102 protein-coding genes, 5 tRNA genes and 2 pseudogenes (1 of these 109 running past the window's edge) are annotated in these 115,343 nt (G+C 48.6%); 61 read left to right on the forward strand and 48 right to left on the reverse strand.

Features of this window, described 5'->3' with window-relative positions; genetic code table 11:
- From ACXAGR_RS15360 to ACXAGR_RS15375, 4 genes and pseudogenes are all read right to left on the reverse strand, one after another.
- Positions 1 to 886, reverse strand: an 886-nt coding sequence (locus ACXAGR_RS15360) for a hypothetical protein (RefSeq protein WP_474851173.1), incomplete at its 3' end; no start/stop codon positions are given.
- Positions 870 to 1,904 carry a hypothetical protein gene (locus ACXAGR_RS15365; RefSeq protein ID WP_474851174.1) on the reverse strand — a complete coding sequence of 345 codons (1,035 nt, stop codon included), beginning with the start codon at positions 1,902 to 1,904 and terminating at the stop codon, positions 870 to 872. The genes ACXAGR_RS15365 and ACXAGR_RS15360, both read right to left, overlap by 17 nt.
- Before the next feature lie 4 nt (positions 1,905 to 1,908).
- Positions 1,909 to 2,604, reverse strand: a complete 696-nt coding sequence (locus ACXAGR_RS15370) for a hypothetical protein (RefSeq protein WP_474851175.1) — start codon at positions 2,602 to 2,604, stop codon at positions 1,909 to 1,911.
- A 227-nt stretch (positions 2,605 to 2,831) separates the two neighbouring features.
- Positions 2,832 to 3,725: pseudogene (locus ACXAGR_RS15375) on the reverse strand (IS3 family transposase); the annotation flags it as partial.
- Positions 3,726 to 3,792: 67 nt separating this feature from the next.
- Here ACXAGR_RS15375 and ACXAGR_RS15380 point away from each other — a divergent pair.
- Positions 3,793 to 4,953, forward strand: coding sequence for an IS30 family transposase (locus tag ACXAGR_RS15380; RefSeq protein WP_474851176.1), 1,161 nt, complete (start codon positions 3,793 to 3,795; stop codon positions 4,951 to 4,953).
- 11 nt (positions 4,954 to 4,964) lie between these two features.
- On the opposite strand, the pseudogene ACXAGR_RS15385 reads toward ACXAGR_RS15380, so the two are convergent.
- Positions 4,965 to 5,210, reverse strand: a pseudogene (locus ACXAGR_RS15385) (transposase); the annotation flags it as partial.
- Positions 5,211 to 5,275: 65 nt separating this feature from the next.
- On the opposite strand from ACXAGR_RS15385, the gene ACXAGR_RS15390 reads away from it, so the two are divergent.
- From ACXAGR_RS15390 to ACXAGR_RS15430, 9 genes are all read left to right on the forward strand, one after another.
- The gene (locus tag ACXAGR_RS15390; protein ID WP_474851177.1) at positions 5,276 to 5,413 is read left to right on the forward strand and encodes a hypothetical protein; all 138 of its coding nucleotides are present in this window, start codon (positions 5,276 to 5,278) and stop codon (positions 5,411 to 5,413) included.
- Between the two features lie 54 nt (positions 5,414 to 5,467).
- Positions 5,468 to 6,004, forward strand: a complete 537-nt coding sequence (locus tag ACXAGR_RS15395; RefSeq protein ID WP_474851178.1) for a DinB family protein — start codon at positions 5,468 to 5,470, stop codon at positions 6,002 to 6,004.
- Between the two features lie 156 nt (positions 6,005 to 6,160).
- Positions 6,161 to 6,400 (forward strand): helix-hairpin-helix domain-containing protein, encoded by a 240-nt coding sequence (locus ACXAGR_RS15400; RefSeq protein ID WP_474851179.1) that lies wholly within the window; start codon positions 6,161 to 6,163, stop codon positions 6,398 to 6,400.
- Positions 6,401 to 6,413: 13 nt separating this feature from the next.
- On the forward strand, positions 6,414 to 6,839 hold the full coding sequence (locus ACXAGR_RS15405; protein ID WP_474851180.1) for a GNAT family N-acetyltransferase: 426 nt from the start codon (positions 6,414 to 6,416) through the stop codon (positions 6,837 to 6,839).
- Positions 6,840 to 6,892: 53 nt separating this feature from the next.
- A complete protein-coding gene (locus ACXAGR_RS15410; RefSeq protein WP_474851181.1) occupies positions 6,893 to 7,168 on the forward strand; it encodes a hypothetical protein in 276 nt (91 codons plus the stop codon).
- Positions 7,169 to 7,227: 59 nt separating this feature from the next.
- Positions 7,228 to 7,848 (forward strand): LysE family translocator, encoded by a 621-nt coding sequence (locus ACXAGR_RS15415; RefSeq protein WP_474851182.1) that lies wholly within the window; start codon positions 7,228 to 7,230, stop codon positions 7,846 to 7,848.
- A gap of 223 nt (positions 7,849 to 8,071) precedes the next feature.
- Positions 8,072 to 8,554 (forward strand): c-type cytochrome, encoded by a 483-nt coding sequence (locus tag ACXAGR_RS15420; RefSeq protein ID WP_474851183.1) that lies wholly within the window; start codon positions 8,072 to 8,074, stop codon positions 8,552 to 8,554.
- 204 nt (positions 8,555 to 8,758) lie between these two features.
- Complete coding sequence (locus ACXAGR_RS15425; RefSeq protein ID WP_474851184.1) at positions 8,759 to 11,302, forward strand: putative bifunctional diguanylate cyclase/phosphodiesterase; 2,544 nt, start codon at positions 8,759 to 8,761, stop codon at positions 11,300 to 11,302.
- A 140-nt stretch (positions 11,303 to 11,442) separates the two neighbouring features.
- Complete coding sequence (locus ACXAGR_RS15430) at positions 11,443 to 13,332, forward strand: propionyl-CoA synthetase (protein WP_474851185.1); 1,890 nt, start codon at positions 11,443 to 11,445, stop codon at positions 13,330 to 13,332.
- Positions 13,333 to 13,430: 98 nt separating this feature from the next.
- Here ACXAGR_RS15430 and ACXAGR_RS15435 read toward each other — a convergent pair whose 3' ends face one another.
- Entirely contained in the window at positions 13,431 to 14,114 is a 684-nt protein-coding gene (locus tag ACXAGR_RS15435; protein WP_119501778.1) for a cytochrome b/b6 domain-containing protein, read from the reverse strand.
- A 214-nt stretch (positions 14,115 to 14,328) separates the two neighbouring features.
- On the opposite strand from ACXAGR_RS15435, the gene dapB reads away from it, so the two are divergent.
- The 6 genes from dapB (at position 14,329) to ACXAGR_RS15465 (ending at position 22,726) form a co-directional block, all read left to right on the forward strand.
- Complete coding sequence (gene dapB / locus ACXAGR_RS15440) at positions 14,329 to 15,129, forward strand: 4-hydroxy-tetrahydrodipicolinate reductase (protein WP_474844514.1); 801 nt, start codon at positions 14,329 to 14,331, stop codon at positions 15,127 to 15,129.
- A 280-nt stretch (positions 15,130 to 15,409) separates the two neighbouring features.
- Positions 15,410 to 16,540: a glutamine-hydrolyzing carbamoyl-phosphate synthase small subunit gene (gene carA / locus ACXAGR_RS15445; protein ID WP_474851634.1), complete on the forward strand. Its 1,131-nt coding sequence runs from the start codon at positions 15,410 to 15,412 to the stop codon at positions 16,538 to 16,540.
- Positions 16,541 to 16,553: 13 nt separating this feature from the next.
- A complete protein-coding gene (gene carB, locus ACXAGR_RS15450) occupies positions 16,554 to 19,775 on the forward strand; it encodes a carbamoyl-phosphate synthase large subunit (protein ID WP_474844513.1) in 3,222 nt (1,073 codons plus the stop codon).
- A 126-nt stretch (positions 19,776 to 19,901) separates the two neighbouring features.
- Positions 19,902 to 20,378, forward strand: coding sequence for a transcription elongation factor GreA (gene greA / locus ACXAGR_RS15455; protein ID WP_119501775.1), 477 nt, complete (start codon positions 19,902 to 19,904; stop codon positions 20,376 to 20,378).
- A 98-nt stretch (positions 20,379 to 20,476) separates the two neighbouring features.
- Entirely contained in the window at positions 20,477 to 21,481 is a 1,005-nt protein-coding gene (locus tag ACXAGR_RS15460) for an alpha/beta hydrolase (RefSeq protein WP_474844512.1), read from the forward strand.
- 303 nt (positions 21,482 to 21,784) lie between these two features.
- Positions 21,785 to 22,726, forward strand: a complete 942-nt coding sequence (locus tag ACXAGR_RS15465) for a tetratricopeptide repeat protein (protein WP_474844511.1) — start codon at positions 21,785 to 21,787, stop codon at positions 22,724 to 22,726.
- Here ACXAGR_RS15465 and ACXAGR_RS15470 read toward each other — a convergent pair.
- The 7 genes from ACXAGR_RS15470 to miaB all read right to left on the reverse strand — a co-directional run bounded on the left by ACXAGR_RS15470 (position 22,696) and on the right by miaB (position 30,092).
- Positions 22,696 to 23,127 (reverse strand): Hsp20 family protein, encoded by a 432-nt coding sequence (locus tag ACXAGR_RS15470; RefSeq protein ID WP_349587512.1) that lies wholly within the window; start codon positions 23,125 to 23,127, stop codon positions 22,696 to 22,698. The two genes, ACXAGR_RS15465 and ACXAGR_RS15470, sit on opposite strands and share 31 nt — an antisense overlap.
- 147 nt (positions 23,128 to 23,274) lie before the next feature.
- On the reverse strand, positions 23,275 to 24,537 hold the full coding sequence (locus ACXAGR_RS15475; protein WP_474851636.1) for a Xaa-Pro dipeptidase: 1,263 nt from the start codon (positions 24,535 to 24,537) through the stop codon (positions 23,275 to 23,277).
- Between the two features lie 164 nt (positions 24,538 to 24,701).
- On the reverse strand, positions 24,702 to 26,168 hold the full coding sequence (gene lnt, locus ACXAGR_RS15480; RefSeq protein ID WP_474851638.1) for an apolipoprotein N-acyltransferase: 1,467 nt from the start codon (positions 26,166 to 26,168) through the stop codon (positions 24,702 to 24,704).
- 36 nt (positions 26,169 to 26,204) lie between these two features.
- Entirely contained in the window at positions 26,205 to 27,062 is an 858-nt protein-coding gene (locus tag ACXAGR_RS15485; RefSeq protein WP_119501769.1) for an HlyC/CorC family transporter, read from the reverse strand.
- A 32-nt stretch (positions 27,063 to 27,094) separates the two neighbouring features.
- Complete coding sequence (ybeY, locus tag ACXAGR_RS15490; RefSeq protein WP_474844538.1) at positions 27,095 to 27,508, reverse strand: rRNA maturation RNase YbeY; 414 nt, start codon at positions 27,506 to 27,508, stop codon at positions 27,095 to 27,097.
- 56 nt (positions 27,509 to 27,564) lie between these two features.
- Entirely contained in the window at positions 27,565 to 28,626 is a 1,062-nt protein-coding gene (locus ACXAGR_RS15495) for a PhoH family protein (protein WP_474851186.1), read from the reverse strand.
- Positions 28,627 to 28,655: 29 nt separating this feature from the next.
- Complete coding sequence (gene miaB, locus ACXAGR_RS15500) at positions 28,656 to 30,092, reverse strand: tRNA (N6-isopentenyl adenosine(37)-C2)-methylthiotransferase MiaB (protein ID WP_303575582.1); 1,437 nt, start codon at positions 30,090 to 30,092, stop codon at positions 28,656 to 28,658.
- Positions 30,093 to 30,342: 250 nt separating this feature from the next.
- Here miaB and ACXAGR_RS15505 point away from each other — a divergent pair, with 250 nt between their 5' ends.
- Complete coding sequence (locus ACXAGR_RS15505) at positions 30,343 to 31,521, forward strand: FAD-dependent monooxygenase (protein ID WP_474851187.1); 1,179 nt, start codon at positions 30,343 to 30,345, stop codon at positions 31,519 to 31,521.
- Positions 31,509 to 31,688, forward strand: coding sequence for a hypothetical protein (locus ACXAGR_RS15510; protein WP_474844509.1), 180 nt, complete (start codon positions 31,509 to 31,511; stop codon positions 31,686 to 31,688). The genes ACXAGR_RS15505 and ACXAGR_RS15510 overlap by 13 nt, the downstream gene beginning before the upstream one ends.
- Positions 31,689 to 31,704: 16 nt before the next feature.
- On the opposite strand, the gene ACXAGR_RS15515 is transcribed toward ACXAGR_RS15510, so the two are convergent.
- Positions 31,705 to 32,280, reverse strand: coding sequence for a TetR/AcrR family transcriptional regulator (locus ACXAGR_RS15515; RefSeq protein WP_474844507.1), 576 nt, complete (start codon positions 32,278 to 32,280; stop codon positions 31,705 to 31,707).
- A gap of 129 nt (positions 32,281 to 32,409) precedes the next feature.
- Here ACXAGR_RS15515 and ACXAGR_RS15520 point away from each other — a divergent pair, with 129 nt between their 5' ends.
- Complete coding sequence (locus ACXAGR_RS15520; RefSeq protein ID WP_474844506.1) at positions 32,410 to 32,964, forward strand: carboxymuconolactone decarboxylase family protein; 555 nt, start codon at positions 32,410 to 32,412, stop codon at positions 32,962 to 32,964.
- Between the two features lie 40 nt (positions 32,965 to 33,004).
- Here the strand turns inward: ACXAGR_RS15520 and ACXAGR_RS15525 are convergent, their stop codons facing one another.
- From ACXAGR_RS15525 to ACXAGR_RS15545, 5 genes are all read right to left on the reverse strand, one after another.
- Positions 33,005 to 34,408, reverse strand: coding sequence for an alanine/glycine:cation symporter family protein (locus tag ACXAGR_RS15525; RefSeq protein ID WP_474851188.1), 1,404 nt, complete (start codon positions 34,406 to 34,408; stop codon positions 33,005 to 33,007).
- 178 nt (positions 34,409 to 34,586) lie between these two features.
- Positions 34,587 to 34,662 (reverse strand) — tRNA-Gln (locus ACXAGR_RS15530).
- 43 nt (positions 34,663 to 34,705) lie between these two features.
- Positions 34,706 to 34,781 (reverse strand) — tRNA-Gln (locus ACXAGR_RS15535).
- Between the two features lie 4 nt (positions 34,782 to 34,785).
- Positions 34,786 to 34,870: transfer RNA gene (locus tag ACXAGR_RS15540), tRNA-Leu, on the reverse strand.
- Positions 34,871 to 34,905: 35 nt separating this feature from the next.
- Positions 34,906 to 34,982 (reverse strand) — tRNA-Met (locus tag ACXAGR_RS15545).
- A gap of 313 nt (positions 34,983 to 35,295) precedes the next feature.
- On the opposite strand from ACXAGR_RS15545, the gene ACXAGR_RS15550 reads away from it, so the two are divergent.
- Complete coding sequence (locus tag ACXAGR_RS15550; protein WP_474851189.1) at positions 35,296 to 36,603, forward strand: short-chain fatty acid transporter; 1,308 nt, start codon at positions 35,296 to 35,298, stop codon at positions 36,601 to 36,603.
- Positions 36,604 to 36,723: 120 nt separating this feature from the next.
- On the opposite strand, the gene ychF is transcribed toward ACXAGR_RS15550, so the two are convergent.
- The 4 genes from ychF to ACXAGR_RS15570 all read right to left on the reverse strand — a co-directional run bounded on the left by ychF (position 36,724) and on the right by ACXAGR_RS15570 (position 39,645).
- Positions 36,724 to 37,815 (reverse strand): redox-regulated ATPase YchF, encoded by a 1,092-nt coding sequence (gene ychF, locus ACXAGR_RS15555; protein WP_474844503.1) that lies wholly within the window; start codon positions 37,813 to 37,815, stop codon positions 36,724 to 36,726.
- Between the two features lie 22 nt (positions 37,816 to 37,837).
- Positions 37,838 to 38,434 (reverse strand): aminoacyl-tRNA hydrolase, encoded by a 597-nt coding sequence (pth, locus tag ACXAGR_RS15560; protein WP_474851190.1) that lies wholly within the window; start codon positions 38,432 to 38,434, stop codon positions 37,838 to 37,840.
- 5 nt (positions 38,435 to 38,439) lie between these two features.
- Complete coding sequence (locus ACXAGR_RS15565) at positions 38,440 to 39,069, reverse strand: 50S ribosomal protein L25/general stress protein Ctc (RefSeq protein WP_474851191.1); 630 nt, start codon at positions 39,067 to 39,069, stop codon at positions 38,440 to 38,442.
- Between the two features lie 150 nt (positions 39,070 to 39,219).
- Positions 39,220 to 39,645: a hypothetical protein gene (locus ACXAGR_RS15570; RefSeq protein WP_474851192.1), complete on the reverse strand. Its 426-nt coding sequence runs from the start codon at positions 39,643 to 39,645 to the stop codon at positions 39,220 to 39,222.
- A 136-nt stretch (positions 39,646 to 39,781) separates the two neighbouring features.
- Here ACXAGR_RS15570 and ACXAGR_RS15575 point away from each other — a divergent pair, with 136 nt between their 5' ends.
- Positions 39,782 to 40,402, forward strand: coding sequence for a flavin reductase family protein (locus ACXAGR_RS15575; protein ID WP_474851193.1), 621 nt, complete (start codon positions 39,782 to 39,784; stop codon positions 40,400 to 40,402).
- 58 nt (positions 40,403 to 40,460) lie between these two features.
- Here the strand turns inward: ACXAGR_RS15575 and ACXAGR_RS15580 are convergent, their stop codons facing one another.
- From ACXAGR_RS15580 to lolB, 4 genes are all read right to left on the reverse strand, one after another.
- The gene (locus ACXAGR_RS15580; protein ID WP_119501754.1) at positions 40,461 to 41,408 is read right to left on the reverse strand and encodes a ribose-phosphate pyrophosphokinase; all 948 of its coding nucleotides are present in this window, start codon (positions 41,406 to 41,408) and stop codon (positions 40,461 to 40,463) included.
- A 32-nt stretch (positions 41,409 to 41,440) separates the two neighbouring features.
- Positions 41,441 to 41,516: transfer RNA gene (locus ACXAGR_RS15585), tRNA-Gln, on the reverse strand.
- Between the two features lie 5 nt (positions 41,517 to 41,521).
- Entirely contained in the window at positions 41,522 to 42,403 is an 882-nt protein-coding gene (gene ispE, locus ACXAGR_RS15590) for a 4-(cytidine 5'-diphospho)-2-C-methyl-D-erythritol kinase (protein WP_474851194.1), read from the reverse strand.
- On the reverse strand, positions 42,388 to 42,993 hold the full coding sequence (gene lolB / locus ACXAGR_RS15595) for a lipoprotein insertase outer membrane protein LolB (RefSeq protein ID WP_303574144.1): 606 nt from the start codon (positions 42,991 to 42,993) through the stop codon (positions 42,388 to 42,390). Before lolB ends, ispE begins: the two co-directional genes overlap by 16 nt.
- A 141-nt stretch (positions 42,994 to 43,134) precedes the next feature.
- Between lolB and hemA the strand changes: the two genes are divergently transcribed.
- Genes hemA through kdsA form a run of 6 tightly spaced genes read left to right on the forward strand, consistent with a single transcriptional unit; the run spans position 43,135 to position 49,211 of the window.
- Complete coding sequence (gene hemA / locus ACXAGR_RS15600) at positions 43,135 to 44,406, forward strand: glutamyl-tRNA reductase (protein WP_303574159.1); 1,272 nt, start codon at positions 43,135 to 43,137, stop codon at positions 44,404 to 44,406.
- Between the two features lie 8 nt (positions 44,407 to 44,414).
- Positions 44,415 to 45,500: a peptide chain release factor 1 gene (gene prfA, locus ACXAGR_RS15605; RefSeq protein ID WP_119501750.1), complete on the forward strand. Its 1,086-nt coding sequence runs from the start codon at positions 44,415 to 44,417 to the stop codon at positions 45,498 to 45,500.
- Positions 45,500 to 46,345: a peptide chain release factor N(5)-glutamine methyltransferase gene (gene prmC / locus ACXAGR_RS15610; RefSeq protein ID WP_474851195.1), complete on the forward strand. Its 846-nt coding sequence runs from the start codon at positions 45,500 to 45,502 to the stop codon at positions 46,343 to 46,345. Before prfA ends, prmC begins: the two co-directional genes overlap by 1 nt.
- 52 nt (positions 46,346 to 46,397) lie before the next feature.
- A complete protein-coding gene (locus tag ACXAGR_RS15615; RefSeq protein ID WP_474851196.1) occupies positions 46,398 to 47,954 on the forward strand; it encodes a DUF3369 domain-containing protein in 1,557 nt (518 codons plus the stop codon).
- Positions 47,955 to 47,967: 13 nt separating this feature from the next.
- Entirely contained in the window at positions 47,968 to 48,342 is a 375-nt protein-coding gene (locus ACXAGR_RS15620) for a SirB2 family protein (RefSeq protein WP_474851197.1), read from the forward strand.
- 14 nt (positions 48,343 to 48,356) lie between these two features.
- On the forward strand, positions 48,357 to 49,211 hold the full coding sequence (kdsA, locus tag ACXAGR_RS15625) for a 3-deoxy-8-phosphooctulonate synthase (RefSeq protein ID WP_474844495.1): 855 nt from the start codon (positions 48,357 to 48,359) through the stop codon (positions 49,209 to 49,211).
- Positions 49,212 to 49,278: 67 nt separating this feature from the next.
- Here the strand turns inward: kdsA and ACXAGR_RS15630 are convergent, their stop codons facing one another.
- Entirely contained in the window at positions 49,279 to 49,545 is a 267-nt protein-coding gene (locus ACXAGR_RS15630; protein WP_474851198.1) for a hypothetical protein, read from the reverse strand.
- A 216-nt stretch (positions 49,546 to 49,761) separates the two neighbouring features.
- Between ACXAGR_RS15630 and ACXAGR_RS15635 the strand changes: the two genes are divergently transcribed.
- From ACXAGR_RS15635 to fusA, 5 genes are all read left to right on the forward strand, one after another.
- Positions 49,762 to 50,661, forward strand: a complete 900-nt coding sequence (locus ACXAGR_RS15635; RefSeq protein ID WP_119501744.1) for a transcriptional regulator GcvA — start codon at positions 49,762 to 49,764, stop codon at positions 50,659 to 50,661.
- Positions 50,654 to 51,286, forward strand: coding sequence for an alpha/beta family hydrolase (locus ACXAGR_RS15640; RefSeq protein ID WP_349587459.1), 633 nt, complete (start codon positions 50,654 to 50,656; stop codon positions 51,284 to 51,286). The genes ACXAGR_RS15635 and ACXAGR_RS15640 overlap by 8 nt, the downstream gene beginning before the upstream one ends.
- Positions 51,280 to 51,660 carry a DUF423 domain-containing protein gene (locus tag ACXAGR_RS15645; protein ID WP_474851199.1) on the forward strand — a complete coding sequence of 127 codons (381 nt, stop codon included), beginning with the start codon at positions 51,280 to 51,282 and terminating at the stop codon, positions 51,658 to 51,660. The genes ACXAGR_RS15640 and ACXAGR_RS15645 overlap by 7 nt, the downstream gene beginning before the upstream one ends.
- Positions 51,653 to 52,729 carry a 23S rRNA (cytidine(2498)-2'-O)-methyltransferase RlmM gene (rlmM, locus tag ACXAGR_RS15650; RefSeq protein WP_474851200.1) on the forward strand — a complete coding sequence of 359 codons (1,077 nt, stop codon included), beginning with the start codon at positions 51,653 to 51,655 and terminating at the stop codon, positions 52,727 to 52,729. The genes ACXAGR_RS15645 and rlmM overlap by 8 nt, the downstream gene beginning before the upstream one ends.
- A 166-nt stretch (positions 52,730 to 52,895) precedes the next feature.
- Positions 52,896 to 54,983, forward strand: coding sequence for an elongation factor G (gene fusA / locus ACXAGR_RS15655; protein ID WP_474844490.1), 2,088 nt, complete (start codon positions 52,896 to 52,898; stop codon positions 54,981 to 54,983).
- A 542-nt stretch (positions 54,984 to 55,525) separates the two neighbouring features.
- On the opposite strand, the gene ACXAGR_RS15660 is transcribed toward fusA, so the two are convergent.
- Genes ACXAGR_RS15660 through ACXAGR_RS15670 form a run of 3 tightly spaced genes read right to left on the reverse strand, consistent with a single transcriptional unit; the run spans position 55,526 to position 59,431 of the window.
- Positions 55,526 to 57,547 (reverse strand): transglutaminase TgpA family protein, encoded by a 2,022-nt coding sequence (locus ACXAGR_RS15660; RefSeq protein WP_474844489.1) that lies wholly within the window; start codon positions 57,545 to 57,547, stop codon positions 55,526 to 55,528.
- A complete protein-coding gene (locus ACXAGR_RS15665) occupies positions 57,544 to 58,506 on the reverse strand; it encodes a DUF58 domain-containing protein (RefSeq protein ID WP_474851201.1) in 963 nt (320 codons plus the stop codon). The genes ACXAGR_RS15660 and ACXAGR_RS15665 overlap by 4 nt, the downstream gene beginning before the upstream one ends.
- A 7-nt stretch (positions 58,507 to 58,513) precedes the next feature.
- Complete coding sequence (locus ACXAGR_RS15670; RefSeq protein ID WP_303574130.1) at positions 58,514 to 59,431, reverse strand: AAA family ATPase; 918 nt, start codon at positions 59,429 to 59,431, stop codon at positions 58,514 to 58,516.
- A 197-nt stretch (positions 59,432 to 59,628) separates the two neighbouring features.
- On the opposite strand from ACXAGR_RS15670, the gene seqA reads away from it, so the two are divergent.
- From seqA to ACXAGR_RS15685, 3 genes are all read left to right on the forward strand, one after another.
- A complete protein-coding gene (gene seqA / locus ACXAGR_RS15675) occupies positions 59,629 to 60,216 on the forward strand; it encodes a replication initiation negative regulator SeqA (protein WP_119501736.1) in 588 nt (195 codons plus the stop codon).
- 43 nt (positions 60,217 to 60,259) lie between these two features.
- On the forward strand, positions 60,260 to 61,912 hold the full coding sequence (gene pgm, locus ACXAGR_RS15680; RefSeq protein ID WP_474851202.1) for a phosphoglucomutase (alpha-D-glucose-1,6-bisphosphate-dependent): 1,653 nt from the start codon (positions 60,260 to 60,262) through the stop codon (positions 61,910 to 61,912).
- A gap of 225 nt (positions 61,913 to 62,137) precedes the next feature.
- Positions 62,138 to 64,627, forward strand: a complete 2,490-nt coding sequence (locus ACXAGR_RS15685; RefSeq protein WP_303574127.1) for a glycogen/starch/alpha-glucan phosphorylase — start codon at positions 62,138 to 62,140, stop codon at positions 64,625 to 64,627.
- A gap of 77 nt (positions 64,628 to 64,704) precedes the next feature.
- On the opposite strand, the gene ACXAGR_RS15690 is transcribed toward ACXAGR_RS15685, so the two are convergent.
- Positions 64,705 to 65,622 (reverse strand): DMT family transporter, encoded by a 918-nt coding sequence (locus ACXAGR_RS15690; protein WP_474851203.1) that lies wholly within the window; start codon positions 65,620 to 65,622, stop codon positions 64,705 to 64,707.
- A gap of 143 nt (positions 65,623 to 65,765) precedes the next feature.
- Between ACXAGR_RS15690 and ACXAGR_RS15695 the strand changes: the two genes are divergently transcribed.
- The 6 genes from ACXAGR_RS15695 (at position 65,766) to ACXAGR_RS15720 (ending at position 71,018) form a co-directional block, all read left to right on the forward strand.
- Positions 65,766 to 66,629 (forward strand): LysR substrate-binding domain-containing protein, encoded by an 864-nt coding sequence (locus ACXAGR_RS15695; protein ID WP_474851204.1) that lies wholly within the window; start codon positions 65,766 to 65,768, stop codon positions 66,627 to 66,629.
- A 78-nt stretch (positions 66,630 to 66,707) separates the two neighbouring features.
- Positions 66,708 to 67,625, forward strand: coding sequence for a DMT family transporter (locus tag ACXAGR_RS15700; protein ID WP_474851205.1), 918 nt, complete (start codon positions 66,708 to 66,710; stop codon positions 67,623 to 67,625).
- A 239-nt stretch (positions 67,626 to 67,864) separates the two neighbouring features.
- On the forward strand, positions 67,865 to 69,175 hold the full coding sequence (locus ACXAGR_RS15705) for a putative bifunctional diguanylate cyclase/phosphodiesterase (RefSeq protein WP_474851206.1): 1,311 nt from the start codon (positions 67,865 to 67,867) through the stop codon (positions 69,173 to 69,175).
- A gap of 76 nt (positions 69,176 to 69,251) precedes the next feature.
- A complete protein-coding gene (gene astE / locus ACXAGR_RS15710) occupies positions 69,252 to 70,289 on the forward strand; it encodes a succinylglutamate desuccinylase (RefSeq protein ID WP_474851207.1) in 1,038 nt (345 codons plus the stop codon).
- A complete protein-coding gene (locus ACXAGR_RS15715; RefSeq protein WP_474851208.1) occupies positions 70,282 to 70,698 on the forward strand; it encodes an HIT domain-containing protein in 417 nt (138 codons plus the stop codon). The genes astE and ACXAGR_RS15715 overlap by 8 nt, the downstream gene beginning before the upstream one ends.
- Positions 70,695 to 71,018, forward strand: coding sequence for a heavy metal-binding domain-containing protein (locus ACXAGR_RS15720; RefSeq protein ID WP_119501728.1), 324 nt, complete (start codon positions 70,695 to 70,697; stop codon positions 71,016 to 71,018). The genes ACXAGR_RS15715 and ACXAGR_RS15720 overlap by 4 nt, the downstream gene beginning before the upstream one ends.
- A gap of 17 nt (positions 71,019 to 71,035) precedes the next feature.
- On the opposite strand, the gene ACXAGR_RS15725 is transcribed toward ACXAGR_RS15720, so the two are convergent.
- From ACXAGR_RS15725 to ACXAGR_RS15740, 4 genes are read right to left on the reverse strand one after another with little or no spacing between them, the layout of a single operon-like run.
- On the reverse strand, positions 71,036 to 71,179 hold the full coding sequence (locus ACXAGR_RS15725; RefSeq protein ID WP_119501727.1) for a DUF2897 family protein: 144 nt from the start codon (positions 71,177 to 71,179) through the stop codon (positions 71,036 to 71,038).
- On the reverse strand, positions 71,176 to 71,850 hold the full coding sequence (locus ACXAGR_RS15730; RefSeq protein WP_474844477.1) for a M15 family metallopeptidase: 675 nt from the start codon (positions 71,848 to 71,850) through the stop codon (positions 71,176 to 71,178). Before ACXAGR_RS15730 ends, ACXAGR_RS15725 begins: the two co-directional genes overlap by 4 nt.
- Positions 71,847 to 72,974 (reverse strand): succinyl-diaminopimelate desuccinylase, encoded by a 1,128-nt coding sequence (dapE, locus tag ACXAGR_RS15735; RefSeq protein ID WP_474851209.1) that lies wholly within the window; start codon positions 72,972 to 72,974, stop codon positions 71,847 to 71,849. The genes ACXAGR_RS15730 and dapE overlap by 4 nt, the downstream gene beginning before the upstream one ends.
- Positions 72,974 to 73,321: an ArsC family reductase gene (locus ACXAGR_RS15740; RefSeq protein ID WP_119501724.1), complete on the reverse strand. Its 348-nt coding sequence runs from the start codon at positions 73,319 to 73,321 to the stop codon at positions 72,974 to 72,976. Before ACXAGR_RS15740 ends, dapE begins: the two co-directional genes overlap by 1 nt.
- A 180-nt stretch (positions 73,322 to 73,501) precedes the next feature.
- Between ACXAGR_RS15740 and ACXAGR_RS15745 the strand changes: the two genes are divergently transcribed.
- A complete protein-coding gene (locus ACXAGR_RS15745) occupies positions 73,502 to 74,116 on the forward strand; it encodes a LysE family translocator (protein WP_119501723.1) in 615 nt (204 codons plus the stop codon).
- Positions 74,117 to 74,170: 54 nt separating this feature from the next.
- Here the strand turns inward: ACXAGR_RS15745 and ACXAGR_RS15750 are convergent, their stop codons facing one another.
- Positions 74,171 to 74,545, reverse strand: a complete 375-nt coding sequence (locus ACXAGR_RS15750; protein ID WP_474851210.1) for a hypothetical protein — start codon at positions 74,543 to 74,545, stop codon at positions 74,171 to 74,173.
- Between the two features lie 146 nt (positions 74,546 to 74,691).
- Here ACXAGR_RS15750 and ACXAGR_RS15755 point away from each other — a divergent pair, with 146 nt between their 5' ends.
- The 5 genes from ACXAGR_RS15755 to ACXAGR_RS15775 are packed head-to-tail and all read left to right on the forward strand — an operon-like array spanning position 74,692 to position 80,960.
- Positions 74,692 to 75,168 (forward strand): CreA family protein, encoded by a 477-nt coding sequence (locus ACXAGR_RS15755; RefSeq protein ID WP_474851640.1) that lies wholly within the window; start codon positions 74,692 to 74,694, stop codon positions 75,166 to 75,168.
- A 57-nt stretch (positions 75,169 to 75,225) separates the two neighbouring features.
- Positions 75,226 to 75,876, forward strand: a complete 651-nt coding sequence (locus tag ACXAGR_RS15760; RefSeq protein ID WP_474851211.1) for an ABC transporter ATP-binding protein — start codon at positions 75,226 to 75,228, stop codon at positions 75,874 to 75,876.
- 3 nt (positions 75,877 to 75,879) lie between these two features.
- Positions 75,880 to 78,435: an FtsX-like permease family protein gene (locus ACXAGR_RS15765; RefSeq protein ID WP_474851212.1), complete on the forward strand. Its 2,556-nt coding sequence runs from the start codon at positions 75,880 to 75,882 to the stop codon at positions 78,433 to 78,435.
- Positions 78,432 to 79,595 carry a lipocalin-like domain-containing protein gene (locus ACXAGR_RS15770; RefSeq protein WP_474851213.1) on the forward strand — a complete coding sequence of 388 codons (1,164 nt, stop codon included), beginning with the start codon at positions 78,432 to 78,434 and terminating at the stop codon, positions 79,593 to 79,595. The genes ACXAGR_RS15765 and ACXAGR_RS15770 overlap by 4 nt, the downstream gene beginning before the upstream one ends.
- A 33-nt stretch (positions 79,596 to 79,628) precedes the next feature.
- A complete protein-coding gene (locus tag ACXAGR_RS15775) occupies positions 79,629 to 80,960 on the forward strand; it encodes a sensor histidine kinase (protein WP_474851214.1) in 1,332 nt (443 codons plus the stop codon).
- Positions 80,961 to 80,994: 34 nt separating this feature from the next.
- Here the strand turns inward: ACXAGR_RS15775 and ggt are convergent, their stop codons facing one another.
- Positions 80,995 to 82,728, reverse strand: coding sequence for a gamma-glutamyltransferase (gene ggt, locus ACXAGR_RS15780; protein WP_474851215.1), 1,734 nt, complete (start codon positions 82,726 to 82,728; stop codon positions 80,995 to 80,997).
- A 53-nt stretch (positions 82,729 to 82,781) separates the two neighbouring features.
- On the reverse strand, positions 82,782 to 84,668 hold the full coding sequence (locus tag ACXAGR_RS15785) for a gamma-glutamyltransferase family protein (protein WP_474851216.1): 1,887 nt from the start codon (positions 84,666 to 84,668) through the stop codon (positions 82,782 to 82,784).
- Positions 84,669 to 85,065: 397 nt separating this feature from the next.
- Here ACXAGR_RS15785 and ACXAGR_RS15790 point away from each other — a divergent pair, with 397 nt between their 5' ends.
- From ACXAGR_RS15790 to ACXAGR_RS15820, 7 genes are all read left to right on the forward strand, one after another.
- A complete protein-coding gene (locus ACXAGR_RS15790) occupies positions 85,066 to 85,632 on the forward strand; it encodes an RNA polymerase sigma factor (RefSeq protein WP_474844465.1) in 567 nt (188 codons plus the stop codon).
- A complete protein-coding gene (locus tag ACXAGR_RS15795) occupies positions 85,598 to 86,716 on the forward strand; it encodes a FecR family protein (RefSeq protein WP_474851217.1) in 1,119 nt (372 codons plus the stop codon). Before ACXAGR_RS15790 ends, ACXAGR_RS15795 begins: the two co-directional genes overlap by 35 nt.
- A 66-nt stretch (positions 86,717 to 86,782) precedes the next feature.
- Positions 86,783 to 90,118, forward strand: coding sequence for a TonB-dependent receptor domain-containing protein (locus ACXAGR_RS15800; RefSeq protein ID WP_474851218.1), 3,336 nt, complete (start codon positions 86,783 to 86,785; stop codon positions 90,116 to 90,118).
- 42 nt (positions 90,119 to 90,160) lie between these two features.
- A complete protein-coding gene (locus ACXAGR_RS15805; protein WP_474851219.1) occupies positions 90,161 to 93,100 on the forward strand; it encodes an amidohydrolase family protein in 2,940 nt (979 codons plus the stop codon).
- A 272-nt stretch (positions 93,101 to 93,372) separates the two neighbouring features.
- A complete protein-coding gene (locus tag ACXAGR_RS15810; RefSeq protein ID WP_474851220.1) occupies positions 93,373 to 94,620 on the forward strand; it encodes a metal-dependent hydrolase family protein in 1,248 nt (415 codons plus the stop codon).
- Positions 94,621 to 94,804: 184 nt separating this feature from the next.
- Positions 94,805 to 97,873 carry a TonB-dependent receptor plug domain-containing protein gene (locus ACXAGR_RS15815; protein ID WP_474851221.1) on the forward strand — a complete coding sequence of 1,023 codons (3,069 nt, stop codon included), beginning with the start codon at positions 94,805 to 94,807 and terminating at the stop codon, positions 97,871 to 97,873.
- A gap of 291 nt (positions 97,874 to 98,164) precedes the next feature.
- Positions 98,165 to 98,851 (forward strand): hypothetical protein, encoded by a 687-nt coding sequence (locus ACXAGR_RS15820; RefSeq protein WP_474851222.1) that lies wholly within the window; start codon positions 98,165 to 98,167, stop codon positions 98,849 to 98,851.
- Positions 98,852 to 98,932: 81 nt separating this feature from the next.
- Here the strand turns inward: ACXAGR_RS15820 and ylqF are convergent, their stop codons facing one another.
- From ylqF to ACXAGR_RS15835, 3 genes are all read right to left on the reverse strand, one after another.
- Complete coding sequence (gene ylqF, locus ACXAGR_RS15825; protein WP_303574093.1) at positions 98,933 to 99,931, reverse strand: ribosome biogenesis GTPase YlqF; 999 nt, start codon at positions 99,929 to 99,931, stop codon at positions 98,933 to 98,935.
- A gap of 184 nt (positions 99,932 to 100,115) precedes the next feature.
- Positions 100,116 to 101,036: an alpha-E domain-containing protein gene (locus ACXAGR_RS15830; protein ID WP_474851223.1), complete on the reverse strand. Its 921-nt coding sequence runs from the start codon at positions 101,034 to 101,036 to the stop codon at positions 100,116 to 100,118.
- Position 101,037: 1 nt separating this feature from the next.
- The gene (locus tag ACXAGR_RS15835) at positions 101,038 to 102,492 is read right to left on the reverse strand and encodes a circularly permuted type 2 ATP-grasp protein (protein ID WP_119501705.1); all 1,455 of its coding nucleotides are present in this window, start codon (positions 102,490 to 102,492) and stop codon (positions 101,038 to 101,040) included.
- 177 nt (positions 102,493 to 102,669) lie between these two features.
- Here ACXAGR_RS15835 and ACXAGR_RS15840 point away from each other — a divergent pair, with 177 nt between their 5' ends.
- Positions 102,670 to 103,431, forward strand: a complete 762-nt coding sequence (locus ACXAGR_RS15840) for a proteasome-type protease (RefSeq protein ID WP_474844454.1) — start codon at positions 102,670 to 102,672, stop codon at positions 103,429 to 103,431.
- 2 nt (positions 103,432 to 103,433) lie between these two features.
- On the opposite strand, the gene ACXAGR_RS15845 is transcribed toward ACXAGR_RS15840, so the two are convergent.
- From ACXAGR_RS15845 to ACXAGR_RS15855, 3 genes are all read right to left on the reverse strand, one after another.
- Positions 103,434 to 104,507, reverse strand: coding sequence for a zinc-binding metallopeptidase family protein (locus tag ACXAGR_RS15845; protein ID WP_474851224.1), 1,074 nt, complete (start codon positions 104,505 to 104,507; stop codon positions 103,434 to 103,436).
- A 94-nt stretch (positions 104,508 to 104,601) separates the two neighbouring features.
- Positions 104,602 to 105,096 (reverse strand): PTS glucose transporter subunit IIA, encoded by a 495-nt coding sequence (locus tag ACXAGR_RS15850; protein ID WP_474844452.1) that lies wholly within the window; start codon positions 105,094 to 105,096, stop codon positions 104,602 to 104,604.
- 12 nt (positions 105,097 to 105,108) lie between these two features.
- A complete protein-coding gene (locus tag ACXAGR_RS15855) occupies positions 105,109 to 105,495 on the reverse strand; it encodes an ACT domain-containing protein (RefSeq protein WP_474844451.1) in 387 nt (128 codons plus the stop codon).
- Positions 105,496 to 105,790: 295 nt separating this feature from the next.
- Here ACXAGR_RS15855 and ACXAGR_RS15860 point away from each other — a divergent pair, with 295 nt between their 5' ends.
- The 4 genes from ACXAGR_RS15860 (at position 105,791) to ACXAGR_RS15875 (ending at position 109,567) form a co-directional block, all read left to right on the forward strand.
- Entirely contained in the window at positions 105,791 to 106,165 is a 375-nt protein-coding gene (locus ACXAGR_RS15860) for a VOC family protein (protein WP_474844450.1), read from the forward strand.
- Positions 106,166 to 106,250: 85 nt separating this feature from the next.
- Positions 106,251 to 107,333: a patatin-like phospholipase family protein gene (locus tag ACXAGR_RS15865; protein ID WP_474844449.1), complete on the forward strand. Its 1,083-nt coding sequence runs from the start codon at positions 106,251 to 106,253 to the stop codon at positions 107,331 to 107,333.
- Positions 107,334 to 107,592: 259 nt separating this feature from the next.
- Positions 107,593 to 108,753, forward strand: a complete 1,161-nt coding sequence (locus ACXAGR_RS15870; protein WP_474844448.1) for an acetyltransferase domain-containing protein — start codon at positions 107,593 to 107,595, stop codon at positions 108,751 to 108,753.
- Positions 108,754 to 109,009: 256 nt separating this feature from the next.
- Positions 109,010 to 109,567, forward strand: coding sequence for a YbhB/YbcL family Raf kinase inhibitor-like protein (locus ACXAGR_RS15875; RefSeq protein ID WP_474844447.1), 558 nt, complete (start codon positions 109,010 to 109,012; stop codon positions 109,565 to 109,567).
- A 47-nt stretch (positions 109,568 to 109,614) separates the two neighbouring features.
- Here the strand turns inward: ACXAGR_RS15875 and ACXAGR_RS15880 are convergent, their stop codons facing one another.
- Genes ACXAGR_RS15880 through ACXAGR_RS15890 form a run of 3 tightly spaced genes read right to left on the reverse strand, consistent with a single transcriptional unit; the run spans position 109,615 to position 113,558 of the window.
- A complete protein-coding gene (locus ACXAGR_RS15880) occupies positions 109,615 to 111,072 on the reverse strand; it encodes an NAD-dependent succinate-semialdehyde dehydrogenase (RefSeq protein ID WP_474851642.1) in 1,458 nt (485 codons plus the stop codon).
- Between the two features lie 33 nt (positions 111,073 to 111,105).
- Entirely contained in the window at positions 111,106 to 112,182 is a 1,077-nt protein-coding gene (locus tag ACXAGR_RS15885) for a tartrate dehydrogenase (protein WP_474851225.1), read from the reverse strand.
- Complete coding sequence (locus tag ACXAGR_RS15890; protein ID WP_474851226.1) at positions 112,182 to 113,558, reverse strand: aminotransferase class III-fold pyridoxal phosphate-dependent enzyme; 1,377 nt, start codon at positions 113,556 to 113,558, stop codon at positions 112,182 to 112,184. Before ACXAGR_RS15890 ends, ACXAGR_RS15885 begins: the two co-directional genes overlap by 1 nt.
- Positions 113,559 to 114,058: 500 nt before the next feature.
- On the opposite strand from ACXAGR_RS15890, the gene ACXAGR_RS15895 reads away from it, so the two are divergent.
- Positions 114,059 to 114,727 (forward strand): haloacid dehalogenase type II, encoded by a 669-nt coding sequence (locus ACXAGR_RS15895; RefSeq protein WP_119501693.1) that lies wholly within the window; start codon positions 114,059 to 114,061, stop codon positions 114,725 to 114,727.
- 3 nt (positions 114,728 to 114,730) lie between these two features.
- Positions 114,731 to 115,343 carry the beginning of an NAD(P)/FAD-dependent oxidoreductase gene (locus tag ACXAGR_RS15900; protein ID WP_474851227.1) on the forward strand. 662 nt of this gene lie beyond the right edge of the window, so 613 of the gene's 1,275 nt are visible here — the first part of the coding sequence; the start codon lies at positions 114,731 to 114,733; its stop codon lies off the right edge, out of view.

Below are 115,343 nucleotides of genomic sequence, written 5' to 3' on the forward strand. Positions count from 1 at the left end.
CTCTGGTGCTAAATAATTCGTTGCCTGCATCGTCAAGGAATTGCAATTCATACCACATATTATCTCGTTGTGGCTCGCTGATAATACGATAAGCGGTGTTGCCTCGCGCCAAGATTTTAATGTCTTGTGTCACTCCCTTAGATAAGCTCCCCTGAAAATTAAGGTCTTTGCTTTGAACTGTTTTTTCAACTATTCTTGTTGCTTCTGATGTAATGTTTTTAGCTTGTTCATTGCTCCGGTTACTGGATGATGGGATAGATAAATCCCCCATTTCAATTCTTTCCAGCTCAGTTGCATATCTGAGAATTACTCTTCTGGACAGATCTGCCATCGTGTCCATCCTGAGGACAGTACCTATATCTCCCTCTACAGATAACAGCATTCCAATTGGATAATCGCCGACAGTTATTATTGATCCGCTCATTCCTTTCCGAAATTTCTTACTATCGTTTAATTTAATGTTAAACGTTGTATCGACGGCCTTATTAGTAATCTCTAAATCAAATACCTCTAAACGGCCTTGCTGATGTTTGTAATTCAACCTACCACTAGATATAACATCCAATATTGCATCAACGCGTTCGCCTCCTCCATTCCAACTACTTTCTTCACAGGCTGAGGAATCTTTCAGTTTTACAAGAGCTAAATCTTGAGGGTAGGTATTGATTAATTCTCCCTGTAGTTTTTTCCTTAATCGAGTTTCAATCAATACGCCTTGAGCACGGGTGACCACGTGTGCGGGAGTGTATAGAAAACAACTATCACCAATGGGTCTCAATATGCCTTGACCTTCTTGGTGCGGGGTTCTTACATATGCATCCGAGGCGAAAGTTGGAATTGAAAACAGTATCGATAGCAGAGTCAGTGTCTTAGTTAGTTTTTTCATTAGTGGTGTCCATATCATCTAAAACTTCTTCGCCCTTGCTGGGTACGGAATGAGATTCTTCTAAATCTGAATTTTTGGGAATATACGTGAGTCTGATTAATGTTGTTATCAGGAACATCAAGGCTTGTATCACAATAAAGCTAACACTTAGTGTAATTGTGAGTGCATTGTCGTTATAAAGGCGTTCGAAGAAACTGACTGAGATCGGATTGCCTTGATTTGAAGCGAAAGGTTTAGTGATTCTTACTTCCCCACCTTTCTTATTAAATACACCTGTGAACGCATTTTCGTCCTGGCTAATTGTTAGCAATCCAGTTGCGGCGTTTTCCTCATCAGCGGGTAGCAGTACAGTATCCCCCATACTCAATGTAATGGACGATAAGCCAATAGGATCTTCAAACCAGAAACTATAATCTTTTACATCGACACTACCGTTTTGTAATAGGGCAGGCATCGTTTCGGTGGCGTAACTAAGCGTTTTACCTAAAGTTACCTTGCCTACCAGAATACTAATAAAATCTGGCTCTGCTTCAGTTAGGCGCATAGTTAGTGCGAATTTCTCTTTGAGAACGCAGCGTCCTTTAGGAGAAATAAGCTGAGCAATCCTGGTATCTTCAACTAGTGGTTCTACGCTTAACTTTATTTCATTTTCTTTATGTACCCGAAAAATTACATGGCTATTTTCGTAGAATGTTAACTCTCCATTTTTTATCCAATCATTCTCTTCAATTCCCCGACACTGGCTAGAGCCTTTAATAACAGAAAATGAAGGCAAGTTAACCGTTGGTATTGCCGAATCGTTAGGTTCATATTGAACAACTTGTGTTGTAACGTTTATTGAATATTCAGTATTGGCGTCGAGCTTAGTAAATATTGCGTGAATCAAAATGGTAATAAAAAAAACTATCGCAATAACAGCTAATAAGCCGAGTATTAATGCTGGCTTGTAAAGGTTTTTAACGTTTAGTTCTTTTAATATTTCTTCTACATCTAATTCTGTTCGGCGAGGAGAGTTCATTCGATTACTCACCAGTCGGCCAAATTATATAGTCTTTACCACTACTTTGATAATCAGGGCTGAAAGTGAAAGTTGTGGCTATATCTATAGCGTGATCGCTTAGGCTACAGGTGTAGTTGAATACTCTCGTGAACTTCTCATGAATACTTTTACAATCCTGTGTTACCAGATTGCCTTCGTTATCTTTAAAAGTGATGTTTGGATTACTGCCAGCACTGTTAACCAGGAGTGTAAATCTATTTGAAGTAGGTTTTCCCCAACTGGTCGGAAACACTTCTTGGATATAATTGCCAAACATGTCGGTATTATCGGCGAATGAGAAGGCTACTAGCCGATTGGGGAGGTACTTCTTATATTCACTTTGATATTCTGTTGGGAGCTTGACCTGAATCCAGCCTGTTTGTTTTGCTGATAACTCAAACGATGTGTCAGCACTATATTTTCCATCGATACTGGACAGTACGATATTTAAAAATGGTCTGTATTCTGGGATATAAACATATAACTGATCAGGTGATGCATATTTTAGGCTTCCAGGAACGTAGGAAGCAGCTAATACCGAACCACTAACATCTACGTTGTCCGCATATTTTTCATGGAAGTCATTTTTTGAAACTTCGATAACTTCCTGCCCCTGTGCAGTATTCAAAACTGCATAGGATACGAGTATCGATAGGTTGATAAAGAGTTTTAACTGCATAAACAAAATCCTTTTTCTGTTTTATTTTTATACAGATAAAACATAGAGGTTTCAACAGGAAAGAGGCAAGAAGTGAAGGGGCGTGTGATTTTAAAATAGGGCAAAATGAACTGACGTAGAATATGTACCGGATATTCGATACAAAATGCTACGCACCCCTGCCAAATTGCATGAACGACTACGTTATTATGTGTTCCTGGATTGTTATTTAAATCGCCACTATTAGCCTAGACACTTCCCAGCCGTTGAACATGGCGTCTTTCATACTCTACTGGTGACAGTAAATTATTTGAACCATGTTTGCGTTTACAGTTATAAAACATTTCGATGTAATCGAATATGTCAGCACGGGCATCATCTCTGGTTGAGTAGATTTTCTTTTTGATTCTCTCTCGCTTCAGCAGTTGGAAGAAGCTTTCTGCAACGGCGTTATCATGACAGTTACCACGTCGGCTCATACTTCCCTCCAGACCATTCGCTTTCAGGAATGCCTGCCAGTCATGGCTGGTATATTGGCTTCCTTGATCTGAGTGCACTGTCACTTGCTGCTTTGGATTCCTACGCCATACAGCCATCAACAAGGCATTGAGCACTATATCTTTCGTTATTCGTTGCTGCATTGACCAGCCGATAACCTTTCGGGAGAACAAGTCCACGACAACCGCCAGATATAGCCAGCCTTCGTGAGTTCGAACGTGAGTGATATCCGTTACCCGGGCTTCATCAGGCGCAGCGGGATTAAATTCACGATTCAGCCTGTTTGGAAGCACAACGTGACTTTCTCCGCCTCGATGACGAGGCCGTCGATAGCCAACCTGAGCACGTAACCCTTCCCGAACCATGAGTCGGTGAACGCGGTTAATACCGCATCGTTCACCGATGTCCCGTAAATCTGAATGGATTTTTCGGTAGCCGTACACGCCTCCAGATTCCAGCCAGAATTGCTTTATTAGTCCTGTTAGGCGTCGGTTGGCTTTATCGCGTTTCGACAGAGGCTTACTGCTCCAGGCATAGTATCCGCTCGGATGAACATCCAGCATCCGACATAGCCAACGGACAGGCCAGCAATCGCTATTATCCTTGATAAAGGCGTACCTCAATCGGACTGCTTTGCGAAGTACGCCGCTGTAGATTCAAATGAACAAAGCAACAGTTTTACTAAAATACTGATTTGTGTGGATACATTTGATGAAGCGAGCAAAACGAACATTTTCCCAAGCAGAGAAATACCTAGTCTTTGACTTATGGAAGCAAGGCATCGGTTTCAGTGATATCGGTAAAGTGATTGATGCAGCTCCAGGCACTGTTTTTACAGCATTGCGTGAGTCTGGGGGCATCAAGCCAAGATCAAGAAGCAGAAACAGCTCTCATCTCACATTAGCTGAACGAGAAGAGATAAGAGTCGCTTTGTCGGCTAAAATGTCGCTCAGAGCTATCGCCAAGCTGCTTAACCGTTCTCCCTCAACCATATCTAGGGAAGTTGCACGTAATCGGGGACGCCGTTACTACAAAGCTGTGGATGCTGATAATCGTGCAAGAAGGATGGCTAAGCGTCCGAAAGAGGGGATTTTGGAACTCAATCCAGCACTGCGATTACTTGTCATATCTAAAATTGAGCTGAAATGGTCACCAGAACAGATATCGGGATGGCTAAAAGTGGAGTTTCCGCGCAGCAAGAAAATGCATGTGTCGCATGAAACTATCTATAAATCAATTTACGTACGCGCTAAGAGCGTGATTCACCATTCTTTTTCACAGCATCTGCGACGAGGCAGGCCAATGCGGCACAGTCGGCATCATCGGCGAAGTGGTGATAGAAGCTTCACTAATATCGTAAGCGGTGTATCAATACACGAACGTTCTAAAAATATAGATAACCGTAAGTCGCTGGGACATTGGGAAGGTGATTTGGTATCAGGTTCAAAGAACACACACATCGCAACGTTAGTGGATAGAAAGTCGCGCTTTACTATTATCCTCAAATTAGCAGGAAAAGACGCTGAATCAGTACATGCGGCTTTACTATCGACCTTCAGATCAATGCCCCCGGAATATTGTAATTCTTTAACTTGGGACAGAGGTATGGAACTGGCAAAACATGCTGACTTAACGAAAGAAATCGGTATGCCTGTATACTTCTGTGATCCTCAATGTCCATGGCAAAGAGGGACAAATGAAAATACTAACAGCTTAATTCGCCAGTATTTCCCTAAGAAAACAGATTTATCACCGCATACACAAGAACGGCTAAATACTGTGGCATGCCAACTAAACGAACGCCCGAGGAAAACATTGAAATTTAAAACACCATCTCACATGATTGACAAGGGTGTTGCGATGATCATTTGAATCTACAGCGGTTTTTTTAATATGTCCCGTTCTTCTGTAGCCCGTTTTAATTCCTTTTGAAGCCGCTTTATCTCAGCCTGGGCCTCAGATAAATCATTATGCTTCTTAGACTCAGGGCCGAACTTCTTAACCCAGGCATACAAGCTGTGAGTAGTGATATCGAGTCGCTTGGCAACATCGGCGACAGAATGGCCACGATCAACGACTTGTTTGACCGCTTCGATTTTGAATTCTTCAGGGTAGCGTTTACCGCTCATATACACCTCTCTTTTCAGTTAGTTTATCTAACTGGAAGGCGTCTAGGAAATCAGTGGCGATTCACATGGCATTCGTATCTCATGAAGGTTTTGGTATGGCTTTCGGAGGCATTGTGGCAATTTTCGTTTCTGTACTGGCTTTTGTTTTCTCAGGTTTCTGTGCTGCTGTGGTAAGTTGGGAACACAAGTTGTCTTTAAAGTAATTGTCGCCTGATATTGCAATGTTTCGCGGCCAAATACGTGCAAGGTTTTTTTTCATGAGTCTGGAAAGTCATTTCTGCTTACTGGCGGAATATAATCAGTGGATGAATTTAAAGGTCTATGAATCTGCCGGGCGTCTGAGCCGGGAAGATTTAATGGCAGACCGCGGTGCTTTTTTCAGATCTGTGCTGGGCACGCTGAATCATATTGTTGTCGCGGACATTATCTGGCTGAAGCGATTCGCCACACACCCATCCTGTGAGATTTTGCTGCGCGATTTAGTAAATCTTCCGAATCCGGCAAGCCTTGATCACATTCTTTATGACGACTTTGAGGCATTGTCTGAGTGCAGGAATTGGCTGGACGATCAGATAATCAAATGGACTGGTGCGTTGACCGCTGACGATCTGAATTTCGTGCTCAGCTATCGAAACACAAAAGGCATCGTTGCTAACAAGCGGTTTGCGAGTCTGCTTCTTCATTTCTTTAATCATCAAACCCATCACCGTGGTCAGGTATCTACTTTGTTATCGCAGGCGGGAGAGGATGTAGGTGTTACCGATTTACTTGCGCTGATCAAAGAAGAAATTTAAGTGGATTATTTACCGGCATCCGCAAAAAGGTATCTGATAAACACTATGGTCTGCACAGCTAATCTGAATGAATTGCCAGATGCGTTCAGAACCGGAAACTGGTAACTTGAATCAGAGCGCGATGAATCAAAATTCACAGATGAAGGAACAAGGAAAATGCCATTCACGGAAGAAGAAAAAAGTCGTTTACTTGCAGTAAAAGGCGTAGGCCCAACAGTGCTGAAGCGCTTTGAGGAAGTCGGGCTGGATTCCTTTGAAAAACTCGCCAGCCACAATGCTTCTGAAGTCGTTGCACTGGTATCTTCCATGCTGCAATCGAGATGCTGGACAAATACTAAAGCGGTGGAGGCGGTGGATGCCGCTATCCAACAGGCAAGAAAAGAAATCAGCAACTGAACGGTCTGACTTCATGCCAGTATCAGATATCACTTTAATCACCCGGCCGCCAGACGCAAAAGCATTTGCTGTTTTGCGGGAGACTGCGGGATGGAATAACCCTGCGATGGCAGTCATCCAGAAGAGTATTGAAAATTCACTGTTCTGGGTTTGTTTGTATTCAGAGGAAACGCTAATTGGCTGCGGGCGTCTGATTGGCGACGGGGCAATGTACTTTTACCTTCAGGATGTCATTGTGCACCCTGATTTTCAGGAACTCGGGCTCGGAGCCCGGATAATGGAATTAATAAACGGATACATTGCAGAACATTGCCCGGCAGGCTCAACAGCGGGCCTGTTAGCAGCAAAGGGAAAAGAAGGGTTTTACGCCAAATACGGCTTCACTGAGCGAAACGGTGAGCCGCTGGGACATGGAATGTGCCGTTTTATTACTGACTAACATGGTGATGTGGCAAGGACTGATATTACTTTCAAAAGGATTTTGAACTGATTATGGGAAACGTAAATTCAAACACTGTCGTAGCATCTTTCTGGTTCGGTTTGTCTTTCATACTTGCCTGCTGCGCCGTCATTTCTATATTTTGGGGGGCAAGTCTGGTAGCTGCACCGCTGTTATTCTGCTTGTCTCTGCTATTGTTTTTTACAGGACGGCAACGAGTCTCTGCGTGGCGTCAGACAGATAAAGCGTTTAATTCAGCGCTACTTACAATATCGCTCGCTCTTGCCATGCTGTCTTCACTGAGTGTAATGCTCAGTGACGTCAATTGAGTCTGTTTCACAAGAATAAAATCTACCCATTCAGAATCCTGAAGAAAAAGGAGAGAACAATGCTGTCAGCCGGATTTTTATTAACGTCTCTGGTCGTGGTGCTGATGCCGGGCACGGGTGTGTTGTACACCATAGCAACGGGCCTTTGCCATGGAAAAAGGGCGAGCTTCTTTGCTGCGCTGGGTTGTACGCTGGGGATTATTCCTGCGCTGCTGGCCAGTAGTTTCGGTCTGGCCGCTATTTTCCATACCAGTGCGGTAGCTTTCTCGGTAGTGAAATATGCCGGATGTGCTTATCTGTTGTATCTGGCCTGGCAAATGTGGCGCTCGTCCGGGCCACTGGCGGTGTCCGGTGAAGCGCAGGGTGAGGCAGGTTATGTAAGCTTCATGATAAAAGGATTTTTGCTGAATATCCTGAATCCGAAATTGTCTATTTTCTTTCTGGCATTTCTTCCGCAATTTATCACCGGCAGCGACAGTACCATTGCCGCCAGTATGTTACTTCACGGCTCCGTGTTTATGCTTATGACCTTTGCTGTTTTTCTGGTTTACGGTGGGTTATCCGGTTTATTCAGTGCCCGGGTTTTAAAGTCTGAGAAAGTGAGTGTTTTCATACAGAAATTCTTTGCCACCAGTTTTGCTGCACTCGGGCTGAAACTGGCGTTTAGTGAGCAACGTTAAAGAAAGTGGCGTCGTCTCGTTACCGCGGTGAAGAAAATTCGTTCAACTTCGTATTTAATGCGCTTGTCGTACATTACCTTGCGCGAATATAGATTTAGTGCAACAAATAACATGTTTTGACCCTGGAAACTGCAACCGGATCAGGGGTAAGGTAAGCTTGTCCGCAGGGACGGATGCGTAAACTATCACACACCACATTTACCGTATCTTAATGGAGAAAAGAATGAAGCAACTGCTCAAGACCGGCCTGATGGCAGCAGTCGTGGTTACAAGCCTGACAACCGGCAGCGTTCTGGCTCAGGAAGCTGCAATGAACGAAAAACACGCGAAAGCGGCAACCAAGTACAGACATGCGCTCTACACACTGGTAGCCAGCAACATGGGGCCTTTGGGCGGCATGGCGAAAGGCGCTATCCCGTTTAATCAGGATGTTATTGAGACCAATGCAATGCGTCTGGAACAACTGGCTGACATGATGGCAGACTACGTAAAGGTTGATACCCGCAAGTTTGATGTAGACACCGAAGCAAAAGATGAGATCTGGGAAAACTGGTCTGATTTTGAAGGCAAGATCAGCGCGCTGAAGTCTGCTGCTGCTAATTTACAGACTGTTGCTGCTGCAGGTGACGAAAGCAAATTTGCTCAGGCAATCAGTAAAGTAGGCGGTACCTGCAAGTCTTGCCACGACGATTATAAAGCTGACTAATCAATAAAAAAACGGTACGGATTATCCGTAATGTTCATTTAATGGCCGCTTATAGCGGCCATTCGCGTTTTTAGACGTCGTATTCCGGCATGATATCGCAATTTACAAACCTCTGTTTGTAGAAAAATGGTTCTTTTCCTATGCTTAAGTGGGGTGATCGCCGCAGGAAAGATTTTTAGTGATTCATGAGAGGAATGCCGGTATATGGGTGAGTCGTGGTTAACGGATGAAATAAGTCATGAAGGACGTTCCCGGATTTCGGATGTCCTGAATTCGCTTATTCAGAATACCGCCGCAGAGAACGCCTGTATTATTGTTGCCACAGTGGCAGAGCAGGAGCATGCAGCATCCTTTCAGGGTAAAATTCTTTTCTGGCAAATGAATGACACCGCGTCATTACCTGCCGCTTGTGTACTTGAACAAACCGGCGCCTCTCCCTGTTTGCCCGTAAGCTTTAAAGATAAAACGACAAAAGCATTTTTTTCACTGGCGGTTCAGGTTGTTAAACACGACGACATTGCACTTTTTGTCGCCGGTTATTTTCCGCACCAGAAAGCATCAGATTACGATATGGCCTTTCTGGAACTTAGCGGTGAGCGTGTAGGGTTGATTGCCGAATCGGCATCGTTACACCGTGAGGGCAGCCTGAAGTTACTTCATGACAGACTGTCGCTGTTTGATGAAGTCTCCGAGATGTCGTCTACCGGCGGCTGGGATTACGATGTACAAACCCAGCAAATACACTGGACTAATGAAACCTACCGGCTGTTCGATTTCGCCAGAGATACCCGCGTTACCCTTTACCGTATTCTTTCCTGTTTTCCCTCTGAAGCCAGACGAAAGCTGATTAAAGCCATACAAATGCTACTGGCCTCCGGAGTGAGTTATCAGTTTGAACTGCCTGTGATCACCCGCAAAAAACACAAACGCTGGGTGAAATTGTCTGGCAAGGCCAGAAAGCAGAGCGGTGAAATTGTGAAGATTTTCGGCTCTGTTCAGGACATTACTGAGCACAAGCGCCTGTCGGAAACAGAACAGAATTACATCGAATACTTAAACACGATTCTGGACAGCATGAATGATGCGGTACTGACCGTTGATGAGCTGGGCACCATCATTACTGCCAATCAGACCGTTGAAATTCTGTTTGGTTACGAGCCTGAGCAGGTTATCGGAGAAGACATTTCCTATTTATTGCCGGGGCCGCCTGATGATGAGCAGATCGAGTTTGTCCGTCAGCACTTGCGGCCGGGGCTTGGCGCTATTTTTGGTAAAGAGTTGTCGGCGAAGCACCGTCAGGGCAAAACCTTTCCGATTGAAGTGTCGGTATCTGAAGTCGAGCAGCTGAGTCAGTCGCAGTTTGTCTGCGTGATCCGCGATATTACCGAGCGTAAACAGGCGGTGGACAGTATCTATCAAATCGCCTTTTTTGATGAAGTTACCCATTTGCCCAATATCAAATCCTTTGAAAAGGATTTACGCCGGCTGATCATCGCCGCGAAAACCACTAAACGGCAAATGTACTGTTGTATGCTGGATATCGATAATTTTGCCCAGTTTAATTTGTCATTCGGCAAAGAGACCGGTGATTACATTTTGCGAATTTTCGCCGGACGCATCAAAAAAGCCATTTCCTCCCGCTTTCAGGTATACAGCGGGCTGGGGGATAAATTTTATATTCTGTTTAAAGAACCTTTTGATGAGTCAAAAGATGCTGCCACCATGGATTTGATTGATTCAATCGAGTGGGGCGTGCACAGTGAGTTAGGCAAAGAGTTTACCCTTCATGGTCATTCACAACTGGTATCAACCTCGCTGGCATCGACCTATGTTCACGCGCAGGATGCCAGCTATGAGAAAATTACCGGTATTCTGGATTTCGGTACGAGGCAGGCCAAGAAGCAGGGACCGGGCGGTCGTGTCACCCTGGAGCGTAACGAGTTTAATGCCTACGACAGACACAATTACATCAGTCAGAGTTTTGCTCATGCTCTGGAATACAACGAATTCTATTTAGTGCTGCAACCCCAGTACGACAAGCACGGTCGTATTTTGTCTTCTGAAGCACTGCTGCGCTGGAATGAGAAACGGCTGGGCTTCATCAGTCCCGGTGAATTCATTCCCATTGCTGAGGAAAGTGATGCCGTGGTGGATATTGGGTACTGGGTAATAAACGAAGCCTGCCGCTTGCTGTCAGAAATGAAATCTCAGGGACTGGAAACGACCCTTTCTGTGAATATCAGTGGCAGACATATTGCCCGTGCTGATTTTTCTGACCGGCTGCTGGAAACGATTTCCGAGTGGCAGATTAACCCGGAACAGCTGGTGCTGGAGATCACGGAAACCACGCTGGTTACCACCATTGATCTGGTACGTAAACGTATCGAAAGGCTGTCACAACTCGGCTTTGCTTTCTCCATTGACGACTTTGGTACCGGCTATTCCAGCCTGAGTTACCTTAAAGAACTGCCCATTACTGAACTGAAAATCGACCGTTATTTTGTTGATGAAATCAATTTTGAAAGTGATGACGTGCCCATCGTAAATACCATCATTGAAATGGCCAGTGCCATGGGCGTGAGAACGGTAGCGGAAGGCATCGAGAACGAAATTCAGATCCAGTACCTCACCCGCCGGGGCTGCGATATCTTCCAGGGTTTTTACCTCTCCAAACCGGTGGAAGAAGAAACCTGGCGTAACCTGCTGCTTACCTGCGCAAAAGGAAAAATTGCCCGCCTTGTGAACTGATTTCTCTGTCAGCATGAGGCGAAAATTTGCGACCCAAGTCTTATGCGGCTTTTTGTTGTTTTTATATTAATGTAAATCAAGTTAAAAGTTTTCATTAATGGTTACATTAATTGTACCGGAACAACATTCGCGAGGCCGTTATGTCGTACACCACAGAATATCAGAGGGCAATTGAATCACCGGAAGCATTCTGGAAAGAAAAAGCGCAGGCGCTGCCCTGGTCCCGTTTTCCTGAAACCATTTTGTCGAAAGACGACAACGACATTTATCGCTGGTTTGCTGACGGCGAAATGAATACCTGCTACATGGCGCTGGATTATCATGTTGAAAACGGCAGGGGCGACCACCCTGCGCTTATCTATGATTCACCGGTTACGGGAAAAAAAGCGACGTATACCTACCGCAGGTTGCATGAGGAAGTCGCAAAATTCGCTTCCGTGCTTGCCGGTAAAGGCGTAGAGAAGGGCGACAGGGTTGTTATCTACATGCCGATGATCCCGCAGGCTGTCATTGCCATGCTGGCATCGGCACGACTCGGCGCTGTTCATTCGGTGGTTTTCGGCGGCTTCGCCCCCCACGAGCTGGCTGTGCGCATTGAAGATGCATCACCTAAGGTGCTGGTGACAGCCTCCTGCGGCATTGAGGTGACGAAAGTGCTCCCCTACAAGCCGCTGGTCGACGAGGCAATCAGTCTGTCGGCGCACAAACCGGATTCAGTTATTGTTTTTCAGCGTCCTGAGCAAATGGCAGAACTCACCGCTGACGATACAGACTGGGATACCGCAATGGCAACAGCCACACCGGCACCCTGTACCGTGGTGCAGGCAACGGATCCTCTCTATATTCTTTATACCTCAGGCACCACAGGTAAGCCGAAAGGGGTTGTGCGGGATAACGGTGGTCATGCTGTCGCGCTGAAATATTCCATGCAGGCTATTTACAATATGGCACCGGGTGAGGTGTTCTGGGCGGCATCGGATGTTGGCTGGGTAGTCGGACATTCCTATATCGTTTACGGACCGCTTTTGCATGGATGTACTACGGTTGTGTATGAAGGCAAACCGGTAAAAACGCCGGATGCAGGCGCGTTCTGGCGCATGACGGAAGAATATAAAATTAAGGCGCTGTTTGCTGCCCCGACGGCGTTCCGCGCAATTCGCAAAGAAGATCCTGATGCAAAATTAGTCGAAAAATATGACATCAGCTCACTGAAGACGATTTTCATGGCCGGGGAACGGCTCGACCCGCCCACATACCTCTGGACCGTTGATAAAACCGGCAAACCGGTGATCGATCACTGGTGGCAAACTGAAACCGGATGGGCCATTTGTGCTAACCCCGCAGGACTTGAAGACTTACCGGTTAAACCGGGTTCCTCAACCGTTCCTGTGCCGGGCTTTAATGTACAAGTGCTGGATCACACGGGTAAACCTTTACCGGCGGGAGAGCAGGGCGCAATTGCGATAAAGCTGCCAATGCCGCCGGGTTGTCTGCCGACTATCTGGGGTGATTGTGAACGGTTCAAACATGCGTATCTGGAAGCTTATCCGGATTATTACACCTCAGGTGACGGCGGTTTTAAAGATGACGACGGTTATGTCTTTATTATGGGGCGCACTGATGATGTGATTAATGTGGCCGGTCACCGTTTATCTACCGGTGAAATGGAAGAAATCGTTGCTGCGCATCAGGCAGTGGCAGAATGCAGTGTGATAGGCGTTCATGACAGTTTAAAAGGGCAGGTGCCGGTTGGGTTAGTGCTGCTGAAAGATGGTGTGGATATTGACGAGGACACCCTGGAAAAGGAGCTGGTGGCGATGATCAGAAAGGAAATCGGTCCGCTGGCCTGTTTTCATCGTGCGGTGGTGGTGCCCAGATTACCTAAAACCCGTTCGGGTAAAATTTTACGTAAGCTGTTACGTCAGATTGCCGCAAACCATGAGGTGGCAGTGCCGTCTACCATTGATGACCCGGCCAGTGTGCCGGAAATTCAGGAAATAATGCAAAAGCAGGGGCTGGTAAAATCATAGCGCAGCTTTAGCGCTTAATGCATGAGAGATAAAACGACAAAGCCGCCTGTGAAGGCGGCTTTGTAACATCTGACTGTGTAGCTGAGCGAAGTTAAAGATCAGTAGTAATACTCTTCTTCTGCTGCTTCAGGCGGCGCGATTTCTACTACATAGTACACAATGCCGGCACTGATAAGCGCAACTACAACAGCAGCCAGCAGGCGTGATGACGGGATCCCGGCTTCATTAGTGCTTTTCTTTCCGTGCACCATGGCCGGTGCCAGTTTTTGCTTTTTATACACGGCATAGAAACCAATCGCTGCAATATGAAGGGCAATGACCACCAGTAGAATATTGAATACGTTATTGTGCAAATAACTCATGGTTTTAAGCGTTGAGTCTTCTACTGCGGCGCGCCAGGGACCATCAAGGAAAATGTCGTCAGTCATGAATAATCCGCTTACTGCCTGCACGGCAACCAGTGACAGCATGATGATAACAACCCAGCCACCCAGCGGGTTGTGACCTGCATGAGCTTCTGAGTCCCGCTTAAATAGGGTGCCGGCATAACGTAATACAGCCCGGGGACCATAAATAAACTGGCTGAACTTCGCGTAATCCGAACCGGCAATCCCCCAGATGAGCCGGAAAATAATCAGCCCGAGCGTAAAGTAGCCGAGATAGAAGTGCCATTGCATGGCGTTGTCCATCAGTTCAGCGGTGACATATTGCCCGGCCAGGGAGAAAACGAGCAACCAGTGAAACAGTCGGGTAGGAATATCCCAGATCAGCTTTTTTTCCATGTTGAGTCCTTTTCTGCATAAGCACGATTATCGTAGCGGATAAAGTACGGTTTTATGTTGATGCAACACAGTGTAAATGCAGATTTTCTGCGGGTAAATTGAAATGGCATGACTGCAGATGGTTATACCATATTCTACGCAAATTACCTGTGATCATTTGAAAATTGTCTGCGCTCAGGCAAAATGCCGGAAAACAGACTGAGAATATCCTGATATGAAAGTAGCTATTTTAGGCGCCAACGGGCGTATGGGACGTGTGCTGATTGAAGCATTACGTGAAAATGACGATGCAGATTTATCTGTTGCCACGGTCCGTGATGACTCACCATGGGTAGGCATCGATGTTGGCGAACTCGCCGGGATCGGTACGCAGGGCATTGCCTGCAGTGCGATTTCATCACTGAACCCTGACGATGTTGATGTGGTGATTGATTTTACCTTACCGGCCGCATTCGACAGCAATCTGGCCTGGTGCACAGAGCACAAAAAGCCGGTTGTCATTGGTACCACAGGTTTGTCGCAGGACCAGTTAAAGGCGCTGGACGAAGCAGCAAAAACAATCCCGCTGGTTTTCGCGGCGAATTACAGCGTGGGCGTAAACGTCATGCTGTCGCTGGTGAAGCAGGCGGCTAAAGCTCTGGGCAATACAGCAGATATTGAGATCCTTGAAGCACATCACCGCTTTAAGCAGGATGCACCATCAGGCACGGCTATGGCTATCGGTGAAGCGATTGCAGATACTTTAGGTCGAAACTTGCAAGAATGTGCTGTTTACGGTCGTGAAGGGAAAGAACCGCCCCGTGAACATCAAACTATCGGTTTTGCCACCGTTAGAGCCGGTGATATTGTGGGAGAACACACCGCATTGTTTGCTGATCTGGGCGAGCGTCTGGAAATTACGCATAAAGCGTCGAGTCGTTTAACCTTCGCCAAAGGCGCAGTACATGCGGCTTTGTGGCTGTCGGGTAAGCAAAATGGACGTTATGGCATGAATGATGTCATTGGACTGGCGTAATTATTCATCAGATAAATAGGCTTTTCTGAGGTTAGACGCTGAAAAATCAGTTAATGAGGTGTTTTTCATGTTTTTCTAAATTTGAATTAGACCTTTGCTGATTACTCCTATATAATACTTGGAATTTGCCAAAATTTAGCGTTCCGGCCTGTCCGGGTCGCGTTTTATTAGCTGCAAAGTATCGTAAACGGGAAGTAAAATTATTGTTACCTCCCGTTTTTTGTGGGGTTTATTCATGCCACTGAATAAACCGTCGGTTATCCTTAATCTGGAGGTTGACTTGGCTAATTCTGCCCTTTTGGTGTTAGAGGATGGTTCAGTTTTTAAAGGTACGGCAATTGGTGCCACTGGTTCTGCCGTTGGGGAAGTTGTTTTTAATACTTCCATGACAGGCTATCAGGAAATCATCACCGACCCGTCATACGCTGAACAAATCATTACACTTACTTACCCCCATATCGGTAATACCGGTACCAATTCTGAAGACGTCGAAGCAGACAAAATCTGGTCTAAAGGTCTAATCATTCGTGACCTTCCCCTCGTAGCCAGTAATTTTCGAAACCAACAAACATTATCTGAATACCTCGAAGCCAAAGGCGTAGTAGGTATTGCGGATATCGATACCCGTCGTTTAACCCGTATCCTTCGTGACAAAGGTGCGCAGAACGGTTGTATCATCTGCGGTGACGATTTAGATGAAGCCAAAGCATTAGACGCTGCTAAGGGGTTCCCGGGCTTAAAAGGCATGGACTTGGCCAAAGTAGTTAGCACTAAGGAAGTGAAAACCTGGACCGAAGGCACGTGGGTGCTGGGTGAAGGCTATGTAACGCCAGCGGAAGCGAAATACCATGTTGTTGCATACGACTACGGCGTGAAGAACAACATCTTACGTATGTTTGCAGACCGTGGCTGTAAAGTGACGTTGGTGCCGGCGCAAACGCCTGCTGCTGACGTACTGGCTCTGAATCCGGATGGTGTGTTTTTATCAAATGGCCCCGGCGACCCTGAGCCGTGTGACTACGCCATTGAAGCGATTAAAACCATTCTTGAAAAAGACATTCCGGTATTCGGTATTTGTCTGGGTCACCAGTTACTGGCACTGGCCAGCGGTGCTAAGACGGTCAAAATGAAGTTTGGTCACCACGGTGCTAACCACCCGGTGAAAGACCTTAAGAAAGGTACAGTGATGATCACCAGCCAGAACCACGGTTTTGCTGTTGATGAATCTACGTTGCCGGATAACTTAGAAGTTACTCATATTTCATTGTTCGATAAGTCGTTGCAGGGTATTCACCGTACCGACAAACCTGCGTTCAGCTTCCAGGGCCACCCTGAAGCGAGCCCTGGTCCGCACGAAGCGGCTGATCTGTTTGATCATTTCATCGACCTTATTGAACAATCAAAACAGTAGGAACTAGCCGACAATGCCAAAACGTACTGACATAAAAAGTATTCTGATTCTGGGTGCCGGCCCTATCGTTATCGGCCAGGCCTGTGAATTTGACTATTCCGGCGCACAAGCCTGTAAGGCACTGCGCGAAGAGGGTTACCGCGTCATTCTGGTAAACTCTAACCCTGCGACTATCATGACCGACCCTGAAATGGCTGATGCAACCTACATCGAGCCGATTCACTGGGAAGTGGTACGCAAAATCATCGAAAAAGAACGTCCTGATGTGGTACTGCCTACCATGGGCGGCCAGACTGCACTGAACTGTGCGCTGGATCTTGAGCGTGAAGGCGTACTGAAAGAGTTCAACGTTGAACTGATTGGTGCAACGGCTGACGCTATCGATAAAGCGGAAGACCGTGAGCGCTTTGATAAAGCGATGAAGTCTATCGGTCTGGAATGTCCCCGTGCGGAAATTGCTCACTCTATGGAGCAGGCCCACGATGTACTCAGCCGCATCGGTTTCCCTTGTATCATCCGTCCGTCGTTCACCATGGGTGGAACCGGTGGCGGTATCGCATACAACATTGACGAGTTCAATGAAATCTGTACCCGCGGTCTTGACCTTTCTCCTACCAATGAGCTGCTTATTGATGAGTCGCTGATTGGCTGGAAAGAGTACGAGATGGAAGTGGTTCGCGATAAAAACGATAACTGTATTATCGTTTGTACTATTGAAAACTTCGATGCCATGGGTGTTCACACCGGTGACTCTATCACTGTTGCACCGGCGCAAACGCTGACCGACAAAGAATTCCAGATCATGCGTAACGCGGCCATGGCCGTATTGCGCGAAATCGGTGTTGAAACCGGCGGTTCAAACGTACAGTTCGGTGTGGATCCGAAGACTGGCCGTATGGTTATCATCGAGATGAACCCGCGCGTATCACGTTCTTCAGCACTGGCATCAAAAGCAACCGGCTTCCCGATTGCAAAAGTGGCTGCCAAGCTGGCTGTGGGTTACACCCTGGACGAACTGGCTAACGATATTACCGGTGGCCTGACGCCGGCATCTTTCGAGCCGTCTATCGACTACGTTGTGACTAAGATTCCACGCTTTAACTTCGAAAAATTTGCCGGTGCGAACGACCGTCTTACCACACAGATGAAGTCTGTAGGCGAAGTGATGGCGATTGGCCGTAATCAGCAGGAATCACTGCAGAAAGCATTACGTGGTCTGGAAGTGGGCGCGACGGGTCTGAACCCGATTCTGGACCCGCAGGACGACGAAGCCATGAGCAAGCTCAAGTATGAGCTGCAAAACCCGGGCGCTGAGCGTATCTGGTACATCGGTGATGCTTTCCGTATGGGTATGAGCGTTGAGGAAGTGTTCTCTTACACCAATGTAGACCGCTGGTATCTGGTACAGCTAGAAGAACTGATTAAACTGGAAAACCAGGTGGCAGAGCAGGGCGTAAGCGCACTGACTGAAGATTTCACCCGTGCGCTGAAGCGTAAAGGTTTCTCTGATGCCCGTCTGGCTGAGCTGACTAACGTAGCAGAAAGCGACATCCGCGACATCCGCCGTGGCTTCGGTATCTCTCCGGTGTATAAGCGTGTTGATACCTGTGCTGCTGAATTCTCAACCAGCACTGCGTATATGTACTCCACATATGACGAAGAATGTGAAGCTGCACCAACGGATAAAGATAAAATCATGGTACTGGGCGGTGGTCCTAACCGTATCGGTCAGGGTATCGAATTCGATTACTGCTGTGTGCACGCTGCGCTGTCTATGCGTGAAGACGGCTACGAAACCATCATGGTTAACTGTAACCCTGAAACGGTTTCTACCGACTACGACACATCAGACCGTCTGTACTTCGAACCGGTAACGTTAGAAGACGTGCTGGAAATCGTTGCAAAAGAACAGCCTAAAGGCGTGATTGTTCAGTACGGTGGTCAGACACCACTGAAACTGGCCCGTGCCCTTGAAGCGAACGGTGTACCAATTATCGGTACGTCTCCGGAAGCTATTGACCGTGCAGAAGACCGTGAGCGCTTCCAGCACATGGTGAACAAGCTGGGTCTTAAGCAGCCGGCTAACGCAACTGTTACCAACATTGAACAGGCTCTGGCCCGTGCAGAAGAAATCGGCTTCCCGCTGGTTGTTCGTCCTTCATACGTTCTGGGTGGGCGTGCGATGGAAATCGTGTACGACCTGAAAGATCTGAAACGTTACCTGAACGAAGCGGTTAAAGTGTCTAACGACGCCCCTGTACTGCTGGACCGTTTTCTTGACGACGCGATTGAAGTCGACATCGACGCTATCTGTGACGGCACTGAAGTGGTTATCGGCGGCATCATGGAGCATATTGAACAAGCCGGTGTTCACTCTGGTGACTCTGCCTGTTCACTACCTTCACACTCTCTGCCAAAAGATATTCAGGACACCATGCGTAAGCAGGTTCGTGATATGGCGTTAGAGCTGGGTGTTGTGGGTCTGATGAATACACAGTTTGCTATCAAAGACGGCGAAGTTTACCTGATTGAAGTGAACCCCCGAGCTGCCCGTACCGTACCTTTCGTATCTAAAGCGACAGGTGTACCGCTGGCGAAGGTTGCTGCCCGCTGTATGGCCGGTCAGTCACTGCAGTCTCAGGGTGTGACGGAAGAAATCATTCCGCCGTTCTACTCTGTAAAAGAAGTGGTACTGCCATTTGCTAAGTTCCAGGGTGTTGACCCGCTGTTAGGCCCTGAAATGCGCTCTACCGGTGAGGTTATGGGTGTGGGTGATACCTTCGAAGAAGCGTATGCTAAAGCCAACCTGGGTGCCAGTGCGCCGCTGCCAAGAGAAGGCAAAGCGTTACTGTCTGTACGTAACAATGACAAAGCCCGTGTTGTCGACCTTGCCAAAGCAATGATCGAAGCCGGCTTTAAGATTGAAGCGACCAGCGGTACTGCGAAGAGCCTGATTGATGCGGGTGTTGAATGTACTGTAGTAAATAAGGTGTCTGAAGGACGTCCTAACATCGTTGATTCAATTAAAAACGGTGAATACAGCTATATCATCAACACCACGGAAGGCCGCCAGGCAATCACGGATTCTGTATACATTCGACGTGAAGCGTTAGTGAATAAAATCACTTACACCACAACAATGAATGCAGCATTCGCTACGATTCGTGCAAAATCTGCTGATGACCGTAACAAGGTTTCATCAGTGCAGGAACTGCATGCCCGTATTAATGCCTGATGACAGTTGTGTGAAATTGCGCTATTCTGCGCAATCAATATTTTAGAAAAGTGCGCCGGTTGGCGCACTTTTTTTAACTCAGCGATCAAAAGGTCAGCAGACCAGTCAAAATAAGTGAGAAACACCATGAGTCAGTATCCGATGACCGCTCGTGGCGCAGAGTTATTGCGCAAAGAATTAAATGAATTAAAAACAGTGACCCGCCCGCGAATTATCGCTTCTATTGCCGAAGCACGTGAGCACGGCGACCTGAAAGAGAATGCCGAGTATCATGCTGCGCGCGAAGAGCAGAGTTTCTGTGAAGGTCGTATTCAGGACATCGAAGGAAAGTTATCTAACGCGCAAATCATCGATGTTACCAAAATGGATAATACCGGTAAGGTCATTTTTGGTACTACAGTTACCATTATGAATCTGGAAACTGATGCTGAAACCACTTACCGCATCGTGGGTGATGATGAAGCTGATATCAAAAATAATCTGATTTCAGTGAATTCTCCTATCGCCCGTGGTCTTATCGGTAAAGAACTGGATGATGTGGTAAATATCCAGACACCGGCAGGCACTGTCGAGTTTGAAATCACCGAAGTGGAATATATCTGATATTGATGGCGGAAAGTCTCTGGCTTTCCGCTTCCTTTAACCAACGCCCTCAGCGGATAAAGCCGCAACGGCAAATGATGTGTAGTACGGTACCGTTCGTGAAACATTCATTATTACTTTTAGTCCTGATATTACTCAGTGGCTGCTCACGGATGGTAGCAGAGCGCATCGAATCACCCGCGCAATTAATTCACTACGAACAGGCCACACTGGACCAGATGTATGCCCAATGGGGCGTGGTTGAGAAGCAGTGGTGTAGTGAGCGCTCATCCTATTGTATTCCTTATAAAGATGGCGGTGCTGTTACCCGTCAGCTTCCCAGTATGTCTTTTACCGTATCGCGGGATTTTGGTAACCAGTTCAGCTTTTTGAAGGAAGTGACGATTACTCCCCGTGATGTCGGGCAGTTTTCCGGCACCGTTGTTTTACTTCACGGTTACGGTGCGAAAAAAGAAAGCTGGATGAGTACCGGTTTCTATTTTCAGGCATTGGGATTCCGCGTCATTGAACCTGATTTAATGGGGCAGGGCGAGTCCTCTGCACCACTGGGGTTTGGTGTGCGTGATGCAGACTTACTTGCCGAGTTTATCGACCACACCGTGGATATCACTGAAGAGCCTGTTTATCTCGTTGGTCACTCCATGGGCGCTTTAGCTGCGGTGAAAACAGCCAGAAAGCTGGAGTCCGTGGCCGGACTGGTATTACTGGCCCCTATGGACCGGTTTGACCGCGCTACCATTGGTGTCGCCCATACATTTAAACCCCGTTTAAGCAAGCTGGTACCAGATTCATCTATTCGTGCCGGCGCAGAACTGGCGCTGAAACGGGCAGGGCTCTCTGTTGAGCAGACAGATATGTTTGCAGATTTACCTGCGCTGAATGTGCCTATTCTCACCTACGGTTCAGATCAGGATCTCGTTAGTAACATTCGCCGTGTCAACGGCTGGTCAAAGCTGGCAAACGTTACCCGAATCGTAAATGATGACGAAACGCATATGTCAGTCATCGGGATCAGCGATACCGAACATCAGGTGTTGATGAACTGGCTGGAGCATGCGGGTAATCACCGGCCTGCACTGTCTGCTGCACGCACCGCTCAGTAAAACTGTCGTTTATTCTCTTTCTGTGCAGGCTTTCCCTGCCTGCACTCGTCGTCTTTTCTTCATTTAAAAAGCCTTTTTACGCTTTATTTACGATATAATGCATCGATGTGGCGCAAATGGAGATGCAGAACAAATAATTACGGAAAAATAAAAGGTTTATGCCGGTGTGGAAATCACACCTTACTATGAGTTTTCTGATAAACGACGTTGTCTCAGGACTGCAGGGTTTATGAGAGAGTTTCATCCTTTTGCGCACTGGTAAGGAAGTATTGCTTTAGATGTCTGCCAGACGGAGAACCAGTCGTGCGCGACACCATCCGTATAATTATAAGTTTGTCTTTCCTGATTTCAGGAAGCGTTAATGCGTTGTCTTACACCAGTCTTGACAGTTGTCTTGCCAGTGCTGTGGACTGTAAAAATGAAACCCGTCAGTTACTGAAAAATACTGCTGCCGGAAGCCGGGATTGGTACATGTTGATGTACTACAACCTGTCTGCACGGTGGGATTTGGATAACCTGTCTCTGACCCGTCAGGAACTCAGCGGTTATGCTGACATGACGGATGCCCCTGATGTCTTCAAAATTGTGGTTTACACCATTTATGCCAAGAAGCTGTTAAGTAGCGGTGAGACAGAGCAGGGAACAGAATACGCTCATCTTGCCCGCGATTTAATTATGCGTTCGGCAGAGTATGCCCCTGATCCACGGCGTCTTGCAGAACTCATTATTCTTCACAACTACCTCAAAGATTATGACGCTGCCAGCGAGCTGGCTGACTGGGCGGTAAGGCGTACTGAAAATATTCGTAATCCTGATGCTAAAGCGCCTTTGCATATGGCAATCGCACACGTAGCATTATTTATAAAGGATTACGACAAAGCACTGCAATTCTACGGCTATGTGGCCGAAGCGCATGAGCATAAGAATGAGCCGCTACAGCTTTCTAATGCTTACAGTAGTCTGGGTGTTGTCTATCTGCACAAAGAAGAATATAAGCAGGCCCGGTATTATTTGAAGCAGGCGGGTCATGCCCTTGACCAGGCGCTGGGTACGTATGAAACGGGCGATAAAACTTATATCCGGCTGAGACTGGCGGAACTGGACTTTATCGAAGATAAGAAAGAGGCTGCTATCGCCGCGCTTGCTAAGATAGATCCCGGTAAAGTGCATAAACATCATATGCCACTTTACCGGAAATTACAGACACAAGCCGGTCAGTCTCCGCCGCCGATGGAAATGCGCTGAGGCTTTTTCGCTTCAGGGATAAGACGTTGTAAATCAATATGCAGCAGGCCGAGTTCCATATCGGCCGCAATCACTTTTACGTTGTCACCTAACTGGAACTTACGTTCAAAACCCCGCTCAGAAATGCCCTTGTGCAGGAATTTGCGCTCTGCCTGTTTAGGGTCTGCCAGCTTTTTACCGGCAATCCGTAAGGTATTGTCCTGCACTTCCACAATCACGTCCTGCTGACTGAAACCCGCTACAGCCATGGTGATGCGGTACTTAAACTCGTCAATCAGTTCAATGTTGTACGGCGGATAGCTGCTTTGCTTTTCTGCGCGGTTGGCAGCTTCAATCAAGGTAGCCAAATGGTCTGAGCCGATAAAAGAGCGGTAAAGGGGAGTTAAGTCGATAGTAGGCATACCTGTCCTGTTAAGCAAAAGGCGTAAGTTCCCGTAACGGGCAACATAAATGGCCGGCCTTTTAATTAAGCACCAGCCTGTAATGGTTTAATTATGTCAGAAAGCGGCACCGGCGGCGAGTGGGAAAGTTGCCGCCGGCAGGAAGGGTTACATCGCGAGGGATTTGACGATTTGTCCGTTTTTGACCACCAGGCCTACATCTTCCATCAGCGCCATGTCATCAAGGGGGTTACCTTTTACCGCAATGACGTCGGCTTTCCGGCCCGCCTCAATACTGCCAAGTGATTCCTGTTGTTTCAGTAGTGTAGCCGAATTAATGGTGGCAGCCTGAATGGCCTGCATGGGTGTCATACCCCAGGTCACCATGCGGGCGAACTGTTTGCCATTGTCCCCGTGAGGGTAAACACCGGCATCCGAACCGAATACCATGTTGACGCCGGCCTTCACCGCTTTTCGGAAATTCTCCCGTTGTTTGGTGCCTACAATGCGTTCTTTTGCGAGGCTTTCCGGCAGAATACCGGCCTTTTCACCCTCGCCGAGAATGTATTCTGTGACGTACACGTCCATGGAAAAGTACGTGCCGTGCTTTTTCGCCAGTTCGATGGCTTCATCATCCAGCAAACTGACATGTTCTACAGAGTCCACGCCGGAACGGATTGCCGCTTTTATGCCGCTGGTGCCGTGAGCATGTGTGGCCACGGTGAGGCCGCGTAAATGGGCTTCTTCAATCAGTGCCTGCATTTCTTCTTCGGTGTACTGCCGGGCACCGACTTTTGTACCTTTAGATAAAACACCACCGGTGGCGCAGAACTTAATAACGGTAGCGCCGTATTTGATGTTTTCACGTACTTTCTTGCGTACTTCCCACGGACCATCAGCAACGCCTTCGCTTTTATCGTGATAGCCATAGGGGAGAAGATTATTGTCGCAATGACCTCCGGTCACACCCAGTGAAGGGCCGGCCACAAACATGCGCGGTCCCTGAACATCACCGTCATTGATGGCATCACGCAGCGCCACATCAGTAAAACCGGGTGCGCCAACGTTCCGGACCGTGGTGAAACCCGCCATCAGAGTATCTTTTGCATGTTTAACACCAGTAATAGCCGCACGGGGAACGGAAACAGACAGCGATGAATAGCCGTGTTTTGTGGGGTCGCTGGTCAGATGAACGTGCATGTCCATCAAACCCGGCATTAATGTGTAATCACCCAGTGCCATGACTTCAGCGTTGTCCGGTATGGCAATTTTTTTGCTGTGGCCGGCCTGAACAATCACATCATCTTCGATAATCACCACGGCGGATTCGATAACCTTACCGGCTTTCACATCGACCATGCGATCTGCGGTAATAACAAGGGGATTAGCCAGCGTAAATAAACTGGTAAGCGCCAGCGAACCGGCCATCATGTATGTGTGTATTCTTTTGATTTTCATTGGTATTTCCGGAACTGTCCTGTCAACAGCCATACTTTACCCAATCAGCGGGAAATTTGGCTGACAATTATCGCAAAAAAGAGGAAGAAGAACGTGTACTTGTGCCTCAGAAAGGCACAAGCACGCAGTCAGCAGGGTTAATGAGTGCGTCTGAGATACAGCGCAACACAAAGCAGTAAACCGCTGACAAACCATACCGGTATATCTCCGGCGCGGTTGTATGGTGTAAGTCCATGTTTGGCTGCCACGTCAGACACCAGGCTGCCAGCTTCAAACTGCGGCAGGACAGAGGTTACATCGCCCTTTTCATTAATAAACGCGGTAATACCATTGTTGGTTGCCCTCAGTACCGGCCGGCCGGTTTCAATTGCCCTCATACGGGCAATATCCAGATGTTGTGCCGGACCGTGAGAGTGACCAAACCAGGCGTCATTACTTACCGTGATAATCATGTCTGTATCGCTGTGAACATTGGCCGAAACCTGACGGGGAAAGGCTATTTCAAAGCAAATTGCCGGTGCCAGGCGGATCCCGTTGGCTATCAGGTTTGTTTGTTCAAAGTCTCCGCGGGAAAATGAAGACATAGGTAAATCAAACAACGGGGCCAGTGGTCTTAATATGTCTTCAAAAGGCACAAATTCACCGATGGGCAGCAGGTGATGCTTGGCATACCGGTTGGCATGGAAATAATGGTAACGGGCCTGCGTATCGTCCGGTGTTTTGCGGCCGAGCACCAGCAGATTATTCCAGGCTTCTTCAGACTCCCAGTTGTAATTAACAATACCGGTTATGAGTGCTGTGTTTGTGCTCACTGCCTGGCGGTCCATGGCTTGCAGAAAGTCTGTCGCCATCAGTTCCAGTTTGGGTACAGCAGCTTCAGGCCATATCACCAGATCGTTGTCCCACAACGGCGTGGTTAAACCACGGTATTTTTCCATGGTGGGAATATCCTGCTCCGGTACCCAGCGCAGTGACTGGGCAATATTTCCCTGTACCATGGCAACTGAGTGTACGCCGGCAGTTTCCACCCAGTTAACTTTCTTCAGCAGCCAGCCTGATACCAGGCTAACTGTAAAAATAACCGCTATCGCCGGCCATTGGGTTCTGACTTTGAATACTGCCAGTGCTGCTGCGAGGGCAATAATAATCGCTGTAATGCCGGTTTCACCGGCTACCGGCGCCCAGCCTGCCAGCGGACTGTTGATTTGGCTGTAGCCCACCGATAACCAGGGGAATCCACTCAGCATCCAGCTTCTCAGCCATTCAGCAACGACCCAGAGAAATGGCAGGGCAAGTGGCCATAACCTGGCAGGAAACCAGCGTCTTGCAGCCCAGAGCGCAATGGCAGGATACAATGCAAGATACCCGCACAGGATGAGCATGAGTCCTACTGACAACACCACAGGCAAGCCGCCAAAATCAGCAATACTGACATGCACCCAGCTGATGCCGGCACCAAACCAGCCCAGACCGAACAACCAGCCGGTTAAGAAGGGACGTTGCGTTTTTACCAGTTGGCGGATGGCCAGGGCCAGCGCCACGAACGTGACAGGCCAGAGCGAAAACGGGGCATAGGCAAAGGTTAAACTGGCACCGCTAAACAGTGCCAACAGATAGGGAATAAACGCTTTCAGGGGAGATTACTCCATGGAGGGTACGGTAACCTTGAGCTGCACCAGACGGCGCTTGTCGGAGTTGGTAATTTTGAAGTGAATATCGCTGACGGTAATTTCGTCACCGGTTTCCGGCATGTGCCCGAATGCTTTCAGTACAATACCGCCGATCGTATCAGCTTCTTCTTCATCGAATGTGGTCTTGAAAAACTCATTGAAGTCATCCACCGGCGTTAATGCTTTAACGGTGTAGGTAGATTTATTCAGCGGTTTAATGTCGTCTGTACCGTTTTCGTCGATGTCATATTCATCTTCAATTTCACCGACAATCAGTTCCAGAATGTCTTCAATGGTAACCAGGCCGGATACACCACCATATTCGTCCACAACAATGGCCATGTGGTAGCGTTGCTGGCGGAATTCTTTGAGCAGTACGTCCACCCGTTTACTTTCCGGCACAATGACCGCCGGACGAAGTACATCTTTTAACTCAAAGGCCTTATCCGGACTGAATGCATAGCTGAGCAGATCTTTTGCCAGTAAAATACCTTCGATATGGTCTTTGTCTTCGCTGATAACAGGAAAGCGGGAGTGGGCTGTGTCCAGAATTTTAGGCAGAAACTCTTCTACCTTCTGGTCGATATCAATAGTAGTCATTTGCGTTCTGGGGATCATGATATCCCGTACGCGCATTTCGTTGACACCGATAACGCCTTCAATCATTTCTCTGGTCTGGGGGTCAATCAGTTCCCGTTGTTCGGCTTCTGTAATAACGTCTACCAGATCTTCCTTACTTCTCGGCTCGCCGGAAAATGTCAGTCTTAATTTATCTAACCAACTTTTGTTCGTCGAGCCGTTGGTAGAGTGAGGGCTGTCTTCGCTCATAATCGTCTTTTGTAGTGTGTGAAATATAAAAGTTAAAGATCCCGGTAAGGATCGTCAATGGATAATTGCGCTAAAATCTCAATTTCCAGAGATTCCATTTCTTCGGCTTCCTCATCATCGATGTGGTCGTAGCCTATCAGATGCAGGATACCGTGCACCACCATGTGGGCATAATGGTTGGCTACCGGCTTATGCTGCTCTTGAGCTTCACGGCTGATAACCGGCGCACAAATGACCAGGTCACCGAGCAGATTCAGCGGTACACCCGGCGGGCACTCAAAGGGAAATGACAGTACATTGGTCGGCTTATCTTTACCGCGGTAATCTCTGTTGAGGGTTTGTGATTCTTCTTCATCTACAAAGCGGATGGTCAGTTCTTTATCGCTGATATCCAGTTGAGAGAAGATGGTGTTGGCCCAGAGAGAAAGTTGAACTTCTGTTGGAATGTGCGCCGAAACGGAGTCTTCCGGCGCATAAGCTTGCTGAAAATCGATGACTGCCGTCACGGCTTGTCCTTACTGTCGTCACCGGTATTTTGCTGCTTTTCCTGTTCGGCGGCAGCACGTTTTGCCTGACGGATTTTTTCCTGCTCACCATCAAACTTCTCATAAGCCTGTACGATTCTGGCCACCACAGGGTGACGCACAACGTCTTCAGCTTTAAAGAAGTTAAATGAAATGTCAGATACACCTTCCAGTACTTCAATACTGTTTCTCAGCCCTGAACGCACGCCACGGGGCAGGTCGACCTGGGTGATGTCACCGGTGATCACCGCTTTAGAATTAAAACCAATACGGGTTAAGAACATTTTCATTTGTTCAGTGGTGGTATTCTGGCTTTCATCCAGAATGATAAACGCATCGTTCAGTGTACGGCCACGCATATAAGCCAGCGGCGCAACTTCGATTACGTTGCGTTCCATCAGTTTTTCTACCTTTTCGAAGCCAAGCATTTCAAACAGGGCATCGTAAAGGGGACGCAGATACGGGTCGACTTTCTGAGACAAATCACCCGGCAGGAAACCCAGTTTTTCACCGGCTTCAACAGCAGGGCGGGTAAGCAGAATACGGCGTACTTCCTGACGTTCAAGGGCATCAACTGCACAGGCCACAGCCAGATAGGTTTTACCCGTACCGGCAGGGCCGATACCGAACGTAATATCATGATTAACCACGTTAGCAACATATTGTGCCTGGTTCGGATTACGGGGCTTAATGACCCCCCGTTTGGTTTTGATATTAACTTCTTTGCCGTAAACCGTTGATTCACTGCGTTCCGGGAAACGGGCTTCCTGAATGGCCAGGTGTACCTGCTCCGGCTCCAGTTGCGGGATAAGGCCTTTAACAGGCTGAGTTTCGATATACAGTAACTTGAGCAGCTCTGCTACACCGTTGGCCTGAAGGGCCTCGCCTGACACTTTAAAGGCGTTATTACGGTAACTGATTTCTACACCAAGCCTGCGTTCGATTTGTTTGATGTTGTCATCAAACGGGCCGCACAGGCTGGACAGACGTTTATTGTCAGCAGGTTCTAATATGACTTCGTTGCTTACCAGAGTACTCAAGTTATGCTATTCCTCGCTTATTCATCAATTTAAACGGCAGGGACAAACTGACCCACGCCCAGTGCATCAGGCGCTTCCCCGTGACGCTTTGCTGTAATAGATTGGGGCGAAACTGCTACACGCAAGCCCATATCCTTTTCGCGGCGAACCACATCTCCACGCAGTGAATTGGTAAAGACGTCTGTGATTTTCACATCCACAAATTCACCAATCATGTCCGGTGAACCTTCAAAGTTCACTACACGGTTATTTTCAGTACGGCCGGACAGCTCCATCGGGTTCTTTTTCGACGGGCCTTCTACCAGAATCCGCTGCTCAGTGCCGACCATATGACGGGCAATGCGTAATGCCTGCTGGGTGATGCGTTGCTGCAACAGGTGCAGGCGCTGCTTCTTCACGTCTTCGCTGACATCATCCACGGCATCAGCAGCAGGCGTACCCGGACGTGCGCTGTAGATGAAACTGAAGCTCAGGTCATAATCGATGGCCTGAATCAGATCCATGGTCGCCTCAAAATCTGCATCGGTTTCACCCGGATAGCCGATGATGAAGTCTGAAGACATGCAAATGTCAGGACGTACTTTCTTCAGCTTGCGGATTTTCGATTTGTATTCCAGTGCCGTGTGACCACGTTTCATCATGTTGAGAATACGGTCGGAACCGCTCTGAACAGGCAGGTGAAGGTGGTTTACCAGCTCGGGAATTGTCTCGTACGCGGCGATAATGTCATCGGTGAACTCCACCGGATGCGACGTGGTGTAACGGATACGGTCAATACCGTCGATGGCTGCGACCATTTCCAGAAGCTCGGCAAAGCGGCAAATGGTGCCGTCGTGATGCTCCCCACGGAATGCGTTTACGTTCTGGCCTAACAGGTTCACTTCCCGTACGCCCTGTTCAGCTAACTGCGCGATTTCCAGAATCACGTCATCAACCGGACGGCTGACTTCTTCACCACGGGTGTAGGGTACAACACAGAATGTGCAGTACTTGGAACAGCCTTCCATAATTGAAACGAAAGCCGTGGGACCTTCTGCACGGGGTTCAGGCAGTGAATCAAACTTTTCAATTTCAGGGAAACTGACATCCACCACAGAACCGGCACCGCCCTGAAGTTGCTTAATCATTTCCGGCAAACGGTGCAGAGTTTGCGGGCCGAATACCAGATCTACGAACGGTGCGCGCTGACGGATATGGTCGCCTTCCTGTGAGGCGACACAGCCACCCACGCCGATAATGAGTTCGGGTTTGTCTTTTTTCAGATTTTTCCAGCGGCCTAACTGGTGAAACACCTTTTCCTGTGCTTTTTCACGGATAGAACAAGTGTTCAGCAGGATCACGTCCGCCTCTTCTGCTTCCTGCGCAAGCGAATAACCGTGGGTAGAATCCAGCAGATCTGCCATTTTCTCCGAGTCATACTCGTTCATCTGACAGCCCCAGGTTTTGATATACAGCTTTTTGGTCATATTCACGTCACGATTTCAGGTGTTGCGGCATTAAAAACCACGGGCTAAACCCGTAAAACAGCCGGCTAGTGTTCAAAATAGCCGCGTATTTTACCTGTTGAGAAGCTGTTTGCCCAGCGGTTCCTTAAATCTGTTCCGCAGTTTAATACTGTTTAGTATAGCTTGCTGATCTATAGCAACAGTATGACATTGGCTTCATGGTAGTCGCTGCCGGTTTAGGTCATAATGCGCTATCGCTTCAGGAGATGTTATGTACGATTTTTGTATCAATGGTGGTGGAATGGTTGGCGCAGCGCTGGCATCAGGGCTGGCGCAGCAGGGATATAAAATTGCCATCATTGAAACGGTGCAGCCGCAGCCATTTCAACACGGTCAGCCGCCGGATCTGCGTTTGTCTGCTATCAGCCTGACGTCCGTGGATTTATTACGGGCGCTGGGGGCATGGGAGCACATTGAAGCCATGCGGGTGCGGCCCTACGATACCTTGTCTGTGTGGGAAAATCCGGATATGGCCACCCGCTTCAATGCACAAAGTATCGGCCAGACTCAACTGGGATATTTTGTTGAGAACCGTCTTATCCAGTTAGGCTGTCACCGTGTTCTGGCGGATTTGCCGGTGGACTGGATAACGCAAACGAGTTTGCAGTCTTATGAGGTTGATGAATCCACTGCCATCACACGGGCCACACTGGAAAACGGTGAAAGTTTGCAATGCCGTTACCTTATCGGGGCTGATGGGGCCCGCAGCCGTGTGAGAGCGCTGGCGAAAATTGGTTCCACTGGCTGGCAGTACGGCCAGCAGGCAATGGGCATTATTATCGAAGGTGCAGATGCTTTTGAGGGTGAAACCTGGCAGCAGTTTTATCCTTCCGGACCCAGAGCATTGCTTCCCATGTACGGCCAGTTTGCTTCGTTGATCTGGTACGACAGCGGCGAACGTATAAAGCAATTGCAAGGCATGAACGACAAAGCGTTAACAGAGGAAATTCTTAGTCATTTTCCCCGTCTTTCACCTGAATTCCGTATCGTCAGTAAGGCCGGTTTTGTGCTCACGCGTTCACATGCTTCAGACTATGTGCGGCCGGGTGTCATATTAGCCGGAGATGCAGCGCATACCATTAATCCGCTGGCAGGGCAGGGCGTGAATCTCGGCTTTAAAGATGTATCGGCTTTACTGGCTCTGACCGGCGACTGCAAACCTCAAAGTGATGAGTTTTACCACAGACTGAAAACAGAATATGAACGCCCGAGAATGAAAGACAACGCCCTGATGATGTCGGCGATGGACGGCTTTTACCTCTTGTTTAGTAATAAAATACCCCCAGTTAAGTGGTTTAGAAACCTGATGCTGAAAGGTGCGGATATGGCCGGGCCGGTGAAAGATCAGGTATTGAAGTATGCAATGGGGATGGACGAATGGAAGTTCTGATCTTACTGGGTGTGTTATTTCTGGCGCTGATTATTATTGTGCCGTTAATTGAACGCTCCAAAATGCGGGTGAGTCCGGAAACAGCAAGCAAAATCAGCCGCTGGATTTGGCCGCTGGTGATGATTTCTCTGGTTATTCAGCTAATAAGAATGATGATGCAGGGCTGATTCAGACTGTGTCATTTCAGGCTGCGTTATTTAATTCGCTCATCGCTCTGCTTATCAGTCGTTTAGTTTGTTCATTGTCTTCACAGACAAAAGCCTGTGTTCTGAGACCAACGAATTGACATTGCAGCCAGGCGGCCAGCTCACTGAGATCTGCTTCTTGTGATATGTTGCCTTGGTGCTGAGCATTTTCCAACACTAACAAAAATGCTGATTTCAGCGTCGCCATCCCTTCAACTACCACTTGTCTGATTGCTTCAGGCAACTGTTCCATATCTGACAGTGTTCTGACCAGCAGACATTGACGTTGGTACTGCAATTCCCCGGGACAAGTCGTCACACTGACAAAATATTTTTCTAATTCTGCAAGCGCATCCGGAAAGGCTGAACAGGCCTCTATATCACGTTTACTATCTTCAACGTACGTTTCTATCACCAGCCTGAACAAGCCGTCCTTGCTTTTGAAACGGTGATAAATACTGCCGGGTCTCATATCTAATGCGGACTGGAGTTCGCGCATACCCACGGCACTGTAGCCTTTTTTCCAAAACAGCACAGTCGCATTCTTTATCAACTCTTCATTGGTTATTTTCATTCGAATTACCTTAGAACACATTTTTTTGAACAATCGTTCAAAAATGACTTGAACGGTCGTTCAAAGTCCTTATATCTTATACACAGAGCAATCACATTGCGTTGATTATTTTACTTAACGGAGAATTTTATGACTACTTATACATTGCATACTGAAGATACTGCCCCCGAAAAAGCTAAGCCACTACTGGAAAATTCAAAGAAGTCTTTTGGAATGATCCCTAACCTGCATGCGGTCATGGCATCATCTCCTGAATTACTCGAAGGTTATCAGGTGCTTCACGATTTAGCTCAGAAAACAGATTTTACTGCAGAAGAATTAACCGTCGTCTGGCAAACGGTGAACGTGGAACACGAGTGCCATTACTGCGTACCGGCGCATACAGGTATTGCCAAAAGCATGAAAGTTGATGACAAGCTGATTGATGCATTGCGTAATAACGAAGAGCTTGAAGATGCAAAGTTAAATGCTCTGAGAAATGCAGTCCTCTCTGTCACCCGCGGTCGTGGCCACATTGACGATGAGGCGATGAAAGGCTTTACTGATGCGGGTTACACCACAAGAAATATGCTGGATATCATATTAATTCTGGCCCAGAAGGTAATGAGTAATTACACCAATCATCTGGCAGAAACGCCGGTAGATGCGGCATTTGAAAAGTTTGCGTGGGCACCGGCTAAGTAGGACATAATACGGCTATCTTAAACAGATAGCCGTAGTTCGTTTACCAGATACCGTCTTCGCTTTTACCCTGAATTTTGCAGTCACCGGTTTTGTATTCCATGTCCCCGCCACGGTCGTGTTTGGCAAAATAGTCTTGACTGATGGAGACGATAGTGGGCGTCATCCAGACAATGGCGATGATGTTTATTACTGTCATTAATCCCAGAGCCATGTCAGCCATTGCCCAAACGGTAGGCAAAGCTGCCTGAGAGCCCCACAGGATCATGATAAGGTATCCGGCAGTGTAGGCAATGCGGCCCGCTTTGTTGTCCAGTTTGAACATATGCAGGTTGCTTTCGCCGTAGGCGTAGTTCGCAACCACCGAGGTGAATGAGAACAGGCAGATTGCTGCGGCAACAAAGTCTTCACCACCCATTCCGATGTGTTTCGTCATTGCTGCCTGAGTCATACCAATACCTTCCATCTGACCGGTTGCTTCGCCGCCTGCCAGTAAAATGATAAATGCTGTCGCCGTACACAGGATCATTGTGTCAACGAAGACCCCCAGCATCTGAATGTAGCCCTGAGATACCGGATGATTTGGTGTAGGTGCGGCACTGGCTGCCGCATGAGGTACACTGCCTGAACCGGCTTCATTGGAATAAAGGCCACGCTGGATACCATTTTTCACGGCAGCCCCCAGCATACCGGCACCGGCTTCCTGTAAGCCGAATGCAGACTTGATAATCGACATGAGTACGGCAGGCAATTCAGTGATGTTGAAAGCCACAATAAGCAGCGCCGCTATCACATAGCCAATAGCCATGAAGGGCACAATCCACTCTGCAAAGCGGGCAATACCCCGTAAACCACCCACAACAATGAGTGATGCCAGAGCAATAATTACCAGACCGGAATATAGCGGATTAAAACTGTAGGCGTTGTTCAGTGCATCGGTAATGGTATTTGCCTGCACCGCACTGAATACGAAACCGTAACCGAAAAACAGACAGAGTGAAAAGGCCACTGCCAGCCAGGTTTTATTCAGTCCCTGTTTAATGTAATAAGCCGGACCACCCCGGTATTCACCGTTCTCATCTTTCACCTTATAAAGCTGACCGAGAACGCTTTCGGCAAAACCGGTAGCCATGCCCAAAAAGGCAATAACCCACATCCAGAAAATAGCGCCTGCACCGCCAAGAGAAATTGCTACTGCCACACCGGCCAGATTACCTGTACCTACACGGGCGGATAAGCTGGTGCACAATGCCTGAAATGAACTGATACCTTCTTTCGTTGTGGAAGTACTGCCTTTCATCAACGAGAACATATGGGTGAAATGACGGAGTTGTACCGCGCCGAGTTTCCAGGTGAACCAGAGACCACACCCGAGCAACATGACGATAAGGACCTGGCCGTCACCCCACAGCACATTATTTACGGCCGATACGATATCGTTTATCACATGAATTCCTTGTTATTTATAATAGATCTTCTTTATTGTCCGGCTATCTTATCAGAACAGGGCAGGGGGAAAAGGCTATACAACCCGTGTTTGCATAAATATCTCTGTTTTTTGAATTTTCAACGCACTGAAAAACAGGCATAAAAAAACCAGTCAAAAGACTGGTTTTTTCATAATATGGCTGGGGTAGCTGGACTCGAACCAACGGATGGCGGGATCAAAACCCGCTGCCTTACCAACTTGGCTATACCCCAATCAACTGGGTGTTAGCTGAATGGATTCAACATAACGAAATAATGGCTGGGGTAGCTGGACTCGAACCAACGGATGGCGGGATCAAAACCCGCTGCCTTACCAACTTGGCTATACCCCAATAATGGTGCGGAAGGAGAGACTTGAACTCTCACGCCGTGAAGCACTGGAACCTAAATCCAGCGTGTCTACCAATTCCACCACTTCCGCGCAGCTAGACATACCTGAGAGATATTGTAAGAAAGTGGTGGCTACGGCGAGATTCGAACTTGCGACCCCATCATTATGAGTGATGTGCTCTAACCAGCTGAGCTACGTAGCCTCTTTCTTTCTCTTCCCTCTCAGGAAGTGGCGCGTATTATGCGGATATGACCCCCGACCGTCAACCCCTTTTTTACTAACTTTTTTTAAGTGCTCACTATGTGTACTGAAATGCTTAATATGGCGTCAAAATGGTGGAAAAGAGATCAATTTGAGGGCATTTGCTATGAATTTCTTCCCTCAGTATTGGCGATTAATTAACCGGCTTAGCGGTCTGAATTTGCCGGTTGTGAAATCTTTTTCCCTGAAATCTGCGAATAAATCCGATAATGTGAGTAAATTGTTAAGTCAGATCTTAAAGGAAGAAGAAAAATATGATGAATAAGGTCGCTTCACCCTTCGTAAAACTCGTTGAGCGCTATCTGCCGGACCCGTATATCTTTGTTTTATTGCTTACTTTGGTGGTTTTTGCCGCAGCAGTGCTTGTAGAAGGACAATCTCCGCAGCAGGTTGTTGAGCAATGGGGGAGCGGATTATGGGGGCTACTCAGTTTTTCCATGCAAATGCTGCTCGTGCTTGTCACCGGATACATGCTGGCAAGTACGCCGCTGGTAAAAGGCGGGCTGGAGAAAATGGCCGGACTCGCAAACTCTGCACCTAAGGCGATTTTACTGGTTTCGCTGGTATCGCTTGCTGCCAGCTGGCTGAACTGGGGCTTTGGTCTGGTGGTGGGGGCGTTATTTGCCAAAGCGCTGGCAAGGAAGGTTGAGGTTGATTATCGTTTGCTGGTGGCCAGTGCCTATTCCGGATTCGTGGTTTGGCATGGCGGTCTTGCCGGCTCTGTTCCACTGACCATTGCCACGCCCGGTCACTTTTCTGTTGATCAGATTGGCGTTGTCGACACATCACAAACTATTTTTGCCACCTTTAACCTTGTTCTGGTCGCCATATTGTTCGTGGTAATGCCGGTGGTAAACCGTTTGATGCTGCCTTCGAAAGAAGACAGTGTCATTGTACCGGCATCAAAACTTGAAGACGAACCTGTGCCGGAAGTTGAAAATACCCGTCCGGCGGATAAACTGGAAAACAGCGTTATTCTGGCACAGCTTACCGGGTTTGCAGGTCTGGCGTATCTGCTTATGTACTTTATAAACGGCGGCACGTTAAACCTGAATATCGTAAACGGTCTCTTTTTGTTTCTCGCCATTGTGTTACACGGGACACCACGGAAATTACTGCATAGTTTGCATCAGGCTGTGAAAGGCGGAGCGGGCATTGTTATCCAGTTTCCGTTTTATGCCGGGATTATGGCTGTCATGGTTCAGTCCGGCTTAGCGCAGAGTCTGTCGGAATGGCTTATCAGTCTTGCCAGTGCGCAGTCGCTGCCGGTCTGGAGTTTTATCTCTGCGGGCATTGTGAATATTTTTGTGCCGTCCGGAGGCGGGCAGTGGGCGGTTCAGGCTCCGGTGGTACTGCCAGCGGCGCTGGAACTGGGCGCCGATGCAAGCCGTGTTGCAATGGGTGTTGCCTGGGGGGATGCCTGGACGAATTTAATCCAGCCTTTCTGGGCGCTGCCTGTGCTGGCGATTGCCGGGCTTAAAGCCAAAGATATTATGGGGTTTTGTCTGGTGCAGTTGCTACTGACCGGCGTGGTGATTGGCGCAGTGCTGTATTGGGTTTAGCACTCTGCCTGCCTCACCGTTTAACCAGCTTTAGCCGGTATCACAGCGTAACTTCTTAAAGATAAAAAGCGCTCAAATAAAAACACCGCCATCAGGCGGTGTTTTTGAATGACAGTGCGATTACACGTTAAAACGGAAGTGAATGACGTCACCGTCTTTAACGATATAGTCTTTACCTTCCAGACGCCATTTACCGGCATCCTTTGCGCCTTGCTCGCCGCCAAACTCAACAAAATGGTCGTAGCCAACGATTTCTGCGCGGATAAAGCCTTTTTCAAAGTCTGTGTGGATCTTACCGGCTGCCTGAGGGGCTGTTGAGCCTTCAGGGAATGTCCATGCACGCACTTCTTTTACCCCTGCGGTGAAGTAAGTTTGCAAAGTCAGCAGGTTGTAGCCGGCACGGATAACACGGTTAAGACCAGGTTCTTCCAGACCCATGTCCTGCATGAATTCTTCACGCTCATCATCTTCAAGCTCAGCAATTTCAGCTTCAATTTCAGCGCAAACGGCAACAACTACAGCATTTTCAGCGGCTGCGATTTCTTTTACCTGATCGAGGAACGGGTTATTTTCAAATCCGTCATCGTTCACGTTAGCGATATACATGGTAGGTTTCAGTGTTAACATGTTCATGTAGCTGATGGCTGCCATTTCTTCTTTGGTCAGTTCCAGAGAGCGTAGCAGGTTGCCTTCGTCCAGGTGCGGTTTTATCTTTTCCAGTACTTTTAATTCGTACTTCGCATCGGCATCGCCACCTTTGGCACGCTTAGATACACGGTGAATGGCTTTTTCTGTGGTTTCCAGATCCGCCAGTGCCAGTTCGGTATTGATAACGTCAATATCATCTTTCGGGCTGACTTTACCGGCAACGTGCACAATGTTGTCGTTTTCAAAACAACGCACAACGTGTCCGATAGCATCGGTTTCACGAATATTTGCCAGGAACTTGTTACCCAGACCTTCACCTTTTGAAGCACCTTCAACCAGACCGGCAATGTCCACGAATTCCATGGTAGTAGGAATGACGCGCTGCGGATTGACGATTTCTGCCAGCTTGTCCAGACGTAAGTCCGGTACAGGTACTACACCGGTATTCGGTTCAATAGTACAGAAAGGGAAGTTCGCCGCTTCAATTCCGGCTTTGGTAAGTGCGTTGAACAGGGTAGATTTACCCACATTTGGCAGACCAACGATGCCACATTTAAAACCCATGTGCTGGACCCTTGTTAAGTTATCAGCCCTGAACGTCAGCTTTAAAACTATGCAGTCGGTTCTGGGCTTGCTTTAAATCGTTTTTAATTAAAATCTCTGTACACCGGACCGCTTCATCGATGGCATCTTCAATTGCCCGCTTTTCGTTTTCCGGTGGTTTGCCAAGTACATGGCCGGTTACCTTGCTTTTATGGCCGGGGTGACCGATACCAATTCGCAAGCGTAAGAAATCTTTGTTGTTGCCCATTTTAGCGACGATGTCGCGAATGCCATTTTGACTGGAGCTGCCGCCAACTTTATATTTAGCGATTCCCGGAGGTAAATCCAGCTCATCAAAAGCAATCAACATATTCTCTGCAGGGATACGGTAGAAGTTTGCCATTGCGGCTACCGCCTGACCACTTTTATTCATGTAAGTAGTCGGGTAGATCAGACGAATATCTTGATTGCCTACGGTTATCCGGCCAGTGAGACCAAAAAACTTACTTTCAGGCTTAAGGGAGGTGTTAAAACGCGCTGCCAGTTCGTTCAGAAACCAGACGCCGGCGTTATGTCGGGTATGTTCATATTCCGGGCCCGGATTTCCCAGGCCCGCAATCAGACGGATATCTGACGACAAGCTGATTATTCCTCAGCTGCGTCTTCTTCGCCTTCTTCTGCTTCAGGTGCTTTAGGAGCAGGCTTAACAGTAACAACTGCTAAGTTGTGTGCATCATCACCTTTAGCCAGTTCAACAGACGAAACGCCTGCAGGCAGAGTCAGGTCAGACAGGTGAACGGTAGCATCCATTTCAACTGCAGCCATATCTACTTCGATGAACTCAGGCAGATCTTTAGGCAGACACGTGATTTCGATTTCGTTTACGTGGTGCTCTGCAATACCGCCAGCTTTGATAGCAGCAGATTTTTCTTCATTGATGAAGTGCAGAGGAACGCTGGTGTGCAGCTCTTCGCCAGCGATAACGCGTTGGAAGTCAACGTGAGTGATCTTAGGCTTGAACGGGTGACGTTGCATGTCTTTAACTAACGCTTCAACTTTCTGACCGTCAATGTTCAGAGTCAGAACGTGAGAGTAGAATGCTTCGAAATCAGCAGCGTTGTTCAGTTTGTTGTGATCAAGAGTCAGTGCAACAGGGGCTTCTTCGCCACCGTACAGGATTGCAGGAACTTTATCAGCATGACGCAGGCGGCGGCTCGCACCTTTCCCCAGGTCAGTACGTACTACTGCATCCAGGTTAAAAATAGCTTCAGACATTAATATGTCTCCAATATATTTAGTTTATTTTTGTGAGTTTTTGCGACCAAAACCCACGCGATAACGGCAATAAACAAGGCTCATTTACCGTACCCCGAAATAAAAGGGCGGCGAATTCTACCACCGCGAAGCAGGATATACAAACGTCAATTACATTTCACTGTGGTGCGGTGCGACTGCTGTGGCATCGGCACTGACCACTTTTTCTACTTTAAAAACGGTTCCGAACTGAGTCGTTGTCACCATACCGGTCAGCGGCTGACCTTCGACAATCAGTTTCATGCCATTCTGACGGTAAGATTTATCCAGTCCGCGCAGGGTGTAACGCTCTCCGGTGTCAGTAATGAAACCGAAAAAGCCGCCTTCATGCTGCTGATAGACCATTTTTCCTGACAAGGTAATGTTGTTTTCCATTTCAGTGGCCTTATTGTCGATATTATCAGTCACATTTTTCGTAACGTTCTCAACCACATTGAGGGTGACGGTTTCTGTTTTTGACACGTCGTCCGGCGTAGCTTCATCGCTACAGGCACTGCACAGGCTGACTAACGCTGCTAAATAAACAAGTCTGATCATAATATCTCCGCCGTAGTTATGGTCAGCAGACCTTTTTTGTCATTGTGCCGGTTTTGACCTGAACGGACAATGAACAGGTGGGTGTGGTTTATTGTTTGTGCCTTTTTATTTTATTAAAACTCAGAGGATTGAGTCTATGTCTTCAGAATTTCACTTTTACGAGCCTTCAGCGGGTCATGGCCTCAAACATGATCCCTTCAACAGTATTATTGCACCCAGACCCATCGGCTGGATTTCCACTGTTGACGAAAAGGGTATCGCTAATCTGGCACCTTACAGCTTTTTTAATGCATTCAATTACACGCCGCCCATTATTGGTTTTTCCAGCATCGGCTTTAAAGACTCAGTAAGAAATATTCAGGCGACAGGAGAGTTTTGCTATAACCTGGTGAGTGTGCCGCTGGCACAGCAGATGAATCAGACCTGTGCACAGGTCGATGCCAGTGTGGATGAGTTTGAACTGGCAGGGCTGACAAAAGGCGAGTCCCGCACTGTTAAGCCGCCCCATGTTGCGGAAAGTGGCGTGGTGATGGAATGCCGCAAAACACAAATCGTACAATTGCAGGGCAGCAATGGTGAATTGTGTGATACATGGATGGTATTCGGTGAAGTGACCGGCGTGAAGATAAAAACATCACTGATTGAAGACGGTATTTTTAAAACGGGCAGGGCAGAACCCCTGTTGCGGGCGGGTGGTGCAGGGGATTATTACACCATTGATAGTGAAAACCTGTTTGAGATGTTGCGTCCCCGCTGATACAAAAAAGCCGGTGCTTTTCAGCACCGGCCGTTAATAATCTGCTCACCGGCAGCTATCAGTATTCGAACATCGCTGAGATAGACTCTTCATTGCTGATGCGGCGAATCGTTTCAGCCAGCATTTCAGACAATGTGAGTTGCTTCACTTTACCGGTTGCTTGCATGTCTTTTGACAGCGGAATACTGTCGGTAACAATGATTTCATCGATAACCGACTCTTTCAGGTTCTTAGGCGCGTTGCCTGAGAAGATAGCGTGAGTCGCGTAAGCATACACTTTGCGCGCGCCATGATTTTTCAGGGCTTCTGCGGCTTTGGCCAGCGTACCGCCGGTGTCAATCATGTCGTCAACAATGATGCAGTCACGGTCTTTCACATCACCGATAATATTCATCACCTGAGAAACGTTCGCTTTCGGACGACGTTTATCGATGATTGCCAGTTCTGCATCATTCAGCAGTTTAGCCGTTGCACGGGCACGTACTACGCCGCCAATGTCCGGAGACACAACAATCGGGTCAACAAAATCACGCTGAACCATGTCTGCAAGCAGGATAGGTGTACCGAAAGCGTTATCTACCGGTACATCGAAGAAACCCTGGATTTGCTCTGCGTGCAGGTCGATGGTCAGTACGCGGTCAACACCCACGTTAGACAGAAAATCTGCGACCACACGGGCTGTGATTGGCACCCTGGCTGAGCGGACGCGACGGTCTTGTCTCGCATAACCAAAATAAGGAATAACAGCAGTAATTCGTCCTGCTGATGCACGACGCAGGGCGTCGATCATCACAATCAATTCCATCAGGTTGTCGTTGGTTGGTGCACAGGTAGACTGGATAATAAAAACGTCCGAGCCACGGACGTTTTCATGAATTTCTACACTGATCTCACCGTCGCTAAAGCGACCAACACTGGCGTTACCAAGTTTGGTATAAAGGCGTTCTGCAACCTTATGGGCAAGTTCGGGGACGGCGTTGCCTGCAAAGAGCTTCATATCTGGCACAAGTGTTTCCTCGGTGCGTTTGATAAAGGAGGTGGCTGGGGTAGCTGGACTCGAACCAACGAATGGCGGGATCAAAACCCGCTGCCTTACCAACTTGGCTATACCCCAAAAATTTAGTTCATGTCCGATGCTTCGTTCACGTATTTTAGCTTTTGTTGTAATGGCGACATATTCACACCTTTAGCAACAAAACCGGACCATTCTGCGGGCAATTTCCCGAGAACCTGTCTGGCTGAATTTTCATCACTAAATACAGAAAATACGCACGCGCCTGTGCCCGTCATCCGCGACGGTGCGAATTGTAGCAACCACTGTAATAATATTGCAACTTCCGGATGCTTTTTACAGACAATACTCTGGCAATCATTATGCGTTGCAGCGAAAGTATAATTGTGCCACTCCATGGCCGGTGTGTTGCGGGGCAGGGCAGGCTCTCTGAAAATATCAGCGGTGCCTACGTGTATACCCGGATTGACAACCAGATACCATTGTTCGTCTAAATCAGCAGCACTGATGTGCTCGCCCACACCGCCGGCGAAACCCGTACGGCCTTCAACAAAGATAGGTACGTCGGCGCCCAGACGCAGACCTAACCCGGCCAGTTCTGCTGTACTCAGACCGCACTGCCACAAGTAATTCAGTGCAACCAGCACTGTGGCGGCGTTAGATGAGCCACCGCCAATACCGCCGCCCATGGGCAGTGACTTTTTCAACCGGATGTTTGCGCCTTTGTCTGTTCCTGTGTGTTCCTTTAACAGTCTGGCTGCTTTTACAATCAGATTATCTTCATCATTCACACCGGGAATCGACGGATTAAGGGTGATATTACCGTCGTTGGTGACATCAAAAGCCAGTTCATCACCCCGGTCCAGTAACTGGAACAGGGTCTGGAGCTGATGGTAACCGTTATCGTATTTACCGAGGATATGAAGGAATAAATTCAGTTTGGCCGGGCTGGGCCACCATTCACTGTGTTGCATTACTGTATGGTCCACTCATCAATCCGGATTTTTATCCATATTTTTGTATTGTCTGTGCGGGTAAGCATTAACTGATGCGGCAACCACAGTCCTGCTTCCTCACCATAGTTGCTGTAACTGACTTGCCAGTTGCCGCAGGCTTCACAGCCCGGAGAAAGGGAAGCCAGTAGTTGTTTATCGTTGAGCTTGTAGTCGTCGCCCCGTAAAGGCAGCCCCTTTACCCAGTTGAGCAGCTTGCCGGCGGGAATATCCCAGCCGGTTGTCTGGTATATCAGACGTGCCGGACTGGTGTCCTGCCAGCGCTTATCGTCAGCTTCCAGTGTAGCCATGCCGTCACTGAAATCGATATTCGCCAGGGTAATACCCAGCATATTGGTTAAACGGAAATTAAAATCGGGCTCATCGGTTTTCCAGTTTACGTGAGCGCTTACAGCTTCTTTTTCATTGCGGATAGCCATCTTACCTTTCATCTGCCAGCGGGTGACGGATTTCAGCTTCTCAAGCTGTGAAGGCAGGTTTACTGCGGTCTCCGGACCATCCGGCAGAGTGGTACAGGCTGATAACAGGGCGATAAACAGACCTGCAAAAAGTATTCGGAAAATCATGAACGATTATGATCCTACGCAATGCAACGGGATGATTGCTTCAAAACTCAGGGATCTAATGGGAACACAGTTTCAGGAGTACTTTCAATCATTTTGGGTTTTTCGTACAATGCCGCTCCGACGATGCCAGCATAAATATTGATGACCCTTACTGCCCTCGGAATAAACCACAAAACTGCACCTGTTGCGTTACGCGAAAAAGTCGCCTTTACACCGGATTCTCTGGTGTCTGCGCTCGCCTCGCTGAAGCAGATAGACGGTATTGAAGAATCTGTCATCGTGTCTACCTGTAACCGCACTGAAGTCTACGTAAAAGGGGCCGGTGAGGCTGCGTTGCTGCTCGACTGGTTATCTGCCTTTCATGATGTGAAACGGGAAGATATTGAACAGAACAGCTATCTTTACCAGCAGGAAGACGCAGTAAAGCATGTTATGCGGGTAGCAAGCGGGCTGGATTCGTTGATCCTCGGTGAGCCGCAAATTCTCGGACAGATCAAACAGGCATTCAGTGACGCAAAGCATTCCGGTACTGTGGGGGCAGAGTTCGAGCGGTTATTCCAGCACACGTTCTCTGTGGCTAAAAAAGTACGCTCTGAAACAGAAATTGGTGCTAACGCAGTATCTGTGGCCTTTGCTGCGGTGCAACTGGCCAAACATATATTCAGCGCATTACCAAAGCGTTCAGTATTACTGGTAGGTGCCGGCGAAACCATTGAACTGGTTGCCCAACATTTAAAAGAACAGGGCGTTCAGCGTCTTGCCGTTGCCAACCGTACCGTAGCCAGAGCTGAGAATCTGGCGGCGAATCTGGGCGCAGATGTACTCACACTGTCTCAGTTGCCTGAACATCTTCACGATTTTGATATTGTCATCAGTTCTACAGCCAGCCAGTTGCCATTGATAGGTAAAGGGATGGTGGAAAAGGCCTTAAAGCAGCGCCGTAACATGCCCATGTTTCTTGTTGATCTGGCGGTTCCCCGTGACATTGAGTCTCAGGTTAATGAACTCGGCGATGCCTACCTTTATACTGTTGATGATTTGCAGCATATCGTTGAGCAGAATCTAGCTTCCCGTGAAATGGCCGCGCAGGACGCTGAAAAAATCATCGATGATCAGGCTTCCGTATTTTTAAGCTGGAAACAGGCGCAGCATTCCATTGATTTGGTGCGTCAGTACCGTCAGAAAGGCATGGCATCCAGAGATGAGCTGGTCGCACGGGCGATGAACCAGTTGTCCGAAGGCCGCAACGCGGAAGACGTTGTACAGGAACTGGCCTATAAACTCACCAATGCGTTGATGCACGGGCCTACCCGTGTATTGCGGGACGCTGCACACGAAAATAATGCCGCGCTGACTCAATGGCTGGGTCAGGCGATGGATCTTGCCGGTAACGGGCAGGACAAAGAAGGGTAAAACAGAATATGAAAGAATCGGTGACCAGAAAGCTCGAGAACCTGGTGGAAAGGTTTGACGAGGTTCAGGCATTGCTTGGTGATCCCGGTACGATTTCCAATCAGGATAAATTCCGCGCGTTGTCAAAAGAGTTCAGTCAGCTGGAAGATGTTGTAAAAGGCTTTAATGCTTTTCAGCAGGCTGAAGAAAATCTTGCTTCTGCACTGGAAATGATGGAAGAAGACGATGCCGAAATGCGCGAAATGGCGCAGGAAGAAATGAAGCAGGCAAAAGAAGACATTGCACGCCTTGAAAGCGAACTGCAAATTCTTCTGTTACCTAAAGATCCCAACGACGACCACAACTGCTTTCTGGAAATCCGTGCCGGTGCCGGCGGTGATGAGGCGGCTATTTTTGCCGGCGACCTGTTCCGTATGTACAGCCGCTATGCCGAATCAAAGGGCTGGCGCGTAGAGGTGGTCAGTCAGAATGAAGGTGAGCACGGTGGCTTTAAAGAAGTCATTGCTAATCTTTCCGGTGAAGGCGTTTACGGTATTATGAAATTTGAATCCGGCGGACACCGGGTACAGCGTGTGCCGGAAACTGAATCCCAGGGACGTATCCACACGTCAGCCTGTACCGTCGCGGTATTGCCTGAGATCCCTGAGTCTGAAGCCATTGAAATTAATCCGGCAGACCTGCGTGTTGATACCTTCCGTGCATCCGGTGCCGGTGGTCAGCACGTTAACAAAACAGACTCTGCTATCCGGATGACTCACATTCCAACCGGTCTTGTGGTTGAGTGTCAGGATGAGCGTTCACAGCACAAAAACCGTGCTAAGGCCATGTCTGTACTGCAGGCCCGTCTTAATCAGCTCGAAGAAGAAAAGCGGGCGAAAGAAGAGGCTACCACCCGCCGCAATCTGGTGGGCAGTGGTGACCGTTCTGAGCGTATCCGTACTTACAACTTTCCCCAGGGCCGTGTGACTGATCACCGCATCAACCTGACCCTGTACCGTCTTGATGAGGTCATTGAAGGGGATCTGGCTGCGCTGGCTGATCCTATCCGTCAGGAACACCAGGCCGATCTGCTGGCTTCACTGGCAGACGAATAATGTCAGTCACCATTGCCTGTGCACTTCAACAGGCAAAAGAAGCGCTGGCAGGGGGAGAGTCTCCTGCCACCGACGCAAAAGTACTGCTGGCCCATGTACTGGACCAGACACAAACCTGGTTATACACCTGGAGTGATAAAGTACTTAAGGACGAGGAGCTTAACCGCTTCAGACAGCTTATCAGTGAAAGAAAAACAGGCCGGCCGGTGGCGCACCTGACTGGTATCCGCGACTTCTGGACACTGACACTCAATGTGAATCCTGCCACGCTTATTCCGCGTCCGGAAACCGAGCTGCTGGTGGAGAAAGCGCTGGAACTGCTTCCTTCTGAGCCTTGCAATGTGTGTGACCTGGGCACCGGAACAGGCGCTGTGGCGCTGGCACTGGCCAGCGAAAGACCGGACATTCAGGTCACCGGTACAGATCGCATTGAAGAGGCTGTCGACCTCGCTAAACAAAATGCAGCACTGAATCACATCACTAACGTCTCATTTATCGTCAGCCACTGGTTTGATGCCCTGAAAGATAAGCAGTTCGATATGCTGGTGACCAATCCCCCTTATGTGGAATCAGACAGTCACTATCTGCAACAAGGTGATGTCCGCTTCGAACCCCTGTCAGCGCTCACCGCCGGTGAGGACGGGCTTGATGATATCCGGCTTATCATCAGTCAGGCATCAGTATGTCTTAAGCCAGGCGGATGGCTGCTTATTGAACATGGCAGTGAGCAGGGCGGTGCAATCCGCGGACTGTTTAATGACAGCGGTTACACCATGGCAAACACCTTTGCCGATCTTGCCGGTCTTGACCGGATAACTATTGCGAAAAGACCTGCTTGCGAATAATTCCTCTTACAGTATGCTTTAACCGGCCTTTTATAAAAATGGAATGCTGTAAATGACTGATGATTTCCTGTTTGCGGACGATGACGACGAGGAATTAACAGAGGAACTTGGCGTCTGGAAGGTGCTCATTGTTGACGATGAGCCGGAAGTACACGCGGTGACAAAACTGGCGTTGAGCGATTTTGTGCTGGATGATAAGCGGCTGGAATTTGTCAGCGCCTATAGCGGCGAAGAAGCCAAAACCTACTTTCGTGAAAATGACGACGTGGCTGTGGTGCTGCTTGATGTGGTGATGGAAACCGATAATGCCGGGCTTGAAGTCGCAGAATACATCAGAGAAACACTGGATAATCATTTTACCCGCATCATTCTGCGGACCGGACAACCCGGTCAGGCACCGGAACGGGATGTGATTGTTGATTATGATATTAACGATTACAAGTCAAAAACCGAACTAACCGCGCAGAAGCTGTTTACTGTCATGATTGCGGCATTGCGATCGTATCGCGATATCGTCGTGATTGAGGAAAGCCGCGCCGGTCTTGAAAAAATTATTGATGCTTCCGCCGACCTGTTCACTTCCCGATCTCTTGAAAAATTCATGCGGGGTATCATTCAGCAACTTTCCTCAATTCTCGGATTCTCCAAAGACGCAGCCTATATTACCAATGCCGTGGCGGTGCCGCGGCCTGTAACGCAGTCTTTACCGCAGGAACTGTTTGTGTTTGCCGGCAATGGTGAATATGCCGGTCAGGAAGGGAAATCGTTGATTGATGCGTTGCCGGCAGAAGCATATTTGCTGTGTCAGCGGGCGTTAAAAGAGCAAAGCATTATCTTTGGCGAAGATTATGTGGTGGCTTACTGCTTCAGTAAGCACTATAAGGGGTCATTACTGTATTTATCCGGTATCCCCCGTAAGCTCAGCGAGACAAATATGCATTTGTTGCAGTTGTTCTCAGAAAATGTGCAGCTGGCATTTGAAAATGTGCTTATCAGTCAGGAAGTGGAAACCACCCAGCGGGAAATCATTGAGCGGTTGGGTAAAGCCATGGAACGTGACAGTGAAACCAGCAGGCATATCCGCCGGATGGTCGATATGGCTGAATTACTGGGCAGGTATGCCGGGCTGGGCGAAGCACAAATCATGACGCTGCGGCTTGCTATTCCGTTACATGATGTGGGAAATGCACATATCTCGTCACAAATCCTGACAAAAACAGATGTACTGACGGAAGAAGAACGGTTTGCTATCCGTCAGCATGCGGAATTTGGCTATCAGATATTAAAAGACTCAGACAGTCCCACCATTCAGCTGGCTTCCGTACTTGCTAAAGAACATCATGAACGGTGGGACGGACAAGGCTATCCTGAAGGACTGAAAGGTGAAGAAATCCAGCTGGAAAGCCGGATCGCGGCTATCGTCGATGTGTTTGATGCACTGATGAACAAGCGCCCGTACAAAGAAGCCTGGTCGCTGGAAAAAACCGTCAGCACGTTGAAGGCGGAAAGCGGACGACATTTTGATCCGCAGCTGGTCAGCTATATGCTGGCGAATATTGGCCGTTTCGAAGAAATTCAACGCCGGCTGGCGGACGACATATCACAATAATAAAGAGGTTGTTATGTATTTAATGGCTAAGCATTTACACCTTACGGCCATCGCTCTCAGTGTATTTCTTTTTATTTTCAGATTTATGCTGTCCCAGTTTAACAGCGAGTTACTGACCAGAAAGTGGCTTAAAATTCTCCCTCATGTCATCGACACCTGCCTTCTGGCCAGTGCGCTATGGCTATGTTTTCTTATTGGCCAGTATCCGTTTGTGCAGAGCTGGCTGACCTTCAAAGTGGTCGGGCTGGTGGCCTATATTCTGATGGGGATGTTTGCGCTTAAATGGGGGCGGAACAAGCCACTGCGCTGGATCGGTTTTATCGGTGCATTAACCTGGTTAGGGTTAATCGCCAGGGTTGCAATATCAAAGCAACCGTTGTTTTTTTAACTTGGAAGTAAATAATGACACAGTCACGTACTGAAATTCAGGTTGGCGATATTACTGTTGCTAACGACAAGCCGTTTGTATTATTTGGTGGCATGAATGTGCTTGAATCCCGTGATCTGGCAATGCAAATTGCTGAACACTATGTGGAAGTGACGACACGGCTGGGCATTCCATACGTATTTAAAGCCTCTTTTGATAAAGCGAACCGTTCTTCTGTAACGTCTTACCGCGGACCGGGCATGGAAGAAGGCTTAAAGATTTTTGAAGAAATCAAATCTACTTTTAATGTACCGGTGATCACCGATGTCCATGAGCCTCATCAGGCGGCACCTGTGGCGGAAGTCGCGGATGTTATTCAGCTACCGGCCTTTCTTGCCCGCCAGACCGATCTGGTGGTGGCAATGGCAGAGACCGGTGCGGTCATTAATGTGAAGAAACCCCAGTTTCTGGCTCCCCATGAAATGCGTCATATTATCGGTAAGCTCGGGGAAGCCGGTAACGATAAGGTGATCCTGTGTGAACGGGGCAGTTGCTTTGGATATAACAATCTGGTTGTCGATATGCTCGGCATGGATGCAATGAAAGCGTATGCACCGGTAATTTTCGATGCTACTCATGCGTTGCAGATGCCGGGAGGCAGAGCTACTTCAGCAGATGGCCGCCGTGCACAGGCTGCGCAACTGGCGCGTAGTGGTATGGCTTTAGGTCTTGCCGGTTTATTTATCGAAGCGCATCCGAATCCGGACGAAGCGAAATGTGACGGACCATGTGCGTTGCCATTGTCAAAGCTGGAACCGTATTTACAGCAAATGAAAGCGTTAGATGAGTTAGTAAAAGGGTTTGCGGCGCTGGATACCAGTGCAAACTAGATGAAACGCTGAAAACGGTGCCCGGCAACACTGTTGCCTGGCACCGAATCAGGTGTGAAAAAAGGGCTTATTCGCTGCGGTTTTCTTCCTTAGCGTCGCGATTGTCTTTTTCGTTCATCGCGATAAGTGTACTGGCTACGTGCTGTTGCACTTCTGCGGCCAGAGCAGCCTTAACTTGTTCCTGAACACTGACCATTTCTACAGACAGTTCAAGGGTATTCATAGCAGGTACCACAGGCATAGAAGCCGGCAGTTCCTGAGAAATAGTTGGGTAAGCAGTGGTTGCCGCTAAGATAACAGCCAACTGGCTGAAGAATTTTTTGAATTTAGTCATATCACACCTAATAAAATTAATTTAAAATTCGTTAACAAATTAAGCTTTCTTGTTAACATTGCACTTGTCTAACTGATTGATTGAAAAGTGCTGTGCTTTGAAAGCGTGCGAATAATAAACAGATTTTACTCGTCTTTAAAACGAGTAAAAGTAGGGTTTAAGGATTAGAAAAACTAATGCTTTATCACGTTGGTCATTTAGCTGTCGGAGGGAAGCGTGCATAGACGTTTGCCGCCGCTGAATGCGCTGAAAGCCTTTGAAGCCGCCGCCAGGCACCTGAGTTTTACCAAAGCCGCCGAAGAATTATTCGTTACCCAGGCTGCTGTCAGTCATCAAATTAAAGCGCTCGAAGAATTCTTATCAATGAAGTTGTTTCTTCGCCGTAACCGGACATTGCTCCTTACTGAAGAAGGACAGGCCTATTTTCTTGAGCTGAAAGATATCTTTAAACATCTTCAGGAAGCCACAGAACGATTGCTGGCAAAAGGCAGTAAAGGAGCGATTACCGTTGCTATGCCGCCAAGTTTTGCCAGCCAGTGGCTGGTACCCCGTATCAGTCGTTTCAGCATTGAGCATCCGGATATTGATGTTCGTATTAAAGCGGTAGATTTCGATGAAGGGTTTTTAGAAGACGATGTGGATGTGGCCATTTATTACGGTAAGGGCCGCTGGAGCGGTGTGAAAGCCGATAAACTGCATACCGAGTACCTTACTCCGTTGTGCTCTCCTATGTTGTTTAACGGCCCTAAACCGTTGAACAGCCTGAGTGATTTGAAACACCATGTTCTGTTGCACGATTTAAGTCGTGAGGCCTGGAAAAACTGGTTGAAAAGTGTCGGCGTGTCCGGCGTGAATGTAAACCAGGGCCCGGTGTTTAGTCACTCCATGCTGGTGCTCCAGGCGGCTGCGCTGGGGCAGGGCATTGCGCTGGGTAACACTATTCTTGCCCGCCCGGAACTGGATGCGGGCCGTCTAATCATGCCTTTTGAAGAAAAAGTCGCCAGTCGGGATGCGTTTTATCTGGTTTGTGATGAAGCGCAGGCAGATTTAGGTAAAATCGCCGCGTTCAGAAGCTGGATATTGGCGCAGGTTGAAGAGGAACAATATGATGTCTGACATGATCACGGACCGGGCAGAGAATGAGGTCGCCGTTTTGATCCTCGCTCATGGTGCCGGTGCGGGAATGCAGTCTCCCTTTATGGCAGATATGGCTGCCTTACTGGCAGCACAGGGGATTACGGTGGCGCGTTTTGATTTTCCCTACATGCAGACCATAGCGGAAACCGGTAAAAGAAGACCACCGGATAAAATAGAAAAACTGGAAGCTTTTTATAAAGATCTGGTAGAGCAGGTGACTGAGAATAGCTCTTCGCCGGTATTTATCGGCGGCAAGTCTATGGGCGGTCGTGTGTCGACGATGATTCTTGAAGCAACAGAGGCGAAAGGCGCGGTGGTATTTGGTTATCCTTTTCATCCCCCCGGCAAGCCGGAAAAGCTGCGCACGGAGCATCTGGTGAAGATGACAAAACCCGTATTCATCAATCAGGGTGAACGGGACACCTTCGGTACGCAAAGCGAAGTTGACGGTTACAACCTGTCGGGTCAGGTCACTTTGCATTATCTGGCTGACGGCGACCACAGTCTCAAGCCCCGTAAATCCAGCGGTTATACATTAAACGAACATATGCAGCAGGCGGCCTCAGCTTCAGCCGCTTTCATCAACAGGCTTATTTCATGTTAAAACCTTTTGTACTTACCGGTGCCATTGCTGCGCTGGCCGCGGTGATATTTGGCGCGTTCGGTGCGCATGCGCTGAAGTCAGTACTCAGCGATTCACAACTGACATCATGGCATACCGCTGTGGACTATCAATTTTATCATGCGCTGGCGTTACTGATTTTGCCGGCACTGCGACACGCAGTGAGTAACAGGTTATTAAGTACTGCCGGTATTTGTTTTGTTGCCGGCATTGTTTTGTTCAGTGGCAGCATCTACTTACTCACCTTGCTGGAATGGCGCTTTCTCGGACCGGTAACGCCACTTGGCGGTTTATTCTTTATGATTGGCTGGGTGGCACTGATCACCGGTGTGGTAAAAGGAAAGTGGCATGAATAGTTTGCTGATTTATTGCCGCAGTGGTTATGAAGCTGATACCGCCGGGGAACTGACAGCATTGTCCTCTGAAGCCGGTATTTACGGGTATCCGGTATTTACGCCTGACCAGGGCTTCATTTTGTTTCATTTTTATGAGCAGGACGATGCAGACCGGCTGGGTCAGCGTCTTGCTGTGGCTGATACCATTTTCCCCCGTCAGATTGTGGCGGTCACCGCTCATCTTGAAGATCTCGATAAATCGAACCGGGCAGGTCCGGTATTGGCCGCCATCAGCGACGCAGACACGGATGAGTGGAAAAACACCTTATTGTTTGTCGAGCATGCCGATACTGAAGCAGGGAAAGCGCTGGCTAAATTCTGCCGGAAGTTCACTGTGCCACTGCGGCAAGGCTTAAGAAAGCAGGGAGCGCTAACATATAAAGAACGAGAAGACGGCAGGGCATTGCATGTTTTCTTCACTGATTATGACAATTGTTTCGTGGGCCATTCTTATCCGGCCATGCGAAGTCCCTTTGCTAACGGCATTTGTCGTCTGAAATTTCCGCCGAAAGCACCCAGCCGCTCGACTCTCAAGCTTGAGGAAGCCATTCTGACCATGCTGGACGATGAAGAACGCCGCGAAATTTTCCGTGAAGGCGCCCGTGCGGTAGATTTGGGGGCGTGTCCGGGTGGCTGGACGTATCAGCTGGTGATCCGCGAGATGGGCGTTGAGGCCATTGACAACGGTGCTATCGACGAAGAACTCATGGCAACAGGATTAGTGGACCATTATGCGGCAGACGGCTTTACTTATAAGCCCAAATTTGGCCGTGTAGATTTGCTGGTGTGTGATATGATAGAGCGCCCCGACAGGGTAGCGGTACTCATGAGTGAGTGGCTGGAAAAAGGTTGGGCAGATCATGCGATTTTCAACCTTAAGCTGCCAATGAAGAGACGGTACGACACGGTGACGGCCGCTATCGGGGAAATACAATCGCGACTTGGCAAAAAAGCTGGCGGCTTTCGGATGAAAGTCAGACACCTTTATCATAATCGCGACGAGGTTACTGTTACTGTCATAAAAGCTTAAATAAAGCCTTATGATGGTAATTTATTGATTTTAAATGTAAAATTAAAGGCTTGGCGCGGAACTGCTGAATAAGTTTTAGACTTTTTTCGCAAAGGACTATAAATCTGGTATTGAAATCCTTTATAATCCCGCCGTTTTTTTACTCTGAACCAACGAAAGTGAACTAATGTCAGACTTATCTCTTTACAGAAACATTGGTATCTTCGCCCACGTAGACGCGGGTAAGACTACCACTACAGAACGTATTTTGAAGCTTACCGGTAAAATCCATAAAACTGGTGAGGTACACGATGGTGAGTCAACTACTGACTTCATGGAACAGGAAGCTGAGCGCGGTATTACTATCCAGTCTGCTGCGACTACTTGTTTCTGGAAAGACCACCGTATGAACATCATCGATACTCCGGGACACGTTGACTTCACAGTTGAAGTTTACCGTTCTCTGAAAGTATTGGATGGTGGTATCGGTGTTTTCTGTGGTTCAGGCGGTGTTGAGCCTCAGTCTGAAACTAACTGGCGTTATGCTAACGAATCAGAAGTTGCCCGTGTAATCTTCGTAAACAAACTGGACCGTATGGGTGCAGATTTCTACCGTGTTGTTGGCCAGGTTAAGAAAGTACTTGCTGCTAACCCGCTGGTAATGACGCTGCCAATCGGTATCGAAGACGAATTCAAAGGTGTTGTTAACCTGCTGGACATGAAAGCGTACATCTGGGATGACTCTGGCCTGCCAGAAAACTACGAAGTCGTTGATATCCCTGCTGACATGGTTGACAAAGCGAACGAGTACCGTGAGCAACTGGTTGAGACTGCTGTTGAGCAGGACGATGACCTGATGATGGCTTACATGGACGGCGAAGAACCTTCTCTGGAAGACATCAAGCGTTGTATCCGTAAAGGTACACGCGATATGTCATTCTTCCCGACTTACTGTGGTTCTGCATTTAAGAACAAAGGTATCCAACTGGTACTGGACGCAGTAATTGACTTCCTGCCTTCTCCTACAGAAGTTGATCCTCAGGAGCTGACTGACGAAGAAACTGGTGAACCTACTGGTGAAGTTGCCACTGTATCTGTTGACGAGCCGTTCCGTGCTCTGGCGTTCAAAATCATGGACGACCGTTTCGGTGCGCTGACCTTCATCCGTATCTACTCTGGTAAGCTGAACAAGGGTGATACTATCCTGAACTCTGCTACTGGTAAGACTGAGCGTATCGGTCGTATGGTAGAGATGCACGCCGATGAGCGTACAGAACTGACTTCTGCGCAGGCAGGTGACATTCTGGCTGTTGTAGGTATGAAGAACGTTCAGACTGGTCACACCCTGTGTGATCCAAAGAACCCTTGTACCCTTGAGCCAATGATCTTCCCTGAGCCTGTAATCTCTATCGCTGTTAAGCCTAAGGATAAAGGCGCTAACGAGAAGATGTCTATCGCTATCGGTAAACTGGTTGCAGAAGATCCTTCATTCCAGGTTGAAACTGATGAAGATTCTGGCGAAACCATCCTGAAAGGTATGGGTGAGCTTCACTTAGACATCAAAGTAGACATCCTGAAGCGTACTTACGGCGTTGAGCTGGAAGTTGGTCAGCCGCAGGTTGCTTACCGTGAAACTATCACTACTCCGGTAGAAGACAGCTACACGCACAAGAAACAGTCTGGTGGTTCTGGTCAGTTCGGTAAGATCGATTACCGTATCAAGCCAGGCGAGCAAAACTCTGGCTTTACGTTCAAATCTACCGTTGTTGGTGGTAACGTACCTAAAGAATTCTTCCCGGCTATCGAGAAGGGCTTTAAAGGTATGATGGACGAAGGTCCTCTGGCTGGTTATCCGGTACTGGATGTTGAAGTTGAACTGTACGACGGTGGTTTCCACGCAGTTGACTCATCAGCTATCGCGTTCGAAATTGCAGCGAAAGGTGCATTCCGTCAGTCTATGCCTAAAGCCGGTCCTCAACTGCTTGAGCCAGTGATGAAAGTTGACGTATTCAGCCCTGAAGACAATGTAGGTGACGTAATCGGTGACCTTAACCGTCGTCGTGGTATGATCAAAGACCAGGAAGCTGGTGCGACTGGTGTACGCATTAAGGCAGATGTACCTCTGTCTGAAATGTTCGGTTACATCGGTCACCTGCGTACTATTACATCTGGTCGTGGCCAGTTCTCTATGGAGTTCAGCCACTACTCAGCATGTCCTCAGAACGTAGCTGAGAAAGTAATGGAAGAAGCGAAAGCGCGTAAAAACGCTAAGTAATTCTTCTTGAAAGCTTTAAAAAACCCGCCATCCGGCGGGTTTTTTTATGGCTGGTAAAACTGTACTAAACCTGTACTTGCGATGACTCCGGCAGCTGATACATTTAAGCGGCTTAAAGGAGAGAGTTATGCAATGGATTGTCCACACACTAGCGACAGTGATCCCCCTCGGCTTTATCGTCTACTGGTTATGGTTCAGAAACGCCTGGTACAAGTCTATGCTTCGCAAAGGGAAGCAGGGCGGTAAAGATACCATCGCCATTTATCCTACCGTCGCCTCACTGCTCAGGCTGGAAGCGGCAGTCGTTGTACCTGTCAGCCGGGTAACCAAAGTCATCATCACAGCACGTTGCATTATATTTTATGCCGGCCCCTGTAAAATTGCTGAGTTATGGTTGCTTGCAGGGCAGTCATCAGAATTGGCTGAAGGGATCCATGAGTATTGCAGCCACGCTACTGTCAGCTATGTACCTTATTACCCGCGGCAAACTCTGGCGGAAAGCTGTCGTTTTCAGCGGTATTATGGCATGGATGTGGTCAGCTTTAATGACGGGCAGTATTTCGCACCCGCCGGCAGAGTTGTTTCGCGGCTTCACGAATCGCCGTTGCCGGAGGAGCCTGATGAGGATGATATTGATACTGTTCAAACAATCTGGTCAGACTGGCGAGATCGTTTGCTATAGCCTCCGGCACTTTATGCTTACAGTATTCATAGAATTGTCCCGGACTGCGGTTCTCCCTTCGCAGATTAAATTTTTGTTCCAGTTTCTCAACCGCGCCAAGATAGTACTTCTTTTCTCTGGCAATGTGACTTCGTTGCCATCCTGGTACAAAATAAATAACCAGCAGCGCACCTGTGAACAAGAGCAGGCCGGCGGCAAATAAGCTGAGCTTTAACGGCGTTATACCATTTAAAATACGGTCTAGAATGTCCGTTTGTTTATCGTTGTTATAGCCTAAAAACCAGCGGCTCCAGAGAAAATCCATTTGTGCACTCATGTTGCGCAATGCATCGAAGAACGCTAGCTGGCTGATACCGTTTAGCGGGTGATCGCCCTGAATTTCTGTCGAGAATCTTGCTGCCTGCTCAAAACCGTCGAAAATTCGTGAAGGCGCAACCATGGTTGTCGGATCGTAGCTTTGCCAGCTCACCCCGTCGGTTTTTGCTTCTACCCAGGCGTGAGCGTCGTACTGATACACATTGACGGTTTCATCATTGATAGGTGTGCCACCCTGATAACCTGTCACAATGCGGGCGGGTATACCGGCAAGCCGCAGTGCAAACGTCATCGCACTGGCATAATGAGCACAAAACCCCTGTTGATGGTCAAACAGGAAACTGTCTACCGGATCATTAAGCATGGGCGGTGGTGTTAGCGTGTAACTGAAAGGCTTGTCATTAAAATAACGCATCAGTGCTGAAACAAATGCACGGTTATCAGGATGCATCTCTCTGAGCCCGTGTACCCATTCCCTGGTTTTCTCATTACCTCTTTCCGGCACTTGCAGGTTCAGCGTATTGTCCAGCGCCGCATTCCCCTGACTTCGCGGGGAGTCAGGGTAGGAGGCAACATAATAAGCATAGCGGCTGAACAGTGGCTGTCTTGATGTTAGCTGGTATTGCCAGCCCTGCCACAATTCCCGTTGACTGGCTGCACTGTCCGGTACAGCTGTGTCTAATGCAAATAACCAGGACTTTTTGGTGGGTTCGGCAATGACTTCATAGCGGACAGGCTCACCGCTGAGGGCCGGCCGGAACGGCTTATTCATATACCGCAATTGGGTTTCTGCGTATTGCCTTGTTTCACTGACTGACCACGATTTTCCGTCAAAATGTTCCAGCGTCAGTGCACGCCAGTAAAGCTGTTCTCTGACCGGAACAGGCGTTGAGAATGTGGCACTGAATGCCAGCTTTTCAGACTGTGCGAGATTGGCAATGTCACCCGGCGTAATGGTTTCTGCCAGCCCGGTTTCTGTGGATTTGCCTTCCGGCATTTTCCATAAAGGGGGAAGCCGGGGCATAAACACAAACAAAATAACAGCAAGAGGCAACGCCTGAAAGAACAGAATAAAGGTTTTCTTTTGTCTGAATTGTCTGGTTGACGACGGTGTGTGAGCAGACAACAGAATATACAGTAAGAACAGAAACAGGATGCCGTAAAATAAGGTACGGGCCAGCGACTGATAGAAAATGAAACCGCAGGCCAGCAGGAATATGGCGCAGATAAAAAGTTGATAGAAATCCCGTCGCTTACTTAACAACATTAATTTTAGCGCACAGGCCAGCAGCAGCAGGTTAACCATAATATGCAGGAAATCCATACCGTCACTGGTGGTGATCAGTGCTGTTCCCGCCAGCAGGGCAAGTAAGTTGACCATACGCTTTCCGGGCATATGGTTGTACCAGCCGAGAAACAAAAATCCTCTGACAATGCCGGCACATAAACAAAGCAGTAGTACCCACAAATGAATATCGCTGAACAGGGAGGCTGCCAGCACCACAAAGAAAACGGAAGTCAGCATACTTTCACGGTTCCCCGCAATCGGCAGGCTTACAGGCATCATGACGGTGTGTCCTGACGGAAAAGGGCCAGAGCTTTTAAACAGGCCTGTTTGTGCTGTTGTCCGCAGCCCGGCTGAATAACCAGATTGTCCAGTTTCAGGCCAAATTGTGTGCCGGTTGCTGACAGCTGAGTGACCTGCCAGCTCAGCACCGACAGCGCCGTCTCTGTATCCGTGCGTAACTGATGGATATCCAGATAGCCGCTGACCGGCTGTTGATCGGTGAAAATCTTATTTACACGGTCACCGCCTTTGGCGACCCGTTTCCATGCAACGCGGTTTAACGGCTCTCCGCTCTGCCAGGGCTGCAGTGCAAAGAAGTCATCGGTGCCATTTTGCACCTGCTTGCCGGTACCGCTGCGGGCATACCATTGAGACAGATCGGCGTGCTCGGGCTTTTTCTGCGGATAGACTAACAGCGTCTGATTAAAATCAGGATGGGTCCAGCATTTCACCAGTCCGAGGGGAAAAGAGGAGGTGACGGTCACTCTGGGCAATCTCATGATGCCCCGTTTATCTGCCTGTATTGCCAGAAGATGAGATTTTTTTTCCTGTTCGAGATCCAACGTGCTGCGGTCAATATCACCGTACCATCTTATTTCCATCAGTCCCCGCAGAGATTTCCCTTCAGCGGCGTTAATGTCTACTGTCATAAATCCATTTTCGCCGGCGAACACCGGCTTTAGCTCCCTTGCTGACAATCGTATCCCTGAGATATTTTTGTAGGCAGTGAACAAAGTGATAAGGAAAAGGCTTAACAGAAACTGACAAAGAAAAAGCAGAAGATTATTCTGATAGTTAACCGCAAGCAGAAACAGACAGGCGGTCATCATCAGGTAAAACCAGCCGAAGGTACCCGGGAAGATGAAGATATTACCATGATGTAACTGATGAATAGTGTCCGGCGGCATTCTCTTAGCCAGCCATTTTAACGACCATGCTCCGAAAGTTTTCCTCATCATCCGCTTTTCAGGCTGCCAGTGGGTCCACACTGTTCAGCAACCGCTTACTCAGTGTATTTTCTTCGATGGATTCGTGATGAGTACCCCGTAATCTGTGTTCCGCCACAGCGGCAAAAATAGCCTGAACATCTTCAGGGACGATGTAGTCGCGGTCGTGAATGAATGCCCAGGCTTTTGCTGCGTTTAACAGGGCACGGCTTGCCCTGGGGGAGAGGGGTTGCGGATAACCACTTTGTTCCCGGCTCTGATTTACCAGGTTAAGCACGTATTCCAGTACGGCTTCACTGCAATGCACATCGTTGACCTGCTGCTGATAGCGGAGCAGTGAGCGGGGATCAATTTTTTCCGCCAGCGGACCTTGTTCTCTGCCACCTTGCTGCTGCAACATGGCTTTTTCCGCTTCTCTTGAAGGGTATCCCAGAGATATACGCATGAGGAAACGGTCCAGCTGTGACTCCGGCAAGGGATACGTTCCGCTCTGATAGCCCGGGTTTTGAGTGGCAATAACAAAAAAAGGTGAGGGCAGCGGATAAGTGGTGCCGTCGACGCTGACCTGGTTTTCTTCCATGGCTTCAAGCAGTGCACTTTGTGTTTTCGGTGACGCACGGTTAATTTCATCTGCCAGGATCAGTTCGTTGAATACCGGACCGGGGTGAAACCTGAATTCGTGCTGCTGTTGATCGAACACGTTCACCCCCAGCATATCTGCGGGCAGTAAGTCTGACGTGAACTGAATACGGGAATAAGACAAGCCGAATACATTTGCCAGCGCATGAGACAAAGTGGTTTTGCCCATGCCCGGTAAGTCTTCAATCAATAAATGACCTTTTGCCAGCAGGCAGGTTACAGCCAGCTTCAACTGTTGAGGCTTGCCAATAATATGCCCTGACAGTGCGTCTGTGATCGTCTGAAATTCTGTTCGCATGGGGTTTTCCCGCAACCGGTTTGTCCTTATTTATACATGCTAGCAATTCTGAAAGGAATTGCTGTTATCCTGTTGATACCTGAGTATAGACACGTTGTCTGCGCCGGGTGATATAAATTACCTGAGTGAACCTGATTTAGTGCTGTTATCAATATCCTTGTTGTCTATAATGGACCGGTTTATTAAGGAAGTACCATATGAAAATCATTGAAATTGATGATGAGCTGTATACGTTTATAGCAAGTCAGACAAAACACATCGGCGAAAATGCGTCGGACATTCTGCGTCGTTTACTGCTGGGTGATGCTGAAAGTAACGAAGTAAAAGCAGCACCTGTAAAGGCGGCTCCCGCGGTGAAAAAAGCGGCTCCTGTTAAAGCCCGTCAAACGAAAACACCGTCACAGTCAACAACGGTTTCTGCCCCCCTTGCTGTAGAGCACGGCAGCGGAGATATCGAAGCCAGACTCACCAGTGCTGCACTGGCGCAGTACACCAAACGGGTAGATCTGTTTCTGTTTATTCTGTCTGAACTTCATGATTTGCACAGCGATGCCTTTGCAAATGTTGAACAAATTAAGGGTAAAAATCGTATTTATTTCGCAACCAGCAAAGACGCATTGCTGAGTACGGGAAGCAGTACTAACCCTAAATCTATTCCTGACTCACCCTACTGGGTAGTAACAAATAACAACACTGCTAAGAAAGTAGCGATGTTGGAACAGGTAATGAAAACACTGGGATACAGCGACGAAGCCACGCAAACGGTTATCGCTAAATTTGCTTAATACCCCTGGTTAGCAAGACGCTCACTTAAATAAAGGACGAAAAATGGCATTACATCCGCAGGCAGGAGAACCCGCAGCTCCGGAGCAACTGATTAACGTTGCAGAACTTATCACCCAATATTTTACCTATGTTCCTGATGCTGACTCGCCGGCAGAAGCTGTCAGTTTTGGTACATCAGGTCACAGGGGCACAGCAGCAAATACAACGTTCACAGACACGCATATTGCTGCAATTTGCCAGGCGTTGGCAGAGTACCGTCAATCAGAAGGCATCGACGGCCCGCTGTATATTGGTAAAGATACCCATGCATTGTCAGAACCGGCAATGATCACTGCGATTGAAGTATTAAGTGCCAACGGTGTTGATGTAGTGATCCAGCAGGCAGATAACGCCAGCCGCGGCTACACACCCACGCCGGTTATTTCCCGCACCATTATTCGTTATAACCGTGGACGTTCTGCGAACTTAGCTGACGGTATTGTCATTACGCCTTCTCACAATCCGCCTTCTGACGGTGGCTTCAAATACAACCCGCCCCATGGCGGACCCGCTGATGGCGATGTGACATCTGTCATTCAAAAACGTGCTAATGCACTTATCGCTGCGGGCAATAAAGACGTGAAGCGAATGAATGTGCAACAGGCACGGGCAGAAGGGAAGTTTGTGGAAGCGGATTTCATGGAAGCTTACATAGACGATCTCGCTGAAGTTGTGGACATGGAAGCGATTGCAAAAGCCGGGCTTAAACTCGGTACCGATCCCTTAGGCGGAGCGGGAGTCGGATACTGGGAGCGTATCAGCGAAAAATATGGCCTTGATATCACGGTTGTGAACGACAAGGTTGATCCTCAGTTTGGCTTCATGCGTCGTGACAAAGATGGCAAGCTGAGAATGGACTGTTCTTCTGCCTATGCAATGGCCGGTCTTATCGATCTGAAAGACAAGTTTGACCTTGCCTGGGGTAACGATCCTGACTTCGACAGACATGGTATTGTTTGTCCTGCTGCAGGCCTTATGAACCCTAATCACTATCTGGCCGTAGCTATCAATTATCTGTACAGCCACCGCCCTGACTGGCCGGAAAGCCTGAAAGTAGGTAAAACTCTGGTATCCAGCTCAATGATTGACCGAGTCACCGCGAACCTGGGTCGTGAACTGGCAGAAATGCCGGTGGGCTTTAAGTGGTTTGTGGGTGGATTATCCGACGGTGAAATCGCCTTCGCAGGCGAGGAAAGTGCCGGCGGTATTTTCCTGCAGCGCAACGGTCAAACCTGGGCCACGGATAAAGACGGTTTTATTATGTGTCTGCTGGCAGCAGAAATACTTGCTGTCACCGGTAAAGATCCCGGTGAGCATTATGAAGCGCTGACTGAGAAATTCGGTTCGCCTGTGTATCAGCGGGTCGACGTTGCTGCAAGCCTGGAAGAGAAAGCGAAACTGTCCGCCATGGATGCGTCTGTGGTGACCAGCGACTCCCTCGCCGGTGAGTCAATTACTTCAGTGCAAACTCATGCTCCCGGCAATAATGCTGCCATCGGGGGAGTGAAGGTATCCACTGAAAACGGATGGTTTGCCGCACGACCTTCCGGAACTGAACAAATTTATAAAATTTACGCAGAGAGTTTTAATGGTGAAAGTCACTTACAATCTCTCATCAAAGAAGCGGAAGAACTGGTAGCAAAAATTACTAAATAAACGAGAATGTTTAAATTTGACGCTTAAAGTGTAAATTTATTGTTAATTAATGGGCTGTATTTTTAAATGCAGCCCATTTTTTTTGAAAATTAACAAACATTTTACAAAAAATCGTTTTTAACGCTGCTATATTGCTGCCATATCGATATTTTATTGTGTAATTTAATTACAGTGTAAGGCTAATTTGTAGCCAGTTTACATCGCCATAGTAAAGTGAGAACTGATATGAACGCGAAAACCACTAAAGCGAAAACGGTTGCCCCTGTGGCCGTCAGCGCCGGTAGTAAAAACGAATTTAAATCAGCTGTTATCCGTCACCTGCATTGCACGCTGGGAACAGATGAAAACAAAGCGAATAATCACGCCTGGTGGAAGGCGACCTGTGCTGCTATGCAGGAACAGGTTCTAGAAGGTTTACGTAAAACCCAGAAAACCCATTACTTAAACGATACACGTGCTGTTCATTATTTCTCTGCAGAATTCCTGATGGGCCGTTTACTCTCCAACAATCTACAGAATTTTGGTCTGTATGATGTTGCCAATGAAGCGCTGAAAGAGTTAGGCGTAGAACTTGCTGATGTTATGGAAGAAGAGCCTGACATGGCACTGGGTAATGGTGGCCTGGGCCGTCTCGCTGCTTGCTTTATCGACTCTCTGGCGACCATGGAATTACCGGCAATCGGTTACGGCATTCATTACGAGCACGGCCTGTTCCGTCAGGAAATTCAAAACGGCGCACAGATTGAGCGTCCGGACAGTTGGCGCGACTTTGGTAACCCGTGGGAAATTTGTCGTCCTGAATCGATTCAGCAAGTGTCTTTATATGGCTATGTTGAAACTAAGTACGGTGACAATGGCCGCATTCAAAAAGAATGGCACCCGGGTTCAATTGTAAAAGGTGTACCGTGGGATATCCCGGTTGTGGGCTACGGCGGTAATACCGTTAACGTGCTGCGTCTGTGGAAGAGTGAATCATCTCATTACTTCAACTGGGACGTATTTAATGCCGGTGGTTATGTGGATGCCCAACGTGAGAACGTACAGGCAGAAACCATTTCGAAAGTGCTTTACCCCAACGATGAAACAGAAGCGGGTAAAGAACTGCGTCTTATCCAGCAGTATTTCTTCTGTTCATGCTCATTAAAAGACATCATCCGCCGTTACAAGCGCGCTCACGGTGATGACTGGAGCCGTTTCGTTGATCAGGTCGTTATTCAGCTTAACGATACCCATCCGGCTATCGCGATCCCTGAATTAATGCGTATCTTAGTTGACCGTGCAGAGCTTGACTGGGATACCGCCTGGGGCATTTGTACTAAAGTGTTTGCTTATACAAACCACACTCTGTTGCCGGAAGCGTTGGAAAAATGGCCTGCACGCATGATCGAGAAGATCCTGCCCCGTCACCTTGAAATCATTTACGAAATCAACCACCGCTTCATGGCTGAGGTTGACAAGAAGTGGCCGGGTGACAATGCGAAAAAAGCGAAATTGTCCATTATCGAAGAAGGTAATGAGAAGATGGTTCGCATGGGTAATTTGTCTGTTATTGCCTCTTTCGCCGTTAACGGTGTAGCAGAAATTCACTCTAAACTGGTGAAAAAGAACCTGTTCCCTGAGTTTGATGCGCTGTGGCCGGGTAAACTGACTAACGTGACCAACGGTATTACACCACGTCGCTGGTTGAAGGCGTGTAACCCTGCGTTATCTAACCTTATCGATAAAAAAATCGGTGAAGACTGGCCGCTGGATTTGAAAAAGCTGGATGGTTTGTCTAAGTATGCTGACAACAAAACATTCCAGAAACAGTTTATGAAAGTGAAGCTGGAAAATAAGAAGCTGCTGGCACAGGAAATCAAGCAATCCCTGGACATCGATGTTGATGTGAATGCTATCTTCGACGTGCAAATTAAACGTCTGCACGAGTACAAGCGTCAGCACCTGAACCTGCTTCATATCATGGCGCTGTACCGTCGTTTGCTGGAAAATCCGGATTACGACATGCACCCGCGTGTATTTATTTTCGGTGCGAAAGCAGCGCCCGGTTACAAACTGGCGAAAGACATCATCTACGCTATCAACAAAGTGGCTGATAAGATCAACAACGACCCGCGGGTGAACGGTAAGCTCAAAGTGGTATTCCTGCCGAATTACCGCGTATCGTTAGCTGAGAAAATGATTCCGGCTTCTGACTTATCAGAGCAAATCAGTACTGCTGGTAAAGAAGCATCCGGTACCGGTAATATGAAGCTGGCTCTGAACGGTGCACTGACTATTGGTACGCTGGACGGCGCGAATATCGAAATCGCCGAAGAAGTGGGTGACGACAATATCTTCATTTTTGGTCTCACCGTTGATGAAGTGCATGAGCTGAAAGAAAAAGGCTACAAGCCGCTGGATTATTATTACCGTGATCCAGAAATCAAAGCGGTACTGGACTGGCTGGAGACTGATTACTTTACTCCGGGCAAGCCGGGTGCCTTAGTGTCCATCAAGCAGAGCTTGCTGGATCACGGCGACCCGTACATGGTACTGGCTGATTTCCGTGCTTACTCCGACGCGCAGATCCTGGTGGATGAGGCGTACCGTGACAAAGAACGCTGGGCGAAAATGGCCATTATCAATACAGCGAAGATGGGTAAATTCACTTCAGACCGTTCAATTAATGATTATGTCGAGCGTATCTGGAAGCTTTCATCCTGTTCTGTAAAGTAAATTTATAGAGCGAACAACAACGAAAGCCCGGGATCTGAAAAGATGCCGGGCTTTTTTGTTTTAACGGTTTGGCCTGCTCAGCAGGCGGCTGCGGCCTTACGCTTTCTGGTGAAAAATGACGCGGGCAGGTTACTTACCAGTGTGCCGGCTAATATCATCACCAGGGCAACAGACAGGCCAGTTGTCCATTGTTCATTGAACATGGGTACAGCCAGCGTACTGGCAAATACCGGCACCAGTGCCATTAAGCCACCCATTTTGGTTGCGCCGAGAATATGCACGGCGCGGGCATACAAAACCATTTGAACGGTTGTAGCCATGACACCCTGATAAAAAGCCTGCAGGCCCAGCATTTCAAAACTTTGCTGCGCAATATTATGTGGCAGAAACAGAATGTATACCGGCACGAACAGTATGGTCGTGGTCGCAATGATACCCAGCGTGGCGTGCCACGGCGCGAACTGCCACCGTCTCAGCAATACCGTAAAAATTCCCCAGAATAAGCAGGCAATGACAAAACTCAGATCGCCGGACAAGTAGTGACTGTCTGCGAGCAACGTTTCAGCTAGCAGAGCAATAATTCCGGTGCTGCTTAGTGCTATACCGATTTGTGATGAAAGACGATGTCTCTCATTTGCGATGAAATAGGCAAGTACTGCAATCATGACTGGCATTAATCCCGGTAGCAATAATGCCGCGTGGGTGGCCGGTGCCAGGGCGAAACCGGTGAAAACCGATACGCCGTATGCCACGCCGCCAATCGCGCCGAGCACAAACATACGCCACTGGAATATTACCTTGCGCTGCTTGTAAATGAACGGAGAGAACAGCAGGCAAGCTGTACCGAAGCGCACCATCAGCATATCCGGCACTGCCATGGATGATACGGCTCCTGCTTTACTGATGAGTATGAATCCTGTCCATATGAGGACGGCAGCAAGGGCATAACCTAACCCCTTCAGTGTGTTCTGGCTGGCGCTGTTTTGCGCTGTCATGGTAGTTCTCCGTGGTGCAAATTTCCGGTATCAGGCGTTCATTGCCTCAACCCTTGTGCAAAAGTATAAGGGATTAGTTATTTCATTAATAATGAATAAATGAGAAGATTTCTTTCATATTAATTGAATGGCAAGGTTTGCTGATGGACATTTCAGATCTGGTGGTGTTTAAGGCTGTTGTGGAGCACAAGGGCGTCAGCCGGGCGGCAGAATCTCTTCAACGGGTGCCATCCAACGTCACGGCAAGGTTAAAGAAACTGGAAGGGGAGTTGAATGTAGATTTGTTTCTGCGGGAAGGTAACCGTTTAACCGTAACTTCTGCCGGTCTCAGATTGTTGGACTACACCGGTAAGATATTGCAACTTCAGAAACAGGCCATCGCTGAATTAACCCTTGCAGAGCCGGGCGGTCTATTGCGGCTGGGTTCAATGGAAAGCAGTGCCGCTTCCCGTTTACCCGGTATTCTTGCGCGCTTTCATCGCCAGTATGATGCGGTACAACTTGAGTTGACAGCCAACGCTTCGATGCCGCTGGTGGAGAAAGTACTCAGCGGTGAACTTGACCTGGTGATGGCATCGGATCCGCCCGACGATCCAAGGCTGGAACGGGTGAAGTGCTTCGAAGAAGAGTTAGTGCTCATCTTGCCCCGTGAGTGGGAAAATAACACTGCATTGCCGGAAACGTTGACCATGGTTGGCTACAGCCGTGGCTGCTCGTATCGCCACCGGTTGGAAAAATGGCTCGCCAGACATAATCACATTTGCGAAAGGGTCACGGAGATCCCCAGTCATTTCACCATGATTGGTTGTGTTATCGCAGGTATGGGACTGGCCATGGTGCCCCGTTCTGTACTGGCATTGCATCAAACCGAAGGGTTAACGTTGAAAACGGTAGATGAAGATATTGCCTTTGCACCAACCTATCTGGTGTACAGAAAAGACAATCCATCCAGCGCCATTTCTGCGTTCATTGATTGTGCATTAGCTGCGCCCGGTGCGGTAAACTAACCATTCCATTATTCCCCTTCATTTTTATCGAATGCAAACACCAGCCTGACAGGCTGGTTAATAAAGGACTTTCGTCAATTGCAAAATAAACCGGTTAACAAAGAGCTTTATGCTCATACACTTCTTATTGTCGTCACGCTATTAGCAGCCTCTGGCTGGTTATTTTCAAAATTTGTTATTTCTGCCATGACACCCATGTTTTTCCTGGCTATACGATTTGTCATTTCGGGTCTGATGGTCGGAGGATTGAAGCCCCGTCAAGTGTTGAGTACCTCCGTGCAGAAGCGCCGGCGGGCACTCATGACAGGATGTTTGCTGGGCGTGCAAACCGCAGTTTGGGGAGCGGGTTTGTTATTGTCTGACGGATTGGGGGCAGGCGCATTTTTGCTTAGCCTGAGTTTTCTTCTCATACCGGTGACGGGATTATTTTTTGGTTACCGTGCCAAAAGGCACACATGGACTTCTGTAGCAATTGCGGTGCCGGGGCTGATCTTTCTTGCGTTGAGAAACGGCTTTGTACTCGTGCCTTCTGATATTTTGTTTCTGGTTTCAGCTGTACTTTATGCACTGTATTTTAACGTAAATGGCAAATATTGCTCAGATATACCACCAGTCACACAAACGTGCTTTCAACTTATTTCAGCCGGCGCAATTTGCTTTATCGCCTATCTGGTCACCGAGCAGAGTGCGACACAAACCGTCACAGAAGTGTGGCAATGGCTGGTGTTAAGCATTGTGCTTGCTACCTGTCTGCGTTTTTTCTTTTTATTGAAAGCACAGAGCATGTCTCCGGAAGGGCAGGGAGCGATAGTGATGACCCTCGAACCGGTTTGGGTAGCTATTCTCAGTGCCTGGTGGCTCAATGAGTCGTTAAATACAATGGCTTTAACAGGTATGGCAATTATATTTCTTGCGCTCGTCGTCAATGCGATTGGCAGCATGCTAGCGGGCAGGAAGCAAAAACTTGCTGCTTTGGGACAAGCCCCGATTGTCTGAATAAGTAAACTCAGCCAAAGAGTAAAATAAGTCAATTACAGTGGAAGAAGTGTTTTATACTAAAGTTTAAACATTTATGTCTATCTAACTTGGTAAACACACCATTTGTCTGATTAAATGTTCATGTGCTTTCTTATATATGCGTTAATACAAAAGAATGGTTGCGGGTCTGGCTCCCGCATGTTTTTATAGATAAATAATAATAAAAGAAAATTTCAGTGACCGGATTGCCTCCTTATATGAGCCGTCTACATCAAAGTTTGGCGACAATTCCAAACCGCTATGCCTTTATCGATACCATAGAGCAATGTGCGGAAAAACATAAGCATGTCTCCCTGATGCTTATCGATGTGGTGCGTTTTTCCGACGTGACCACCAGTCTTGGTATCAATGTCGCAGACCAGTTTTTGTTGGAAATCGCGAACCGGATCATTCTGCTCTTTGATGAACCCCTGCGTTTCGGCCGCATCAGCGGTGATGTTTTCGGTATTGTTTTTCCTGACAAAATCAAACAGAAAGAACTCCGTGCTACGTTTGAGCATATCGTCGAACACTTCAAAACCCCTATGCATCACGGCAATCATGCTTTTATTGCTGATTTTAATGTCGGGGCGGTCAGTGGTAAGCAGGACAAGTTCGATATTACTGCGTTTGTTTCCCGTGCAGAGGCTGCCCTCAAGCAGGCGAAAGAAAATAAGTATGAAAACTTCCATGTTATGTCCATGGATGAAAAGGCGGAGACAGGACGCAGTCTTGCACTGAAAGCCGATCTCAAGCGGGCACTGCAACAAAATGAGCTGGAATTGTATTTCCAGCCTCAGGTCGATCTGAATACGCTGCAAATTACCGGTGCAGAATGTTTATTACGCTGGAATCATCCCCTGGATGGTGTGTTGTTTCCGGGCCCGCTGATTGAAGCCGCAGAATCCTACAACATGATGAATGAACTGGCTTACTGGACCTTCGAGCAGGCATTTCAGAACATGGTGAAACTGGATGCGCAGGGTCTGAACGTTTCATTGTCGGTAAACATTTCGCCGACACAGCTGTACGACAGTAAACTCATTCCCGCGTTGGTCCGTCTCAGAGATAAATACGCGCTGGATCTCAGTCGTTTTGAACTGGAATTGACAGAAGACGTTGCCCTGTCGAACTCATTGATGGTGAAAAAGCAACTGCATGAGCTGGGTGCGCTGGGTATTGGCATTGCGGTGGATGATTTCGGAAAAGGCTATTCCAACCTGGCGTTTATCCGGGAACTGAACATTGATGCTCTCAAAATTGATAAGTCTTTTGTGATGGAACTGGGGGATAACCCGGTGAACCGTGCCATTATTGAAGCGGCTAAAATTATCGGCAAAGCAAAAAATTGCCAGGTGATTGCAGAAGGGGTGGAAACAACGGAACAGCTGCATACCTTAAGAGAAGTAGGCATTCTGACAGGCCAGGGGTATCTGTTTTCCCGTGCTGTACCGCTTAATGAATTTATCAGTCTTGCCCACCAGGATATTATGATTGGTGACTCTCCTTTACGCAGGATGCTGGTATAAACCGGTCATGTTTGGCTTTTTAGCTGCACAATAGATAGAATCCTGCGGTATTAATTGCATAAACGACAGGATATCCATGCGTACCCGCTTGCTCGCCCACGGCGATTTTCTCAATCTCTCCCGTTTTTCTTCTGATATTGTTAAACCTCAGACTTTGAAACTTGAAAACGGTGTGCGTGTTCACATCGTTGCGCCCGGCATTGTCGCTTTTTACCCTCAAACACTTAATGCTGACAGTAAATACATTGTGCTTTCCTCCGGTGTTCACGGCAATGAAACCGCCCCCATTGAAATCTGTGATGACATGGTAAAACGCCTGTTCACCGGTTCTCTTGTTCCTGCCCATGCGGTGCTGTTCCAATTCGGGAACCTGGATGCTATGGCCATTGCGAAACGCTTCACCGAAGAAAATATGAACCGGCTGTTTTGTGGCGCGCATTCAGCCGGAGAAGGGCTTGTGAATGATGAGCGTATCAGAGCGAAGCAACTTGAAGATACCATGGCGGCATTCTACGCTGATGCCGGAGATAACGCTGAGAAACTGCACTATGATTTGCACACCGCTATCCGTGAATCTAAAAACGAAAAATTCGCAGTGTATCCGTTCCTCCATGGCAAACCCTATAGCCGTGAACAACTGTCGTTTATGAAGACCTGTGGTGTAAAAACGATTTTACTTTCAGAGTCTCCGACCACCACCTACAGCTATCACTCGTCACTGAATCACGGCGCCCATTCGTTTACCGTTGAGCTTGGAAAAGTGCAGCCCTTTGGTCAGAACGACATGGCGCGGTTTGAAGAGGCGAGAAATGCGCTTATCTCGCTGGTGTGTGAGCAGCAAATATCATTGAATGACGATTTATCTGATATGGTGATTTACCGGGTTAATCAGGTGATCAACAAGCAGGTAGACGATTTTGTACTGCATTTTGCAGACGATACACCCAATTTCATGGATTTTGCAAAAGGCGATAAACTGGCATCTGAAACCGGCGCAGAATATTTTGCTGAACAGGACGGTGAAGCAGTAGTGTTTCCCAACGCCAATGTGGCTGTCGGGCAGCGTGCTATTCTCACGGTCGTTCCGGCTTCACTGGAGTACATTAATGTTTAAACTCGACGAGCGCTTACAAAACGATACGGTGCTGGTAACCGATTTACCACTTTGCCGCGTGCTGCTGATGAATGACAGTCAGTTTCCCTGGCTTATCCTCGTTCCCCGTGTCGAAGGTCTGGCAGAGTTACACGAGCTTGATGACTGGCAAATGCAGCAGTATGTGCAGGAGTCCCGCTTATGTTGTAAGGTATTATCCTCATTGTATGCGCCTTATAAACTGAACATTGCTGCACTGGGTAATGTGGTCAGGCAACTGCATATTCATCACATTTGCCGTTATGAAGAGGATATCGCCTGGCCTGCGCCTGTGTGGGGAAGGCAGCCTGCTATACCTTATGGTGACAGTGAACTGGCAGCACGCATTGAAGCATTGAATAACGCTTTTTCAACGGAGGAAAAAAGATGATTTTAACAACAACACCCGGTATTGAAGGTAAAACCATTTCGCAATATCACGGTATCGTCATCGGCGAGGCGGTCATGGGCGCGAACATTTTTAAAGATTTGTTTGCTTCAATCCGCGATATCGTCGGCGGGCGGTCAGGTTCCTATGAAGACGAACTCACCAAAGCACGTAAAATGGCCTTCGCAGAGCTGGAGCAGGAAGCCCGTGCCATGGGCGCAAATGCGGTTGTGGGTATCGATATCGACTATGAAGTTATCGGTGAAAAAGGCAGTATGCTGATGGTCAGTATCAGTGGCACTGCTGTACGGGTTAACGGGTAATAATGAAAAGAAGACGATTATTTGTCTTCTTCGTCATCCCATTTTCGCGGTGTGAAGTCTTTCGGTACTCTGAACTTTGACGACGACTTAAGCAGTAAAATGTTGCCGATGATAAAGCCGGCGGCCAGTAAAATGATGAGAATTAACCATCCGGTACTCATCTTATCCCCTTATTCAGTACATAACGCTCAAACAGTGAATCAATGCGTTTGAGCACTGCTTCTTTGCCTTCCATGTCTGCCTGTTTCAGGGCGTCTGCCAGCGCATCTGCGCGGCGTTGTTGTTCAAATGTGCTGGCTGTTGACGTGTGAGTCAGATGCCATAATTCCACAGCCACGCCGCCTCTGTCTTCCAGAAAAGGGCGTGAAAAACCGAAGCGGTGCAAATTTTCATCCATCCAGCAGGCCAGTCCGAAGCAGGGACCGGATTCACGGTATTCACTGTCCACCAGTTCGAAGGGTTGTCCCCATTCATTCACTGCGTGTTTATCAAATACGTCAATATCTGATCCCCAGTGATGACGGCTGCCGCCGGGCAATGCTGACCAGGTCAGGATAGCATCAATTTTTTCATCATCGGACAGGGCGCTGTGATTGAGGGCCTTTCCCTGCGCATCATACAAGGTGGCTTCACCACGCCATTTTCTGTTCCAGATCGCCAGCTGACGGGTAAAGTCACGGTGACTGCTGACCAGCTGACAATCGAGCCCTTCCTCCTGTGCGGCCCGCTGCAAAGCAAGCCATGGTTCCTTTACCTCACGGTGTATGGAGAACTTATCATCAAGAGGAACCAGAAAAGGATTATCAATACCCAGCCATGCCGTCATACTCATGCCAGCAACCTGACCATGATGTCGTAATAAATATCAGTCAGCGTTTCCAGATCGGCCATCGATACGCATTCGTCGATTTTATGGATGGTGGCATTCACCGGACCCAGTTCAACGACCTGTGCGCCGGTTGGCGCTATAAAGCGGCCGTCAGAGGTACCGCCGGCAGTGGATAATTCCGTTTCTCTGCCGGTTACGTGACTGATGGCAGCCTGTGTAGCCTCAACCAGATCCCCGGAGTCTGTCAGGAACGGCTGACCGTTAAAGGTCCAGTCGATATGGTAATCCAGTTCGTGACCATCCAGGATGGTGGTGACCCGCTCAATTAATTCCCGGTCGGTGACTTCTGTTGAGAAGCGGAAGTTAAAGCACACTTCACAGGTGCCGGGAATGACATTGCCTGCACCGGTTCCTGCGTGAATATTGGAGATTTGAAAACTGGTGGGCGGGAAGAATTCATTGCCGTTGTCCCAGTGTGCCTGACTCAGGCTGGCCAGCGCAGGGGCGGCATCGTGCACCGGGTTTTTAGCCAGATGCGGATACGCCACGTGACCCTGAATACCTTTCACTGTCATATCACCGGTAAGAGAACCACGGCGGCCGTTTTTCACCACATCTCCCACCTGTGAAGTGGAGGAGGGTTCGCCCACGATGCACCAGGTAATTTTCTCGTTCCGGGCTTCCAGCGTGTCGATAACTCGGGTGGTGCCGTTAATAAATGGTCCTTCTTCGTCACTGGTAATGAGGTAGGCGATGCTGCCTTTGTGATTTGGATAGTCAGCAACGAATCTGCGGGTAGCGACCATCATCGCTGCCAGACTGCCTTTCATATCAGCTGCACCGCGGCCATGTAGATAGCCGTCTTTTTCAGTGGCGATAAACGGCGGGGTTTGCCAGGCTGATTCCGGCCCGCTTGGGACAACGTCGGTATGACCGGCAAAGCACAAAAGAGGAGCTTCAGTTCCCCGTCGGGACCATAAATTCGTCGTATCGTCGAAAACCATGGTTTCATGGTTGAAACATGACTCGTCCAGCCAGGCTTTCATGTAATCCTGACAACCGGCATCTTCAGGTGTGACTGAGCGGCGGTTGATCAGATTTTTGGCAACATCGATAACAGTACTCATCAGGCAAAAATCTCCTCATACTGAGCAGGTTTAAAAGCAAGATGGTAGCTGTTGTTGTGAATAAGCACCGGGCGTTTGATCATCGACGGATTTGCCAGTAACAGGCTCAGAGCCTTATCACGGGTTAAATCTGTTTTGTCTTCTTCCGGCAACTGACGAAAAGTAGTGCCCCGTTTATTCAGCAGGTTTTCCCAGCCCAGATGACTTTCTGTTTCTTTAAGCCAGGCTTCGTCCAGACCGTCTTTACGGTAATCGTGAAAAGTAAAAGGGATATTTTGCTGTTCAAGCCACTTTCTGGCTTTTTTGATGGTATCGCAGTTACTGATACCGTAAAGAGTAGTGCTCATAGTGTTCATCGTGATAATACGTTGCCGGTCAGTCTAATTAACTGTGCTGGCCGGCGCAACCGGCGCAGGAGCAAACGGTCATGACAAAGCGTATATTTGCCTCATTTTTGCCGGCTCGTCGTTGCGTTTTGCAAAGGTTTCTGGCAATTTCCCATGCTCTTTTTTTGCGGACATTATTTTATGAACACCGGCTTATTGTCTGTTTTTATTCCCACCTTTTTCTTTGTCTCTGTGACGCCGGGTATGTGTATGACGCTGGCGATGACACTGGGCATGAGTATCGGCGTTAAGCGGGCGCTGTGGATGATGCTGGGAGAACTGGCCGGCGTCGGTCTGGTGGCAACACTTTCTGCCGCCGGTGTGGCAGCACTGTTATTAAATTATCCGGATGTGTTCACCGTACTGAAATATGCCGGCGGGGTTTATCTGGCCTATACCGGCATACAAATGTGGATGTCACGGGGCAAAATGGCCATCAGCACTGACAGTGCGGCCCAGGCCACGGAAAAAGCGTTAATTATGCAGGGGTTTATCACGGCCATTGCTAACCCCAAAGGGTGGGCATTTTTTGTTGCGCTGTTACCACCGTTTCTTGATACCGGCTCACCGCTGGCAGCTCAGCTGGTCAGCCTGATTGCGATTATTCTCCTGCTCGAATTCACCTGCCTGCTAATTTATGCATCCGGTGGCCGCTCGTTGAGGTCGCTGTTGATGAAAAGCGGTAATGTCAGGTTGATGAACCGGATTGCCGGCACGCTGATGATCGGTGTCGGGATCTGGCTGGCAGCCGGCTAAACCTTTCTTTATTTACATCCGGCGGCACAACGCTGAAGCACCGGATGACCGGTGCTACAGCAGACGCCGTGCATTTGACTTCACTTTTTTGTGAAAAGGCTGAACCAGCTTCTCTGTCATTTTTGTTCCCGCTGCAGGTCCGTAGCGAAGCATTGCCTGTGCTGCGGTTTGCGGGATGAGTGCAGGGGTCATGGCATTACTGACAACTGCTGAAAAAATCTTCGTCTGAAAACGCAGGGATTCTGCCGTTACAGCCTGACAGGCACTGACCATGGCCTGTGTCTTTTCTGTCCACATCTCATTCATTTCACGCACTTCGGATTTTTTTGCCGGGTACGACGTGGTGGCCATTTGCATTAAGCGGGTGGCGATAACCTGAGGTGCCAGTGTCCACAGCTCAAATAATTGCATAGGTAATGGTTGTTTCACGGTATTCTCCTGAGTGCTGCTTCTGATACGGCACAATTGAGGGTTTGTTCAAACTGAAAAGGGTTTAATATAGCCGGTGTAATCCGCCATACTGAATTAACAGTACTAAGATGCAGAAAACTATGAACTTAACCGGGGGAGCAGGTATGCGGGTGATAGTCAGTATTATAGCCGTTTTATTATTAAGTGGCTGTGACAGAAATGAAGTTGGCGATGTGTCGCTGGGTGTTTTCACCACCAAAGATATAAAGCTGGACGCCTTTACCGATCCTGTGGTCACCGGTGTGACTTGCCATGTCTCCAGTATTGAAGCCAATCTGGATTTCTCCGACCCGTCAGACAGTTCCATTGCCTGCCGTCAGACCGGCCCGATTACCCGTGAGATGATAGATAAAATCGACAAGGGAAAAGACGGCGACGTGCTGTTTACCAAGTCTAAAAGCATACTGTTTAAGTCAATGAAAATCCGGCGCATTCTCGACGCGGAAAACCAGACATTGATGTATCTGGCATATTCTACGAAAGAGACTTCCGGCAGTTTCAAACATAGCTTATCTACTGTGCCGCTGTGGGGTACGCAGGCGCATGCAACTGCAGTAAACAGTAATGAAGGCGGGCGCTGATCTTCCGGAGCTTCACCTTTCCGGTCAGCTCTTCAGATGTAGGGTTAGTGCAGCGTCATGTTAAAAATTCGCCACCTTAGCAAGCAGTTCGGTGACGGCAATAAGCCTGTTATTGACGATCTCAATTTATCTCTGGACACCGGGCAGTCTGTCAGTATCCGCGGCGCATCCGGTTCCGGCAAGTCTACATTACTTTCGCTGATTGCCGGTTTTGATGAACCGGACAGTGGCTCTATTACTGTTCATAACGTTACTCTGCCTTTTAAGGGAGAAAAGCAGGCTGACCGCTTTCGCAGAGAACACCTTGGAGTGGTTTTTCAAAGTTTCAATCTGTTGGGTTGTTTATCTGTTGAAGATAACATTGCCTTTACCGCCAGGTTAAAAGGCAATGTGGATACTGATTATCAGCAGCACATTATGGAACGGCTCGGGATTAGCGCGCTGGCCGGTAAGTCTGCCGCCTTACTTTCAGGTGGAGAGCAGCAACGGGTCGCCATTGCCCGTGCTCTGGTTCATAAACCTTCCCTCATTCTGGCAGATGAACCTACCGGCAATCTGGATGAAGACAACAGTGAGAAAGTATCTTCTGCTTTATATGCATTGTGCCGTGAGCTGAATACTACGCTGGTTGTGGTAACACACAGTAATGAAGTAGCCGCTCTCGCGCAGCAGCAATGCTGGTTACGTCACGGAAAGCTGGAAGACTGAGAGATGCACGGTTTGTTTCCTGTGCTGCACGTTTTTCTGAGAATGGCACTGACCCGGCCATGGCAGCCGTTGCTTATTCTCATGGCATTACTTGTCGCCACCGGCGGGCTTTCTGCCGTCTGGTTAATTAATGAAGGCGCAAGGCAGGGGGAGCTGGCTTCCGGTAGTCGCGGTTTTTTTGCTGCCGGTACGGTGTCGCCGCGCTCTGACGTTGAGCCGTTAACCAAACAAGACTATGTCCGGTTAAGAAAGCAGGGGTTTACCGGTCTGATTGGTATCAGTCAGCGGGATATTACACTTTCCTGCGGTGATACCGGGAATGACAGAAAGCAAGGTAAAAACGCAAAAACTGTCACTCTGACCGGTATTGATGAAACGGCCCTGATGTCGCTACCTGACACGACTGTTCAGTCCCGCACATTCAACAGTGCTTCCGGTGGTTCTGCATTATTTGACTCCGGCAAGCGGGGAAATTCATCAGGCATTGTCAGCTATGCTGCACCGGGGTTTATTACAGGCTTAACCTGTGACAATCAGGAACTGTACGGCGATGGTACGGCTGTCCGGCAGCCTGTCTCTGTGCAGGGGCTGCCGGAGGATATACTGGTAACTGGTCTGCAAAACTTTTACCGGAAAGAGATTACGCCTGACAACACTCCTCTGTCTGCACTGATTGTTGCAGGCGACCCGGATGATCAACAAATCGCACAGCTAAAGTCTGCATTACCTGCTCATCTTACTTTTATACCGCCGCCGGTTCAGGCAGAAACCGGTACGTTGTCAGCCAGCTTCAGATTAAATTTGCAGGCCATGGGTATGCTCATGGCGGTAGTGGCTTTGTTCATCATTTTAAATGCACTCATGCTGATGTACCGCGCCAGGCTGGCAACGATTATACGGCTGAGGCAACTGGGTACAGCAAAGCAGACAATACTCACGGCACTGTTTGCAGAACTTATTCTGTATTGTTTTATCGCCGCGCCGGCGGGCGTGTTTTGCGGGCTCGGGCTTACCAGAGGTTTGACTCCGGTGTTGCAGTCTGTGTTTGCCGGCCTGTTCGACGGGGTATTTATTTCGCCTTCACCTTTTATCGTTCAGATGGTGCTGCTGGCCTGGCTTATCAACGTGATTGCGCTGGCGATCTTTTTTGCTATTCCGGTCAAACAGCTATCCGGTGCACTGTCTCTGCGCCGTTTCTGTGAGAGTCAGAAAGTACTATCTGTTGCCGGACGCCTGTTTACTACAGTAATAGTCACTGGCATTGCGGCAGGTTTTGTTTTTAATGCAGACAGTACCCTGACCGCGCTGGTGAGCACCGGCGCAGTGTTATTAAGTGGCTGTGTGCTGGTTATCCTGTGGTTGCCGGCACTCACAGCAATGGTTTGCAGGCTGGTGCCGTCTTCAATGCCGGTATTGTCTTATGTGGCAGCGGGCACGCACAGACTTTCTGCAAAGAGTAAACTGGCTGTTTGTGCATTTTTTATCGCCCTCACCGCGAATACCGGCATGAATGTGATGACAGACAGTTTCAGGCAGGCCACTGAAGACTGGCTGATGCAGCGGTTGTCCGCACCGGCATACTTTTATTCAGACGCTCCGTCACCTCCGGAACTGATTAACGATGAGGTTCAAACCCGTTCAGTCTATGAAGGGCGGGGCTTTATTCGTATTAATGTACCTTCAACTGAAAGACGCCTGGCGGTCTCAGTGAAGAGTTTTCCGGTTGACGACATTGCCCGTAAAAGCCTTGCATTGTATTCATCCGCTGAGCAGGCGTGGTCACAGTTTAGATCCCGGGAAGGGATTTTTGTTAATCAGCAACTGGCATTCCGGCTAAATATCAAGCCCGGCGACACTGTGGTATTAAGTGACATTCAAACTGATGATAGCACCGTGGTCAGCCTCTCTGACAAAACATCCGGTGACGCTTTCTTGATTGCAGGGATTTATCCGGATTATGGCAATCCTGAAGCGCAGCTTTTATTGCCCCTTCCGGCATTTTCACCGCCGTCTGGGTACGCCGGATTGTCGGCGATTTATTATGATAATCATGCACTCTCCGGACAGAAACCGGATTTGAGCGTACTGGCCAGTGCCGGAACACTGTATTTTACCGGCGAACTGATCACCCGTTCTATGGCCACCTTCGACCGTACTTTTGTCGTTACCGATGCGCTGAACGTGGCAACCCTGCTGGTGGCAGGTCTCGCCTTTGCCATTTCTGTCAGTGTGCTCACTCTTGATCTCCGTCCTGAACTGAATGTGCTGAGGGCCATGGGGGTTGGTCAGTGGCGGTTAAGACTGGTACTGATATTCCAATATATGTTGCTGTGCTTGCTGGCCGGGTTAATGGCACTGCCGGCTGGTATTGTACTGGCTCATGTATTTATTTTTCAGGTAAACCGTTACGCTTTCTACTGGGTTTATCCGCTGAATGTGTCGGTGGACGTTTTGCTGTCCGGTCTTATGCTTAGCATGGCTGTAGTGTTTATTATTCTGTTATTGCCTCTGGGAAAAATGAACGCAAAAGTGGATCTCAGGCAGGAGGAAGGGCTGTGAGAAAGCAGGCTGCACGTGTGCTGATAATCAGTTTTGCGTTGTTTCTGGTCACCCTGCCAGCGTTTCAGCTGATAACCCGTTCCGGTGATTCAGGTGCTGAGGAGGACGGTAACACAGCGAAAGCCGGTGGCATTTTCAGTGGTCTGAATATGCCTGAAAGCCGGAAACTTCCTCAAAGTGCAACAGTCAGCGCTGACAGGCCTGTCGTTCTGCCTGATGATCATGGCAGTCACCCGGCATTTCGCCTCGAATGGTGGTATCTCACGTTTGTACTGGAAGACACACAACCTGAAGCAGGCTCCGGACCGGATGAATACGGGCTGCAATTCACACTCTTCAGATTCATTAATGACGGATATGAGCCAAATAACTGGGCGGATAACCAATGGTGGATGGGGCATGCGTCTTTGCACAGTGCTGTCAGTCATGAGTTTGAAGAACGATTCTCTGCCGGTGGCACCGGTATGGCCGGTGTCACAACAGCACCGTTCAGTGCCTTTATTGACAACTGGCGCTGGCAGGCACAAGGCAATGCACTTACCCCGTCTGAGCTTAAGTTCACCATAAACCGGCATACGGATATTACCCTCAGCCTGACCGCAAATGGTCCGTCCGTGCTTCACGGACAGCAGGGCTACAGCACCAAATCAGCCAGTGAGCAATACCGGTCTTATTACTACAGTCAGCCATTTATTCAGGCAAACGGGGTGATAAACAGTCACGGTGAAAAGACGGAAGTGACAGGGGCTGGCTGGTTCGATCATGAATGGAGCAGCCAGCTGGCCAGTGACGATGCCTTAGGCTGGGACTGGTTTTCACTGCATCTGGATAATGGCGCTAAAGTAATGGCGTTCAGAATGTACGTTAATAAACTGCCTCCTTATGTCACCGGCACCTATATTTTTGCTGACGGACGCTCTGAAACCTTGTCGCAGGATGATTTGTCTCTGGTTCCGGACGGAGCCGAATCCTTTCATGGCCGCACGGCTCAGGTTCGGTGGAACATGAAGATCCCGTCAAAAAATCTTGATGTGACAATCAGTCCGTTCAAGCCCGGTCAGTGGAACGAAGGACGCTTTTCCTACTATGAAGGCAGGGTGAATGTAGAAGGTACACATTCAGGGCAGGGATTTATGGAATTAACGGGGCAAAACCCGTAAATTAGATTATTCGTTAATCATAATTGAAATACGATGTCTGTAAAACGAACTGAGTCTCAAGGTGTCCTGCGTAAACTCTACTGGCACATTTTCGATTACATCGCCGCCGTCAGGCTGAAAAAAAACGACCTCGATCCCAGAGTTATCCACGCGCATCTTATTACCGTGTTGTGCACCGGTGTTCTCATGTGGGCTTATGTCGCAGTGTCATTCATTTTTATGAGCAGCACGGCCCCTAAGGTTATCAGCCTTGTCGCATCCATCGTTCATTTGATCAGCCCGTTATTTTACCGGTTCTCTAACCGCGTCTTTTTAATTTCTAACATCATGTTGCTGGCAGGCATGAGCCATCAACTGGTTTCAGCGTTTTATTCAGGGGGATTCAACAGCCATATTTTGATCTGGTTCGGAATTTTGCCAAGTCTGGCAGGGATCATCTCCGGTATGCGGGGCTTGGTGCTTTGGGCAACACTCACCACCAGCGTATGCCTGGTGCTGCTTCTTATGGACATTAATGGTTTTAATTTCCCGGGCAGTGGTGACGGTATCATGTCGCCGGTTTTCCAGTCGCTGATGGTGTTCGGCTGGATATTTATCAACACCACCATGATGTATGCCCATCTGATCATGCAGCAACGATACGAGCGGAAATTGTCTGCCCAGAACGCCAACATCAGTATGTTACTAAAGGTACTGACTCACGACATGAGCACGCCGGTAGCCAGTATCAATGCAGCCAGCTGGGCTCTGAAAACCCGCCAGGGGGATCCGGAACATTATATTGATAATATTGATGTTGCCTGCCAGTCACTGACCGATATGACAAAGCGTGTTCAGCAAATGTATTTGCTGGCCAATGAATCCCTTGAAATTAAAAAGCAGCCCTGCAGCCTGGCTGATTGTGTCGGCCTGTTATCATCGTTGTTTGAGATGAAACTGCAGCATAAATCCCTCACGTTTACCTATGACGAAGAGAAGTTGTCGAAAATCCGGATTAACGTGGATCCCGGTTTGTTTACCCATCAGGTTATGGCGAATTTGCTGTCCAACGCAGTGAAGTTTTCCTATCACAACGGCACCATCAGGCTGGATGCAGAAGAGAAGGGCGATACCGTTGCCATTACTCTGGAAGACGAAGGAACCGGCATTGAGGGAGAAAAACTTGCCCGCTTGTTCACCGTGGAAAAGAACGTGTCTTCTATGGGAACAGAGTCTGAGCTGGGCATTGGCTACGGACTGAATATTGTGAAAACCTTTGTCACCAGTTTCGGTGGAAAGATCACCGCCGAATCGCCGCCATCGGGACGGACAGTACAAACACCTTTTAAAGGTACCCGCTTCACAATAACTCTGCCGGCGGGCTGAAAAGACCACACCGGCAGTGATTGATTAATGTTTGTTACCACGCCAGCGCGGTTGCTTCACGGCGCATATCGGCACCGGTACGCAACACGCCATTGGGTAAACGGCGGATAATTTGCAGACTACCAAAATTGGCCACCCAGCTTTCACTCAGTGTGATGTCGTGACCCTGTTCAGTCAGGGAACGGATCACACTGTCAGGCAGGCGTTCATCTAAAGTCACGGCAGTACCGGAGCCAATGCGGTAGCGGGGGGATTCGATGGACAGTTGCGGTGACATATCAAAAACATAGCTGTTGATAAGCGCCTGAGTAATAAACTGTGGTTGTCCTGAACCACCGGGCGTGCCTATGGTCATTTCAAACTTGCCATTGTCATCAGTTACCATGGCAGCCATCAACGTATGGAAAGGTCGCTTACCCGGCGCAATCTGGTTCGGATGTCCGTCTTCCAATGAAAAACCGGCCCCCCGGTTGTGCAGTACAATACCTGTTCCCGGCACCATAAGGTTTGAACCAAAACTGGAGTACAGGCTTTGAACCCAACTCACAGCATTGCCTTTCTCATCCACGACCATCAAAAATACAGTATCGCCGTCTTCGTTCAGTAAGGCTCCTTTATCATCGGGAACAGATAAACCTGAGATATAATCTGCGCTCGCTTTGTCACTGATAAGCGCAGCCCGATTTTTCAGGTAAGCAGGATCGAGTAACCCGTCAACAGGTACGTCAGCATACGCCGGATCTGCCACCCAGCGGTCCCGGTCGGCAAAAGCAATTTTGGTGGTTTCAATTAAATTATGTAACAGCGGGGCTGAATTCTGGCCCATCTCTTTAAGTGGCATGTTGCCGGCCATTGTCAGCATTTGCAAAAGCACAATGCCCTGGGAGTTGGGCTTTACCGTGTGCACGTTTTTACCCTGAAAAGGCATACTCACCGCGGTTGTCCATTCAGGTTTGAAACTGGCAAAATCTGAAGCGCGTAAAGGACTGCCTTCAGCTTCCAGAAACGCTGCCATCTTTTGTCCGAGGTTACCTTCGTACATCACTGAGGCGCCATCTTTCGCTATCGCAGAAAGGCTGCCGGCTAAATCAGGGTTTTTCAGTATTGAACCCGCTTCTAAAGGTGCTCCGGCGGGATAAAACACCGCTTTGCCCGCTTCATTCAGTCGCGGGCCGGCTTTGGCGAGATCTGCAGCTAACGTTGTGCTGACCATAAAGCCGTCCCGTGCCACTTCGATAGCTGGTTGCAGTGCGTCACTCAGACTAATTGTACCGTAACGTTTAAGCGAGGCTTCCCATGAAGCCACGGTACCCGGCACGGTCACTGTGAGCGGACCGGTAAACGGCAGTCTATCGAGACCCTGCGATGTGAAAAATCCGGGTTCTGCCAGTCCTGCGGCTTTGCCTGATGAGTTCAGTGCCGTTATTTCACCGGTTTCAGCGTCATAAAACAAAGCGAAAGTGTCGCCGCCCACGCTGTTCATGTGGGGTCTGACAACCGACAGCATCGCTGCCATTGATACGGCGGCGTCTACGGCATTTCCACCGGCTTTCAGTACGTCGTAGCCTACCTGAGAAGCCAGCGGGTGCTCAGATACCACTGCACCGTGCAGGCCGCCTTTTTCCGGCCGGATTTCCTGTAACACCACGTTCTCTGATGTCTGAATTTCTGTGGTTGCAGCATATGCGGCTGTGGTGAATAAACTGGCCTGAACCATTGCTGATAAAATGACATGCCTGAGATGCAGTCCGCTTCTGATGATTTTCATATTTATGTTCCTGGTAAAACTGTTTTAGGAGAATTCACAATGTTGAGCGGGATTTACCAGCCAACTGCATATGCGGCACGCCGGGGATCAGCGCCGGCCGTCACAGTGCCAAAGGTCTGGTGACGCAGAATTGCCTGAATGCTGCCAAGTGAATATGAGGGCGCCAGAGTGACATCATGCCCCCGCTCTTTGAGGCCTTCGAACTGAGCGACAGGGATGCGGTCTTCAATACGCATGGTAATTTTTGCACCGGCTTTATAGAAATTAGGTTCAGCAAAAATGCTGAATCGCGGTGCTTCAATGGCTTCCTGAACACCCATACCAAAATCCAGCACATTTACCAGCACCTGAAACTGTGTCTGACCAATGGTTTCACCGCCCGGTGTGCCAAGTGCCATCAGAAATTTTCCATCTTTCATGACAATAACCGGGGAGTTATTCAGAATGGGGATCTGGCCTCCGCGTGCGTAGTTAATATCGTCAGGGTAGGGTGACGTGGAGCCGACCCGTGTGCCGTTGTTAAATGTTAAACCTGTAGAGCCTACAACAACGCCCGTTCCGAACGCACCGCCGTGGGTAGGCGTCATTGCAACGACGTTGCCTGCTTTATCCATGACCGAGAAACTTGTGGTACTTCCGGCGAAGGATTTCTCGCGGCTGGCATCTACCAGTAACGGCCCTTCAAGAGAAGCCAGATAAGCTGATGACTGCGCATTCCCCGGCGGTGCACCGTGATCAGGAAATGTCATTGCTTCAGCAGGCTTCAGTAAAGAGACGCGTGAGGCGATATATTCATCAGAGAGTAAACCTTCCAGCGGAATCGTAAATTTGTTCGGGTCGGCCACGAAATGATAAACATCACTTTTCGCCAGCTTAATGGCTTCAGCAAGAATGTGGGTGACGCGGGGGTCATCCGGGGCATATTGACTGAGGTCAAAAGCTTCAACCAGTTTCAGTTGCATGGCGACTTCAAGACCTCCCCGTGAGGTCGGAGTGGAGGTGTAAATATCATAACCACGGTAATTTACATGCACGGGGTTTTCCCATTGTGGTTGATAGGCTGCGAAATCCTCTTCAGTGAATTCACCGCCATTTTGCTGATAAAAACGGGCCATTTCCTTAGCGATATCGCCCTTATAAAAACGGTCAAAAGCGGCCTGAAGTGCTTCAGTTCGGGATTTTCCCTGTGCCAGTGCCGTGGTCTCTGCTGCTGTTACTTTTTTGAATGTGGCGGCAAGATTTTTCATGTAGAACAGTTCGCCCGCTGCAGGCACTTTACCGCCCGGCAACAACATATCCGCACTGGTAGGAATGGTACGGTACAAATTTTCATCGTAACTGATTGCTTTGGAAACCGATGCTTCCAGCGGGTGCCCATGCTCTGCATACTCAATAGCCGGCGCCAGCACTTCAGCAAGGCTCCTGGTGCCGTATTTCTGCAGCATGCTGATCCATCCGCCAAAAAGGCCGGGAACAGCCCCTGCGTGGATCCCTTTATTTAACTGTTCCGGTTCAAGTGAAGCTGCGTCCAGTGCAAGGGGGGCTGCGCCAGTGGCACTAAGCGACCACACTTTATCTGTTGCTGCATCATAGTAGGTAGCAAATCCATTTCCGCCGGCGCCTGACATTTGCGGGCGTACCACATTTAACGTAGCGAGTACCGCAACAGAAGCATCAACCGCATTGCCGCCATCCATGAGAATTTTCAGTCCTGACATGGATGCCAGAGGGTGTCCCGCTGTCACCAGGCCGTTTGGTCCCGGCACTTCCGGACGGTGGATAGTGCGGGAACTGCTCATCTGCAGCGGATAAGCCGCTTCCTGAGCGTTTGCGGGAGTTACGACTGTGCCGGTTAAGCCGATTGCCAGTGAGAGAGTCAAATTACGGATGAGTTGGCGCTTTGGAAAGCGGAATGAAAACAATTTTTGCCTGGCTGTCATGGTTGAAGGTTCCGGTTACCTGGAGAAAATGGCTATAACGTCTGTGCCGGTAATTCCGGAACCACTCAGTGTGAATAAATGTGTGTGTTTGCAGACGGGCGTTATCTGTTCATTCGTTATCAGCACTCAGAAATCACCCGCTATGGATGCAGAAAGACCTTGACCCCGCAGTGGCCTGCATGCAAAAGTTATCAGGTAATCAGAAACTTGCCTGCTTCTGAATAATAATCATTGTCCGTTTTATCCTCTGCCAGTCTCCGTGTACCGGCATACTTTCTTTTCAGGACATATCCGCAACTGTGTTGACGGATTTTCACTTTTTTTCATAAAAAAGTTCCGCTGACCGGGACATCACCGTCTTAGTCATTGTCCGTTATAAACTGAGAAGAAGGCGCTTATGGGAAGAGCCATAGAAAAACACGAACTGGAAGAAGCTGCGCTACCTTGTCAGAAAGCCATCACAGGTCAGAAAGAAATCATTGCTGACTTGTTCAGGCAGCATAATGATACGTTGATCAAGTTTCTCAGAGCCAGGCTTCGCTCCGATGCCGATGCCCACGAAGTGGCTCAGGAAGCTTATGTAAAACTGCTGGATCTCGATAAACCGGATGCAATCAGCTACCTCAAAGCCTATCTATTTAAAATTGCATCTAATCTGGCTATCGACCGTCTGCGATCCAAGCAGCACAACACTGTATTCAAACCACTGACGTTTGTTGAAAGTAATCATCCGTCCGAAGAGCAATATGCGTTAAAAAAAGAACAGCTCAAGCTGATGACCGGATTTATCAATGAATTGCCTCCCAGGTGCCGGAAAGCGTTTTTGCTCAGCCGGTTACACGGGCTGTCATCCGCTGAAATTGCCAGTCTGATGAATATTTCAGACAGGATGGTAAGAAAATACCTTGTCCGCGCCACGGAATATTGCCGTGACAGACTGGACAGCCATCAAGGAGATATTTGAAGTGAATTTTGAAAACAGGACACGTTTTGAGATCGCTACCGAATGGTTTTATGAATTGCAGGACCCGAATATTGCCGTGGAAAAGATTCATGAATGGCAAAAGTGGCTGGCTGAATCGCCCGATAATATTCGCGAATACGAACGGGTTGAAGAGGTACTGAACCTGTCGGGTGATATGGAAGGTTTGGTGTGGCCGGACGACAGAGATTTGCTGGCTGATGATTACGACGGAGAAGAAAAGATAGAAAGCTGGAAAAAACCGGCAAAAAAACACGCCTTCAATCCGTTCAGCGTTTTCAGTCTTGACAAATTATATGACTGGCGGCCGTTTCAGGTATCCACCTTGTCTGTGGTGTATGCCGCACTGTTCTGTATCGCTATCGTCAACCTTACTGATTTCAGCGGTAACTATCCCGTTGACGTTGCTGTTTATGAATCTGCGACCGGGCAAAACCGCGAAGTGCTGCTTGAAGACGGTTCGGTCATCACTCTCGGTGGTCAAAGCCTGGTTTCGGTGGCATACAGCAAGAGCCGCCGTCAGATCGTGCTGGAAAGAGGGGAGGCTTATTTCGATGTGGCAAAAGATGCTGACAGACCATTTTCCGTGGTCACCGGTAACCGTGTTGTTACTGCTGTGGGAACGCAGTTCAATATTTCCAAACAGGCTGAGCGGGTTGTTGTCATTGTGGCTGAGGGCAAAATCAGTATTGCACCGGAGCAGAATGAAATCAAAACCGGTAATACCATTGATGCCTATCTTACGGCAGGGCAGCGGGTTTTTTACGACAAAGAACACCTTTCTGATATTGCGGAGTTTCCTGTGAATGCATCCCTGGCATGGAAAGACGGCAAGCTTCAATACATGGAAGAAAAGCTCATGTATGTGGTTGAAGATATTAACCGTTACTCGAAAATTAAAATCCGTTTCGCCGGTGAGGAAGCCAAGGAGTTTCTTTACTCAGGTACTGTTTTTACCGGCAATCTGGAGCAGTGGGTCGAAGTGCTGCCCCATGCTTTTCCGCTCAGTGTGTCTTATGTCGGTGACTCGGAAATCGTGTTATCTGTACATGCCGGGGCGATATAACGTGACTTTCCCCGCTGTTAACTGGATGCATGACGCGTTTTGCCCTGTTCATCTAAGGGGTACCGGATGAGGAAAAGAAAATTCCGGCTGACAGGTTTACTGCCAGTGTTGTCAGCCGGTCTGATCTGTCACAGCGTTGATGCCGCAGACAGGCGGATTGCCTTTGATATTCCGTCGCAACCTATGAACGCTGCATTGATCGAATTTTCTGAGCAGTCCGGATTACAGGTCGCGGTGAATGCCAGTCTCATCAAAAATATCAAAAGCCGGTCAGTGTCAGGGATGTATGAAAGTGCAGGCGCTATTGAACATTTACTGGGTGAAAATGCACTCACATTCGAAAAAATTGGAGAAGAAACCATTGTCATCAAAAAGGCTTCTTCTGAGGGAAAGTCATCTCTGACGTCCGCTATTAACCGTTCTCAGCGACGGGCGTCAGCAAAAAATGAGCATGATTCAAAAACGACGGGTATTGCCGGCGAAGACGAAAGCCGTGAGGTACAGTTTGAAAGGATTTCTGTTGTCGGTACCGCCATTGCCAGCCATCGTCTGAAGTCCGCTTTGCCTGTTGCTGTTTACGGTACAGATGCGTTTGATGCCACCGGAGTGACTGACGGCAACGAACTGGTCAGAGCGATCCCGCAGATGGGCGATATAACCTGGAATGAGTCATGGATCCCGGGAAGCAGTAACGCAGCGAGGGGAGATACCGCTTCGCTGAATCTGAAAAATCTTGGCGCGTCCAACACGTTATTGCTGATTAACGGCAGGCGTTCCGTGATTCATCCCACTACCTCAACCGTGGACGACAGTATTTCCACTACTACATTTAATACCAATGCCATTCCACTTTACGGTTCGGACAGAGTAGAGATCCTTCTTGACGGTGCTTCGGCGATTTACGGTTCAGATGCCATTGCCGGCGTGGTAAATATTGTTACCCGAAAAAATATTGAAGGTGCGGGATTAAAGATCCGTTATGGCAAAGCAGAGGGCACTGGCCGGACAGACTCAGAACTTACCGGCTTTGCCGGAACGGATTTTGACAACGGAAAGGGAAATGTGTCTTTGATGTTCAATGTAGTCAAAAGAACTCCCCAATATGCCGCCGATCAGTGGTACACCGCAACATCAGACCACCGCAACTTTTTTGCTAACACCGATTTGGAAAATGCCGCTTCTCTGGATGGTCGCAGTGTTTATACCCCTTGGGGAAATTTTGTCGCGCCAACGCAAGTTAGCGCTAACGGTCAGCCATTCACCAGTGCCACCGGCTACTTTCATACAGAGGCCGAAAACAGTAATAACTGTATCGCAGAAGGTTACAGCGGCACATGCTATGCGTCCGGTAGTGCAGCAGGTGACTATTTGTATGACTTTGCCGCTGCAGGTACTTACATTACCCCCGGTGTAGAACGGGTTAATCTTTTTTCCACATTCAACTGGCAATGGCTGCCTGACACGGAAATCTTCGGCGAAATTGCCTTATACAAAGCGGCATCGGATTACGTGACCAGTCACGGTTTTTTTTCAGTGAATACGCCGGTTTATGTGCCTGCTGACGCCTACTATAACCCCCTCGGCGCATTGACTCTCGCTGACGGTACCATTAACCCAAACCGGATAAGCGGGCTGGATAATGTGCCTGATGATGGTGTGCCTGTTGAAATCCGGCAATACCGGTTTACCGGTGGTGGTTTGCGCACTGTTGACGTACATAATACACAATCGCGGTTTCTCGCCGGATTAAAAGGACTGACATCCGCGGGTCTGTCCTGGGAGTCTGCGCTCCTCTATTCAAAAGGCCATGCAGCCGATACGTCAGACGGCTACAGTGTGTCGGCATTTGCTGAAGCCATTTCCGGGCGCAGCAGAGATGCATATAATCCTTTTTCCGGCGGTTTGAATGCTCAGGCGGACAGCTCTGATTTTGCAGTAAAAGCACATCGCAACAGCGTGTCTGAAATTGCGTCATGGGACGTGAAAATAACATCGCCTGATTTGATAAAACTCCCTGCGGGGGAGTTGGGTTTTGCTACCGGTGCTGAGTTTCGCTATGAATCCCTGAAAGACGACAGAGATCCGCTGGTGGACGGAACGCAAACCTATACCGACTGGTATACCGGGTATGAGTACCTCAGTGACCTGGCAGGAACCAGTCCAACACCGGATTCGGCAGGCAGCCGGCAGGTGATGTCAGTCTATGGTGAACTGGCTATGCCGCTTGTTTCCCCTGAATTTGATTTGCCCTTCGTAAACGCTCTGGATCTGCAAATTGCCGGCAGATATGAGCGTTACAGTGATGTCGGGAGTATCGCTACGCCGAAAGTGGCGGCAGTGTGGCAGGTAAATGATTCTTTACTTATCCGTGGTTCGTGGTCTCAGGGATTCAAAGCGCCTAATCTGGAAGTGCTCAATGCCAGTGAAATGGCCAGGTACAACAATCATACCGACTATATTTTCTGTGAGGCGGCTGAGCGTCAACAATATATTGAAAGCTACGCCGGTTGTTCAGCTACTTACGCAGTGACCTGGCATATTGCGGGAAATGAAAACCTGAAGCCGGAGCGCTCGGTAAACCGCACAGCCGGCCTGGTTTACAGAACCCCGGGCATGAACAGTGACAAGGGGAACCTGTCATTTTCAGCTGATATCTGGCAAATCGACATCACCGACAAGGTTGGCGTGGCGCCCGTGGAAGACGTCATTGCCCGTGATTTGTATCTGCGCACTACCATGCAGTCGCAGGATAGCCGCATTGTGCGAAACGATGCGAATAGCGAACAACAAAGCCTTTTTATTAATACCGGTTTGCAGGCGGCAGGACAGATCCTCTTTATCCAGACCGATTATCAAAACCAAAACTCACTGTCAGTAAAAGGCGCCGATTTCGCGATGGACGGCGCATACAAATCATTGGAGTGGGGCGACTTTTCTTTTCATCTGGCCGCATCGAAGCTGATCAGTTATCAGCAGGCACTGACGGCAGAAATGGAAGAAGTGAAGGCCGCACAGGATAACGGACTTATCGACGGGTTTGTTGTAATTGGCAATGGCAATGAAACAGGAGTGAACGGTAAAAAACCTGAATGGAAAGGCCTTGCCAGATTTACATGGCAATTCCGGAAACTGATATGCAGATTATCAGCGCAATATATCCACCATCTTAATGACGGGAGATACGCCGACGGCTCTGATTTTAAAGTGCCTTCGATGACGACATGGAATGCGTCCGTCAAATATACCTTTGATGACAGTCCTGCAGGTGCTGTTGATGCAGAATTAGGGGTACGGAATATGTTCCGTCAATCCCCGCCTCTTAATGCGTCCGGTGATTATCTTGCAAACCTCTACTTACCTTTTTCACGTTACTTTTACGCCAGCGCAGAGGTACGTTTTTGATGCGCTACTTTTTTCATTTACTATTTTTCACAGGATGAACACATGAATATCGCGAAAGGCGCGTTGCTTTGCTGCCTGTTAGTGTCAGCGGGACTGACTCTGCCGGCTGCTGCAACAAGCGGACAATCTGAGAGTATCACCGTGACGGAAGGCACCGCCATGGCTGCCAGTGTGTCTCCTGACGGGCAAACCATCGTGATGGATTTACAGGGCAGTTTATGGACTTTACCGGTTAGTGGCGGAGAAGCCACGCGTATTACCGGCGAATATCAGGATGCAAGGCAACCAGTGTGGATGCCTGACAGCCAAACAATTGTATTTTTCTCTTTTAAAGATGGCGGTTATGATCTCTGGTCGGTAGACAGTAGCGGCGAAAATATGACCGCCCTGACGTGGGGGCCTTATGATGACAGGGAGCCCGCAGTGTCGTCTGACGGGAAATTTGTGGCTTTTGCTTCAGACCGCAAAAACAGCTTTAACAGTTACGACATATACAAGCTGGAGCTTGCTTCCGGTGTCATCACCCAACTGACTGACGATAAGTACGAGAACCGGATGCCAGTGTGGAAATCGACCAGCGATGCGCTGACTTACACAACAATGCGGGAAGGACGCCATTTACTGGTCACCATAGATGCCAAAGGCAATGAAACCATCGAACAGGAAGCGGAACATGCGCTCACTCCTATGCTCTGGGATAGGGGCGAGCTGGTTTATGCCGCTGCAAGTGGCGACAATCAAACCGTGATGAAAAGAGGAAGCAGGGTAATTGCATCCGGTGAAGAAGTATTTGAGTTCAAAGCCAGTCTTTCGGCTTCCGGTGAGGTAACTTACGTTGCCGGCGGTAAGATAAAAACACTGGCCGCTGACGGTGCTGCTTCTGACATTCCGTTTACTGCAAAACTGACCATTTTCACACCGGAATATGCCAAAGCAGAAAGAGATTTTACATCAGACAAGCCGCGCCCTGTTTTAGGGATCATGCGGCCGTCTTTATCTCCGGACGGTAAATACGTCGCTTTCATCGCTGTGGGAGACCTGTATCTCATGAAGATTGGTGAAAAGCCCGTAAACCTTACCCAAGACCACTATATGGAAGCGGATCCTGCCTGGTCTCCTGACGGCAAGTCACTGGTTTATTCTTCAGATCGCGGTGGCGATAAAATGCAGTTGTGGGTACATGACATTGCTACTAATAAATCTGAGCAGCTTACTGAACTGGATACTCAACCCCTCGGGCCGGCATGGTCACCGGACGGGAGTAAAATTGCCTATCTGAGCGTAGATAAAATGTGGGGCGAAGCCAGTCTTGGCATGTATGATCTCGACGCAAAATCCGCTTTTCAGATGAGCCAGACGCTTAAACAACCGGGAAAACCGTCATGGTCTGCTGACAGCAGCCGGATCATGGTCGCTCTGCCTGACCAGTTTTCTGCAAGCTTCCGTGAAGGGACTAACCAGGCCTATATATTTCCGGTAAACGGTGAAAAGCCATACTGGAGTACGCCGGTGGAGAACTTGTCAGTGGATACCAGAGGGGGAGGCGGGCCAGTATGGTCGCCGGACGGAACAAAAATGGCGGGTATCTACGGTGGTGAACTGAATGTGTGGCCTGTTGACGATAAAGGCGAACCTCTGGGCCCGCCAAGAAGTTATACATCGGAAATTGCGCACAATCCCACCTGGTCGGGTGACTCAGCAACTATCCTCTACCAGTCAGATGATAAGTTAAATATGGTGAATCTTTTCACCGGTAACATTGAGACGATACCCTTCGACATGACATACGTGCTGGCAAAGCCGGCAAACAAAAAAGTTATACAAGTCTCTTATGTGTTTGACGGCGAAACGGATACTTTGCAAAAAGACAGGGACATCTTTATCAGCGGCAATACGATCACAGATATTGTCCCCCGCAACAGTAAATCCACATCCGGCTATGAAATTATTGACGGAACAGGCAAATATGCCATGCCCGGTTTGATTGAAAGCCATGTGCATCCGCAGAAAGACTTCGGACAGGGGGCGCACAGAGGTTGGCTGGCTTATGGGATTACAACGCTCAGGGACCCGGGCAACCAGCCTTATCATGGTGTGGAAGATCGTGAGGCCAGTGAAGCCGGTGTGAGAGTAGGCCCGAGAATTTATACCACCGGCCACTTGATGGAATGGCAACGGGTTTACTACAAAATGGGTGTTGCGATTGCCGGGCCGGCGCATCTGGAAAAAGAACTGCAGCGGGCTAAAGCATTAAAGTACGATCTGCTTAAAAGTTACGTCAGACTACCCGATGCCCAGCAAAAACGGGTAACGGATTTTGCCCATGATGAGATGGGCGTGGGAGTGACCACCCATGAGATCTATCCTGCTGCGAAAAGTGGCGTTGACCGCCTTGAACATCTCGGTGCGACAAGCCGCCGCGGGTACAGTCCCAAGCAAATAGGCGGCAGGGCTTATGACGATGCATTGCAACTGATGAACAAGGTAGTCACACCCACCATGTTCGGTTCATTAAATATGCTGATTGCACAGCATCCTGAACTGAAAAAGGATAAAAGGCTGTCGCTTTATCCTTTGTGGACGCAAAAAGGTGTAGAAAACCCGATGACGTTTCCTGCCAGCTACCTTGCCAGCCTGAAAGAGCAGGCGAAAACTCTAAAAACACTCTATGACCGGGGCGCAACCATCACAGCGGGTACAGATCTGGTACTGGCGATGAATCTGCACGGCGAGCTGGGTTTTTATGTGAATGAAGCGGGTTTCACTCCTTATGAAGCACTGAAATCTGCAACCTCGGTACCGGCTGATGTATTGGGTCTCAATGCCGGCAGGATAAAGGCGGGCAGTTTGGCTGATATCATTCTGCTCGACGCTGATCCGCTGGCAGATGTTTACAATGCATCAAAGGTGAACACGGTTATCACCAATGGCCGCGTATATACGCAAGAACAGTTGCTGGATATGACTTATCACGGAGAATAGCCGTGTTTAACCGGTGATGCCGTCCGGCATCACCAGTTTTCTTTCCTGATTTGATATGTTTTAAGGTTCCGCAGAAGTGAGGTTTTCCGTTATAGCAGGAGACATCACTTTTACGGACTACAAAGATGCAAACCTTCATTGCTTCACACCGCCCGGCCTCTCCAAAATTTAACCCTTTCAAAACGCTTATATACTCAATTTGCCTGTGTTTAGCCGTCCTTGCTCCTGTCACGGCTCGTGCTGAAAAACTGACCCTCATCAGGAATGTTAATGTGTGGGACGGCACCAGTGATTCCCTTAAGCAAGGCTACAGTGTGCTGATTACCGGTAATCTTATCACTGCCGTTGAAAAAGCAATCGACACACCACAGGATGCGGTAATTATCGATGGCAAAGGCCAGACGCTGATCCCCGGCTTGTCTGATGCGCATACCCATTTTGCCCAGACCTCGCCGTCAATTACCGGGATGCGCAACGACGAGAACTGGATGTACGTGGGGATCAAATCTGCACTTACGGCTAAACATTTTCTTATGCTGGGCTTCACCACTGTCAGAGATCTCGGCGGTCCCTCTTTTGGAGTAAAGCAGGCTATTGATGAAGGGCTTATTCCCGGTCCGCGTATTTATCCTTCCGGGGCGTTTATATCGCAAACATCCGGCCATGGCGATTTCCGCAATTACAATGAACCTAACCGTGTCATCGCCGGTGGTCCGGTGATGCCAATGGATCAGCAGGACTGGTTTTATCTGGTGGATGGTAAGGCGGAGGTTCGCAAAGCAGCGAGAGAAAACCTGAGAAAAGGTGCGACCCAGCTTAAAGTGATGGCTGGCGGAGGTATCGCTTCTGATTACGATCCTATTCATTCGGTGCAATTTGCGCCGGAAGAAATAAAAGCAGCAGTGGAAGCAGCAAAAGACTGGGACACGTACGTGGCTGTGCATGCGTATACCGAAAAAAGCATCATCCGGGCACTGGAAGCCGGAGTGAAAAGTATTGATCACGGTCAGCTTATTTCAGAAGAAGCGATGAAACTGGTCAAAGAGAAAGATGCCTGGCTGGTGCCGCAAAGCCACTGGGGTTTAAGGTCTGCTCCGGATTTAAGCAAAAAATTATCTGACCGGGAAAAGAAATCGCTCATGGTCAGAGAGGGCATAAACAGAGAAATGATGCTGGCAAAGAAATATAAGGTCAATCTGGCTTATGGCACTGATGTTTTCGGATCTTTAGGAAATGAGAAAAGGGCGCTGAATGAGTTTACGTCAAGGGTGAAATGGTTTACGCCACTGGAAGTGCTAAAACAGGCCACGTCAGAGAATGCCCGCCTGTTTGCCATGTCCGGTAAATTAAATCCCTACACAGAAGGAAAGCTGGGTGTCATTGAGCCCGGAGCTTACGCAGATATTCTGATTTACAGTGGCAACCCGTTAATTGATGAGCAGGTTGTTGTGAATTACAGCCAGAATCTTAAGTTCATTATGAAAGATGGTGAAATATTTAAGAACGTTCTGGACGACTAAGTGTTGCCGCTTAAATGTTAAAATTAAACTTTTTCGTAACAAATGGCGGCATTTCGTGAGTTTTAGTGTTTTTTAAAAGAAGTTGGTTCCGTTAATTCAAAGTGGTTCGTCTTAATGAGTGAAGTGTGAATCCCGCAATATCACACACAGATAAGACAATAAAATCATTCAACGGGAACTAATCATGCAGATACAGGAACTCAGAGGTTTCAGAAAGCTGGCACTGTCAACAGCGATAATTTCAGCGATGAGCGTACAGGCTTATGCTCAGGAAACACCGGCCGGCGACGGGCAGGAGAAAATTGCTGAAGAGCAGCGGATGGAAAAAATAGCTGTTGTAGGTTCCAAGATCGGCAGTGAAAGAACGGAGGCAGCATTACCGGTTGCGGTTATCGGGCAGGAAGCCATCGAAGCACTTGGCTCTGTAGACGGTAACGAACTGATAAGAAGTATGCCTCAAATGGGGGATATTACCTGGAACGAATCTTTTATTCCGGGAAGCAGTAACGCTGCCCGCGGCGACATGGGCTCGATGAACCTGAAAGGGATGGGGGCGTCAAATACCTTGCTGCTGGTCAACGGACGTCGTTCTGTTATTCACCCTACAACCGCTACGGTTGACGGCAGTGTGTCGACAACCACATTTAACTCCAACGCCATCCCCATGTATGGCCTGGATCGCATTGAAATCTTACTCGACGGTGCCGCAGCGATTTATGGTTCAGACGCTATCGCAGGGGTTGTGAACGTTGTTACGAAAGATAATTTGCAGGGCGGGGCCGTTAAACTGAAATATGGTCAGGCGCAGGGCTCTAATCGTTCGGATCTGGATTTAACCGGTTACTACGGCACAGATATCGACGACGGCAAAGGTAATTTCTCGTTGATGTTTAATGCCTTTCACAGAACGGCACAGAAAGCTTCCGATATGTGGTTTACTGAAACTTCTGACCGGCGGGATTTCCTGCCGGGCACCGATCTCGCCGGCACTGCTGCGCTGGACGGCCGCAGTTCTTACACGCCGTGGGGTAATTATCTGGCTCCCTATCAGATTTATCAAAATGGCGAAGCGATCACCACAGCTTCTGGTTATTTTCACTCAGAACTCGCCTCATCCTCTGACTGTCTGACAGAAGGCAGCACCAGTGAAACCTGTTATGCCTCCGGCACTGTTCCCACAGATTACCGGTCAGACAGTGCACGTGAAAACAGTTATGTCACACCTCAGGTCACACGGATGAACCTGTTCTCAACCTTTAATTACTTTATTAATCCTGATCTTGAATTCTTCGGCGAAGCCGGGATCTATGCTGCTGAAAGTAAATACATGAGCGGACCGTCTGTGTTTTCAAGTTCTCAGGTGGTTTATATTCCTGCCAACGCGTATTACAACCCGCTTGGCGCAACGTACCTGGAAGATGGCACACTGAATCCCAACCGTATTGCCGGCCTGGATAAAGTGCCGGAAGAAGGTCTCGATTTACGCATTCTGGCTTACCGGTTCACCGACATCGGCAATATGGAAGTTAATGTGGAGAATCGTCAGTACCGCCTGCTTTCCGGTTTAAGAGGATGGTTTGGCAGCAACTTCGAGTGGGAATCTGCCGTTCTTTATTCGCAGGGTAAAGCCCGGGATGAATCTGAAGTGATCAATGTAAATGATATGGTGACTGCGATTTCAGGCACAACAGCAGATGCCTACAACATTTTCTCCGGCGGTAACACTTCCCACGTGAACTACGGCCACAGCGGATTTAACAGCGAAGAAGTCATTAACTCATTTATCGATATCTCTGTACGGGAGAGCACCTCTCAACTGGCATCCTGGGATTTTAAAATCAATAACTCTGAACTGATGAGTTTACCAGCAGGAGATCTCGGGTTTGCCGCCGGTATAGAAGTGCGTTACGAATCATTGAAAGATGACCGCGATCCTCTGGTTGATGGCACAGACCCTTATGTTAACTGGTATACCGGCGAGTCCTTCAACAGTAATCTTGGGGGCTCAAGCCCTACGCCGGATTCTTACGGAAGCCGTAATGTAAAATCGGCCTATGTTGAACTGGCGGTTCCCATTGTCGGGCCTGATTTTGGTATTCCGCTTATGCAAACCCTTGATATGCAGTTAGCCGGACGCTACGAGAGCTATAGCGACGTAGGCGATATTTCTACCCCTAAAATTGCGCTGGCCTGGGGCGTCGATGAAAACCTCACTCTGCGGGGTTCGTGGTCAGAAGGGTTTAAAGCACCGAACCTGGAAGTACTGAACGCTTCTGAAATGGCGAGATACAACACCCGTACTGACTACATTTACTGCGAAGCTGCGCTGAGACAAGGTGCCATCGAAAATTACTCTGCCTGTACTGACAGCTATGCGGTGACCTGGCATATGGCAGGTAACAGTGAACTGAAACCGGAAACATCAACAAACCAGTCATTTGGTTTCCAGTTAATTCCGCAGTTCCTGCCAGAAGACTGGGGGAACTTCCGTGTCACACTGGATTTCTGGGAAATTCAACTGGATGACCAAATCGGTGTCGCCCACTCTCAGGACGTATTGATTTACGATCTTTACTTACGCACCGTTGAAGGCACATCTGATCCGCGGATAATCCGTGCTGACCCGACGCTGGACGATGTAGCCCGCTTCGAGGGGACAGGGCTGGATCCTGTCGGCGAAGTGCTTTACATGAATACCAACTACTCCAACCTGAACTCATTGAAAGCTAAAGGGATGGACTTTACGTTTGACTGGCGAAGTGTGGCGACAGACTTTGGCCGGTTTAACCTGAACTTCAGTGCTTCCCAGCTGCGCAGCTTCCAGCAGGAACTGACACCGCAAATGCAAACAGCCAAAGCAGCACAGGAAGCGGGTTTGCTGGACCCTTTCATCTCAATTACATCCTCTGATGAAGTGGGTCAGGACGGCATGAAGCCTGAGTGGCGGGCAACCACACGTTTTAGCTGGAATTACGAAGATTTTGCATACCGTATTTCAGCTATTTACACCGACAGTGTGGTAGATGGCCGTTACGCCAACGGTGATGATTTCGTTGTACCATCAACAACGTTGTGGAATACGTCGTTCCAGTACGAGCTGGATGAATCGACCTTTGGCGGATTTATCGTGGAAGCCGGTGTGAAAAACCTGTTTGATAAAAATCCGCCGTTAAACTCATCGGGCAATTATCTGGCTAACCTGTATCTGCCTTACAAACGTTATTTCTATGCCAGTATCGAAAAGCAGTTTTGATTACGCTGCCTTATAAGGTGTTGTAAACTCAAGACCTTCAACCGGGGAGTCAGTCCCCGGTTTGTTCCTGTCGCGTAAAAGTTACACAATTTCCACTGTTCATCATTAATGCAGCCGTCGTTTTATTACCTGATTCTTTTCTTTAATGTTTTTTAACACATTGTAAGTATTAGCTTTAATGACCCCCTCAGATAGGGCTGTCCGCTATTTCCCCATTTGGCATTTACCATGCATCTCTTAAATATGCACTGTGTAAGCAGCGTACTTTATGTTCAGTCAGCGGAGGTCATTATGACGATCAATCAGTTACCAGCTACAGCACTTGAAGAGCTTGAGGCCAGAAGACGGGCTGAAGAGCGGGGCGTGAGTGAGTCGTCGTCAGTTGTCTCTCCGGCTGAGCGGGCTGAAGAGGTCCGGGACAGTGAGCGCGAGGCGGATGAACGTCAGCAGGAAATACGCCGCGAAGAGCGATTGGAGCAGGAGTATCGTCAGGAAGCGCTGCAGGAGGAACGTCAGCGTGAAGCATTCAGGCGCGAAGAGCGTACGGCAGTGATTGAAGAACGTCAGCTCCGGCGGGAAGAGGACCGGGAAGCGTTATTGCGTGAAATAGAAGCCCGTCGTGAAGAAAGAAGGCAGGAAGCGTTGCTTCAGGAAGAGCGCCAGGCCTCATTGCAGGAAGAACAGGTTCAACTCAGAGAGCAACGTTTACAGCTGCAGCAACAGTCGCAGACGCGGCAACAGGAAGCGTCAGAGCAAGCTGATGAGCCGGCATCACAGGAAGAAATTAACGAAACGATTCAGTTGCTCCGTGCCGAGGTGGCCGTGCTGCGTCAGTTGCAGAACATCCGCGACAATGAGCAGGTTTCGCGAGACTTACAGGAAGCTTCACAGGCGCTTGAACAGCAAACCGGCAGGGCGGCTAACCAGCTACAGACTGGAGCCAACCGGCTGGGAAATTTCATTGATTCGGTGAGCTGATTAATTTAAGCGGGCATCAGGGATACCGCAGGAAGTGAATACATTCTGCGATATCCAAATTGTCAGGCCCCGGCAATTTAATTAAGACTTACGCATCCGCTTGCTTTGTGCAGCGCGTTTTTCGTTACGCTTTTCTTTTCTGTCGTGTTTATCAGGGGTCGCTGAGCCATCTTTAAAGCGTTGTTTTCGGGCGGCTTTCTTCGCCGCTTTTTTCGCTTCGGCTTCTGCGATTTCTATCTTCTCTTTTTCCAGCATAGCGGGCGTTTCGAGTGTGATCCGGCCCAGTTTTCCGGCTTGTAATTCGGTGAGGAGTATCTCGCAGATCTTATGCAGGTTCACACGGCCACCTGTCATGATTGCACCACGCTTGCGGGCGGCATCTTCGAGAAATTCAATCTCTGTATCCGCTATTTCATCCAGCTTAAAGCGGTCTTTCAGTACGTCCGGATAAGCTTTGATCAGATAGTCGGCGGCATAAAAGCCCACGTCATCAAACTCCATTGCGGTGTTCTTAACTGCGCCGGATGCAGCCAGCCGGTAAATGGAATTCGGGTTTTCCTGCTTAGGCCACAGTACTCCCGGGGTATCGAACAGAATAATGCCGCTGCCCAGATTGATCCGTTGCTGGGTTTTGGTTACCGCCGGTTCATTACCGGTTTTAGCAATCACTCTGTCAGCCAGAATATTTATCAGCGTCGATTTACCCACATTAGGGATACCGGTGATCATGGCGTGAATGGCTTTTCCGGGGCCGGCTTTCTGAGGAAACATGTCTTTCAGCATACTCAAAATGTGCTTAGTGTTTCCCGGCTCTCCCGTGTTGGTGGTGATGGTGCGCACGCCCCGTTCACTTTCAAGGTAAGCCTGCCATTCCGCCGTCAGTTCAGGATCGGCCAGATCGAACTTATTGAGGATTTTCAGGCAGGGCTTATCGCCACGAATTTTAGCGATTTCGGGATTTTCGCTGGAGTAGGGGATGCGGGCATCCAGTACTTCAATCAGCACATCAACCTGAGATAAGGTTTCTTTTATTTCTTTCAGGGCCTTGTGCATGTGCCCCGGGAACCAGTGTAACGCCACGATATTCTTTCATTCAGCCGGATTTGGCCGTAGTTTACTTCATTTCTGTACGAAATGCGGCGTTATTCGCAGGGCATCAGAAGGGGCGGGACGGGAACAGCCCGTGAATGGTCAGATAAATGATTGCTCGCGGTAAGTCCCTGTGGTCTGTACCACGAACAATGAATGCACAAAGCGGTGCGGATCAGAAATACGCTTTCTTTACCGAGTCATGAATGACAATAAGTGCAGCCTGTATATCGTCTATCAGTTGATGCAGCGCTTCCTGTTTCAGATCTCTGGTTTCAAGCTCCATGAGCATGGCGGATATTTCTTTTACCTTGCTGCTGATGTCCTGCGGTTCAGGTAGTTCCGACAGACATTTTTCCACCTGGCCCAGAGAATGGTTAATGCTACGGGGAAAGGACTTCCGCTTTAACAGGAATTCCAGAATATCAGCCCGCTGAACCCGTAAGCGCATTTCCTGCCGGTATACCTGATAGGCCGATAAAGACTTCAGTACACCCATCCACTGAATGTTTTCAAACGCAGAGTGTTCTTCTGACACTTCAGGGAGCAATGACGCTGACCGTACATCGATGATCCGTGTGGTCATATCACAACGTTCAAGATGCCTGCCAAGTCGCAGGAAGGCATAAGCCTGATCGCGGTTCATGGTGCCGCCGACAAGACCGGTGATTGCCTGGTTACCTTTTATTATTTTGTTTAAACAGGTGAAACGGTGACGACGGGTCAGCACGCTCTGGCTGTCAGCCTTCGCCTGCAAATGCACGTTATTGATTTCTTCCCAGGCTTCAGACGGGATGATTTCCCGTACAATGCGGGCATTTTCCCGTGCTTCTGCCAGCGAATTAATGATAGACCCGGGATTACTGGTGTCGGTTACCATAAAACGGATAACACTTTTTTCATCAGCCGTTTCATAGTTTGCATAGAAACTCTCGCGGATGGAAAGCATATCCACAATCGGCTCCCAGCCCAGGGTGACACTACGGGGTAAATCCAGTAACAGGTGAGTATTTACCTGAATCAGGCGCGCAGTATTCTCAGCCCGTTCAAGATAACGGGCCATCCAGTAAAGATGATTGGCAACACGTGACAGCATCTTATTCGTCCTCCATGTCAACAATCCAGGTATCTTTACTTCCTCCGCCCTGGGAGGAGTTCACCACAGTAGAGCCTTTTCGCATTGCTACCCGGGTCAAACCGCCTGTGGTAACAGAAATATCACTGCCGGATAAAATAAACGGACGCAAATCAAGGTGCCTTGCTTCGGCTTTATTATCGATTAAAGTGGGCGCTGTAGACAGCAACAGCATAGGTTGTGCAACATAATTGCGGGGGTCGCGGCGAATGAGCCTGACAAACTTTTCCCGTTCCGCTTTGGTTGCATGGGGCCCGATTAACATGCCATAACCGCCGGATTCGTTTGCGGGCTTAACCACCATCTCATCAATATGTTCGATGACGTAGTCACGCTCATCTTTGTTAATGCATTTGTAAGTAGGCACGTTTGGCAGCAGGGGTTCTTCATCCAGATAAAAGCGGATGATGTCAGGCACAAAAGCATAAACCACTTTGTCGTCTGCCACACCGGCGCCGGGCGCATTCGCCAGCCCCACATTGCCAGCCTTCCAGGCGCGCATCAGCCCCGGCACACCAAGCATGGAGTCTTCACGGAATACTTCAGGGTCGAGAAACGCATCGTCGATACGGCGGTAAATGACATCTACCCTGGCCAGCCCTTCTACTGTGCGCATATAAACGATATCGTCATCGCCCACTACAAGATCGCTGCCCACCACCAGTTCTGCACCCATTTGCTGGGCCAGATAGGCGTGCTCAAAATACGCAGAATTATAGATACCGGGGGTGAGTACAACGATTTCCGGTTGCTTCGTCTTTCGGGGAGAAAGCTGGCACAGCATGTCGTAAAGTTCTGACGGATAATCGTCTACCGGCAGGATGTTGTACTTTTCAAACATGTCAGGAAAAACCCGTTTCATAACATGACGGTTTTCCAGCATATAAGAGACGCCGGAAGGGACCCGCAGGTTATCTTCCAGCACGTAAACGGTGCCGTGCTGATCGCGGACTAAATCTGAGCCGCAAATATGTGCCCACACGCCGTGTTTAGGTTTAACGCCAAGGCATTCCGGAAGGAAGTTCTTTGACTGGGTAAGAATGTCTTCGGGAACGATACCGGCATCAAGAATTTTCTGCTCGTTATACAAATCGTCGATAAACATATTCAGCGCTTTTACCCGCTGCTTCAGGCCAAGCTCAATTTGTGACCATTCTTTTTTATCGATAATGCGGGGAATAATATCGAATGGCCAGGCCCGGTCGATGGAGCCTTCTTCCTCGGTATAAACGGTAAAGGTGATCCCCATCACGTGGATTGCCGTGCTGGCGGCCACCTTATATTCCTCGATATCTTTGTCGGATAAGTCTCTTAAATAAGAGCACAATGATTTTGCTGCCTCTCTTGGCTTATTACGGCCTTGAATCAGCTCGTCATAAAACGGGCCGGTAGCATAATTTCCCCATCTGATTGCCATGGCCTGATCCTTCATTTTTTTGTGTTTTATTTATACTCATCTAATCGTGTTTCTGACCAAAAATCAATCGCTAATATGTCAATTTAGTGACAAGATTTTGATTGCGTATCTTGCGCCGGGCATGCATGCTTAGCCCCATGCTATATTGTGTTTTATCACTTTTTAGAAAGGTGAATTGTGACTTATTGTCTTGCTATAAAAGTAAACAAAGGACTTGTGTTTGCTTCTGATTCCCGCACCAATGCGGGTGTGGACTACATTGCGACGTACAGCAAAATGTGGCGTTTTTGCTGGCCCGGCGAACGTTCTATTGTGTTACTGACGTCCGGAAGTCTGGCAACGTCTCAGGCGGTGGTGAATGCCATCAAGCGTGATCTGGAAAATCCGGAATCGAAATTTAATCTTCGCGCCGGAAAACATCTTCATGAACTGGCAGACTACGTTGGCAAGCTGAGTCAGGCAGAGCAAAAGCAACATGCCGAAGCCATGGAAAGATCAGGCAGCAGTAATGAGTCTAATTTTATCATTGGCGGTCAAATCGCCGGTCAGCCTCACGAAATTTTTCTGATTTACCCGCAGGGGAATTACATTTCTGCGTCAGACGATACGCCGTACCTGCAAATAGGTGAGAACAAGTATGGCAAGCCCATTCTGGACCGAATTTTATCCGGTGCCACGTCGCTTGAGGATGCTGCCCGCTGTGCCATCGTATCGCTGGATTCCACCATCCGCAGTAATATTTCGGTAGGGCCGCCGGTGGAGCTGGCTATGCTGACAGCAAATCAGGTGGAAGCGCCGTATCATCAAACGTTTACCCTGAACAGCCCCATGTATAAATCCATGCAAAAGCAATGGACTCAGGGGCTGAAGCGCACGTTCAACCGCTTACCCCGTTTTGAATGGGAAAAGAAAGCGGAAACAGGGTCTGCGCAAAAGTAATCTTAAAGCCGCTGATGCAATAAGTCGTGTATGAACGACAACTTCTCAAGCGCCGGGTAGGATATGACAAACGGATACGCGTCATCCTGCCCCATGCTGCGGTTCAGGGCATTTAACACTGTGGTCAGCCTGCACCAGTCTTCAAATATTCGCTGGAAATCCGTTTCACTCGCACGCCGGTAGGTTTCTGCCAGCGGGTTACCCAGGCGGTTCTGCAAAATATTGATGCTGTATTCGGTAGCAGTTTCCAGCGTATCCACAATGTGCAGATAGTGCGCCCAGCTCTCAGCCCAGTCTTCCCAGGGATGCATGCTGGCATAGGCGCTTATCCATGACGACTGCCAGTCCTGAACCGGCCCGTTGGCGTAATAGATCTGCATTGATTTGGTGTAATCCTGTCGTTCATCGCCGAACAGGCTTCTGAATTTTTCCAGATGAGGGGAGTTCTGGATCAGTGTATCCCAATAATAATGCCCGGACTCATGACGGAAATGACCGATAAGTGTCCGGTAGCGCTCATTCATCTGTTCACGCATTTTAAGACGTGAAGCGTCTTCAGCCTCTTTCAGGTTTAAGGTGATAACGCCGTTACAATGCCCGGTGATGACCGTTGATTTTACTGTAAGCTCTTCGCCATATTCGTCTTCCTCCGTTTCATCCTCAAGAAAGCGGAAGCGAAGTTCGTTTGCGTTTTCCACACCGTGTTTCCACACGTCCAGCCCCAGTTTACTTAAGGTGTAAATTAACTGGCGCTTGGCCTGCTCCATACGGAACCATAATGACAGGTTGTCCGGCTTGGAGAGATCCGGAATGGTCTCAGTTAACCGGCAGGACTCGCACAGCGAATGGTCCTCTTCTGCGGGAATCAGCCAGTTACATACCTGATACTCACTGAAGTTGGTACAGGGACGGTACGCTTTACCGTTAAGACAACTTATCCAGTGACCGTTGTCATCAATTTCACAGGCAGATAACGTCATTTCCTGACTGATGAAGCCCACCGGCCGCTGGCAGGACAAACAAGTTGAGTTGGCGAAATACAGAGTGTTGCCACATTCGCACTGGCAGTTCTTCACGGTTAAACCTGACTAAACGAGCTGTATAAAATGTATAGCATGTTTACGCGAATAAAGATTGCGCGGCTATGAAATAAATCCTGTTTGAGACAGATTAAATGTAAACGTAGATCAACGGGTCTTCAGGGGCCATGAACTGACGGTTATGACTGTGCACGACGGCTTTACATTTTTCACCGTTCATCACACAGCACACACCGTTAAGCGGCAGGCTCTGTTGCTTGAGCCACTGCGGTTGAAAAGACATCAGCGGTTGTCCGGCTTTGACTTTCTCACCGGCTTTTACCAGACGCATGCAACGCTCGCCCATCAGAGAGTGTCCTGCCGGCAGGAGGTTAATGTGCAGTCTGAGGCCGTGACGGGTTTTAATGATAACCGCATAGCCGGTTTCGGGAATACTTTCTATCAGGCAGTCTGCCGGTGCGTACAAAGTATGCCCGGCGTAGGTAAATGCCAGTGCCGGGCCCCACATACCGGCAGCATAAAGCGGTGCATTAATTGACGCTAACTCTGTACGGGTGCCGTTAAGCGGCGCACGCAAAATAATTTCGCGGTTGAACGAGGCCGGTTTTTCTGAAGTAAAATTCATGCAGGGAAGCCGCTATTGTCCGACGATGGTGTAGCCATCCTCCTGCAATGCAGTAATGGCGTCATTCAGTTTGTCCGCTTTGACCAGAAAAAAATCTGTGTCGAATGTAGAGACAATAAACATACTGACTTTGGCTTTTGCCAGCACTGTCCCCAGGTTCGCCATGATCCCTACCATAGACAATTCAAGGGGGCCTAACAATTCAAGCGCCCGCCAGCCTTTATCAGATTCCAGTGACACAAGATTAACAGAGGAAGGTACGACAACCGACAAGGTATCTTCCGTCTTGCCAATGAAAAATAAATCACTGTTCAATACCGGAGCCGGAATGGCGGAGTTAGGATCGAAGGCATGGATAGTAAATTCACCGTCAATGACGGCTAACGTCTGCTTTTTCATTATCTGATGTCGTCCGGAACATGTCATATTATTAAATCATCATACTTGAATAACTTCTACGTGTTATCCACTTTATCTGTGGATAAGTTTGTTGAGTAGTATGTGTGTGAAATGTAACTCCATGAAATTGTTTAATAAAAAATACTGGTTAAACAATGGTCAGTGGATAACTATTGCCATAGTTCAAGCATTTTCCACAAGCTGTGTCTACCTTTGTGTGAAAAAAATATTGGAAAAAACTGGGTTTTCTTTAAGCTGTGTGTATTGACACTTCATATTTAGTCTGGAGCAAATCATGAGCGACTCAGCAGGTGACTGGCGGGATTTAACAGTAGCAGATGCAGTGGAAACCAGCACCTTTTATGAAAAGGTACTGGGATGGCAAAAAGAACCTCTGGACATGGGCGGCTACAATGACTTTGTTATGAAAGATGCAGACGGACAGGTAAAAGGTGGCATTTGTCACCGGAGAGGCCCGAATCAGGATGTGCCTGCAGGTTGGATCCCGTATTTTACCACCGGTGAGTTTGATGAAGCCTTATCGCAGGTTACGGCATGTGGCGGGGAGCAACTGACTGCCGTGAGAACACACGGTACGGCAAGGTTTGTGTATATTAAAGATCCCTCCGGCGCCTGTTTTGCACTTTACAGCGATGGCAGCGGGTCGTAATTCAGCAAAGGATTTTGCGGTCATGACATGACCGCCATCAACTGCTAAAGTACTCACAAATAAAAAGAAGTGAAGGGATAACACGTTGACTGCGCCACTGAATATTTACGCTGGCCCGGGCGCACTGGCCACATTAAAAGAGCACGGTTTCTATCCGCTGCTGTTCAATTACTTCCTCGGCGCGTCCGGCGGACCCAAATGGTTCGTGCTGGCGGGTCTGGATCGGGTGCTGTTTCCGGAATGGTTCGATGAACGGGGAGGGCAGGTGCAGGTGATTGGCTCATCTGCCGGGGCATTCAGAGCCGCATGTGCCGTTCAGAGAGACCCATTGGCGGCCATCAACCGGCTGGCACACCATTATTCACACACTGTGTATTCTGCCAAACCGTCAGCAAATGAAATTACCGTAAAAGCCCGTGAACTTATCAGCCATGTGCTGGGTGAAGAGGGTATTGACGATATTCTGCTGAACCATCGTTTTAAGGCGCATATTTTCGCCGTACGTTGCCACCGTGCTATGGCATCGCGGGGGCGCATTACCCAGTTCCATGGCCTTGCCATGAGTGCAGCTGCCAATGCTGTTTCAAGACGTGGTCTTAACCGCTTTTATACCCGCCATATTTTTTCGGCACCGGACAGCGATTTTACTATTCACGATCCGTACAACCTGAACACTGAACGGACAGAACTGAGTATTGTGAATACCCGGGATGCGTTACTGGCATCCGGTTCTATTCCTCTGGTACTGGAAGGGGTAGAGAAAATCGTTGATGCACCTGAAGGGGTGTACAGGGACGGCGGTATCACCGACTATCATTTTGACTTGTCTTTCGGTCCCCGTGAAGGGCTGGTGCTTTATCCGCATTTTTATGACAAGCCTGTTCCGGGCTGGTTTGATAAAGGCCTGAAAAGACGGGTACCACACCGCAGCAGTTACGATAACGTGGTGATGCTTGTACCGTCGGCAGAATTTGTTTCATCTTTACCTTACGGCAAAATCCCTGACAGAAAAGATTTCGATGCCCTTGATCCCCAAACCCGCATAAAATACTGGCAAACCGTGCTTAGAGAGACCGACAGGCTGGGAGAGTATTTTATGGATATTACTGCCAGCGGAAAAATCATGGATGAAATTAAGCCACTGCCTTTTCCAATGCTGAGCGACTAACAAAAGTTAACACAGAAAGCCCGTTTTTCATTTACAGGAGCGGGCTGCTCTTCTCTCTTTGGTTCTTCATCTTCCTGCTCCCGGCTGGCAGATCTTTTCATGACTTAGCACGGCTTCAGCAAGATATGCCAAAAAGCTCCGGCGCAGTCAAAAACACCTGTCGACCATAATTTATCTATGGCAGTCTTGCCTGAAACAACGAATGAAATGATTGAAGTGTCTCTGCTGCAATCATTTTCTGAGCATGAGAACGATAAAAATGACAACAATGCAAACTTCTGCGGCGAACCATGCAAAACGTATCGCGTCTATTGATATCCTCCGGGGGCTGGTGATGCTCTTTATGCTGGTGGACCATGTTCGCGAACGGTATTTCTATCATCAGCAGGTTGGTGATCCCATGGACGTGGACATTACCAGCCCGCAATTATTTTTCACCCGGATGAGTGCCCATTTCTGTGCACCGGTATTTGTATTTCTGACCGGGTTGTCTGCGTGGTTATACTCCCACCCTGCGAACAAGCCTGCACGCTCTGCAACACCGTTCTTATTTAAACGGGGTTTGTTCATTATTTTCATTGAGATTGCAGTGATCAACTGGCTGTGGATGGGCACCTACGACACATTGTGGTTGCAGGTAATGTGGGCAATTGGCGTGAGTATGGTTGTACTTTCTGTGCTGTGTCATTTACCGGCAAAACTGATTCTGGCACTGGGGCTGTTGATTGTATGTGGTCATAACTTGTTATCACCAATCAGCTTTGCGCCGGGGGAAACCGGCTACACCCTGTGGGCTATTTTACATGACCGCGGCTTTATATTTACCTCCGAAACCCTCCGTATTAAAGCGTCTTATCCTGTGCTGCCGTGGATAGGTGTGATACTACTGGGTTACAGCATGGGGCCGGTATTTTCGCGCAATGTTGCCTCGCCGCAGCGTAAAAGAGTATTGCTGGGTCTGGCTTTATCCATGTGGGGAGTACTACTGGTCCTGAGGGGCTTCAATATTTACGGAGAAGACATGCCATGGGAAACACAGGCAACAGCCATTCAGACCGCGATGGATTTCATTAATTTTACCAAATATCCGCCATCTCTGGATTTCGTGTTACTCACCCTGGGCGGGGCATTTTTAGTGCTGTTTGCTTTGGATACAGTGAACAATAAATTCACACAAATCATTGAGTCATTTGGCTCAGCACCCATGTTTTTCTATATCGTGCATCTATTTGTGCTGCTGGTCAGTTACAACCTTGTACTTGATCTCGCCGGACCGAACTACGATGACTTGTTTGCCTTCGATTATATCTGGCAGGTATGGCTGGTTGCGGCGTTGATGGCAGTGGGGTTGTATTTCCCCACAAAAGCATTTTCTCGCTTTAAACACAACAGTACGAACCCGCTGGTTAAATATTTCTGATGTAGTAAGCGCCTTATTTCCCCTGCGTTTTTGCGCAGGGGAATTACACAAAACCAATGTTCTCTTTCCTGCCTCAAAAGCTGAAACAGTATTCATCTGAGTGAAAAATCAGTTGTCAGCGCCGGTCCTTCCGTTAGTATAAATTTAATGCTGAATTAAGCTGCAAGATGCCACAAAGCAAAGTATCAGATAGCTGAAATTGCTTATGTTCAGCTACAACCGGCACTCCCACACCTATAAAGATAAGGAACAGATCATGACGTTGAAAACGGTTGCAGGTATTGCCTGCTTTGTCGGGCTGTCATTCACCTCTGCAGTAACCGCTGCCAGTTTCACCATAACCAGTGAAGACATGGCAGCCGGGGAACCCATGTCCAAAGAGCAGGAATTCAAAGGTTTCGGTTGTGACGGAGATAATTTGTCACCTCAGCTTTCGTGGCAGGGCGCACCGGAGGGAACAAACTTCTTCGCACTCTTTGTATACGATCCGGATGCACCTACCGGAAGTGGCTGGTGGCACTGGCAGGTAGTCAACATTCCGGCCAGTACCAGTGAATTACCCACCGGCGCGGGCAGTGCCGGCAGTATGGTATTACCGGAAGGCAGTATGCAGATAGTGAATGATTTCGGTTATGCCGGTTTTGGCGGCGCGTGTCCGCCTGAAGGTCATAAAGCGCACCGCTATCAGTTCACGGTATTCGCATTGCCGGAAAAATTGTCCCTGCCGGACAATCCATCAGGCGCACTGACAGGTTACATGGTGAACATGAATGCATTAGGGAAAGCCACTCTGGAAGTGACTTATCAGCGCTGAATGAAGAAATTATCAGCGCCGGAATGAGCAGGAAGGGAAAGCGGGTGTTAAAACCCGCCTTCACAGAAGTAAGCAATATATAAGAAGTCATCCAGGCCGTAGTGTGAGCCTTCACGGCCATAGCCTGATGCTTTGATGCCGCCAAAAGGTGCCTGTTCGCTGGCAACCGCACCTTCGTTTACGCCAATCACACCCGCCTGCAGAGCACCTTTTAACCGGTGAATCCGGTAGTGGTCACGGGTGTAGAAATATGCCGCCAGGCCATATTCGGTATTGTTAGCTTCTTCAATGGCTTCGCTTTCTGACTGAAAGCGGAACAGGGGAAGCACCGGACCGAATGTTTCTTCAGTGAACAGGCGCATGGCATTGTTAGCATCGGCAATGACGGTGGGTTCGACGAACAGGGTGTCGTCAGGCGCTTTATTCCCGCACAGTACAACGCCGCCTTGTTCCACCGCGTCAGCAATATGGGCGTTAATTTTGTCTACAGCCTTTTGATTTATCATCGGGCCGATGCGGGTATCTTCGTCCAGAGGTGAACCCACTTTTAACGCCGCGACTTTGTCCGTCAGCCGGCTGGCAAATTCATCATAAATACTGTCTTCTACATAAATGCGGTTAGGACATACACAAGTCTGCCCGCCATTTCTGAGTTTAGCAGCCATTAAGCCATCAACCGCCGCGTCTAAATCTGCATCAGCGAACACAATAAAGGGCGCATTGCCGCCTAATTCTAAAGACAGCTTTTTCAGCGTACTGGCACAGCGCTCCGCCAGATAGCGGCCTACCTGCGTTGAGCCTGTAAAGCTGAGCTTTTTCACTAACGGATCTTTAAGCCAGGCATCAACGGCAATGGCCGTTTGTTCACGACTGGCAGTGACCACATTCACCACACCCGGCGGGAAGCCTGCCATATCGATAAGTTTTGCCATCATCAGTGCCGTCAGCGGGGTATCTTCCGCCGGTTTAACCACTACCGTACAGCCGGCCGCCAGTGCCGGCGCAATTTTCCGGGCCAGCATGGCAAACGGGAAATTCCATGGTGTGATAACTGCAACAACGCCCACCGGCCGCTTTTCAACAGTCTGCATTTTGCCGCTGCCGGTTTCAGGTAAAATATCGCCCCGAAGCTGCATGATTTGCTGAGAAAACCATTTTACGTAAGAAGCGCCATAGGCTACTTCGCCTTTTGCTTCCGCCAGCGGCTTACCCTGTTCTGTGGTCATGGTAAGTGCAAGATCGTCAATATTTTCGTTGATGACAGCGTACCATTTCTCAAGCAGTGTGGCCCGTTCACGGTGACTGGTTTTACTCCAGCTCTGAAATGCTTTTTGTGCAGAGCGGGCAGCGTGGGCGGCATCAATGGCGTCACTGTCGGGCGCACTGGCAATCCGTTCACCTGTGGCCGGATTGATAACCGGATACGTCATCCCGGAAATCGCATTCTGCCACTTTCCGTTAATGTAGTTTTGCGTGCTGAGTAGTGTCTGATCTTTCAGGGTGATTCCTGTTTCTGTCGTCACGTTGCTGTTAAACCCTTAAAGGTGAGAAAGAATGGCGTCACCCATGGACTGTGTACTGGCATTGCCGCCCAGATCCGGAGTGGTAATGTCGCCTTTTAAAGCGGTTTCTATGGCTTTGATGATAGCATCGTGGGCCTCTGCACCGGAGCCTGAATCTTCAGTAAGGAACTTCAGCATCAATGCGCCAGACCAGATCATACCAATGGGATTGGCGATGTTTTTACCGTAAATATCCGGCGCCGAACCGTGTACCGGCTCGAACAGGGAAGGGAATTTTCTTTCAGGGTTTAAATTCGCAGAAGGTGCCAGACCAATGGTGCCGGTACATGCAGGACCCAGGTCAGACAAAATATCACCAAACAGGTTGGAGGCAACCACCACATCAAACCGCTCCGGATTCATGACAAAACGGGCTGAAAGGATATCGATGTGTTGTTTGTCCCACTGAATATCACTGTAGTCTTTACTGATGGCTTCGGCGCGGGAATCCCACCAGGGCATACTGATGGCCATACCGTTACTTTTCGTGGCAACAGTCAGTTTCTTCGCATCACGCTGACGTGCGGTTTCAAACGCATATCTTAAAACGCGGTCGGTACCGTGACGGCTGAACACTGATTGCTGCAATACCACTTCACGCTCTGTGCCTTCATACATAATACCGCCAATGGATGAATATTCGCCTTCAGTATTCTCCCGTACAACCACAAAGTCGATGTCATCAGCACGGGGCGTCGACAGAGCACATTTGACCCCTTCGAAAGTACGTACCGGGCGCATGTTGATGTACTGATCGAATTCACGGCGGAAAGTCAGAATGGAGCCCCACAGTGAAATATGATCAGGCACAGACGCCGGCCAGCCAACGGCACCAAAATAAATGGCATCCATGTCTGACACTAACTCTTTCCAGTTTTCCGGCATCATACGGCCATATTCGGCGTAGTAGTCGCAATCACCCCATTTGAATTCCTGGAAGTTAAGAGGGATGCCGAATTTCTTTGCAGCCGCTTTAACAATTTTCAGCCCTTCAGGCATGACTTCTTTTCCGATGCCATCACCGGCAATTACTGCAATATTAAACGGTTTCATTAGCGGGCCATTTCCTTCTTAACCATATCTAAGGACAACACTTCATCGAGGGTTTTCTGTAACAGGTCAAAGAGTTCATCAAAATCTTCTTTGCTGTAACAGAGCGCCGGGGCAAACCCGAGAATATTGTCGCCAAATGCACGGAAAATCAGTTTGTTCTTCCAGGCAATATCAGCAATGACCTCATGCAAGCCCAGTTCTGCGGGAAACTGACGTTTTGACGATTTATCTGCCACCAGTTCAACAGCAGCCAGTAAGCCCTGATTTCGCACATCGCCCACAAGAGCATGGCTGAGTACCGATTGCAGTTTGTCTTCGAAATACGGCGTCATGGCCTGCGCGTGTTCCAGCAGGCCTTCTTCGTAAATACTAATCACTTCCAGTGCCACAGCGGCACTAACCGGGTGGGCAGAATACGTCTGGCCGTGGCCGACTACCGCTGAACGGTGCGGGCCGTCGGCGATGCCTTTGAATATTTCATCTGACATCATCACGGCACCCATCGGCACGTAGCCTGATGTTAAACCCTTTGCCATGGTCATCATGTCGGGTTGGATATTTTCATGCTCACAGGCAAACATTTTTCCCGTGCGACCAAAACCGGTGATGACTTCATCGACCACAAATAAAATACCCAGTGACTTACACGCTTTGGCAATGGCGGTTAACCAGCCTTTCGGAGGCACGATTACGCCACCGGAACCCACAACCGGTTCACAGAAAAACGCAGCCACATTGTCTGCGCCCAGTGCTGCAACTTTATCTTTCAGTTCCTGTACGGACGCGTCGATGAGCGCCTGTTCGGTGTCGAAGTCGCTACGGTAAAAATAAGGGCAGGCAATATGATGGTGTGTCGGTAGCGGCACATCGAAGTTCGCATGAAAAGCCGGTAGGCCGGTTACCCCTGCACCCACTGACGAAGAACCGTGGTAGCCACGTTTCAGCGCAATAATGTGTTTTTTCTGAGGTTTGCCAATAGCATTGTAGTAATAGGTAATGTAACGCAGCGCGGCATCTACAGCGTCAGAGCCACCCAGAGAGAAATACACATGCTGTAATGAGTCCGGCGTAATAGACACCAGTTTTTCTGCCAGTTTGATTGCCGGCTCGCTGCCGAATCCGAAATAGCCTGTGGCATAAGGAAGTACCGACATTTGTTTGCTGGCCACATCGACAATGCGTTGTTCCCCGAAACCTACATTCACACACCATAAGCCTGCGAATGCATCCAGATAAGTTTCTCCCTCGCTGTCGGTCACCCGGGGGCCTTTGCCGGATTGTAAAATTTTGACACCTTTTTGCTGGTGACCACGGAAATCAGATACCGGATGGATCAGGTACTGGCTGTCCAGTTCTTTCAGGGCAGAGGTTTGCATGATGACATTCCATATTTGTATTTATTAAGCGAAGTGTGCGCGCCGCTCAATGTTTATGATTTTTTAAGACATCTGCGTGATTTATCCGGCGAGAAAAAGACGGAGGTAAAGAAACGCAGAGCAAATTCAGCTTGATAATAGTAGCGCTGCACCAGTTCGTTTATCTTTCAAACGATTTGAGATAAAGGTGCGGAAATATTGTTTTTTTGAGCTTCTCAGCAAAATATGCTGCGATTAATGCGGCATGATGATTAAGCAGGAGTGATGCGACAGCAGCATTGTTTTAAACCGTGGCACGGTACAAGTGATGTTACGGGAAACGGGCCATTTTCAGGCGTTCTGGCCGGTGGATTAGCAATTAAAACGATGCGGCATACTCTGCTGATTGTACAAATAAAACAGACGTATCATCCCGTGGTAACATTTCATTTTGGAATGTTTATACCGTTACCGCGTGGTGTAATAGATTCGACATAAAAATTACATAGCTGGAACCAACAATGAGTGCATTTAAACCTAAATATATTTCTTTCGACTGCTACGGCACCCTGATTTACTTTGAAATGGCGCCCATTGCGCAGCGACTGTTTGCAGACCGGATCACACCGGAGCAAATGCCTCAGTTCGTAAAAGACTTTTCAGCCTACCGTTTAGATGAAGTGCTCGGCGCGTGGAAGCCTTATTCTGAAGTGGTCCGCAATGCTGTTACCCGTTTATGTAAGAAATGGGGCATTGAGTATCGCGATGAAGACAGCGTAACAATTTACAAGGCTGTGCCAACGTGGGGACCACACCCTGATGTGGTTGAACCGTTAAAAAAGGTGGCTGCTGAGATCCCGCTGGTCATTTTATCCAACGCGGCAAACGAGCAAATCAATTCTAATGTGGCCAATCTTGAAGCGCCTTTTCACGCTGTGTATACCGCAGAACAAGCGCAGGCTTATAAGCCCCGCTTGCAAGCCTTCGAATACATGATTGATAACCTGGGCTGTAATCCGGAAGACATTCTTCATGTTTCATCCAGCTTCCGTTATGACCTGATGTCAGCGCATGATATCGGCATTAAAAATAAAGTATGGGTAAACCGTGGACATGAGCCGGCTAACCCGTTCTATGGCTACACCGAAATTAAAGACATCAGCGGACTACCCGGCGTAGTCGGACTGTAAAACATGAAAAATACGTCGTACTGGTTAGATACAGCCCCCACGCTTTCACTACCGGAAAGCCCGGCCAATGCCACAGTTGATACCGTGGTAATAGGCGGCGGCTTTACCGGCTTGTCCACTGCGCTGGCTTTAGCAAAACGGGGCGCAGCGGTGGCTCTGGTTGAAGCCGGCACTATCGGTTCAGAAGCGTCCGGCCGCAATGGCGGGCAGTGCAATAACGGTACGGCGCAGGATTATGCCGGGCTTGTCGCAACATACGGCGAAGAAAAAGCCCGCGCGTTCTATACGTTTTATAATGATGCTGTTGGATCTGTTACCCGCATTGTGCAAGAACATCAGATTGCCTGTGATTTCAGAGTGGCCGGAAAAATTAAACTGGCAGCTAAACCTGAACACATGGAAAAACTGGAAAAAACACACGCTGCGCTGATTCAGTCAGTCGATCCTGATGCGAAATTACTGGATAAATCCGCGCTGGAGAAAGAAATCGGCTCCGGTTCGTTTTACGGCGGATTGCTGACACCCAATGGTGTGCAACTGCATGTGGGCAAACTGGTCACGGGTCTTGCTCAGGCTTGTGTGCAGGCAGGCGCCATGCTGTTTCAGCATCAGCCTG

The sequence above is a fragment of the Alteromonas sp. ABH4_457 genome (genome assembly GCF_056160625.1).

Excerpts from the sequence above, each read along its gene's own strand:
- ACXAGR_RS15725 (WP_119501727.1), bottom strand. The coding sequence starts at position 71,179 with ATGAGTACCGGATGGTTAATTCTCATCATTTTACTGGCCGCCGGCTTT.
- ACXAGR_RS15805 (WP_474851219.1), top strand. The coding sequence starts at position 90,161 with ATGAATATCGCGAAAGGCGCGTTGCTTTGCTGCCTGTTAGTGTCAGCG.
- rlmM (WP_474851200.1), top strand. The coding sequence starts at position 51,653 with ATGAATAGTTTGCTGATTTATTGCCGCAGTGGTTATGAAGCTGATACC.
- ACXAGR_RS15890 (WP_474851226.1), bottom strand. The coding sequence starts at position 113,558 with ATGCAAACCTCTGCCCTGAAAGAACTGGACAGCCAGTACCTGATCCAT.
- ACXAGR_RS15405 (WP_474851180.1), top strand. The coding sequence starts at position 6,414 with ATGCCAGTATCAGATATCACTTTAATCACCCGGCCGCCAGACGCAAAA.
- ACXAGR_RS15435 (WP_119501778.1), bottom strand. The coding sequence starts at position 14,114 with ATGGAAAAAAAGCTGATCTGGGATATTCCTACCCGACTGTTTCACTGG.
- lolB (WP_303574144.1), bottom strand. The coding sequence starts at position 42,993 with ATGATTTTCCGAATACTTTTTGCAGGTCTGTTTATCGCCCTGTTATCA.
- ACXAGR_RS15485 (WP_119501769.1), bottom strand. The coding sequence starts at position 27,062 with ATGAGCGAAGACAGCCCTCACTCTACCAACGGCTCGACGAACAAAAGT.
- pgm (WP_474851202.1), top strand. The coding sequence starts at position 60,260 with ATGGCATTACATCCGCAGGCAGGAGAACCCGCAGCTCCGGAGCAACTG.
- ACXAGR_RS15790 (WP_474844465.1), top strand. The coding sequence starts at position 85,066 with ATGGGAAGAGCCATAGAAAAACACGAACTGGAAGAAGCTGCGCTACCT.
- ACXAGR_RS15870 (WP_474844448.1), top strand. The coding sequence starts at position 107,593 with ATGACAACAATGCAAACTTCTGCGGCGAACCATGCAAAACGTATCGCG.
- ACXAGR_RS15410 (WP_474851181.1), top strand. The coding sequence starts at position 6,893 with ATGGGAAACGTAAATTCAAACACTGTCGTAGCATCTTTCTGGTTCGGT.
- carB (WP_474844513.1), top strand. The coding sequence starts at position 16,554 with ATGCCAAAACGTACTGACATAAAAAGTATTCTGATTCTGGGTGCCGGC.
- ACXAGR_RS15745 (WP_119501723.1), top strand. The coding sequence starts at position 73,502 with ATGAACACCGGCTTATTGTCTGTTTTTATTCCCACCTTTTTCTTTGTC.
- ACXAGR_RS15800 (WP_474851218.1), top strand. The coding sequence starts at position 86,783 with ATGAGGAAAAGAAAATTCCGGCTGACAGGTTTACTGCCAGTGTTGTCA.
- ACXAGR_RS15640 (WP_349587459.1), top strand. The coding sequence starts at position 50,654 with ATGTCTGACATGATCACGGACCGGGCAGAGAATGAGGTCGCCGTTTTG.
- ACXAGR_RS15730 (WP_474844477.1), bottom strand. The coding sequence starts at position 71,850 with ATGAGTATGACGGCATGGCTGGGTATTGATAATCCTTTTCTGGTTCCT.
- ACXAGR_RS15390 (WP_474851177.1), top strand. The coding sequence starts at position 5,276 with ATGGCATTCGTATCTCATGAAGGTTTTGGTATGGCTTTCGGAGGCATT.
- ACXAGR_RS15885 (WP_474851225.1), bottom strand. The coding sequence starts at position 112,182 with ATGAAACCGTTTAATATTGCAGTAATTGCCGGTGATGGCATCGGAAAA.
- ACXAGR_RS15665 (WP_474851201.1), bottom strand. The coding sequence starts at position 58,506 with ATGATGAGGAAAACTTTCGGAGCATGGTCGTTAAAATGGCTGGCTAAG.
- ACXAGR_RS15510 (WP_474844509.1), top strand. The coding sequence starts at position 31,509 with ATGGAAGTTCTGATCTTACTGGGTGTGTTATTTCTGGCGCTGATTATT.
- ACXAGR_RS15860 (WP_474844450.1), top strand. The coding sequence starts at position 105,791 with ATGAGCGACTCAGCAGGTGACTGGCGGGATTTAACAGTAGCAGATGCA.
- ACXAGR_RS15550 (WP_474851189.1), top strand. The coding sequence starts at position 35,296 with ATGATGAATAAGGTCGCTTCACCCTTCGTAAAACTCGTTGAGCGCTAT.
- ACXAGR_RS15475 (WP_474851636.1), bottom strand. The coding sequence starts at position 24,537 with ATGATGGCCGGTTCGCTGGCGCTTACCAGTTTATTTACGCTGGCTAAT.
- ACXAGR_RS15720 (WP_119501728.1), top strand. The coding sequence starts at position 70,695 with ATGATTTTAACAACAACACCCGGTATTGAAGGTAAAACCATTTCGCAA.
- ACXAGR_RS15695 (WP_474851204.1), top strand. The coding sequence starts at position 65,766 with ATGGACATTTCAGATCTGGTGGTGTTTAAGGCTGTTGTGGAGCACAAG.
- ACXAGR_RS15895 (WP_119501693.1), top strand. The coding sequence starts at position 114,059 with ATGAGTGCATTTAAACCTAAATATATTTCTTTCGACTGCTACGGCACC.
- kdsA (WP_474844495.1), top strand. The coding sequence starts at position 48,357 with ATGACACAGTCACGTACTGAAATTCAGGTTGGCGATATTACTGTTGCT.
- ACXAGR_RS15760 (WP_474851211.1), top strand. The coding sequence starts at position 75,226 with ATGTTAAAAATTCGCCACCTTAGCAAGCAGTTCGGTGACGGCAATAAG.
- ACXAGR_RS15520 (WP_474844506.1), top strand. The coding sequence starts at position 32,410 with ATGACTACTTATACATTGCATACTGAAGATACTGCCCCCGAAAAAGCT.
- ACXAGR_RS15505 (WP_474851187.1), top strand. The coding sequence starts at position 30,343 with ATGTACGATTTTTGTATCAATGGTGGTGGAATGGTTGGCGCAGCGCTG.
- prfA (WP_119501750.1), top strand. The coding sequence starts at position 44,415 with ATGAAAGAATCGGTGACCAGAAAGCTCGAGAACCTGGTGGAAAGGTTT.
- ACXAGR_RS15400 (WP_474851179.1), top strand. The coding sequence starts at position 6,161 with ATGCCATTCACGGAAGAAGAAAAAAGTCGTTTACTTGCAGTAAAAGGC.
- ACXAGR_RS15740 (WP_119501724.1), bottom strand. The coding sequence starts at position 73,321 with ATGAGCACTACTCTTTACGGTATCAGTAACTGCGATACCATCAAAAAA.
- ACXAGR_RS15380 (WP_474851176.1), top strand. The coding sequence starts at position 3,793 with ATGAAGCGAGCAAAACGAACATTTTCCCAAGCAGAGAAATACCTAGTC.
- seqA (WP_119501736.1), top strand. The coding sequence starts at position 59,629 with ATGAAAATCATTGAAATTGATGATGAGCTGTATACGTTTATAGCAAGT.
- ACXAGR_RS15430 (WP_474851185.1), top strand. The coding sequence starts at position 11,443 with ATGTCGTACACCACAGAATATCAGAGGGCAATTGAATCACCGGAAGCA.
- ACXAGR_RS15575 (WP_474851193.1), top strand. The coding sequence starts at position 39,782 with ATGTCTTCAGAATTTCACTTTTACGAGCCTTCAGCGGGTCATGGCCTC.
- ACXAGR_RS15470 (WP_349587512.1), bottom strand. The coding sequence starts at position 23,127 with ATGCCTACTATCGACTTAACTCCCCTTTACCGCTCTTTTATCGGCTCA.
- ACXAGR_RS15415 (WP_474851182.1), top strand. The coding sequence starts at position 7,228 with ATGCTGTCAGCCGGATTTTTATTAACGTCTCTGGTCGTGGTGCTGATG.
- ACXAGR_RS15775 (WP_474851214.1), top strand. The coding sequence starts at position 79,629 with ATGTCTGTAAAACGAACTGAGTCTCAAGGTGTCCTGCGTAAACTCTAC.
- ACXAGR_RS15765 (WP_474851212.1), top strand. The coding sequence starts at position 75,880 with ATGCACGGTTTGTTTCCTGTGCTGCACGTTTTTCTGAGAATGGCACTG.
- ACXAGR_RS15690 (WP_474851203.1), bottom strand. The coding sequence starts at position 65,622 with ATGACAGCGCAAAACAGCGCCAGCCAGAACACACTGAAGGGGTTAGGT.
- ychF (WP_474844503.1), bottom strand. The coding sequence starts at position 37,815 with ATGGGTTTTAAATGTGGCATCGTTGGTCTGCCAAATGTGGGTAAATCT.
- ACXAGR_RS15755 (WP_474851640.1), top strand. The coding sequence starts at position 74,692 with ATGCGGGTGATAGTCAGTATTATAGCCGTTTTATTATTAAGTGGCTGT.
- ACXAGR_RS15620 (WP_474851197.1), top strand. The coding sequence starts at position 47,968 with ATGTATTTAATGGCTAAGCATTTACACCTTACGGCCATCGCTCTCAGT.
- ACXAGR_RS15370 (WP_474851175.1), bottom strand. The coding sequence starts at position 2,604 with ATGCAGTTAAAACTCTTTATCAACCTATCGATACTCGTATCCTATGCA.
- miaB (WP_303575582.1), bottom strand. The coding sequence starts at position 30,092 with ATGACCAAAAAGCTGTATATCAAAACCTGGGGCTGTCAGATGAACGAG.
- ACXAGR_RS15420 (WP_474851183.1), top strand. The coding sequence starts at position 8,072 with ATGAAGCAACTGCTCAAGACCGGCCTGATGGCAGCAGTCGTGGTTACA.
- ACXAGR_RS15835 (WP_119501705.1), bottom strand. The coding sequence starts at position 102,492 with ATGGCAATCAGATGGGGAAATTATGCTACCGGCCCGTTTTATGACGAG.
- ACXAGR_RS15570 (WP_474851192.1), bottom strand. The coding sequence starts at position 39,645 with ATGATCAGACTTGTTTATTTAGCAGCGTTAGTCAGCCTGTGCAGTGCC.
- dapB (WP_474844514.1), top strand. The coding sequence starts at position 14,329 with ATGAAAGTAGCTATTTTAGGCGCCAACGGGCGTATGGGACGTGTGCTG.
- hemA (WP_303574159.1), top strand. The coding sequence starts at position 43,135 with ATGACCCTTACTGCCCTCGGAATAAACCACAAAACTGCACCTGTTGCG.
- ACXAGR_RS15855 (WP_474844451.1), bottom strand. The coding sequence starts at position 105,495 with ATGAAAAAGCAGACGTTAGCCGTCATTGACGGTGAATTTACTATCCAT.
- ACXAGR_RS15425 (WP_474851184.1), top strand. The coding sequence starts at position 8,759 with ATGGGTGAGTCGTGGTTAACGGATGAAATAAGTCATGAAGGACGTTCC.
- ACXAGR_RS15850 (WP_474844452.1), bottom strand. The coding sequence starts at position 105,096 with ATGAATTTTACTTCAGAAAAACCGGCCTCGTTCAACCGCGAAATTATT.
- astE (WP_474851207.1), top strand. The coding sequence starts at position 69,252 with ATGCGTACCCGCTTGCTCGCCCACGGCGATTTTCTCAATCTCTCCCGT.
- greA (WP_119501775.1), top strand. The coding sequence starts at position 19,902 with ATGAGTCAGTATCCGATGACCGCTCGTGGCGCAGAGTTATTGCGCAAA.
- fusA (WP_474844490.1), top strand. The coding sequence starts at position 52,896 with ATGTCAGACTTATCTCTTTACAGAAACATTGGTATCTTCGCCCACGTA.
- ACXAGR_RS15645 (WP_474851199.1), top strand. The coding sequence starts at position 51,280 with ATGTTAAAACCTTTTGTACTTACCGGTGCCATTGCTGCGCTGGCCGCG.
- prmC (WP_474851195.1), top strand. The coding sequence starts at position 45,500 with ATGTCAGTCACCATTGCCTGTGCACTTCAACAGGCAAAAGAAGCGCTG.
- ACXAGR_RS15685 (WP_303574127.1), top strand. The coding sequence starts at position 62,138 with ATGAACGCGAAAACCACTAAAGCGAAAACGGTTGCCCCTGTGGCCGTC.
- ACXAGR_RS15615 (WP_474851196.1), top strand. The coding sequence starts at position 46,398 with ATGACTGATGATTTCCTGTTTGCGGACGATGACGACGAGGAATTAACA.
- ACXAGR_RS15830 (WP_474851223.1), bottom strand. The coding sequence starts at position 101,036 with ATGCTGTCACGTGTTGCCAATCATCTTTACTGGATGGCCCGTTATCTT.
- dapE (WP_474851209.1), bottom strand. The coding sequence starts at position 72,974 with ATGAGTACTGTTATCGATGTTGCCAAAAATCTGATCAACCGCCGCTCA.
- ACXAGR_RS15395 (WP_474851178.1), top strand. The coding sequence starts at position 5,468 with ATGAGTCTGGAAAGTCATTTCTGCTTACTGGCGGAATATAATCAGTGG.
- ACXAGR_RS15705 (WP_474851206.1), top strand. The coding sequence starts at position 67,865 with ATGAGCCGTCTACATCAAAGTTTGGCGACAATTCCAAACCGCTATGCC.
- ACXAGR_RS15630 (WP_474851198.1), bottom strand. The coding sequence starts at position 49,545 with ATGACTAAATTCAAAAAATTCTTCAGCCAGTTGGCTGTTATCTTAGCG.
- ACXAGR_RS15565 (WP_474851191.1), bottom strand. The coding sequence starts at position 39,069 with ATGTCTGAAGCTATTTTTAACCTGGATGCAGTAGTACGTACTGACCTG.
- ACXAGR_RS15820 (WP_474851222.1), top strand. The coding sequence starts at position 98,165 with ATGACGATCAATCAGTTACCAGCTACAGCACTTGAAGAGCTTGAGGCC.
- ACXAGR_RS15660 (WP_474844489.1), bottom strand. The coding sequence starts at position 57,547 with ATGATGCCTGTAAGCCTGCCGATTGCGGGGAACCGTGAAAGTATGCTG.
- ACXAGR_RS15515 (WP_474844507.1), bottom strand. The coding sequence starts at position 32,280 with ATGAAAATAACCAATGAAGAGTTGATAAAGAATGCGACTGTGCTGTTT.
- ACXAGR_RS15785 (WP_474851216.1), bottom strand. The coding sequence starts at position 84,668 with ATGACAGCCAGGCAAAAATTGTTTTCATTCCGCTTTCCAAAGCGCCAA.
- ACXAGR_RS15365 (WP_474851174.1), bottom strand. The coding sequence starts at position 1,904 with ATGAACTCTCCTCGCCGAACAGAATTAGATGTAGAAGAAATATTAAAA.
- ACXAGR_RS15875 (WP_474844447.1), top strand. The coding sequence starts at position 109,010 with ATGACGTTGAAAACGGTTGCAGGTATTGCCTGCTTTGTCGGGCTGTCA.
- ACXAGR_RS15715 (WP_474851208.1), top strand. The coding sequence starts at position 70,282 with ATGTTTAAACTCGACGAGCGCTTACAAAACGATACGGTGCTGGTAACC.
- ACXAGR_RS15670 (WP_303574130.1), bottom strand. The coding sequence starts at position 59,431 with ATGCGAACAGAATTTCAGACGATCACAGACGCACTGTCAGGGCATATT.
- ACXAGR_RS15815 (WP_474851221.1), top strand. The coding sequence starts at position 94,805 with ATGCAGATACAGGAACTCAGAGGTTTCAGAAAGCTGGCACTGTCAACA.
- ggt (WP_474851215.1), bottom strand. The coding sequence starts at position 82,728 with ATGAAAATCATCAGAAGCGGACTGCATCTCAGGCATGTCATTTTATCA.